This window comes from Aureibaculum flavum (assembly GCF_016406085.1).
Classification (GTDB): domain Bacteria; phylum Bacteroidota; class Bacteroidia; order Flavobacteriales; family Flavobacteriaceae; genus Aureibaculum; species Aureibaculum flavum.
Genome location: NZ_JAEHFJ010000011.1, coordinates 57,672 through 157,588, shown reverse-complemented (window position 1 = coordinate 157,588; position 99,917 = coordinate 57,672). Strand labels below are relative to the sequence as shown.

Below are 99,917 nucleotides of genomic sequence, written 5' to 3'. Positions count from 1 at the left end.
ACGATATTAGTATCGTTAAGCTTTAAGTTATAAATTTAATCCTTTAATAATCTGTATCGGTTATTTAGGACTAGACAAGCTACTGCGTTTATTTATAAACCTCTTTTACAAAGTCATCAAAACTTACTTCTTTCGCTTTTAATTTTACATTCTCTTTATAGAAAGTCAATAATTTCTGACTCATCAATTGTTCAGATAAACGTTTTGCTTCCTCTTGATTACCCAAAATTCTACCTGCAATTTCATCTAATTCTTTTTCTTCAGGATTTGCATTACCATACTGTGCCATTTGACTTTTAATAAAGCCTTTAGCAAACTCCTTTAATTCTTCAAAAGTTACTTGTAAATTATTCTCTTTACTAATTTTACCTTCAATAAGTTGGTAACGTAATCCTTTTTCAGAACGCGTATATTCTTCTTCAGCTTCTTGTTCAGTTAATTGTTTTTCACCAGCCACTGCGATCCATTTTTGTAAAAATTCTGCAGGTAAATCAAATTTTGTGCTTTCAATTAAACCTTCCGTTACTGCATTTAGTAATTGCTGATCTGATTGTTGTTCAAATTGCTTTTCAGCATCTTCTTTTAAACGACTTTTGAATTCTTTTTCATCTTTAACAACGCCTTCTCCAAATAATTTATCATATAATTCTTGATTCAAATCTGCTGGTTCGGTTTCCGAAATTTCTTCAACTGTAAATTGAACTTCAATATCTAATCCATGAGCATCATCATGAGCTACACCTAAATGGTTTTGCAACAAATGATCATCAGTAAAAAGTCCTTTTGTTTTTAACGTAATAACATCACCTACTTTTGCACCAACAAATAATTTTTTATTGGTTTTACCTTTTACTTTATCTAACTTAAAAGTTGACTTTTTCTCAATCTCTTTTTCTTCATTAACAAACGTACCTGTTATATTTGAATTCTCAGCTATTTCAGTTTGAGAAATCATTTTACCATAACGTTCTTGAATATTCTCTATTTGATCATTCAACATCTTTTTATCAGCAACAATTTTATAACTCATTATTGCTTTTTTAGGTTGTAAATTCACTTCAAACTGAGGTGCTAAACCTAATTCAAATTCAAAAGAGAATTGATCAGCATCCCATGAAAAATCCTCTTGAGTCTTAGGTAATGGATTTCCTAAAATATCTAACTTTTCTTCAACCAAAAATTTACTTAAAGATTCTTGCAATAATTTATTTACCTCATCAATAAGAACAGGCTTTTCATATTGCTTTTTAACCAAGCTCATTGGCACGTGCCCCTTTCTGAAACCTGGAATATTTGCTTTTTTACGATAATCTTGTAAAATCTCTGCTACTTTGTTTTGATAATCTTCCTCTGTAATATTAATTTTTACAACAGCATTTAAATCATCAATATTTTCTTTAGTAATATTCATCTTATATTTCTTTTCTTTAATGTTGGAATAATGCAAAATCGCTTTAGCGAGTGCAAAATTAGTAAATTTCTACTATATAACAAGTTAAGACATCTGTTTTTGTTGATCTTCCTTTAAAAAGGAATAAAGTATTGATTGAAAAAAGGATAACAGTAAACTAAATAGTAAAGCGTACCAAAAACCTGATACTGCAAAACCATCCACCAACTTATCAGCCAATAATATAATACCTGCATTTATTACAAATAGAAAAATACCAAGAGTTAATATTGTTAAGGGTAGTGTAAAAAGTATAATTAACGGTTTTACAAAAACACGTAACAACCCCAACACTATCGCTACAATTACAGCCGTTGAATACGAATCTACATAAACACCTGGTAAAATTTTTGCTAAAATAACCACAGCTATAGCCGTCAATAACATTTTTAAAACTAATTTCATATTTATTTGTTTTTTATATTCATAAATAGATACACTATTCGTTTTCCATTTCTTATCTAATTTTATAAAAAAGAGTCTGATAGAACCAAATGTATGTGCACCCAAACATCTCTTACGAGAACAAACTAAACAGTCAACATATATGCCAAAGCACTATTCGTTTAAAAAACTGACAACATAGCTGTAAAAATCATTAGGATTCTCTGCATGTAACCAATGTCCTGCTTTTTTGACAGTTTTCACTGTTGCTTTTGGAAAATGAGCTGTAATTAATGAAATATCACTATCTGCAATATAACCTGAATTTTCTCCTTTTAAAAATAAAGTATCTCCTTCAAATACTGATAAAGAAGGTAAAGGAGCACCTATTTCATCAATATTCTCAATTAGCCCTTCCAAATTAAATCTAAATGCAAGTTGCTCTTTTGATTTCCAGTACACATTCTTAAGTAAAAATTGACGCGTACCCCAATCTGAAATGTATTTTTTTAAAACTTCCTCAACCGCACCTCTCGTTTTTTGTTTTGAAAAATCAATCGCCGATAAACCTTCAAAAATCAAATCGTGATGCCGAGGATAAAACTTGGGACCAATATCTGCAACAATCAATTTATTCATTTTTTTGGGATAGGTTACTGCAAATAACATAGCCACTTTTCCGCCCATAGAGTGTCCTATTAAATTTACTCGACTAAGTTTATGAAAATCAATATAATTTGACAAATCTTCAACCATTACTTCATAGTCAAAGTTATCTGAATGAAAACTTCTACCATGATTACGCTGATCTATTAAATGAACTTCATAATGTTCTGCAAACTTATTTGCTAAGGTTTTCCAATTATCACTCATACCCAAAAGACCATGTAATATAATTAATGGTTCTCCTTGACCTTGAATTTTAGAATACAATACTTCCATTATTTTAATTTATGTAAATATAAGTTTACCACATTCTCTAATCCTAAATATAAGGCTTCAGATATTAAGGCATGTCCAATTGACACTTCCAATAAATTAGGTATATTTTTAGCAAAAAATTGAACATTATCTAAACTTAAGTCATGACCCGCATTTATTCCTAAACCTAGTTCTGTAGCTAAATTCGCAGATGCCACATATGGCTTTATCGCTTCTTTATTTCCCAATCCATATTCCGTTGCAAATGCTTCTGTATAAAGCTCTATTCGCTCTGCTCCTGTCTTTACTGCGGCTTCTATTAAACCCAAGTCAGGATCCATAAAAATTGAAGTTCTTATACCATTTCTCTTAAATTCAGTAACTACTTCGGTTAAATATGATTGATTTTTAATAGTATCCCAACCTGCATTTGAGGTAATCGCATTAATTCCGTCTGGCACCAAAGTTACTTGAGTGGGCTTAATAGCCAATACTAAATCTATAAACTTTTTTATAGGATTCCCTTCAATATTATATTCCGTAGTTACAGTCGGTTTTAAATCATATGCATCCTGATACCTAATATGCCTTTCATCAGGCCTTGGGTGTATTGTAATACCCTGAGCTCCAAACTCCTGAACATCTACAGCTACACTCACCAAATTTGGAGTATCTCCACCTCTTGAATTTCTTAATGTGGCAATTTTATTAATATTTACACTTAATTTTGTCATTTGTCGTTTATTGATTAAACAATTTTATGTAGGACTTACCTTGGGGTTCATTCGATTATATACAGGTAAGCTTTAACCTTCAATAAAATTTACAAAAACAAAATTAGTGTATTTGTAGTTTAATTTTAGTTATTTTGCAACATAATATGATAACATCAGATTACATATCAAAAGACGTAAGGGCATTGCAGACGACTGACAAGGTCAGCAAAGCCAAAGGATTATTTAATCTACTTACATTCACGCACCTGCCAGTTATTGAGCAAGGAAATTTCATGGGGTTAATCGCTGAAAATGATGTACAAACAATTACAGATGATGATCAATTAATATCTGAATATAGCTATTTATTTCAATCGTTTTTTGCTCGTAAAAACACAAATTGGTTTGAGTTACTAAAAATATTTGCCTTAAATGAAGCTACTATTATTCCTGTGGTAACAGAAAAGTTAAAGTATTTAGGTTATTATGAATTAGCTGATATTTTACACATCTTTAATAGCACCCCATTCTTAAACCAAAGCGGTGCCGTTATGGTCGTTTCTAAAGGAGTTAGCGAATATTCCTTTAGTGAAATTTCTCAAATTGTAGAATCTAACAATGCAAAATTACTTGGTGCTTTTATTTCAAATATTAATAAAGAAACTGCAGAGATTACAATTAAAATAAGTGATCATGATCTGAACAACACCATTCAATCTTTTAGACGATATAATTATACGATATTGAATAGTTTTCATGTAGATGAGTATCTAAATACATTAAAAGAGAGGTCAGATTATTTACAAAAATATTTAGACATTTAGTCATAAAACCAAAACATGAAAGTAGGTATTTACGGACAATATTATAAAGGAGAAGCCATTAGTTATATAGAAATTCTATTAAAAACATTGGCGGCAAAAAATATTGATGTTTTTATTGAAGAAAATTTTTATGACCTTATTAAGGTTAATAATTTCCCTGAGAAAGAATACCAAACCTTTAGTAGTTACAAAGATTTAGACAATTCTTTTGAAGTGATGCTAACCGTTGGTGGTGATGGTACCTTTTTAAGAGCGGTTACCTATGTTAGAGATTTAGACATTCCAATTTTAGGTATTAATATTGGTAGATTAGGTTTTTTAGCAACGATACAAAAAGACAGTATTTCTGAAGCTATTAATTTATTAATTACCAGAAAGTACACCATTAATGAAAGAACGTTACTCAGCGTGACTTCAAATAAAAAAAATGATGACCTTTCAGAAATTAACTTTGCCTTAAACGAAATTGCAGTTAGTAGAAGAAATACAACTTCAATGATTACGGTTGAATCTTATTTAAATGATGAATATTTAACTTCTTACTGGGCAGATGGTTTAATTGTAGCTACACCTACTGGATCTACAGGTTACTCTTTGAGTTGCGGCGGACCAGTAATTACTCCAAATACCAAAAGTTTGGTATTAACACCAATTGCCCCTCATAATTTGAATGCAAGACCTTTGGTTATACCCGAAAACACAAACATCAAATTAAAAATAATTGCAAGGGAAAAACAAGCTTTATTATCATTAGATTCTCGAACAACTACCATTGATAGTAACTCGGTAATTACCATTAAAAAAGCTGATTTTTCACTAAAAACCATACAATTAGATCAACAAACTTTCTTTAAAACACTTAGAGAAAAATTGCTTTGGGGAGAAGACAAACGCAACTAAAAATCTTTTATTAACAGTATTTTGTGAAAACTTAACGGTCTTGCCAACAATATTTTATCATTAAAACTGTTTATCAAAAAAGGAAGTTTTATCCTTTTAAACCTGATAGATTTAACTATATTTGCAAACATTTTTGAAAATGAGAAAAAGGCTATTATTTACTATTTTTGTACTAATTACAAGTATTTCATCAGCACAACTTTACGAAGCTGGAGTCTTTTTAGGCGGTAGTAATTACGTTGGTGATATTGGCTCTGAATATTATATTCAACCCAATAGAATTGCCGTTGGAGGTGTTGCTAAGTTTAATTACACTCCCAGAATTACATTTAGAGCTACGGGTATATATACACGCCTCCATGATGATGATAGTAGAGCACAAAGTAGTGTGAGGCAAGACAGAGGTCTCCAATTTAGAAATTCAGTATTGGAAGCGGCTTTAGGCGTAGAATTTAGCTTCTTTAAATACAGTCTTAATAAAACAGGTTTTACACAAACACCTTACATAATAGCACAAGTAGGAGCGGTAAATTATTCAACAATTGGACCTGATGGTGATAAAAAAAGAACAACCTCAGTAGTTTTCCCGGTTGGTCTTGGCTATAAAATGAAGTTGATGGAAAATGTGGGAATTGCACTGGAAACATCTTTTAGATATACTTTTAAAGATGTTATTGACGGCAACAACCATGCAATTGATGATAGTAGATTTACTTTTGGAAACCCAAACAGCGATGATTGGTATGTTTTTACAGGCATTACAATAGTTTATGCCTTTGGCAGACCAGGTTGCTATACGGGTGCCTTTTAACATACAATGGATAAATTAACACAAATAAACACCGAAAAAAAGCCAAAACATGTTGCTGTAATTATGGATGGCAATGGTCGTTGGGCTAAACAGAAAGGAATGCTTAGAGTTTTTGGGCATCGCAATGGCGTTAAAGCTGTAAAACAAACTGTTGAAGCTGCTTCAGAAATCGGTATTGAAGTTCTTACCCTATATGCTTTTTCAACAGAAAATTGGAACCGTCCAAAAACGGAAGTAAAAGCCTTAATGAAAATTTTAGTGAGTTCGCTAAAAGATGAATTAGAAACATTTCAAAAAAATAATATCCGACTTCAGACGATAGGTCAAACTCAAAATTTGCCAAAAAAAGCTCAAAAAGAACTACTTGAAGTTATTGAATTGACCAAAAATAATACTTCTATGGTGTTAAATTTGGCATTAAGCTATGGGTCGAGAGAAGAAATTGTTAATACTATTAAAAATATTTCTAAAAAAGTTGTTAATAAGCAGCTTTCGATCGAAGAAATTGATGAAAATATTATAAATAATCATTTATATACATTTACTTTGCCCGACGTTGATTTTTTGATACGTACTAGTGGTGAAAAACGCATCAGTAATTTTTTATTATGGCAAATTGCCTATGCAGAATTATACTTTACTGATGTATTATGGCCAGATTTTAGAAAAGAAGATTTTTTTAAAGCAATCTTAGATTATCAATGTCGAGAAAGACGCTTTGGAAAAATTAGTGAACAAATTCAAAACAATAATGATTAGAAAACTAAAGGTCAACCTATTACTCTTAGTATTTACACTAACAGCATTTTTAAGTAATGCACAAGACATCCCCCAAACAACTACAAAAACTGCAGACACCATAATTGCACCTTCTGCAATTGATAGCCTTGCCATAAAAGCTACTGATTCAGTTCCCGTAAAAAAAATAAATATTGAAGATGTTAATTTCAGCAAAGTAAACAGTTATATACTTGGTGGGATTTCTGTCAAGGGTAATGAGCAATTTTCTGATCAATCAATTACCGTTTTTTCTGAATTAAGAGTCGGTCAACCCATAAAAATTCCTGGTGATAAATTAACTGGAGCGATAAAAAAATTGTGGAACTCAAAATTGTTTAGCAATGTTGATGTGTATGTCACAAAAATAGATGATAAAACTATTTATTTAGAATTTGAGGTACAAGAACTTACCAAAATAAGCTCTGTTACAGTTGAGGGCGTTAAAAAAAATAAAGGAGAAGAACTTATCAAAGAAACCGAGTTTAAAAAGGGAGCAATGCTTACCGAAAACCTTTTAACTACTACTAAAAACTATATTAAAAAGAAATATATTGATAAGGGTTTCTTAAAAACTAAAGTTAACATCAATACCAAAGTTGATACTACTGATAATAATGCCGAAAAAGCATTAATTGTTATTGATAAAGGCAATAAAATAAAAATAAAAAACTTACGCTTCAGCGGTAACGTAAAGCATGAAGATAAGTGGCTTGCAAAGCAACTTAAAAAAACAAAGGAAAAGAAGTTTTATCGTTTTTGGAAACCTTCTAAATATATTGAAGAAGAATACGAGGCTGACTTAGAGAAATTAATCGGAAAATATCAAGAAAAAGGATATCGTGATGCTCAAATTTTAAAAGATTCTATCTCGTGGAATGATGACAACACCATCAACCTAGATATTACAGTAAACGAAGGTAAAAAATATTATTTTGGTAATATTGAATTCTTAGGAAATACCGTTTATTCGGATACTATCTTACAAGAATTCATTGGATTAGAAAAAGGAGACATCTATAATGGTAAATTATTGAATGAACGTATAAAGGGAGACGGATCTCCAGACTCTCAAGACATAACAAACTTCTACCTGAATAATGGTTACTTATTTTCTAGTGTTATCCCTGTAGAAACCAAAGTAGAAAATGACACCATTGATATTCAGATTAGAATTAGAGAAGATGAACCTGCAAATATTAGAAAAATAACACTTGTAGGTAACGAAGTAACCAATGACTATGTGCTATTGAGAGAAATGCGTACCATGCCAGGTCAATTATTTAGTAGAGAAGATATTATACGTACGATTAGAGAGGTAGGACAACTTCCATATATTGACCCAGAAAGTATTGTACCAGATGTACAACCAAATTATGCTGATAAAACAGTTGATATTGAATATAGTGTTGTTGAAAAAGGTGCCAGTCAAATAGAATTACAAGGTGGTTTTGGTGGTAGTACTTTTATAGGAACTTTAGGATTGTCTTTTAGTAACTTTTCAATAAAGAATATTTTTAAAGGTAGTGAATATAAACCTGTTCCGAGAGGAGATGGACAGAGTGTTGCATTGCGTGCTCAAGCAAGTCGTTTTTCTAATTCGTATAGTTTATCATTTACGGAACCATGGTTTGGAGGTAAAAAACCAAAATCATTATCATTATCGGTATATAGTTCTAGCCAATTTAGCTACAATTACCAAACAAATAAAGTTGATAAAAACCAAAAATTAAATATTATTGGTGCTACATTAGCATTAAATCAACGTTTAAAATGGCCCGATGATTATTTCACATTATCAACTGCTATAAGTTACCAACGTTTTAATCTAGATAACTTTTTCTTAGGTACTTTTGGATTTAACAATGGTATTTCAAACAATTTATCTTTAGGTCTTAACTTTAGCAGAAGTTCCGCCGGTTATAATCCGATATTTCCAACCTTGGGTTCAACTTTTAGTATAGGTGCTAAGTTAACACCTCCATATTCATTGTTTGATAGTAAAGATAAAGATTATGAAAATTTAACTTCTGCAGAGCGTTTCAAGTTACTAGAATATTACAAACTTAATTTTAGTGGTAAGTGGTTTAGTAAAATAATGGGAAAACCTCAACACGAACTTGTTTTGATGTCTAACGTTGAATTTGGTTTCTTAGGTGCTTATAATAACGAATTAGGTGTTTCGCCTTTCGAACGTTTTTACTTAGGTGGAGATGGTCTAGCTTCGGGCCAATTTGATGGAAGAACAACAGTTGGTTTGCGTGGATACGAAAATAATAGCTTATCTTCTAACTTAGGAAGTACTATCTATAACAAATTTTCATTAGAACTTCGTTATCCCATAACTTTAAAACCAACCGCTTCAATTTACGTATTAGGGTTTTTAGAAGGAGGTAAAGCATTTGATGATTTTAATAATTTTGCACCATTTAATTTAAAACGTTCAGCTGGAGCAGGTATTAGAATACATATGCCAGCATTTGGTTTACTTGGTATAGATTTCGCTAAAGGATTTGATACTGACCTAGTTACACCAGGTCAATCTGTACATTTTATTATTGGTCAACAATTCTAACTAAATTAGTACATTTGCAATATATTTACTTTGGCACGGTTTTTTCTAAATACACATTGTAACATGATACGTAAATTAATTTTTATACTAACTTTATTCGTAACTACTGTACTGGTAGCTCAAAAGCCACAAAAAATAGCATACATAGATATGCAATACATTCTAGACAATGTACCTGAATATGTTGATGCAGAATCTAGACTAAAGGCAAAAGTGATTACTTGGCAACAAAAATTAGATGCGATAAAGAGTGATGTTGAAGCTTTAAAGACAGATTTAAGTAACGAAAAAGCATTATTAACTGATGATTTAATTGGTGAAAAAGAAGAAGATATTGAAATCAGAGAGCTCGATTTAAAGAATTTACAAGCTGCTTATTTTGGACCAAACGGAGATATGTTCTTTTTACGCCAACAGTTAGTGAAACCTGTACAAGATCAAATATTTAATGCGGTACAAGAAATAGCCTTAGCCAAAAAATATGATATTGTTTTTGACAAGTCTAGTGATTTGGTTATGCTTTACTCTAATGGTCAATATGACATTAGTGAGTTAGTATTAAATAAAATTGTAAAAGGCCGTAAAATTAAAGAGATTGCAGAAAAAAAAGTAGAACGAACAGAAGCCCAAGAAGCTGCTGTTGACAAAGCTAAAACAAAAGCAGAAGAAAGAAAAACTAAAAACGATGCTTTACGAGAAAAAATTAGATTACAAAATGAAGCTAAAGCACAAAAAAGACAGGAATCTATAAAAGCAAAAGAAGAAGCACGAAAAAAACGTTTAGAATTTATTGCCAAACAAAAAGAAGATAGAGCTGCAGCAATAAAGCAAAAACAAGACACAACGAAAACGGGTCAATAAAAAAGATATTGACTTTAATGACACTAATCAATAATACAAGGAACAACAATAAACAATAATTAATAAATTAAAAACAAATGAAACTATTTAAAAATCTACTATTAACAAGTGTATTAATTTTGGGAGCTATGACCGTGAATGCACAGTCTAAAGTAGCACATATTAACACTGACGAATTAGTTGCGGCCATGCCAGAAACTAAACAGATGCAAGAAGAGCTTAAAAAAGTGGTACAAGCTTACGATGCTGATTTCAAAGAACAATCAACTGCATTACAAACAAAAATGCAAAAATATGATAAAGAAGCACCTACTCAAACAGATGCTGAAAATCAAAAAAGATTACAAGAAGTTCAAGATGCACAACGTAAGTTACAAATGTATCAACAAACTGCTCGTGAAGAATTACAAAAAAAGGAGTTTGATTTATACAAACCTATAGCAGAAAGAGCTCAAAAAGCTATTGATGCCGTTGCAGCAGCAAAAGGATTTGATTATGTTATTGACTCTACTCCAGGTAAAGGATTAGTTGTTTTTAAAGGTACTGATTTAATGGCTGATGTTAAATCTAACTTAGGTATTAAATAAGATTTTATCTAAAGTAGATTAAAATAAAAAATCCCGTTCTAAACGGGATTTTTTATTTTTAATACACAAAAGGTAGCAATGCATTATCTTATATTTGTAATATGACTTCTACAAATCCTATTGGTGTTTTTGATTCTGGCATTGGCGGTATTTCTATTTGGAAAGAAATGGTTCACTATTTACCCAATGAAAACACTATTTATCTTGCAGACAGTAAAAATGCTCCTTATGGTGAAAGGTCAAAAGAAGAAATTATAAGTCTAAGCGTAAAAAACACGGAGTTACTTTTAAAAAAAAATTGCAAGCTTATTGTTGTTGCATGCAATACCGCCACGACAAATGCCATAGATTATCTTAGATCAAATTATGATGTACCGTTTATTGGTATTGAACCGGCTATTAAACCGGCCGCATTAAACACTAAAACAAACGCTATTGGTATTTTAGCTACTAAAGGAACACTAAGTAGTGATTTATTCCATAGTACTTCACAAAAGTTTACAGAGGGCATTAACGTCATTGAAACTATTGGAGAAGGATTAGTACCTTTAATAGAAAATGATCAAATAAATAGTATTGAAATGGAACATCTGTTGCAAAAATTTTTACAACCTATGTTACGTCAAAAAATAGATTATCTAGTATTGGGTTGCAGTCACTACCCTTTTTTGATACCTCAAATTAAAAAAATAGTTGGAAATAAGATTACCATTATTGATTCTGGTGAAGCTGTTGCCAGACAAACCAAAGCCATTTTAGAACGTAATAATATATTAAATAATTCAACTACAAAACCTAGTCATAAAGTATTTAGCAATGCTGATATTAAAACGTTAGCGAGAATTGTTAACAGCATTGACACATCGGCATCTGTAGCTTTTTTGAACTTCTAAAATTACCTATCAATTACTATTAAAAAGTTATAAAAAAAAAGACAGCTAAGAAACTTAGCTGTCTAAGATTTTGGGATATTATTTTTTGTCGCTAAACACTTATGAAAATACCCAAAAAAGAAAAGGCAAAACCTTTTCTAAGTAGACTGCTAAGATACAAATATTTTTTATATTCCATAAAAATATTTAAAAAATTGTATGTTCAAATACCTAAAACTACGTAGTTCCTTTTATTATCTACTTAAATAGTAAATAGATTTTTTTCAAATTCTCTATTTAATCTAATTAAAAACATCAAAATAGTTTTACTCCTTTAAAATTTCCAATAAAATAAATTGATTTAATTGAGCACCTAACTTGTTAAAGTTGTTATCCGCTACTAAAATCAAAGTTTGATTTCCATTAGCCAGTGTTGGACCAATTGTGAGCCCTTCAATATTATCTATACTTGTATCTGTTAACTGACTTCTTACACTTTCAAAATCGAACAAAAGCTTTTTATTAGCTAAAACTACCTCTGAATTAATTAAAGACTCCATAGCAATTGTGTTACTGGCTTTTGAGGCATTAACAGTATAAATTCTTATCGTATTACCCTGCGTTCCCAATCCCGACGAATAACTACGTTCAATAATAATGAATTGATTTTTAGTATACTCAATCAGATCGGTTACACCATTTACAGCAAAGTTTCCTTTCGGCTCTTTAGCTATTTTGTCCAACAAATAGGCAAACTGCCTTGTTGGTTTTTTTGTATTCGCATCTATATATGTTATTCTAACTGGCGATTTAGTTTCTAAAACTTTAGGCTCAGGCCCATCCGATTCCAATGGCAATTCCATCGCAATCCAATACCCTTTCTGGTCATAACTAATTGCTACACCTTCCAACGTACCATTATTTCTAGGTTGCTGTTTACTTGTTGCTTTAAAATAGTCCGGTATTTCAAAAAAATGATTAATTGAACCTTTAGAATCAACACTAAAAAAAGAGGGATCTTTTTTTAGATTAATACTACCCTCACTTGTTATTACCACTCCATTCGATTTTTTATCAAACCGTATAGATTCTACATCCAAGTATTGCGTACTGTCGCTAAAGGTAACTACTTCTGTAAACGCAATAGTATCAATTTTTAAATTATCTATGCTAATGTTCGCTTTGTAATATCTGGGATTAGAAGCGTCGTCACAAATTAAGTAATAGTTGCCATTTGCATAATCTATACCCGATAAGCCACCCACTAAATTACCGTCTATTGAAATGTTCTTGGGCACAATATATTCATCTAGAAACTTAAGTTGAATATGCTTTTGCGTTGTCGATTTAACAGTCTTACAACTGATAGAGATTAATAATAGTGCTATTAAAATAAGAGTTTTTTGCATTAATTACTTCTTTTAAAATAAAAATCAATCTTCTTATAAGTACTATCAATTTGCCCTTCTACCCACGCGTGTATTGAATCTTTTACAGGATTGGTGTAGGTTATTTTACTTGGAAAATCATGTTGTTCATTAACAAACGTAAATTCATTATTACTTTCGGGTATCAGCTTAAATTCAACTGGCTGTTCTTCATTTTGATTTGGAACACTTACTGTAAGCATCAATTGATTTGAAATTTGCTGAATACGCATGTTTTCTTGAAAAACGGTATCCTTTAAAACAATTGTATAACTATAAGCAGTTAAGGTGCTGTCATTTTTAACTTTCCATCTCTCATAAGATTGTTGTTCAGGAATTATATTATCCCAATTACCAACCAACCATTTTAGACTTTCTATTTTATTGTATTTACTTTCAGAAATATTGGATAAATTCTCTGTTTTTTTCTGATTCTTATCACAAGAAAAAACTATAAAAACAAAACCAAAAAGAATAATTATTTTTCGCAAATTATAGATTTTTATTATTTATACCAACTTGAATATTTAACATAATTATTGGCAATTCTATCAATTTCTCCTGAGATTAGTTCTTGAGAGATATCCTTAATTTTTTTAGCTGGCGTACCTGCGTAAATACTACCCGACTCTACTGTTGTGCCTTTGGTTACTACTGCACCAGCTGCAATAATTGAATTACTTTCAATAATACAATCATCCATAACAATACTACCCATGCCTATTAAAACATTATCATGTATTGTACAACCATGAACTAGTGCGTTATGACCTATAGATACATTATTACCAATTGTAGTTGGACATTTTTGATAGGTACAATGTACCACTGCTCCATCTTGAACATTTACCTTATTACCTAATTTAATAAAATGCACATCACCACGTAATACTGCATTATACCAGATACTACATTGATCTCCCATTTGCACATCACCCACAATTACTGCATTTTCGGCAATAAAACAATCATCACCAAATTGTGGCTTTTTCCCGTTTAATTCTCTAATAATCATAATTTTAATATTAAAAAGTTTGTAGATTACACTGAATGTTTTCACCTTCAGATACTACAAAATTAATCAATTTATAGGATAGCTAACTATAAAAATTATTAAGGTTTTAAAAAACTTCAGAGCACTAACCTTACTACTTAAAATAAGATAAAAAGTCTGCTTTTTTAGATGCTGAAACACTTAATTCTTTTCCATTAGATAAAGAAACAGTACCCCCCTTTCCTTTTTTATAAGATATGATATAAGAGACATTTACTAAATATGATTTATGAATACGTGCAAAACCACTTTCTTTTAAAATATCTTCAAAATACTTTAGAGTTTTACTTACTAATTTTTTATGCTTATTCTCTAAAAAGATTTCTGTGTAGTTATCATCTGCCTTGCAATACATAATGTCTTTCATTTCTAAGACTTCGAATCCGTCTTGCGTTGGTATTGTTATTTTACCTTCATTCAATTTAATTTTCGGTACTAACCCTACATTTTGCAATTCACTTTCTTTCGTTCTTAATGTGGTTACATAATCAACAGCTTTAATTAACTCATCTATGGAAATAGGCTTTAATAAGTAGTAAGAAGCATGATTGTTTAATGCATCAATAGCATATTGATTGTAAGCGGTTACAAAAACAACTTCAAATGTTGTGTTTCCTAATTTCTCAAGTAAATCAAAACCGCTACCATAAGGCATTTCTACATCTAAAAACACCAAGTCTAAATCATTATTACGAATTAACACCAACGCTTCATCTATATTTTCTGCTTCGCCAACAACCTCAACTGTTGGGCAATATTTACCGAGATAATTCTTTAAAATTTCTCTACTGGTTTGCTCGTCTTCTACTATTATGGTTTTTAAAATCATGTGTAATCGTGTAATTGTTTAATCGTGAAATCTTTTAATTGTGTAACTGTGTAATTGTGTAATTGCTTTGATCGAATTTGATTCTAAAAACACCCCTAAAGTCCCCTCAAGGGGACAATACTCATGCAGCAATCTTCCCATTTAAAATTATCATTTTTCGAAATTTAATTTTGAGCACTTCGTATCTCCTATCTTTTACCTTTTTACTGTACTTCCGCCTTCGGAATTCCAACTTCTTTTTAGTCCTTTTTCAAAATCAGAACCACTTTGGTTCCTGTTTTATCTTCATGCATATCTTCAATAAAAACATCTACTTTATCTTTATACATTTGATTTAAAATTTGTATTCGCTGCTTTATATTTTGCATTCCTTTCGACTTTTGTTTTTTCTGATGCTCCGTTTTTAAAGCTTTAGATTTTACTCTACCAATACCATTATCAGCTATTTCAATTTTAATGGTTTCTTCATCGATTTTATCAAGACTCACTTTTAAAAAACCTTTTTCCTTTTTATAGCGTAAACCATGCCACACCGCATTCTCCACATAAGGTTGTAACAGCATTGGTGGAATTTGAAATTGCCCTCTATCAATAGCGGCATCGACATTTAATTCATAATCAAACTTATCTTTAAAACGAGAGTGTTCTAATTTCAAATAAAGCTCTAACAACTCAATTTCATTTTCTAGAGGAATAAAATCTTCTTCAGAATTGTTTAACACACTTCGCATTAACGTAGAGAAATCAGTCAAATATCGATTGGCTGTACGTTCATCATTTTGACTTATAAAGCTATTAACAGAATTTAATGCATTAAAAATAAAATGGGGATTCATTTGTGTACGCAATGATTTTAAGGCCAGTAAATTATTTGCCAATCGCTTTTGTTTATTGCTTCTTATCATCCAAAACAAAGAGAACAACAACAGTAACAAACCTCCGATTAATGCATATATTATGAGTTTTTGTCGTCTATCATTTTCTATAGTCAATCTGCTCTCTGATTGGCTTAATTGATACTTACTTTGCGTTAATTCCCTGTCTTTTTCTAGACTCGTAATTCTATTCTGTTGTTCTGATAAATCTCTATTAAGACTAACTACAGCATTTATTTCCTCTTCCTTTTGTTGATACAATTTATCTACCAACGATACATATTTTTGATAATTACTCAACGCTTTATTATCATCTCCAACAGAAGCGTATGCTTCTGACAAACGTTGTATGGCGTCTTTTTGCGTTAAAATATCTTCATTGTTTTCCGCTTCAGAGGCACTTTCCTCTAAAATAGGAATGGCTTCTTCAAAATTATTTTGTTTTAATAAAGCATTTCCGAGGTCATATTTAACTTTAGGTTTTGACAAAGCTTCTGAATCGTCCTCCATAACAATCTCATTAAGCTCAGCATCTTCTAGATTTTTCAATGTTTCTTTTCTGAGTAACACCTCTTTGTCAACGTTTTTATTACGACTGTAAAAATCGGCCGTACGTTGACTTTGAATCGCTTCTTCCTTTGAACTTTGTTTACGAACATTAGTCCGTGCAAGCATTAAAAAGTCTTCCGCCTTAGCAATTTGTCCACTTGCCTCTAATGCTTCTGAAATCCGCGTGTTTAAATCTGTTATTTCGGCTGTATTTTTTTCCTTTTGAGCTATTATTAATGCTTTTTGATATTGAGCAACAGCCTTCTTATGTTCTTTTAATTTTAAATAGACATTCCCTAAACCTTTATGTGCTGCTATTTTTTGGATATCTGATACTTTTTTTTCGCTTAGAACTTCATTATAATTGCTTTCACTATTTTTAGTATCGTTATCCCGAAAATAAGCATCTGCCAATTTTAATTGTACCGCTATGTCATCAATATTATCAATAGATATTTTATAATTACTGGCAGCTAAATCATATTGCTTTAAATTCATATAAACATCTCCGAGAATTGTATATGATTGTGCCAATTGACTTTTATTATTATTGTCGTTTGCAATTAATAGTGCTCCTCCAACTTGATCTATACTTTTTGTGGGGTTTCTTTTTTTATTATAACTGGCTGAATCTAAATAACCTTGAAAATCGTCCGAATTATTATTCCTTTTAAACTTTGAAATTGACGAACTTTTCCGCTTCTCTTCATTCTCAATAACACCAGACTCGTCCTCGACTTCATAATAAATACTACCCGTTAAACGATAGGTATTTATTACCACTCCATTTTTACTTAACTCAATTACATCTCCATTACTAGCGTTAATCGAAAACTCTCCATTAGAATTCGTTGTTGTTCTTAATCCCTTACTTTTTACACGTACGGTAAGTCCACTTAATGGTGTACCACTTTCATCGGTAACCCTATCTGAATAGATCTTATTAGGAAGTGCTATCCTATCATTTTCTTGAGCCTGCATATAAGAAAATACCACAAAAAATAGCATGGTAAGTATGTAAAGTTTTTGCTTCATTAGGTTTCTTTAATTATGTAAATCTACATACTAAAATTGGTTTAGTAAAATGGCAGTACGCTAAAAACAAGGAATTTGGAGCTTATTTTAGCCATGGATTCCTACTTCACTTTTTTAAAAGTCATTTTCACTCATTAAAACATCCATTTCACTCATTTACAGTTTTTTTCACTTTTACTTCAATTTAGATTTACAATGAATTTAAAACAAAAAACATGAAAAATACAGTTAAAATTTTAATTCTAATAATGGTCTTTAATAGTCTTTTTACTTACGCAAATGAACAGCCTCCCAAGGAAAAGAACACTATAAAAGTAGCGTTATTATTGGATACTAGTAATTCAATGGACGGTTTGATTAATCAAGCAAAAACTCAATTATGGGAAATTGTAAATGAACTTTCCTATGCAAAATGTGAAAATGAAAATCCCGATTTAGAAATTTCATTATATGAATATGGAAATAGCGGCCTTCCTTCTAAAGAAGGTTTTATCCGTCAAGTCATTGGTTTTAGCTCTGATCTCGATGAGATTTCAGAAAAACTGTTTGCATTAAAAACAAATGGCGGCAATGAATTTTGTGGTGAAGTTATTATGACCTCATTAAAAGAATTAGAATGGGGCAAAAATAAAAATGATCTTAACATCATCTTTATAGCGGGTAACGAACCTTTTACACAAGGTAAAACTGATTATAAAGATGCAACAACACAGGCCAAAGAACAAGATGTTGTAGTAAATACCATTTTTTGTGGAAATTATCAAAATGGAGTATCTGGAATGTGGAAAGATGGGGCAACTTTAACTGGTGGTGATTATATGACTATAAATCAGGATGAAAAAATTGTACATATTGCTTCTCCATATGATGCCGTAATTATTAAGTTAAATAAGCAATTGAATGACACCTATATTTATTTTGGAAGTAATGGTTACACTAAAATAAGAAAGCAAGCCCTTCAGGATAATAATGCTGCTGAATTAGACGAAGTTGTTGAAGTTAAGAGAGCCGTAAGTAAAAGCTCTAGAATATATAATAATGCTACATGGGATTTAGTAGATGCCGAAAAAGAAGCAGGATTTAGTTATGATAAATTAGACAAAAAAACATTACCTGATGCTCTTAAAAATAAATCATCACAAGAGATTAAAATCTACGTTGCTTCACAAAGTAAAAAACGCACTGAAATTCAAGAAAAAATTCAGGAATTGAATACTAAAAGAAATAAGTATGTTGCCGAAAAGCAAAAAGACAGTAGCACAGGTTTAGAGAATGTTATGGTAGAAGCTATAAAACGACAAGCAAAAGGAAAGAATTACAAATGGTAAAGCCCATGCCTAACCCTTCCCAAAGGGAAGGGAATCCCTTTCAACATAATTAAAAATCAAATTTCAAATTGAAAGTTCCAATTTTTCAAAAATATAAAAATAATGAAAAAGTATAATTTTTTAATGACAACAGCATGCTTCGGAATGCTATTCTTATCCTGTGTAAAAACAGCAGACGATAAAAATACAAATCCATTTATTGACAAATCAGAAAATCAGAAAAAGGCAGTAAAAACTCTTGTTGCCGATTTACCATCTCTTATTGAAAATACCGATTTTATCGTTTTCTCTGTTCGAGACAATGTGGTTCGCGAACAAAAAAGAAGTTCTTATGACAGTGACAATTGGTACAATAATTATATTGATAATTTAATTTTTCAACATATAAAAACACAAGAAACTCACGTTTTAACCAAGAAAAAGATAAAGATAATTTCTTTTGAGAGATTCATTGATAGTCTTAACCCAACATTAAACACAACGATTTACCAAGTAATTGACTCGTTTCCTAACAATGAAAAACAAGAGACTTTTACGGCATTATACTTAAGTACTAATGAAGGTAAAAACTTTACAAAGATTACGAAATCTAATGAACACTTAACACGTTGGAAATTCATTCCGGAAACTAAAAACATCTATTTTACTACTGCTAATGATACTAACAGCAATAGAAAATTGGATGAACAAGATGGACAATCTATACATTCTGTTTCTATTAACGATTTTATCCGGAAAGATTTGCTAGTTGAGGAACTACAACGTTTAAATTAATTTAAATGTTAATTATCATTTTTAAATAAAAATGGATTAAATCTAGGAATATAACCTTGGTCCTTAGGTCGTTTATTGAATAAATTAATTCCTAGAGTAAATTGATGAAAACCTCCATTTGCATAAGTTACATTACCCAATTGATGCGTGTAGGTATATGATAGTAAATAACGATCAATTTCAAATCCCGCAATTGGGGTTAATTGACTTAACTCTTGTAATTTATTACCATCTAAACTTTGACGGTAACTTAAGGCAAACCATATACGCTTATTTCTATCTAATAGCTTATAAACTTTGGCATTTAGGTCAATATTAAATTCACCTGTTTTTTCAACATACTGCAACATTACAGAGGGCTCTACCTGAAATCGCTTTTCCCAACCAAAAAAGTAACCCATATTTAATAGATAGGTACGTAAATTCAATGAATTGTAATTGTTATCTACAGAATTTTTAGTATTTAACAACAGATTTTTTGCTGTTAAATAAACATAACCATCTAAATTAAAGTAAGCTGCACTAAAATCAGCATTTACATAATGATCGGATTCTATAACCTGTGAAATAACAGGGTCATAAGCAGTAAAACTACGTTGATCTAAACTATTTTGGACATAAGAACCAGATAGCGATAACGAAAGCTGATTTAAGGCATCATCTCTCCCAAAATTAAGATGATAGGCATACGTAGCACGAACTCCTAATTGCGAATGATATCCATTCTTATCATTAAATAACATGCCCCCCAAAGCCATTCCTTTTCCAAATCCTTGATGGTAAGTTAATGTTTGTAAAGATGGTGCATCTTCATTATCTGACCATTGTTGTCTGTGTGTTAGTCTAAACTTAGCTGAATTCCCAATACCGGCTGCTGCTGGATGCACCAAGAAGACGTTATCTGACAAATAATCAGAATAAATAGGCAAAGTGCCCTGAGCTTTCAAACTGAAAGTACTAAAAGCAATTATTACTAATGCTAAATATTTTTTTAAATCATTCATTAAATAAAATTTCTTGAGTCTTTTTATTAACTATCGTCTAATTAAGCTAAAGTTGCCTTTTAACGTTCTTCCATCTTCTAGTTTTACCTTAAACCAATAGTCAGATTCTGGCAATAATTTACCTCTATATGTTCCATTCCATCCTTCCGAGGTGGGTTCAATTTTTGTGATCACCTTTCCAAATCTATCAAAAATATAAATAAGAGAAGTAGGTTGAAAGCTTACTCCATCTATTTGCCAAAAATCATTAAATCCATCACCGTTTGGCGTAAAAAATTTAGGAAAACCAATGACAGAAACTTCTTCTTCTAAGGTACCACAGCCATTTTTATCTTTAATGTATATGGTATGAATACCCGAAGTAACATTCTCAAACATATTAGAATCTTGGTATAAACCATACTGATTGTCTAGTGCATATTCATAATCTCCTTCACCTGAAACATTAACAGTTACTGTATTATTTTCTGCTGCATCTTCCACCTTAAAATCTTGAAAAGCAGCAATATTAGATGAACTAATCAAAATGGTTTTTGTTCTTGAACAGTTGGTTGCTGAATTGTAAGCTGTAAGTTTATAACTACCTGGTTCTGTGAAATTATAAGAAGCCGTATTACCATTAACCAATACATTATCGCTGTTATCAGTCCATTGATAACTGTAAACATCTTGTGGATTCATAACTGAAACAACAACAGGTTCTTGTGGGGTGTTTATACATGCAAAAGCCTCTTCTGGAAGATCAAAATTTGGTAACTCGTTAACTTGTAAAGTAATAAAATACCCCAATCCTAAACACTTATTATTATCCTCACTCTCTATTCGAACGACTATTTTTTGCGTAAAAGCAGTTGTATTTGTATAATTTTCCGGATTTATAGCATTTATTTCTTCCAGTCCATCGGACATGCTCTCGTAATAGGTAATCGCTAAATTCTGATTGCTTGGTAATTGATCTAAAATAGTTGCTGAGGCATCCCCAAAATTAAATGATGTAAATCCATTTGTATCATCACCGTCAGTGCTATCATCACATTCATTTATAATTAATGAATAATCTGAATTAATTGAAGTTGACGATACTTTTAAATTGATTTCCACAATTTTCTCACAGCCATACGTATTTTCTACACGTGTATAAACTTGAGTTGCTAGTGCATTAGAAAAAGCTTGAGCGTTCTGGATACTATTGACACTATTGCCTTCTGCAGCATCAATATTCTTTTGATAAAATTTAATATTCAAATTCTCTGGATTACCAACCATTAATGGAATCGCTTCATTTAGATTAAAAGAGGTAATTCCATCCGTATTATCATCACATTGAAACAAATCTATCGGAGTGGTAACCACAGGGACATCAAAAATGGTAATTGTCTGTGTAATTATTTTTGTTTCTGTAGCTGTAGTAACCTCAACATTAACAATATAATCAGCTGCTGCTGTGTAGGTATGCGTTGGCTCCAAATCTGTTGAAGTTGACCCGTCTCCAAAACCCCATTCAATAGATAAAATAGGCTCATTAGACTCTATTGAAAATGCAGTCTCATTACCCAAACAGAGGTTTTCCGTACTAATTAAAGCTGCAAAAAACGATTGAATAAAAGGTGGCAATCCTTGCGTACCTAACCTTCCGCCTAAGCTTATAGCATTATGAGTATAGGTAGCCCCATCACTATCTGGATTATTAATGACTCCTAAAAAAGAGGCATTATCTATGGTTCTATAAATTTTACCATCTACACCTACTTGCAATGCGGCCCTTGAATTCATATAGGAATGCATCTCAATTCTATTGGCATTTATATTTGAAATAGACGAATCTGTTAAATCAAGTGAAAACTTGAATAGTTTTTCTAAATAAGGTCCATTTCTACCAAAATTACCCGTGGAGATATATAATTTTTTACTTAATGGAGAAAATTCAACACCGTAACCAAACTCGTCTGACAACTCTAATCGACGTTGGTTCGAAACACGACCTGTTGCACTATCAAAATCATATAAAAAAGTACCTGAAGACATATTTGCGGAAACCAAAAATTTTCCATCAGGTGATGTTTTCAAATACCCTCTCATATCATCAGGGTTCATAAAACCAAGATTACCAGTAACAGGCGTACTTTCAACTCCGTTTTCATCAACTTTATAGACATAAAAACGTCCTTCCTTAGTCGCAATTACCCAAAAAGCTTCTTCATCTTTTACTTTTATAGCTGTAATTTTTTCAGATACAGGCAAAGACAATAGCTTTGTTGCATTAGGCGAATTACTAGTTCCAATAACATCACCCAAACCACTATCTAAAGTCATATCAACAGTGTAATAATTGAGTCCATTTTCACCTCCAGACCAATCTACAGTAAAGATATAATAGATATTATTATCATCAGGTTTAGGTACAATAATGGCGGATTGCGAACTAGAAGAATCCCCTAATAACCCACTTCCACTAGGCATAGTAGTATGGTTTTTATTCCAAACAGTAGAGCCATCCGTATAAAATAAAAGATCACCACCAATATCAGATATCGATGCACAGCCCTCCGTTGTAGATAAAACGCCATTGGCATCTGCTGTGGGTACACCTGTACTAAAATCTAAGCCAGCCTTATTACCAAAATACCAATGCGATGCTTCCTTTTGTGAAAAAGTATTTAGGGTTAAAAGCAGAAAAAATAAGATGAAAAAGTAATTTCTCTTCAAATGAATAAGTTTAGGTTGTATCAAATATAGTATTACTTTTGTAATAAATTAATTTGAAGATGTTAAAAATAGATATAGAAAGTACTAAAACGCCTACCATAATTAAGTTTGTGGCCAATAAAATTTTAACGGAAGGAAGCTTTGAGTATAATTCTGTTGAAGATGTAAAAAACTCAACATTTATTCAAGAGCTTTTTCATTTACCTTTTGTTAAAAAAGTATTTGTAACCGTAAATTTTATTGCTGTTGAACGCTTTGATATTGTAGAATGGACTGATGTTCAAGATGAACTTAAAGCCATTATCGAAAATTATCTTAAAGTAAACGATAGTTTATTTAATTCAAAAATTGAATCTAAAAAGAAAATTGTTGATGTATATGCAGAAAGCACTCCAAACCCTGGGGTTATGAAATTTGTAAGTAATCAATTATTGACTTCAGAAAATATTGAAGTTACTTCATTAGAAGATGCATTAGAAGTTCCTATTGCCAAAGAATTATATAGTTTTCCATTTGTAAATGAGGTCTTTATTTCTAATAATTACGTTTCGATTACAAAAAACAACAGTGTTGAATGGTTCGAAATAACAACTGCTCTACGTGATTTTTTAAAAAAATATTTGACAGAATCTAAACCTATAATTACAGAAAATTATGTACCTATAGTGCATAAGAAAGTAGTAATAGAACCAATTGTCACAGGAAACTTAGATGACATTTCGCAAGAAATTATTGCTATTTTAGATGAATATATAAAGCCTGCAGTAACCTCTGATGGTGGAAATATTATGTTTCAATCATACGATGCCAGTACAAAAACAGTAAGCGTAATTTTACAAGGAGCCTGTAGTGGTTGCCCTTCTTCTACTATTACTCTTAAAAGTGGAATTGAGGCCACTTTAAAACAACTGTTGCCCAATAAGATAGAGGAGGTAGTCGCTTTAAATGGATAAATTTGTATATTTACAATTCACTCATTTTATAAACTTAAAATCAAATATTATGGCAGTAATGAAAGTAATTGAAGTAATGGCGAATTCTGACAAAAGCTGGGAAGAAGCTACTCGAAAAGCAGTAAAGCATGCATCTAAAAGTGTAAAGCATATCAAATCTGTATTTGTACAATCTCAAAGTGCAGTTGTAAAAGATGGTGATGTAGAAGAATTTAGAGTAAATGTAAAAATTACTTTTGAAGTTCAATAACGCTACCTTTTTATAATAAATTTAAAACGTTTTGAACTTTTCAAAACGTTTTTTTATTTACATCACTTTCTTCTATTTTTGTAACACTTAAAATAGCTTTAAGAGGCTTGTCATTATTCCTTATCTTTATCACAATTTAAAAATCATGATTCAAAAATATTTTCTCCTATCATTATGTGGTATTCTTATGATTAGCTGCAATAGTCAAAATAAAGAAGAGATGACAAAACATAAGTACACGAATAGTCTTATCAATGAAACTAGCCCCTATTTATTGCAACATGCTCACAATCCTGTAGATTGGCACGCATGGAATGATGAAACTTTAGAATTGGCTAAAAAGGAAAACAAACTTATTTTAATTTCCATTGGTTATGCTGCATGTCATTGGTGTCATGTGATGGAACATGAAAGTTTTGAAGATTCAACTGTGGCAAAACTCATGAACCAAAACTTTATCAATATAAAAGTAGACCGAGAAGAAAGACCTGATGTTGATCAAGTATATATGAATGCCGTGCAATTAATGACAGGTAGCGGCGGTTGGCCTCTAAACTGTATCGCTTTACCTGATGGCAGACCTGTTTGGGGTGGTACTTATTTTCCGAAAGAAAACTGGGTAAGTGCCTTAGAACAAATCACAAAATTGTACAAGGAAAATCCTGAAAAAATGGAAGAGTATGCTACGCAATTAACTACTGGCGTACAGCAATCTGACTTGGTTACCATTAATACTTCTGAAAAAGAATACTCTACAATTGAATTAGATACCATCGTTGAGAATTGGAAGAAATACATGGATACAGACCTTGGCGGGAATGCCGGTGCTCCTAAATTTCCTATGCCTAACAATTATCAATTTTTATTGCGATATGCAGTTCAAAATGCTGATGATAAAATAATGGATTATGTAAATACCTCGTTAACAAATATGGCGTATGGCGGTTTATACGATCAAGTTGGTGGTGGTTTTGCTCGCTATTCGGTAGATGCTAAATGGCACATTCCGCATTTCGAAAAAATGCTTTATGACAATGGCCAATTGGTTAGTTTATATTCAAATGCATACTTGGTTACTAAAAACCCTTTATACAAAGAGATTGTCTATGAAACTACTGCATTTGTAGAACGTGAGTTAATGGATAAAACTGGTGCGTTTTACTCTTCGCTTGATGCGGATAGTAATAATGAAAAAGGCGAATTAGAAGAAGGAGCTTTTTATGTTTGGAAAAAAGACGAGTTAAAAAACATTCTTAATCTCGAAGACTCGGGAGATTTCGATTTATTTGCTGCCTATTACAATATTAAAGATACTTTTAAATGGGAAAACGAAACCTATCATTTAAATCGTATCGAAACAAATGATGACATTTTAGAAAATTTTCAAATCTCTAAAGAGGATCTTTCCAAAAAAGTAACGATATGGAAAGAGACCTTACTTAGAGCCAGAGGTAAAAAAGACCGTCCACGTTTAGATGATAAAATACTGACAGAATGGAATGCTTTAATGCTTAAAGGTTATGTTGATGCATATCGTGTTTTTGATGATAAGCGTTTTTTAGAAAGAGCACTAAAAACAGCTAATTTTATTAACAAAACACAGCATAAGGCTGATGGTAGTTTATTCAGAAATTACAAGAATGGAAAAAGTAGCATTAATGCTTACATGATTGATTATGCCACAACAATTGACGCATTTATTAATCTGTATGAAGTTACTCTTGATGAGCAATGGTTAAATGACGCAAAAAAAATGACAGATTATTGTTATGATCATTTTTATGATGACAAGAGTCAACTATTCTTCTTTACCTCTGATGAGGATAAACAATTAATAACTCGAAAAATTGAAACTGATGATAACGTAATTCCTTCTTCAAATTCCATAATGGCGAATAATTTATTTAAACTCGGACATTATTTTGCGAATCCAACTTATGCTAAAAATGCTAATCAAATGTTGCATAATGTTAAGGAGAAAGCTTCAAAATATGCTGGTGGAGCATCCAATTGGTTGTTATTATATTCAAATTTTATAGGTGATTTTTATGAAGTAGCGATCGTTGGTGAAGATGCTTTAGAAAAATTAAAAGAATTTAATAAGAAATATATCCCCAATAAGTTAATCGTTGGCAGCACTACTGATAGCAATATGCCTTTATTAGAATATAAGTATTCAAAAAATGAAACCACTTTTTATGTCTGCATTGATGGTACTTGTCAATTGCCTGTTAATGAAACAGCAAAAGCACTTGAACAAATTAAAATACTTTTAAAATGAAAACGATTCAACTTGCCTTAATTGTACTTGTGGCTCTATTGCATTTCTATTTTCTAATATTAGAAATGTTTTTATGGACAACACCGAGGGCACTGAAAGCTTTTGGGCTATCCATTGACTTAGCAAAACAAACGGTGGTATTGGCAGCAAATCAAGGTTTGTATAATGGTTTTTTAGCGGCAGGCCTTGTGTGGTCATTAGTAAACAAAAGTTTTCCTGACCAAATTGCAATATTCTTTTTATCTTGCGTCATTATTGCAGGTATCTACGGTGCTTATTCAACAAAGAAAATAAAACTATTTTACATTCAAGGAGTACCAGCTGTTCTTGCTTTAATTACAATTCTTTTCACTTAACAAAAAAACTAAATATGGATTTTGACAGTATTATTGCGAGTATTACAACCTTCTTAGCTACTTATGGTTTCAGTATCATTGGTGCCATCGTTATATGGATAGTTGGCTCTTGGGTTATTAAAAAATTAATGAAGACTGTAGCCAGTTTAATGGCTAAAAAAAATTATGATGAAAGTCTACAAAAATTCTTAACGAATTTAATAGGTTGGGCTTTAAAAATAATCTTAATTATTACGATTTTAGGTATTTTAGGTATTCCAACCGCATCTTTCGCTGCTATTTTAGCTGCAGCTGGTTTAGCTATAGGTTTAGCTCTTCAAGGTTCACTTGCTAATTTTGCTGGTGGAGTATTGTTAATGATTTTTAAACCTATTAAAATTGGAGACTTAATTGAAGCTCAAGGAGAAATTGGAGTTGTAAAAGAAATTCAAATTTTTACCACTAAAATTATTACACCTGATAACAAATTAGTAATTATACCTAATGGTACATTATCTAATGGAAACATTGTAAATTATACCGAAGAAGGTAAAATAAGAGTTGATTTAACTTTCGGTGTAGGCTATGACTCAGATATTAAACAAACCAAAGAAGTATTGTTAAATGTAATTAGTACTGGTGCTAATGTTTTATCTGACCCTGCCCCAACTGTGAACGTTTCTGAACTGGCTGATAGCTCTGTTAATTTTGCGGTTAGACCTTGGTGTAAACCTGAACATTATTGGGATGTATATTTTGCAACTACTGAAAATGTGAAATTAGCATTAGATAAAGCTGGTATTGAAATACCTTACCCACATGCTGTTGAAATTCAAAAGAAAGGATAATTATTTTCAAATATTATACAGATGATAAAATTTGCATATTTTTTTATGATATTGATGGGAGTTAGCTCTTATGGGCAATTTCAATCTGCCTCCATAGTATCTGATCGATTTGTAGATTATTCTCATTTGGTATTTGGTGTTGATTTACGAGATAAAGATTTAGTAGGGAGTATTTATATTAATGATAAATTTTCGCCTGCTAAATTATCTAATAATAATACTATTTATAATGCAAATTTTGACGCTTATAAAGGTGAAATAGTCATTGAAAGTGATGGTAAATTTTTTGCAGTTGCTAAAACATTTGATAATGAAATAACTTTTATAAATCAAAAAAAGGTATATAAAGTATATAATTATAATATTGAAGAAAAAGAAAGTCTCGGCTTTTTTACAGTTCTCTATAAAGGAGATAAAATATCTTTATTGAATAAGGAAATAATAAAATATTTTGAGGAATTTGAAGCGAAAACTGGATATGAAGAATACCGACCTCCTACTTTAAAACGGATGAAAGACAAATTATTTATAGGATATTTTGATCATTCTGCGATAGAAGTTCCAAACAAAAAGAAAGATATTTTTAAATTATTTTCAAGTAAAGTAAAAATTATGAAGTCTTATGCTAAGGATAAGAAATTGAATCCTAAAAAAGAAGGCGATTTACTTAAATTGGTTATTTATTACAACTCTTTGTAATCACTTTTTAGAAGTGGTAACCATAAAATCTTTTAAATAAAAAGGTTCAAAATAAGCGACATCTTCGGTGTCGCTTTTTTTATATTTATCAAAAGAAAGTTGAGCCATTTGTTTGGCTGAGGGAAAATATCCGTCAAGAAAAATAGCATTATCATTTTTTAGTATTGATTTGCATTTATCAGCACCATCACCTAAAAAATAAACTTTCCCCTTACTTAAATATTCTGAAAACGAGTTCTCAGTAATAACCTCTGCTTTAATTTCTCTAATTTGATTATGGTTATGATTATAAACAGCACTGTAAACCTCCATCCTTCTCGCATCTAACATGGGTACAATTACGGCATCATTATCAACGGTAATGGCATTAGACAATGCCGTTAAAGTAGAAACAGCAATTAACGGTTTATCTAAAGAGAAACACAACCCTTTAGCAGTTGAAACTCCTATACGTAATCCCGTGTAAGAACCAGGACCTTTGCTAACCGCAATGGCATCTATGTCATTTATTGATTTTCCGGCCTCTGTAAGGACGTTTTTTATTAAAAGGTGTAATTGCTCGCCGTGAGAATAGTTACCGTCATTTACTTCATTTAACGCAAGTAACACACCATTTTCAGCTAAGCTAACAGAGCAATTTTTGGTTGCCGTTTCTATGTTTAGTATTAAAGACAAATTTTTAATTTAATTGGCAAAGATAAACTTTTGATGATTAATAAAAGAAAATTCCAAACTCCTTTAAAAGGAATTTGGAATTTATAATTTGAAATTTTAGATGTTATTTATTCCAAAACGATTTCTTCACCAAAATAGAATTCTAATACTTTAGTTTTAAAAACATAATCGTATTTAGCTCTGATTAAAGTAGATTCTGCATCTACTAGTTTGCTACGAACTTGGTCAAAATCAAAAGAGGTCATTGCTCCTAAGCTGTATCTTTGCTCCGCATTTTTAAAAGCTTCATTTTGAGCATTTAAAGATATGTTAGCAACCTCATACGATTTTGCCGCTGCTTTAGAATCTAAAAAAACGCGTTCAATTGTTTCTTTTAATTGTAATTTTTGATCTTCTAAATCAATCTCACTTATTTTTTGACTGATAATTGATCTATTTACGTTAGCCTTAGTCTGATTTCTATTAAATATAGGAATGTTCAAAGATAGCCCCAAACTATACCCTAAATTATCTCTAAACTGATCTGAAAACCCATTATTAGTAAAAGCGTCATTAAAAATATTTTGGTAAGAAGTACCTGCTCCCGCTGAAAAACCTAAAGAAGGTAAATATGCTCCTTTTGCACTTTTAATATTTAATTCGGCGTTATCAACTTCTAATTTAGCTCTAGTAATTTCTGCTCTATTCTCCAATGCTTTTTCATAAACCATTGTTGAATTATCATATAAAGTAGCAATAGAAGGGGAACCAACATTCACTTTTGCAACATCAAAACCATTTGTATCTACTTGTAACAATTGGGCCATAGTTAACAACGCTAAATCTAAGGCATTTTCTTGTGTAACCACATTCTGAGCATCAGCTGCTGCCGTTGATTCTGCATCAAGTAAATCACCCTTAGGTTTTACACCTGCATCAACTTGTGCCTGTGTAGCCTCTATTTGTTTTGTACTAATATCATACTGATTTTGAGCAACTTCTAAATTCTCTTTAGCAAATAAAATATTTAAATATGCATTCACAACAAATAATGAAATATCGTCTTCAATTTTTTGTAAATCTAATTTACTTGCTTCCACACCTAATTGAGCTTGTTTATAGCTTATTAAATTTCTAAACCCATTAAAAATTGTTGTACTACTGCTTAGGCTAAATGATGATCTAAAATTATCTGTTGATATTCTTGACCCATCCTGACCAATTGATGATCCGAAATTCAAACCAGGATTCACTGAAGCATTTAAATTAGGCAAAAAATTCCCTTTTGCACTTATGACATTTATTTCGCTTATTTCAACTAACTTCTTACTCCTTTCAATACTGATATTATTCTCTAAAGCATGTTCTATACATTCATTTAATGTCCATTCTTTATCTTGAGCAAAAGAGGTTGCTACAATAAGGAGTGCGGTTAGAACACTTAATCTGATTTTCATAAGTTTATAATTTTATTGACCCTTATTGTTCAAATGGAAAACCATAATAACTATTAGATTTAAAATCTGGTTATTATGTTTATAAAACAATTGTTTCTAAAGGTTGATTCTACTGATTTTTTATATATGACGAACAAAAGTAAAACTTGTTACACTTATATGCTCTTAATGTAATATTAATTTATCCTTTTTTCATTTTCTTATAGAGAAAGTAACCTGCAACTCCTACTAAAATATAAGGAAATGCCATTAGATATACAATACCGTTATTTAGTCCTTCAGCCATTTCTGCATCACCAGACTCCACTACAGCTTTACACATAGCACATTGAGCACTAACCATTTGCGTAGCTATTACAAAGAATAAAACAAGACTATATTTATTATTTCTAAACATTTTTAACTTCCTTTTTACTTAACCCATACTGTTTAAAAGTTAGTAAGTTACTAATAATAAGGCGAAATCATCAAATAAACTACCACTCCCGATACCGCAACATAAAGCCATAAGGGAAATGTAAATTTCGCAATTTTTTTATGTTTTTCAAAATTATTAGTAATTGCTCTTACATAGGTTACTAATACAAATGGAATTACAATTATTGATAATAAAATATGTGTCAATAGAATAAATAAATACACATACTTTATTGCACCTTCTCCACCATATTTAGTAGAATTTGAGGTCATGTGATATAAAATATACAATATCAAAAAAATAGCAGAACATAATATGGCCGTTTTCATAAGACCTTCATGCAAGTCTTTTTTATTGTTTTTAATAGCCCAAACTGCTACTACTAATATTACCGCCGTAATTGCATTTATAGAAGCGTAGATGGGTGGCAGAAAAACAGGTAACTTCACCTCTAGTTTAACATTAAATAATCCAGCAACTGCCAGTGGTATAACTATTGACAAAACTATAATCCATTTATTATATTTTTTTGTTGTTTGCTCCATTATTCATTTAATAAAATAGTAATATCTTCTTTCAACATTTGAACCTGTTCAGCATCCAATCCATCATAAAACTTTATCGGATTTTCAAATTCACCTGATGTAACTGTTCTTGATCGTATAAATCCATTTTTATCTACCAAAGCAAATAAACCAGAATGCTCAAACCCACCTTCAGCTTCTTCATTTTCTCCTGCATATAGCTTAAATCCTATATTGGCAAAATCATAAATCACATCTTTATCTCCCGTTAAAAATTGCCAATTTTTTAGCGTTACATTATGTTTGTCTGCATATTTTTTTAAAGTTTCAGGAGTATCTCTCTTTGGATCAATGGTTATTGACGCCATGCCGAAATTAGGATTACCATAAAATTCATCTTGTATTTTAAGCATACTGATATGCATTTTTGGACAAATAGTTGGACAAGAAGTAAAGAAAAACTCTACAACATATACTTTATTCTTAAAATTTTCATTTGAAACTTCTTTGCTGTTTTGATTGGTAAACTTAAAATCAGGAACTTTCTCAAATTTTAACAACGTAGTTGGTGATAATCTATCTACAATTTTAGGCACCGCCCAAATACCAAAAACTAATACTATAAATGCAATACCTATGTATGTTTTTTTCATAATTAACAATCTAAACTTGGCCAAAAAAACACCTCTAATGAGCTACGCTCGGTATCTTCAATAAAAACATATTTTAATTTGGAGAATCCTCAAGGTGACCATTTTTACAAATTATACTTTTTACTTAAATTTCTCTGTTGTTCTTTTTTAATGCCATCCTATATTCCGCAATTAAAACTTTTACATCATCTACCATTTTCCCATGTATTGGTGCTACTGTTTCAGCATTATACCCATACATTAATCCATTATCTTCATCATCCGTTCTTCCTCGCAAATATCTATCCTTATCAATTATAAATGCATATGGAGAATAGCCATTTGTATCAATTTTAAGGTCGGTCTTTAAACTATTGAACAATTCTTCTATTTGTTCTTGGCTACCATATAAGAAATTCCACTTTTGCATATCAGTAGTTACCTTCAATTGCTTTACCAGTTCAGCTACTTGACTAGAAGAACCTTCTTTCAATACAACAACGAATTGAAAATCTTTAAACTTATAAAAGTGCTTGTATATTTTCTCATTTAGGTTTAATGCATTATTCTTTACCGTTTGCAAATCGTTCCCTAAAAAACTGAGCACTGTAATTTTACCATCTAGAGAAATGGAAGCTCCTGTGCTTGTTTTAAATTCAGTTACATCACCTATTTCCTTATTCAACACGGGTAGTTTAGCAAACTTATTGGTACCTGTCAATAACAGCAGATAAAAGACCAAAGGCATAATAAAAAGCCCCACTAAAATCCAAAATTTCTTTGATTTCATCAATATTACTTATTGTTTATTTAAGGTCAAAAGGATGTTAATCTTAACATTTTAGTTCTTTCTAAAAAAGAAAACCGACATTTCGAACCTATCAATTATTTTGATACTACAAAATTACGGTTCTTTGGCGTATAAAAAAAGCGGTTTAAAAACCGCTTTATATAATTTATATGTTACTAAAATTTAGTAGCTCCATTTTGTATATTTACTCATAACATCTCCAATATACCCTCCTTCAATCAACAATAAAGTTGCTAAATAGCAAATTAAAAATACTGTTGTCCAAACGATAGCTCTCCGTAAACCGGCCTTCTCTTGCTTAAGGTGCATAAAATACCAAGTAATACCATATGCTTTTACTAATGTAAGTATTAAGAAAATCCAATTTAATAAACTTGTTCCTAAAAAGATAGTTAAGTGTAAGCCTTTTGGTTTTAAAATACCTAGAATTACTTCAACAATTGTAATTAGAGATAATGCTCCAAATACTTTCCATATTAATCCAACGTGCGATTCGTGTTCGTGTTCTTGATCGTGTGCCATATTATTTTTTTAAACTAAATAGAAGAATGTAAATACAAATACCCAAACTAAATCGACAAAGTGCCAATATAAACCTACTTTTTCAACCATTTCATAATGTCCTCTTCTTTCATAGGTACCAATTATAACATTAAAAAAGATAATGATATTTATCAATATACCTGAGAAAACGTGAAATCCGTGAAATCCTGTAATAAAGAAAAAGAAATCGGCAAACAGCGTATTACCATATTCATTAATCTTAAGGTTTGCACCTTTTACGACACCTGTTGCTTTTGATAAAAACTTATTTGCGTCTTCTCTAGATAATATTATTTTATGTTTTGTTGCTAAATCAACCTCTTCAGTTCTTAAGCTGATGTTAGGACTGTTTTTAAAACTCTCTATGACTTCGCTTGTTGTAAATGGTGGTAACGCACCGGCATCTTGTACATACCATAATCCATTACTTTTAGTGTGTGCAACTCTTTCATTAGCGGGAGACTTTGTAACAAAATCTTCTAAAGCAACTTGATGACCAGAAGCATCTACGAATTGAACCACTTTACCATCTTGTAAAATTAAAGATCCATAAGTACCACCAATAAAGTTTTTCCACTCCCAAGCCTGTGAGCCTAAGAAAATTAAACCACCAATTATTGTTAGCAACATATATAATGTTACTTTCGCTTTCTTCATCTGATGACCAGCGTCAACAGCTAACACCATTGTTACTGAAGAAAATATCAAAATAAAGGTCATAAAAGCCACATAGTACATAGGAAAATGACCATGTAAAAAAGGTACGTGCGTAAAAACTTCGTCGGCAATTGGCCAACTGTCTATAAATTTAAAACGCATAAGCCCGTAAGCTCCTAAAAATGCAGAAAAGGTTAAGGCATCAGACATGATAAAGAACCACATCATCATTTTACCGTAACTGGCTCCTAACGGTTTCTTACTTCCGCCAGACCAAGTTTCGCCTTCTTTGTTTTCTGTAGCAATTGTTGCTTCCATAAAAAGTTTATCAGTTAATTTTGGTTATATAATATTGGTTGATACGCAAAAATATAAAATTATATGACATCACCAATTTTTATTATGTAATGAAATAGAAAAATAAAAATAGGAAAATCCATAAAAAATCAACAAAATGCCAAAAAATTCCACCTACTTCTAAGCCTAACGCATTATCAGCACTGTATTTATTATTTAAATGTCTAAAAAGAACAACTAGCAAAACTACTAGTCCTGCCGCAACATGCAGCAAGTGAGCAAATGATATTACTACCAGCAATGATGAAGATACAACACTGCCTTCTCCTGTAAAATACAAGCCTACTTCTCTTAATTGATTAAATCCTTCGAATTGAAAAAATACAAATCCAACAGCCAACACTAACGTAATTACTAAAAAAATTGTTGTTTGTGATCTATTATTTTTTAGAATACTTTTTTTTGCCAAAAAATAACTAATACTACTTAAAATAATTAACAGCGTGCTAATATATAGTGCTTGAGGCAAATCAAAAGAAACCCAATCTTCACGATTACTACTTATAACATATGCACTAGTTAAACCAGCAAACATCATTATCATACTAATGATGGCTACGTACATCATTTGTTTCGAAGTTCTACTTCTTATTTGAGCGTCCATGATCATTTTAATGTAAAAATTTATCGATTACGTAAATTACTTGTATTAGTGTTATATAAAAAACACTTGACAACATTAATTTTCTCGCTAATTTATCCGTTTGTTCTTTGTGTAATTTAATACCGTAATATAACATTACGATACCTGCTATAAAAATTAAAACTGCTGCCACTGGTGATAAATATAAACTACCCGTTAATTTAAAGACCGGAAATACAGAAACAACAATCATCCAAATGGTATACAAAATAATTTGTGTTGTTGCTTTTCTATTCTTCTCTCCAGTGGGTAACATATTAAACCCAGCTTTTTTATATTCATCGTATTGTAACCAACCTATGGCCCAAAAATGTGGGAACTGCCAAAAAAACTGAATCATAAATAACATTCCCGCTTCAATACCAAAATGATTGGTCGCGGCTACCCAACCTAACATAAAGGGAATAGCACCTGGTAACGCACCTACAAAAACCACCAATGGTGTTTTAGGTTTTAACGGTGTGTAAATACTTGTATATAAAAATATAGAAATGGCCCCAAACATAGCTGTTTTAGGGTTTATCATATATAAAATTGCAATACCTAAAACGGTACTGGTTCCTGCTATAATCAAAGCTGTATTCACAGACATTCTACCCGTGGGCAATGGTCTGTTCATTGTACGCTTCATTAATTTGTCTGAATCTTTTTCTATAATCTGATTAAATGCATTTGATGCTCCAACCATAAAATAGCCACCAATTGCCAACAAAAAGAGTGTTGATATTTGTACAGATTCTGCAGCCAATAAATATCCAGCCAAAGCAGAAAAGACTACACTGATAGATAATCCAAACTTTGTTAATTGCTTTAAATTATCTAAAGTCGATGCGAATGATTGCTTTTTTGCGATAGTACCCAATGAAGTATTCATAAATTATTACTAAAGTGGTGCAAATATATTTATTAATTTGATACAACCGACAGTAAAATAGAGACTTTACAGATCATTTTTAAAAAAAACCAAAAAAGGCTTTGCAATTTATATAATTATATTAAATTTGCCCTCGCGTTTGAGATGATAACGCCATGTTCTTTAAAAAACGCGAAAGTAGCTCAGGGGTAGAGCATCACCTTGCCAAGGTGGAGGTCGCGGGTTCGAATCCCGTTTTTCGCTCATTCATAATATATACCAATTTGTTGTCGTGCAAACGATAAACAGGCTCGAGTGGTGGAATTGGTAGACACGCTGGACTTAAAATCCAGTGGACAGTAATGTCCGTATGGGTTCAAGTCCCATCTCGAGTACTATAAAGCCTAAGTTTTTACTTAGGCTTTTTTATTTAGGATACTTTTCATTAAGCAATAAGCCGATCTAATTTCATAATTTTACCCATCAGAACAAGCGTTAAAATAATATCAAGTTAAGAGAATATGTGAAATTAAGATAGTTCTTGAAAAAAACATGTGTGGTAAATAGAATTGATCGTAATAGATTAATGATCTCCTTTAAGTTGAGCACACTCATTGTTAATTGCTCTTACACCTTTTTTTGTATTTACTTCGTTAGACGCCCAAAGACATTGAATTCTAATTTATTTCTTCTTGTATTATTTTATCTCAAGTAGCATCCAATTATCATTTACAACGCCATCTAACAAGTTTTCGATACATAAATTCCAACTAATAAAGCCAACAATATTGCCGTTTTCATCAACATGGTCATCGCTAGGAGCTAAAGGAACTCCTGTATCTGCATGATAATTTTCATGCATTGTATTGTTCTTTTCTATGTCCTTGAGCAACAAAGTACCCAATGTTTCCGCTTGCCAATATAACTCATCACTAAAGCCATATTTTTTTAAACCTATGGAATATATAAAATTAGCTATTGGCCACACTGGACCTTGCCAATTTGAAAACGGCAAAATAATATTTTTGTTATTATAATCAGGATCTTGTATTGATAATGTACGATAACCGTATTTAGCCTTCATATGGTCAGGATTGATTAAATATTTAGAAATCATTTCCTTTCCCATTGCGGGAGAAGGAATATTCTCAATTAAAGGGAGAAAAGATGAATAACTTACTCTTTTGTAAAACTTACGCGTTTCTCTATCGACGGTATAGTAGATTTTATCTTCATCTGACCAAAGGTGTTTATTGATCGCTAGTTTTAGTCGTTCCGCTTTTTCTGCATACATTTTGGCATCTTCCATTTCACCAAGTTTCTTTGCAATGGCAGCTTGGGCTAAATACTCTCGACATTGAAGCGTACTTGCATCAGGTGCAAGAAATGTACGTTTATCTTCAGTAAAATAATTTAAAGCCGCATTATTATCAGCACCACTTTGCATACCATTATCCCAAAAAAACAAACCTGTTAAAGAATCTTGTTGCGTTCTTTCTCTATATGCCAACACTTTTTTTAATTCCTCGTAATGCGATGCTATCCATTCATAATCGTTTGCACCTTCACATGCAAAATAAACACCTTGAGAGAGAAATGGTTTTACAGCAAATTTACCAAACAAAAATCGAGGACCTTCAGTAGTTGCACCACCAGAAACATAACCTTCATCATCTATACCTTGGATTAAATTAAGTGCCCAAAATTTTAAATATTCTGGTTTACCCTTACTCACAAAATGATTACCCATAAAAAAACCATCCCAATCCCACATTTGCTTATAAAAACCCGCAGGAATCAAATAAGGGTATTTTAAATAGCCCTCCGCGGGCTGAATGACCTTAGGTCTTAAGGTTTCATATTTCGCGGACAGATCACTCAATAAAGGTCTTAAATTCTCTCCATCCATACTATTTTGTTTTTCATTTTCTATCGATGCCTTTTTTTCTGAATTCTGACAAGCTATAAGCCCAATGCAAATTGCCATTACAATAAATACTTGATAAAATTTGATATTATATTTTCTTAACATAATCAATTACATTTTTAAGTAAAGAGTTTTATAGTATTCTAATTCTCTTACAAATACACTCCTCTCATTTTTTTATTACGCTTACCCTAATTTTTAGAAGCTAATTTGTACATTTCACTACCCGCCAACAAAAATGCACCTGTACCATAGACGTGCCAATTTTCAGGAGTAAACTTACGAGGATCTATACCTTCCGGCTGCACATTACCGAGCCTTCCGTTCGCATTCACATTGTTACATAGTGCAACCCATGCCTTTTCTATTTGCGGTTTATATTTTTGATCGAGTAACCCGTTATTTAGACCCCATGCCAAAGCATATGTAAAAAACGCACTACCACTAACCTCTCCTTCATCTTGATATTCAGGGTCTAAAAGACTTACTCTCCATAGCCAATCATCTCCTTGTAATTTCAATAATTTAGTAGCCATTTCTTTGTAAAGTGTTTCGTATTTAGGCCTATTTGCAAAATCTGCTGGCATAACATCTAATATTCTTGCATTAGCTGCCATTACCCATCCATTTCCTCTACCCCAGAAAATCTTCTTTCCATTTTCGGACTTTTTCTCAAAATAACGATCATCACGAAACATTAATGAATCCTCTTTTGAATAGAGATAATCAGTAGTTATCCAGAACATTTTATCCATATAATTCAAATATTTTTGTTCGCCGGTTGCCTTTGACATCTGAGCAAATGATGGTGGTGCCATAAATAAAGCATCACACCAAGTCCACCATTCAACGAAATAAGGATTTTTTGCAAAACGGACATCGGCTTTGTAAGCTCTACGCGTCGCTAAATGTGCATCCATAGCCCATTTACTATATTTTATCATTTCTGGGTCTTTATCTTGCTCATATAACCAAGCCCAATTTGCTGCAATGGCCAACTGATCTGCATAAAAAAAGTCATCTAACAACCTATATTCAACATGCTCTCCTACATTTATCATTTCCTGTTTATATCTATCCTCTTTTGTGATATCATAAAAAGCCTGTAAACCGATAAAATATGCTCCCCAGTGCCATTCCCGTATTCTTTTTAAATTATACGGATTAGCAAATTGCCAATCTGCAGTTTGCCTCATTATGTTTACTATCTGATCTGGAGCTAATGGATTCGTTATTTTTGGAGATTGAATTCCCATTTTTATAGAACTATGAAATCGTTCTTCCCACGTAGTTTTTGTCCAAGAGGCATGGCTATAAATAGGGTATTTTGTGTTTTGCATCCACAAAACTTGTAACGGATTTCCTTTATCGGCACCACGTACAGCAAAAGGTCTTATATTATCTTTTTCAGATCCTTTTGTAATGAAGTCTACATTCCAAGACTTTCCATTATTTTTGGTAATCCATTTCTCAATTTCAAAAACAGAATCTCTATTTACTGAAAGGTACAATTCATTTGTATTTTCATGATCAATACTTATTCCGCCGGAATAATTCGGCTCTCTTTCTAGAGTATTTTCAGCCGTTCTTTGAAACCATTTACCTGATTTAATTAATGTTCTGTTAACCCATTTTTTCCCTGTCCACTTCGCATAACAATAATAATGAGCTGAATCTGTTGGAAATTTAGCATATGCAATTACTGGGTTTCCTTTTTTATCTTCGGCAATATCCCAATTCCATGCCTTAGCTCCACCCTCTTTCGCATTATAAACAATATCTAGCTCTTCAGGCTTTAAAGGTAAATCTGCAATATCTTTTATCTTTACGCCATTTGCTTTGTAAAAAGCACCGTTTTCATAATAAGTATAATAAATACTGTTGTTTTTTTCATTTCTAGGATGCCCATCAGTAAAGGTAAAATGGATTTTTCGATCTCCATTTGAATATATCTTTGTATACGGACGTCTAAAACGATATATAGGTTCTGGCATCAGTAAAATTTTCCCTTTTGCCCATGTATCTCCATTATCATCACTATGAGAAAAACTTGGCTTACCGTCAATTCCACGCCAAAAAAGATATATTTTTCCCTTCTCTGATTTTAATCGGATGGGGTTTGTATAATCATGTGACATGGATAGTTTACCTGTTGGATTATTTTCCTTGTCATTCAAATGAAGATAGTTAATATCATTCCACTCGGAAATATCTTCCGAGAATTTAGACTTTATTAAAAATAATGGAGGAGCTGTAGGTGAATCTCCATAGCCATGTCTATTAAAAAAAACAAGAAGTTTCCCTTCATCATCAAATAAAATTGAAGGATTGTCATGATCGTCAATTTCAAGATTTTTTTTAACAATATGTGTGGCTACCTTTTTCGTATCATGATCGTACCATCCCACCGTAATATTACCGTAATTATCAATCCATCCTGAATACGTTCTTTTGTACTTACCCTCGTAATAAACCGCCCTAGGATCTGAAAACCAACACCAAGAACCATTAAAGGTAAACGATTTGAACGACTCACTATGCTGACCATTATTTTTTTGGAGTCTTGTTTTTACAACATCCAGTTGAGCAGAAAGTTCGCAGTTAAATACATGTATAATTGCAACTACTATTATTATTATTTTTAATCGCATTCCTTTTTCAATTTAGGATTAAGTTCAAATAAAAATGAACATTTTATTTTTTTGTTATTTATAAATAATTACAATCTGTACTTATAACTATTTAATACTTTATTGTTACACTTCTACCCGCATCATCACCTTGAGGTAAATCAATAACAATATCTTCTTTGTCTGTGATACCTACATGAAATCTATTCATGTTTCTAGAAGGATCAGAGACTGATATAGCTTTCACCCTATTACCGTCTGTTTTTATGATAATTATTCCTGGAGAATCTAAAGATAAAGTTAAGTCTTCATCTATTTTGATACTACCCGCTTTATAAAATACAAGTTGCGTCATATTCAGTCCAATATGTTTTACTGCTTGTATCTGTGAATTATTAGATAAAATTTTAATGTTTTGATGCTGATTAAGTTTTTCTGGTGTTGTTGTCGGAACAACAATATATTGATACGTAACCTCTTTTGTATCCATTTTCCCTGGATAAAACCACAAATTTTCGCCCTGAGGTCGTTTACCATGATCAATCCATAATTTAAAAACATCTTTTTCAATCAATTCTTTTGGTGAAGTTGATTGCAAATTAATATCTGACCAACGACCACTTTCTGTTTGATTAGATAAATTTACTGATATAGGCTCAGGGAAGATATATCCCGTTCCATCATGATAAACCCAGTTAACATCACTAAGTTTATGATCTCCTTTTTTTAAAGATTGTGTTTTATTATTTTGAGAAACCAGAACATCACCCTGCAATAAATTTTGGTTCAGTGTTGTAACAACAGTATTATTAAAATGATTGGAAGCTATTCCCGCTCCTAGACAGACATACTCATCATCAAAGAAAAACCACGATTTTTTTGCTCTTATAAAGTCATGTGGACTAATAAAATCAAAACCAACTGTACCATAAAGCCCATCAGTAGTTGCCCCAACAAAATTGGTTAAACCACTCTTTTGCACTTGATGTTGACTTGGTAATGCTTTCTTTTGTAAAATGGTTGTTCCTGGTATTTTTTGCCAATCATAAACGGGCCAAATATTAAAATACTCATCACCAGTTACTTCAAGATGATTACTACCATCAGCTCTATGGTGATTAAAAATACCTTCACTGTTATGTGCGAGTTCAATATTACGATTACGTATAGAATACATACGTACCGATGAAAAATAGTTTGGGCGTTGAAATACAAAAAACTCAGATTGCCAAAAAAACTTACTAAAGGAAAGTGTTGGTTTTTGAATTATTCCTTTTCTTAGGTTTATAATTTCTTTTAGTTCGTCAGTTCTATAGTTTGAAATTTCTAATAAATTCTCAACAGCAGTACTTGGATATACTTTAAACTCCTGAACCCTAGTGATTTCCCTATTTTTCACACCCGTTTCAGGAGATTTTCCGAAAGCGGTTTGTTTTACAATTCCATCTAAATAGAAATCAACTAAGAACTTTATTTTTTTATCTGAAAATGCATATTTAGTTTTATTAACAAATAATGCCCATTCAACGCATACATTCGCAAATCCTAAACCGTAGGTTGCGGTATTATTTTCTCGATGTACTCTATGATGAAAACTATAATCATTTTGAATACCTCTTTTACCTGTATTTAATCTAACTTGATCTTCAATCTCTGCAAGTGTGCTTTCAAAACTTTCTTGGTCTTTTGTAAGTAAATAATTCTTTGCCTCGGCACTACAAATTTTAACTCTATCACCACTCTGACGAGCCCAAGGAGAAGTTTTTGTCGCTCTTTTTATAATAGGCTGAGCTTTTTGAAACAAATCAGAATCAATATCACCTTTCATTAAAATAAAAATATTTGTCAATGAAGTTGGTACTAAAACAATATTATGCCACCAATTGGCACTAACATAATCTTTTTCAATCCAATGTCTTAACCCTTTATTAATGGTGCGTTTTAAGCTGCGATTTTTATAATACTTTGAGCCTTTTTTACTATACATTAAAGTTGCAACAACTAAATTACGAATATGATACTTGTGCTCATAACCTGTCAGACTAAGGTCTTTATAATTAATTGAAGGCCAGCTACCGTCTTTATTAATAGTACTCATGGCTTCCTTTACTATGGTTTCTTCATCATTTGCATCAATAAGATATAAGTACATATCTGTCCTGTTCAACGTTGTGATAAGGTCTTTTGCAATACGCTTTTCAATTTTCTCCAAATCTTTTTGAGCAATACCATTTGCGAAAATAAAGATAAAGAATAGGAAAATTATTTTTTTATACATGTGCTCTTTTTAAAATATTTACAAAATACCCTACCAGAAGTGATTAAAAAAACACTATATGATAGGGTATAAAAAACTAACTCAAATGATTTGTTTTATGCTATTTATGTTTTCAAATTTACAAGTGATTTAAAATTATATTTTTAATTAAAACCACCTGCAAACACTTAATACCCTGGATTTTGTTCCAATACTTCCAACGTATTTCTTTCTATTTCTCCAAATGGAATTGGAAATAAATTGTTATACTCTTGAATAGTAGGACCACTATATGGATTATATTTTCTTGTTCTTTCAACAAGTAATCCTAATCTGCTTAAGGTCATTCTTCTTGGTTCCTCATAATTCAATTCACGTAATCTTTCATCTAATATAAAATCAATATCAACATCCGAAGCCGTTATAGGTAAAGCATTTGATCGTTCTCTCACTTCGTTAATATCGTCAGCAGCAAGTTGCGTTTGCCCCTTCGCTAAATAAGCTTCAGCCCTTAAAAGATAGGTTTCTGCTACTCTCATTAAATACCAATCATGATAAGTAATACCTGCTGAACTATTTACTTCTCCTGTTTCTTCATTTAAAAGAATAAAACTAGGATGGTCATTTTTAGTAGTTACCTTAGTTATATAAGGGAGAAAATACATCATGGTATCTTGTGCACTCAAACCATCTCTCCAAGATTGCGGAAAATCACTTACTTTTTTACCGTACCAAGAAGAATTAGGATTGTTTACAACCCAATCTCTTTGAATATTTCTTTCATTATTTCTTTGATCTACATCCCAATTACCGTTTCCCCAAACAGTTTGGGTTACATGACCTGTTGGCGTAACAAATGCTACCGGCCTCCCACCTTCTTGTGTCGTAGGGCCAAATTGAATGTTAACAGATTCTGGTTCAGGCGTTGTAATTAGCCAATAAAGTGGACCGTAATTACGCTCAAAACTTAAGGCATTCGAATTATTATAGTTGTAATTATCTTCGGCACCACCACCAGCTGTTGAAAGGTCAACTTGAATAACAAAAATGCCTTCTTTGTTTCCGCTGCTTCTATTTTGATTGTCCATTTGGTGTAAATCCCAATAAGGATCTCCATCTTCACCTGAATGAGAACCAAATCTTGTTCTCATAAGTTCAATATTAGGATCATCAATTACTGCCGTAGCTGCTGCAATAGCCTTATCCGGATCCCCTAAAGACAAATAAAGCTCAGTTAACAAATGTCTTGCCGCTGCATTGCTCGCTTTACCCTCTCCTGAAACCCCTTCTACACTAGGTAAAACTGCTGCTGCTTCTTCAAGATCATTAATCGCAAATTGCAACGTAGCCTCTTTAGAAGCTCTCACAAAATCTCTTCGAGGAGAAGTAGTTTCCTTCTCTACAATGGGAACACCTCCATAAAGATTAACTAGACAACGATAGGCGTACCCTCTAAAAAACTTAGCTTCAGCAATGTGAATTTCTTTTTCTTCTTGAGATTGATACGTAATTCCTTCAATTCTGTCCAAAATCACATTAGAATTGAAAATCATCCGAAAATAATTACTCCAATATGTAGAAACGATACCTGAAGTGGGTAATAAAGTAGAATTATAATCACCTAAATAGGCCGTTTCAGATCTTGAATACTGAGCAAGATCAGTTCCATAATGGAGATAAGAATAATCCCAATATTTTCCACCATTATAGCTTCTAATTCTATTATACTGATGATTTAATGCAGACTGAATATCTTGCGATTTAGTAAAAGAGTTGTTAGGGCTTAAAAAGTCTTTTGGTGTTTCATCTAACAGGTCTTCATCACAAGAAGTTATTGTAAAAAACAAACAAATTATTGATATATATTTTAATATTTTCATCTTTTTATTTTTTAAAAGGTTAAGTTTAATCCTATTGTATAACTTCTCATGACTGGATAAGATCCTGGTGAATACCCTGCACCTGTTTCAGGATCAATTCCACCCCACTTTGTCCAAGTATGTAAATTTTTACCTGAAACAAATAATTTTAAATTATCAATAGACCATTTTCCTAGTACACTTTTAGGTACATTATACGCAAGACTTACATCTTGTAACCTTACAAAACTTCTGTCCTTATATATATTTGGGTCAATAGGATCTAAATAATTCAATCCTGAATATTCTCCATTCGGATTTGAAGGTGTCCAGTAATCGAATTCCTTTACAGTATTAAAGGTTGCCATAGTATGTGCTTGCCATCCGTATTCAGATTTCTTTGCATTGTTATTACCTAAATAACCGTTTTTACCCCCTTGAATAGAGTTAATAAAGGCACTTAAACTCCAATTTTTGTATTTAAACTCATTAAATATACTAAAGCGATATGCAGGTTCTGTTGAACCAATAATCTCTCTATCATCTCCACTTATACCTTCCACACCGTCTAAATCTTTGAGTCTGTAATTTCCAGGATTATATCCACTAGGAATATCTGTATCGCCAATTTGATATTTACCATCAACAACATAATGATAAATCGTACCTATTGACTCTCCAATAAAAATACCATTTGATATTAGATCATCTTCTTTACCGTCGCCATCATCATCTCTACCTAAAATAGTAACTACCTCATTTTTATTTTTAGAGAAAATGAATGAACTGTTCCACTCAAAGTCATCATTTTTTACATTAACCGTATTTAATGAAAATTCAATACCTTGATTTGCTACTTCTCCAATATTACTTCTAATAGAGCCAAAACCTGTAATTCTAGGAATATTAATATTAAATAATAAGTCTTCCGTTTTACTTGAGTAGTATTCAACATATCCATTAATTCGGTTATTTAAAAACCCAAAGTCTAAACCTACATTTAAACCAGTTGTTGTTTCCCAACCTAAGTCATTATTAGCTAAAGAAGATATAGACTGTCCATATTGAGCAGACCCACCATCACCATAAACATATTGATAACTTCCACCAACACTTGCTAATGTTCCATATCTTCCCAGTGTTCTGTTACCACTTGCTCCATAAGATGCTCTTAATTTCAGCAAATTAGCCGAAGGTAAAAGGTCACTAACAAATTTTTCTTTGCTTAAAACCCATCCTAACGCCACTGAAGGGAAGGTACCAAACTTTTTATTTGTACCAAAGCCTGAAAAGCCATCTCTTCTTACTGTAAAAGTTGCTAAATATTTATCGTCAAACTTATAAGACAACCTACCCATTTGGTAAAGACTGGTTTCATCCCAAGCACCTGAACTTACACGTTGGTTTTCAATATTACCAGCTTCTAAACTATTATAACCTAATGCCTGATTTAAAAATTCTGATGATGATGCATTTGTATCTTCTCCTTCTCTGCCTTCGTAACCATAAAGCAACGTCACGTTTATATTATGCTTATCATTTATAGTTTTTACATAAGTTAATACATTGTCAAGCGTTTCATCTTGCGTCATTGAATTAGACTTTGATGCTGACCCCGTAAAATTTTGACCATTCGGGTTAAAGTTACTATATCTCTGGGTTCTGTAATTTGTTGAATAGCTTAACTTATAGGTTAAACCTTTAACATATGGAATTGCAACAGTAGCCGAGAAATTTCCAAAAAGATTTAAACGTTTATCAAAATTATCAGTTTCTAAGGAAGCCAATGGATTAGGATCATTACCTACTGGATAATAATTTATTGTACCGTCTTCATTGTAAGGCTTTACCAATGGTGAAAGAATCATCGCATTTCTAATATTTGCTGCCGCACCAGAATAATCTCCACTAGACATAAAAGTCTGCATCCCTATATTTAACCAACTTGTAACCTGAGTATCAAAATTTGCACGTAAATTAATTCTATCATAGGTGTCATTTTTGGCCCAACCATCTTCTTCTGTATAACCTGCAGATAAAAAATAAGCCGTTTTTTCAGAATTTCCACTCATATTAATATTGGCATTATAAATAAAAGGCGTTTGTGTAACTAAATCCATCCAATCCGTATCAGTTCCTTCATTATAACCATCAATAATTTGACTTTGACCCGCCCAAGTAGTTGATGGATCAAAAGTAGTATTTGGCGTAGTATAATCAGGTGCATTATAAGCATCTTCCCAAAACATGTCTTTGGCTTTTTGAATATACCCTTCTCTATCTAAAGGGTGTAAACGATTTGTTGGTGTAGATGAAGCATAATAAGTAGAAAAGTTAAAGCTAGGCTTTTTTGCCTTCTTACCTGTTTTCGTAGTTATGATAACGACACCATTTGCAGCTTGAGACCCATAAATTGCTTTAGAACTTGCATCTCTCAAAACATCTACAGAAGCTACATCAGAAGGGTTAATGTCAATTAAACTTCCACGATAAATAATTCCATCTAATACAATTAAAGGATTTGTACTTCCTGATAGCGAATTACGACCACGTATGGAAATAGATGGTTGTCCACCTGCTCCAGTGACAGCACCTACATTCAGTCCAGTAACTGCTCCTTGTAAAGATTGTACAATACTCGTATTTGGTTGTTGCGTAAAATTTTCAATATTTGCTCTAGTTACGGAACCTGTTAAATCAGATTTTTTTACAGTACCATATCCAACAACAACGACCTCATCTAGTAATGAACTTTCTACTTGTAATACTACGTTAAGATTTGTTTGTCCATTTACTTGTACCTCTTGAGTTGCATACCCAATAAAACTAAATAGTAAGGTTGCATTATTTTTTGTTTGGATAGTAAACTTACCATCAAAGTCGGACATTACTCCATTTTTCGTCCCCTTTTCGATAATGTTTGCACCAGGTATTGTTAAACCGGTTTCCGCATCAACAACCTCTCCTGTTACGGTAATGGCTTGCTGAGCAAAAGTACCAGCACTATATAAAAAGAAACAAAGGATATATATTAATTGATTTTTCATAAAATTTGCATTTAGTTAATCGCTTTTTTTAGTTAATTAACAATGCTTCGTGCATTGCTTTTAAGTTAGTATTATCTGACTGTTTTTATTTTATCATATTATTGAAATTTTAGGATTTATTAATATTATTTTGAATTAGATTGTTCCACTTAAAATTATGTAAGTAATAGTATTTTAAATACTACCCAACAAATATATTCTCACTTAAAGAATTAAGGTTATAATTAAGTATCAAATACATGTAAATTTGTATCAAACCCAGCAAATTGTGCTATTTTTTATCATTTTACATAAAAAAACATGAAGAATAAATTTCAAATCCTATTGATAACTAATACTGAATTTTATCATCAATTTTTGAATTGCTATAATTGTTTAACTTGAGAAAATGATTAGACAAAAATAATATGGGGTAACTCTTAATTATTTTCTTTTAATTTATGATTACGTTATTTAATAAAAGTGTGAAGTTTATTCACTTATGCTTTAATTAACTTTTTTCTCTAAATTAAGATCATTACTATTGTAATAAGGGATTTCTAATTTATAGGTAACATTTTTTGATTTCACCTTTATCTTAATCGCATTTTCATTTTCTGAAATAATTTTTGCTTTTAATAAGGATGCTTTATTTTTGGATGGTTGCAGTATCCACACAAAAGTAGCACTGGTATTAATATCTACACTATAGATACTTGTACTATTTGGAGTAAACATGTTATACATTGGGCTATACCAACCTTGAATATTAGGCTTTTCTTGACCTTTAACTATTTTTATTTTAAAATTGTGTTTTCCAACTGGTATAATTGCTAAATTACCATTGACATTATTTGTTCGAACTACTGATTTATTTTTTTCGACGTTACAATCAGGATGCCAGTGCCATAATGTTTCTATATGTCTAGGTCTATCCGTAATAATTCTATCTACCACTACCCAAAAATCTCCACGAACATATAATAAAGAACGTTGATGCTTTACCACCCCTTCAATACTTTTATATTTATCAAACGAATTGGTCGCAAAATCGTAAGCTTCTGTAATTTTATAGGCACTATTATCTAAACTCTCTGAAACCACAGAAGGCCCTGCAGATTGTCCGAAATGGTCTATAACAACGGTATTATGCCCCTCACTGCCAATAGCATAAGCCCTGAATTTTTTAGCAACTTCGCCCGTATAAGCAAATCTACCTGAATCTACCAATAGATCTGTGCCATAAGCTGACACAGATAGATGTAACTTGTCATTGTGCTCATGCCCTGCTCCCCAAGGTCCTACATCAAAAAATGACCAATGTGCATTTATATTATAATTACTTCGAGATATCATTTGTCCCGCCCATGGATAAAAAAAAGAACTACCACCTTCTGGAGCTATACCTTTTTCACCGTTTGTTGCAATAAATTCCCAATCTGGACGACCATAAATCTTAGCCTTTTTTAAAATTACATCACGATTATAATCTAGATCACTATCATTATTTAAAGGCCCAAAACCATCTGGTCTCATTGATTTAGCCGTATAATCTATCATTTTCTCAAGTGTTTGCGTAAACACTTTTGGTAACTTTTTACCTGCTAATTCGCAAGTAGTTTTAAATTCTTCAAAATTATTCCACGCTACATAATGATAATGTGCAGAAAGCTCATTTTGAACACCATCAAGATACACTTGACTTTTTATACTTTGAGTCATTTGCTTAATGGCATAATTTAACCATTCATCAGATTTTTTAAATTCAGGAAACTTAGCTCCTACTTCAGCTAAAGCAGACAATTCCATAGTTAACCAGTTTCCATGTTTCATATGGTAATTACGGTTGTAATCAGCATGGTCAGGTAAACTACTTAACATTAATAATTGTGTAGCAGGAGATATTTGTTTATTATTGATCAATCCATAAAAAATACGTGTCCATTCCTTACTTCTGAAGGAAACTTCAAGACCTCTCCATATTGCTCCCCATGTTTTTTTTGCTGGATAAGGCTGACTTTTAATAATAAAATCTCTTAAAAACAAATCTAAATAATTCAGATATTTAGGATTACCTGTGTTATGATAAGCCACAAACACACTGTCCAATTGTTCGTGTCTATTGGAAAGATAAGCCCATTCTTTATCCTGATTGGGGCCAGTATAATACCAATCTCTATGGCCATCTTTACCCCAAGGCACTTGCCCTTTTACATTTTGTATGGTAAAAATATTTTGTAATATGGTATCTGCATAAGCATTAGTTCTATCTGTCTTTACAGGTTGCACTCTTCTTAATTTTTGCCCTGTGCTACTCGTTTTATAATAGGCTAGTAACCGATTACAAGCTTCAACTAAACTTCCTTTTTCATAAGATGCCTTTACTTTTTCTAGACCTAAATAATCTAGATTGAATTCATTAAACAAATTTTTTACAACCTCGGGATAGTTTTCAACTAGATCTTTTGAAGTTTTAATCTGTTTCCAATCTATTTGCGAATGCGAGTTCAGCGAATAGATCAAAACAAATAAAACAATTAAAAAACTCTTGATATTTATTTTCATTGTTTAGATATTTATATAAATGCGTCAATGTTTTAAATCTGAGTTATCATATTGATTTTCATTATTTTTCAGAAATAAAACACAACCTATTGCCCGTAATATTCATGTTGTTTGCCAATAACATCACCATCCCATACTTTTTGTTGAAACCACTTCCCTGCTGGCTCTGTCCAAAACGGAGCGTCAGCCGGCAATCCTAAATGAGTTAACCCCATTGTACTCATATAAAGTGCTCCTGTTAAGGTGTACACATCTCTGGCTTCCAATTGCTCTCCAACAACTCCTGGATTTAAATATCCTTTATCATCAAAGGTTCCCGAAGGCTCCATCAATCTTTTAGTAATTGCCATAAGTGCTGCTCTGGTTGATCCTGGATCTAGTGATTTTGGTAAATTATTTCTATAGACCATATAGCCTAAATGCTGAAATGTTGCTATTCTATATACTGATGATCTCCCTATAACAGGATAGGTACCTTCCGGTGAAATAAGGTGTTCTTGTATTTCTGCATATCGTTGAGCTCTACCAATTACTTTTGGCAATAAATCTTGAAGGGCGTGATCCTTCTCTTTACAAACTTTTAAAATCTCAAGTAATAAGGGCTGAATTACAAAACTATTGTAATAATCCCAATGAAACTGAGGACCATCACCATACATTCCATCTCCCAAATACCATTCCATGTGCTTATTCACTCCATTTTCTATTTTCTCGACATCACATGAATCCGTAAGTTTCCATATTGCAGCTTCAATTACCGAAGCAAATAGCAACCAATTATTATTAAAAGGTTTATACTTTCTGTGCGTTTTTAAAGCTATTATTATATCTTCTTTTTGCTTAACTGAAAGTGGTGCCCATAATTGATCTGTAGCAATCAATAATGGATAAGCAACATAGGCATTATGCACAATACGCTCATAAGTCTCCGTTTCTTTACCAAACTGATAGTCTTTAGATTCAGGGTTTGTAATATTAACTATCGCTTTCAACGAGAGGTCTATGTACTTAGCTCTTAGCTTCCCTTCTTCTGAATCATCTACTCCCAATGACAACCACGGAGCTAAACCAGAAAGTGTACGCCCTGCTGCTTGAATATAGGTAGTTCTATAGTCACATCTGTCATTGTTTTTTTCCCAGTCTTTTAAAGGCAGCATTTCATGTAATTTCTGTTGACTTAGGGGTACTAAAATGGGGTCTGCTATTTTTTGCATAAGTTCTATACTATAAGCCCTGTCCTCTAGACCAGTTGAAGTTTTTATTTCGAAATGCGATTCCGTTTTATTTTGCCCCCAAGACACATTATAGACCAGAATTGAAATTGTAATTATAAGTTTAAAATATTTCATTGAAAATTAATTTAATTGCATCGTTTTTAATGATGCTAAATTTTTATTATTTATTTAGTTTTATGTTGTACTTTATAGTTAATGCGATCATTTTTTGATTTCCAAAGTATACATTTCTTTACCTGCCATTAAAAAAGCTCCGGTACCGTAAACCTGCCAATCATCTTCAGTAAATTTTCTAGGATCAATACCTTCAGCCTGAACACTACCTAACTTACCATTCTTATTCACTTTGGTAGTTAATGCAATCCAACCCTTTTCAACTGCAACTTTATGTTTAACATCTAATAGACCATTATTTATTCCCCAAGCAAGTGCATAAACATAAAATGCACTACCACTTGTTTCACCTTTGTCCTGATATTCAGGATCCAAAAGACTAATACGCCACATATGATCTTGACCTTGAAGCTCTATTAGTTTAGCTGCCATTTCTTTATACATCTGCTCATACTTGGGTCTACTTGGATAATCTTGTGGTAAAATATCTAAAATACGAGCTACACCTGCAATGACCCAACCATTACCTCTACCCCAAAATATTTTTTTTCCATTTTCTGAACGATCGTCAAAATACCTATCATCTCTAAACATTAATGAATCTTCTTTTGAGTACAGGTAGTCTGTGGTAATCCAGAACATTTTATCCATATAATCTAAATACTTTTTTTCACCTGTAACTTGCCACATTTTACCAAAAACAGGAGGAGCAACAAATAGAGCATCACACCATGTCCACCACTCATCGAAATAAGGGTTGTTTGCAAAACGCACATCAGCTTTGTAAGGGCGACGTGTGGCTAAATGTGCATCGAGCACCCATTTGCTGTGAGCAATCATTTCGGGTTGCTTATCCATTTCATAAAGCCATGCCCAATTTGAAATTACAGTGAGCATATCTGCATAAAAGAATTTATCATCTACTTTGTAATTGGCATGCTCACCAATATTAATCATTTCTTGTTTGTAACGATCTTCTTTAGTGATTTCATAGAAATCTTCAAGTCCTACATAAAAAGTTCCCCAATGCCAATCGATTAATCTATTGAGGTCGTAAGGATTAGCAAATTGCCAATCTATCGTTTGACGCATTATGTCCACTATTTGATTCGGAGCTAAAGGATTGGTAATTTCTGGAGACTGAATATCCATTTTAATTGAGCTATGAAATCGTTCTGCCCATGTAGTGTTTGTCCATGATGCATGACTATAAACAATATACTGCGAATTTTGCATCCATAACACTTGTAAAGGGTTGCCTTTTTTTGCTCCCCTAACAGCAAACGGACGTATATTATCTTTTTCGGACCCTTTAGTTATTTGATCAACTTTCCATGACTTTCCGTCATTCTTAGTTGTCCATTTTTCAATTTCAAAAACGGAATCACGGTTTACAGAAAGGTAAATTTCATTTGTATTTTCATGATCAATGCTCATACCTCCAGAATAATGTGGAGCCCATTCTTTTCTACCCTCTTGAGTTTTTGGAAACCAACTTCCCGCATGCACTAGCGTCTTATTAATCCAATTTTTACCAGACCATTTTGCATAACAATAGTAATGTGTTGTGTCTGTAGGAAATTTAGCATATGCAATTACAGGATTTCCTTTTTCATCTTCAGCAATATCCCAATTCCATGCCTTTGCACCTCCCTTTTTAGCATCATAAACAACATCTAATTCTTCCGTTTTTAACGGAAGGTCAATAATATCTTTTATTTTTTCTCCATTTGCTTTAAAAAAAGCACCATTTTCATAATAGGTATAATAAATGTTATTATTCTCTTCACTATCTGGGTGTCCATCAGTAAATGTAAAATGAATCTTACGATCTCCGTTAGAATAAACCTTTGTATAAGGTCGTCTAAATTTATAAATGGGATCAGGCACATAAACAAAACGTCCTTTAGACCATGTTACTCCATTGTCGTTACTTGTAGAAAAACTTGGTTTTCCATCTATACCACGCCAAAAAAGATATATTTTTCCGTTTTCAGCCTTTAATTTTATGGGATGACTATAGTCAGCTGACATACTTGCGTCTGGTGTAGGTTTTTTAGCTTCATCATTTAAATAAAGATGTTGCACATTTTTCCATTGCATTATGTCCTCAGGGTTTTCAGAACGAATTAAATAGGCTGGAGGAGCTGCAGAAGACGTACCATATCCATGTCTGTTGTAAAAAACTAGTAATCTACCATCTTCGTCAAATAAAATAGACGGATGATCATGGTCATCAACTTCTAAATTTTTCTCGACAATGTGGGTTTCAATTTCTTTGGTTTCATGGTCATATGAAGCAACGATAATATTACCATAGTTATCAATCCAACCTGAGTATGTTCTTTTGTACTTACCTTCATAATAGACAGCTCTAGGATCAGTATACCAACACCACGAGCCATTGAAAGTAAAAGACTTATATGATTCACTATTTTCGCCTGTATTTCTGTTTATTTTTGATACCACCACTTTTTGTTGACCATATGAATAGAAAATGACCAATAAAAAAGTAGTAATCGTTAAAAAAAAGTTTCTCATAGCTTTACATATTTCCAGTGAATATCATTAATCTTTTTAAATGATATAAACACGCATTAAATTAAGAGTCAAAAATAGGGTTTCATTAAAAAAAGTAACGGTAATATAGTATCAAATACATATAAATTAGCATGCAAAAAAAGAAGTATTATTATTTAAAATGATAAAAAAACTTGTTTAAACAGCCTGATAGAAATAAAAAAACAAGACTATGATAAACACCAATAATATATTTTAATAAAAAACATTCATTCATCGAAAACCTATGCTTAGCACGCCAAAATATAACTGATTGATACTATTTTCCTATTAGTTGATACACAATTATCATTAATCCAATTAATCACACATTAAGTTTGTACTTGATTATTTGAATTAAGTTTTTAGACTTTCCATTCATACTTTTATTAAATGTAGTATACCCTTAGAAAAATGAAAGCGTGTATGGAAAGTTATTTTTTTACGAATATCAAAAAAAATGTCAATTCACATTTATAACAATGAGTAAAGCGAGTAAAATGTCAAAATTTAGAATTCTTAATATTTCTCTTATAAGTATATTACTATTTATCAATTGTCAAAAAGAAGAAGGGAATGTCTCAAACTCTGAGACAATAAATACTGCAATGGCATTAACTCAGCGTCTTTTACCTAACAATTATACTTCATTTGATTTTAAAATTGACAGTTCCTCTACTAATAAAGATTATTTCGAATTAGAGAGCCAAGATGGTAAAATTATCATTACAGGAAACAACGGTATTGCATTAAGCTCTGGTTTAGACTGGTATTTAAAAACCTATTGTCAATCTGACATTTCACTAAATTCGCATCAAATTAGTTTACCTACTCCACTTCCAACTGTTGAAAAAACAAGAATAGACACCCCTTTTGATTACCGGTATTTTTTTAACTATTGTACATACGGATATACAATGCCTTGGTGGGATTGGGAACGATGGGAGCAAATGATAGATTATATGGCTCTTAAAGGTGTTAACATGCCTTTAGCAATGATAGGACAAGAAGCGGTATGGGTAGAAGTATTTAAAGAGTTGGGAATGACTGATGAACAAATCGGTTCATTCTTTGTAGGACCCGCTCATTTACCATGGGGCTGGATGGGAAACATCGATGGAATGGGTGGCCCGTTACCAGATAGCTGGATTCAAAAAAGAAAAGAATTACAGATTAAAATTCTTAACAGAATGCGATCATTAGGTATGAAACCCGTGTTACAAGCGTTTACCGGTCATGTACCAGAAGCATTAAAAGAACTGTATCCAGAAGCTAATATTTTTCAGATTGAAGATTGGGCAGGAGTTGATGGAACCTATTTTTTAGACCCTACAGATTCTCTTTTCCAGACTATAGGTACTGCATTTATAAAAAAACAAACGGAAATTTATGGCACCGATCACCTTTATGATGCTGATTGTTTCATTGAAGTAAATCCCCCATCAAAAGATCCTAAGTTTTTGGCTCAAGTTAGTCATAATGTATATGAATCTATGGCCAAAGCAGACCCTGAAGCTATTTGGGTTTTACAGGGCTGGTTTTTCTTCTTTAAAAAAGACTTTTGGACTAAAGAACGTGGCAGAGCATTTCTAAATGGCATTCCAAAAAATAAAGTTATTGTACTTGATTTATACGGTGAAAAGAATCCTACATGGGATAAAACAGATGCTTTTTATGGCCAACCTTGGATATGGAATGTGATTTGCAATGAAGATCAGAAGGTGAATATGAGTGGCGATTTAACTGCCATGCAAGATCAATTTCAACTTGCTTTTAACTCAGAAATAAAAAATAATTTAAAGGGAATTGGAGTTATACCAGAAGGTTTAGGCTATAATTCAATCATACAAGATTTTATCTTTGAAAAAACTTGGGACCAAAATAAAGTAAATATCGAAGAATGGATTAGCAACTACGCTACTAGACGATATGGGATTGAAAATAAAGATGCCCAAAACGCTTGGCAAATTTTAGGTAAAACAGTATACAATAGAACAAGAACCATGTGGTCTCCATTAATTACGACACCTAGATTAATGATTTTTGAGGAAGGCAGTAAAGAGGATGAACGACATGTTCGTAAAGATTTTAAGATTACTGAAGAAACGCCATTCGCTTGGGATTTTGATGTAACTGAATTTTCAAAAGCCGCCGATTTAATTCTTAAAGCTAGTGATGTTTTAAAAGACAAAGAATCTTACAATTTTGATGTTACCAATATCTACAGAGAACTTATTGCTGGATTAACTCATAAAATGATAAACGACCTCAGCGTTGCCTATCAAGCTAAAGAAAAAGAAAAATTTGAAGTCGCCTCAACCGCATTATTAAAAATGCTTGACGATTTAGATGCAATTACTGGAACCAATGAAAATTTTCTATTAGGAAAATGGTTAGACGATGCAAGAAACTGGGGTAATAACAAAGAGGAAAAGGATTATTTTGAATGGAACGCAAGAACCATAGTTACCATATGGCAACCATATCCTGAAGGAGGATTACGCGATTATGCAGGTAAGCAATGGAACGGGTTATTCGCTGGTTATTATAAGCCTAGATGGGAATTATTTATTTCACATTTAAGAAAATCTTTACTTCAAAATATCGATTTTAACCCAAAAACATATGATAAGGAAGTTCGAGAAATGGATTATAAATGGACAAAGAGTAACGACAAATACCCAGCTGAGATTACCGGAAATGCTGTTGAAGTTGCCAAAAGACTACAAAAAGAATATGAATCTTATTTTAAAGAATAATTTATGCGATTAAGATTATTATACACATTGCTTATACTAGGGTTTTTATTTTCTTGTGAATCCACTTCAAAATCTGCTGAAAATTATCAGTTTGAATCTAAAGATTTGGCTTTAATTCCTACTCCAAAGGAAATGAATCTTACTAAAGGTTTTCTACCGCTCTCTTCGATTAATGGAATTGAAGTACAATCTCCAGATTTAGTTCCTCTGGGTGCATTAGTTTCTAATTCTTTGAAAACCATTTCTAACATAAACCTTAAAGTTAAACAAGGAGAAAGTAGTGAAAATGCTATTTATATTGCATTGGATGAAGAGTTAAAAGAAAATAGCTATCACATTTCAATTACCAATCGCGTTGAAATAATTGCTAAAGATTATACAACGGCAGCTAGGGCAGCAGCTAGCTTGATTCAAATAATTCAAGAAAAAAACAAAAATTTATTTGTTTTTCCTAAACTCGATATTAAAGATCATACTGATTACAATTACCGATCTGTAATGCTCGATTTGGCCAGATTTTGGCAACCTGTTGAAACCATTAAAGAAACTATAGATTTATTATGGTTTTATAAGATTAACTACTTAAGTCTCCATCTAAGTGATAACAGACGTTTTACCTTTCCCTTAGAAAAATATCCAAAATTAAAAAGTAAGGATAAAAATGGAAAAAGAACCTACTACACTCGAGACGAATTAAATGACCTAGTAAGTTATGCAAAAGATCGTGGGGTTATTATTATTCCAGAAGTAGATTTACCGGGTCATTCTAGTGCTTTATGGAATACTTATCCCGAAGTTTTTGGGCACCTCAACCCTGAAACTCAAAAAGCCGATCCACTTTATGTAGTTAATATTGCAAGTGAAAAAACGTATGATGCTATAAATGAAATCATCAAATCATTAGCTGAAGTTTTTTACACGAGTCCCTATTTACATATTGGCGGTGATGAAGTTTATCTTGAGCAAATAAAAAAAGTTCCATCTTACCAAGAGTATACTAAAAAACATGGATTGACAGAAGCAAGCAAAGGTAATGTAAATGAACTTTTTTGCCATTTTATAAACAGATTAAATACCATGGTAAAAGAAACTGGCAAAAAAACAATCGTTTGGGAAGGTTTTCATGATACTGGTGCTGGCAACGTGACTATTGATAAAGACATTTCGGTTATTGTATGGAACACTACTTACAACAACCCAAAAAACTTATTAGATAATGGATACCAAATTATAAATTCAACATGGATTCCTTGGTACATGGTAGGAGCCATGAATTTTGCTCCATCTCAAGAAAGAGCCTATCAATGGGACGTAAATACATGGAGTCATTGGAAAGATAATATCAAAGATATCTCGCTTGAGAAAAGCCCAGCCATATTAGGAGGGCAAATATCATTTTGGGAGCAAAATTATCAGGATGTCCTTCCTGTATTGCAAGAGCGTGTACCTGTATTATCTGAGCGACTTTGGAGCAATACAAACAGTACAACCTATGAGCAGTTTAAATCAAATTTCACTAAGGCAAATTCTTTGTACACTATGCTATTTAGGCCTATATCTATTGAACCTAAAGGATTGCTGAACGATAATGATTTTACTTTCACTAATGCTATAACTTTAAAGTTAAATGCTTCTAAAAAAGGCACTTTACGATGGGTATATGCAGATGATTGGGGTATTCCTGATATGAGTGTTGCTAAAGCTTACAGTTCGCCAATTGAAATTCAAAAAAGCGGGGTAATTACTGCACAATTATTTGATGAGTCTGGCAAAAAAATTGGATATCCCGAACAACAATATTTTCAAAAAATTACTCCTTTTTACAATTATAAAGTATTTAGACCGAGCAATACTAAGGGGTGGGGTGAAATGCCTGATTTTTCAAAATTAACGGAAATAAGAAAAGGTGTAACTGGAAAAATGACGCATGAACGCTTAGAAAAAATAAATGGTCGTCTTTTTGCTAAGGTAAAAGAACTAGGCCATATAGACACCCGCTTTGAAGGCTTGTACAATTCTTATGCAGTACAATTAACTGGTACCTTAACCATTCCAAAAGAAGACACATACACCTTCAATTTATTAACAGATGATGGATTAGGCAGTCTATATATCGATGGAAAACTAATTGGTGCAGGCAAAGAATTTGGAAAAAAATTAGAATCGTTTGAACTTAACCTTGACGTTGGAATCCACGAGTTTCGCATCGATTATTTCTATAAAGAAATTCAGAACCAATTGAACATCACTTATAAAAACAGTGTTATGAATGAGGCGATACCATTTGAGCAATTGGTGAATCCATTAAAAAATTAAAACTATGAGTGTAAACACAATTATCAAAGCATTTTGTTTAAACGTAACACTTCTCACTTGTCTCTCTTCCTGTGAAGACAAAAAGAGTGCTTATGAAGAAGTAAAAGGTAGTAAACCTAACATTATCTATATTATGGCTGATGACTTAGGTTATGGTGATTTAGGTTGTTATGGCCAAGATTCTATTGAAACCCCTAATATTGATAAGTTGGCCTCCGAAGGATTACTTTTCACTCAACATTACGCGGGCTCTACGGTTTGTGCTCCCTCAAGAAATAGTCTTATGACTGGCCAGCATATGGGCAATACCACCATCAAGTCAATGGAAAAACCAATTAAAAAAGAAGATATTACTGTTGCTGAAGTCCTTAAATCAGCAGGATACAAAACTGCCATTATTGGAAAATGGGGATTAGGAAATGTTGGTACTACTGGCTATGCTAATGATCAAGGTTTTGACTATTCTTTTGGGTATTACGACCAAATTAGGGCACATAATTATTACCCTGATTATTTAATGGAGAATGGTGAGAAAATTCCTCTAAAAAATGAAGTTATTTACATTAAAGATTCTACTCATTATGCCGTAGGCATTGGTAACGCTGCCACAAAAAAAGTAGAATATTCGAATGACATATTTACAGAAAAAGCTCTTACATATTTAAATAAGCAAAACACTGATCCGTTTTTCCTTTACTTACCCTACACAATTCCGCATGGAGATAACGAAAGTTGGTTAATAAAACAACACGGTATGGAAGTGCCTGATTTGGGAATATATGCTAACAAAAACTGGACAGAACCTAAGAAAGCCGGTGCCGCAATGATTACACGATTGGATTCTTATGTAGGACAAATTATGGCCAAACTAAAGGAAAAAGGTCTAGATGAGAATACATTAGTCATCTTTACTTCTGACAATGGACCTCATGAAGAAGGCGGATGGAGATTGTCTTTTTTTGATAGTAATGGTGATTTAAAAGGCATGAAAAGAGATTTATATGAAGGTGGTATTCGCATTCCGTTTATCGCCAGATGGCCAAATAAAATTAAACAGAATACAACTACCAATACCGTTGCCACATTTTGGGATTTTATGGCTACTGCTAGTGAATTATCTGGCGAACCACTGCCTTCTTCAAGTGATGGCATTTCGTATTTACCAACATTAATGGCCGATGACAAAGATCAAAAGCAACACGACTATTTATATTGGGAATTTGACACAAATCTAATACGTAGAGCTGCCAGAAAAGGCCCTTATAAACTAGTAACAATCAAAGATAAAAAGACTGATGCTACCACTGTAGAGCTATTCAATATTGAAAAAGACATGGCTGAAGATCATAATATTGCCAAGGATCATCCCACCGAAGTTAAAGAGTTACAAACAATTATAAATAAATATAAAAAATCTTAAGCATTCTTTGCCAGAATTATTATGAGAAAAAGAAACCATCTTCAAAAAATCACCTATACTTTTATCCTTTGGATCTCTTTAATTGGAATTTCAAATGCCCAATTAAAAATTGATGCTACTTGTGGTCAAAAAAACGGATGGATGCCTAACGGGTGGGGTAGTTATACCATTGCCTTGCAAAACACCTCTAACAAAGACACATTGCATCTTTCAGGTTGGGAAATGCACTGGGCAAATCAAAAGGAAGGTAAATTTAGAGATTTAAATAAATCACTTGCTCCCGGAGAAAAATGGCAATTCAATGAAATAAGTCATTTATCACAAAAAGTGGTTGATGAATTCGGAAAGAAGTCTCCGTTTAAAAAAGGAAAATTCCTAGTAAACATTAATGGAAAGAAAAAAGAGTTTAGTTTTAAATTGACGATTCCAGCTGCCTATCTTCCTGAGGAATCTAAACTTATAAAAAGTGGAGATGTAGCCCTATCATTAATGAAATCGAGATATACGGATTTTAAAACCATTGACCGTGCAATGATCTGGCTAAATCAATCTTATGTTGCCATGGAGGAATTGGTCGGTGGAAAACCTTATAACGGACAAACAATTGTATTTAAGGAAAGTCCCGAAAATCCTTATTTCGCTTATGCTGGTCAAGAAATTATTCTCAACACCAAATTTGTTAAAAAAGCTATAGAAGAATTTGACGATGGAATTTTCCCATTTGGTTGGATTCACGAAATGGGACACGATTTTGATGATGGTATTGGACAATGGTATAACCTCAACGGTCCATTTACTGAGTTCCAGGCCAATTTCAAATTATCTTACATTATAGAAACAATGGCAGAGCAATCATTCCGAATTCCTCAAACAATTAATGTAACCGATTTCCCTATCCAAAAAAGAGGTAAAAAATTAGAAGGAAAGGAATTTACAGAAAAATCATTTTTATTCTTTGGAGATGCATATTTATCTGACCCATCTAGAACATGGGAATCGATGGCCTCAGACGAAATTCACTCGCTATTTCAACGTATCCAAATCATGTATGGTTGGCAAGTTTTTAAGGAATTTTATCGTAGTTATCGAGACTTAACAGATGCTGAATTTGAACCTCCTAAAAACACAGAAGACAAAATAAACCTAATGGTAGCCCTATTAAATAAACATACTAAGGTCGATTTAACACCATTATTTTCACGTTGGAAATTCCCTGTATCTAAGGAAAAAATTGAAAAGCTTGAAAAAGATTATAAACTAAACCTAGAAAAAACAAATTAACATGAATAAAATTGGACGTATACTTTTTATCGCTGTACTTTGCGTCAGTTGTGCTAAACAAGTAGATAAAAATACTGAGATGCATACAACTACATCGTCAAACGAAATAAAAAAAGAAGACTTAAAAGACTTATATTCAGAAGTAAAAACAAAATTTGAAGCATTAAGTCCGCGTGTTATACAACCTGCCGAAGGCTATTTAGAATATCCTTATCTAATTCCTGCAGGATTTTACAAGCAAATGTGGGATTGGGATGGTTTCTTTATGGGTAATTATTTTGTGAGTAAAGGAAAACCTGAATATTTAAAATATTGGGCAGAAAACCTCATCTTAGGCATTGATGACGAAGGGTATGTTTCTGGTTGTGCTACAACAAAAGGACCTCGTCCTATTTTTGGTAAATTTGCGATGAAACCCTTTCTATCACAAGGTGTATATTTAGCCTCTAAAAAATTAGAAGATTTTGAATGGATTAGATCTAGTTACGATAAAATTAAACATGTGCTAAGCTATCGAGAAAAAACACAACAGGACAGTATTACGGGATTATTCTTTTGGGATGTAGCTATGCAAAGTGGTGCTGATAATAATGCAGGGCTAAATTATTTTATGGAAGACACACGTTCTTATTTAGCCCCTGACGCAAGTGCTTGGCAATATAAAGAATACATTGCTCAGGCTGAAATTGCTAAAAAACTAGGAAAAGAAGATGATGCAAAACTCTACACCGAAAAAGCCAATAAATTAAAAGAAGCTATTAATACGTATTTATGGTCTGATGAAGATAGTATTTATTATACTGTTGATAGAGAAACTAGGGATTTTTACAAGCGTATAAGTTTCTCTTCCTTTATACCTTTGGCAGCGGGATTAGCTTCTGAAGAAAATGGCAAAAAAACAATTGAACGTTATTTAATTAACCCTGACCACATGAAAGCTAAATATGGATACAGAACATTATCTGCAATGGATCCTGATTATAATAATAAAAACATTATAGTACCTTTTTCAAATTGGCAAGGTCCTGTATGGCCAATTGCTAATTATATTTATTCTATCGGATTAAAAAAATATGGTTATGATGCTGAATTAGCCTGGTTAGGAAAAACTATGGGCAATTTACTGATAGGTGATATTGACAAATTTGATACCATGCATGAAAATTATCATGCAGATACGGGAGTTCCTTTAGCACCTAGCGATGACCATGTTGACGAGAATGGAAAAATTGTTGGTTTTATAAGCTGGAATCTCTGTGTTGAAAATATATTAAACGGAGTTGTAAATGACGATTGGATGTTATTAGATATAAATTAAAAAAATATGCGTTATACTATTTTCTTTTTATGGGTTCTTTTATTTTCCACATTGGTAACTGCCCAAGAACAAAACCATTGGACTGTTATTAATTCTAATGAAATTTCTCTTGACTTATCTAAAGCGTATAACATTCCATATTCTGACAATATAGAAATGGCTGGTAAACGAGTTGCAGGAATTGTTAACTATACTATTGACAAAGACAAACAACTCAAAATTGATCGAGAAATATTCTTTCCTCAATTGCGAACGTATATAAAAACAGATGATCCTGAATGGAAACATTATCGTGCCTATTTAAAAGAAAACTATTCTGATGCTATACTTCCGAACCTAACTGTAAACGAGAAAACATATGCTCCAGGAAAAGTTAAACGTGTAAACATCAATGGCACCCTTTCATTTACACACGAACCCGCTGAAGGTATTGCTTTAACCCGTACTTTCTTCCCGTCTATGTCTCAACGACTATTTGTTGAACAATGGACACTTAAAAACATTACAAACACACCGATAAAACTCTTTGGAAATTCAACTTTTATTGATAAAAAAATTAAAGGTGTTAAAGGAGATTACGCAACTTATGTTGAAACAAATCTAAAAGATAAATTTACCATAGAGGCTGGAGAAACCTATACCTTTTCTATAGGAATTTCAGCAACTATTAATGAGGAAAACCCCATAAAGATTAAAAAAGACGAATTTTATAAAGAACGATTGACTTTTTTAGATCAAATGAGAACTAGTCTTAAATTGGTAACACCTAATAAAACGCTCAATACTTTATTTGAATTTTCTAAAATCAGAGGCTCCGAAAGTATTTTTGAATCAAAACTAGGACTAATACACTCGCCTGGTGGTGGACGCTATTATGTAGGTTTTTGGGCCAATGATCAAGCTGAATACATCAATCCATTTTTCCCTTATTTAGGTTACAAAACAGGTAACGACGCTGCTATGAACATGTTTGATGTTTATACAGATGCAATTCCTGAAGATTTTAAAAACATTCGATACTCTTTCGAAATGGAAGGAGATGCCCCTATTAACCCATTAGATCGCGGAGATGCTGCGATGATTGCTTATGGCGGAGCTCAATTTGCTTTAGCTACGGGCGATAAAAAGAAAGCAGAATCTCTTTGGAAACTAATTACTTGGTGTTTAGAATACAATCATCGTCAACTAAATTCAGAAGGTGTAGTAACATCAGAATCTGATGAGATGGAAGGTAGAATAAGCACAGGTAATGCTAATCTTTCAACTTCTAGTTTATACTATGGAGCTTTAAATTTAGCCTATGACCTTGGAAAATCACTAGGCAAACCAACTCGAGAATTTAGCAACTATAGAAAGCAAGCCAGGAATCTTAAAAAAGCCATTGAAAGCTATTTTGGGACTACAATTGACGGACTGAACACCTACAAATATTATAAAGAACATCAATTCCTAAGACATTGGATTTGCTTGCCATTAGTAGTCGGTATAAATACAAGAAAAGAGGATACTACCGAAGCACTTTTTGAAAAATTATGGTCTGAAAATGGTTTACATGTAGAAAACAATGACGAAAATGCTGCTATTTCTAAAATATTTTGGGATCGTGGAACATTATACGCCCTACGTGGTACGTTTTTAGCTGGAGCCACAGAACGTTCCTATACAAAATTGTCAGAGTTTTCAGAAACAAGATTATTAGGTGATCGTGTACCATATGTAGTTGAAGCATTTCCCGAGGGAAATATGGCTCATTTATCAGCGGAAAGCGGACTGTATTGTCGTGTATTTACGGAAGGTATGTTTGGTATAATTCCAACGGGTCTTAAATCTTTCAAACTTACTCCCAGATTACCAAAAGAATGGAATGAAATGGCCTTAAAACACATAAAAGCATTTGGTGAAGATTTTTCTATAGAAATTAAACGTTCAGGTAAAAAAATAGTCGTTAAAATTCTCAATAAAAACCAATCGATTATATTGAATAAGAAGATAAATGAAGATGAAACTATAATGGTTAAGTTTTAAAAAAATACAAATTCTCAAACTAATGACTTAGACGAAATACAAAATAAAAAGGTTAACAAAGTAAAATTTAATTATATATTATTTTACCCCGTTTAAACTATATTTGAGGCTTGAAAATAACTTTTACTACTTTTCAAAACGAAAGATTATGGATATGATTCACAATAGAAATCAATTTAGTTTAAACAATTTCTTCCTTTACCCAAAACAAATCAGTCTCAAATTACTGATTCTCATTTTATATATTACCCCAGCTCTTACTTTTTCGCAGCAAATAGATTATAAAATAAACATGCTGGCTAATGAAAATGACATTACTCAAAATGTTGTTTCATCTATTGTTACAGACAATCAAGGGTTTTTATGGTTTGGTAAAATGGATGGACTGTATAAATATGATGGTTATGGTTATGAAACCTTTAACACGGCGTTTCAAGATCAAACGGGCTTAAGTAACCCTTGGGTAACGGATATTAAAATATTTAACGATTCCTTACTAGTGGGTACTAAAAATGGACTAAATTTTTTTAATCCTGCAACTCAAAACTTTTCTTACCTCTTCCCATCTGACTATAATCCTAACTACAGTAATACAATTACTTCTGTTGCTCCAAGGTCTAACGGAACCATTATTGTTGGAACTGAAAATAACCTTTTAGTTATATCTACTGAAAAAAACAGTCCTATAAAAGTCAATAAAATAACCTTTGAGGGATTTCCTTTGGTGCATGATATCGAAACACAACAATTACTTCCTGTACCCAGTGGCTTAATTGTTAGAACTTCTGTGGGCGTTTTTTTCCTTGCAGAAGAACAAATTCAGGCCAATCGGATCCAATTCACTACAATTGATGAGCAACTTCATATTGAACCTAATGCATTATATTTAACAAAGGCGAAGCAACTATTAATTGCAACCGAAAATGAGAGTTATTATGTTAACCTCAGCCAATACCCGCTTTCCTCTCATCTAACACATTATATCTCACCAATTTCGCAATTGTATGAAAATTGGCCACCTGTTCGAAAAGCAACTATCTTTTTAGAAGATAATAATGAAAACCTCCTTATAGGCTCAGATGGAAGCGGACTTTATGTTTATGAGAAAACAATAAAAAAATGGCGTAATTACAAACATGAAATGAATTATGCTCATGCCTTAAAAAATGATTTCATACGCTCACTTCATGTTGACAAATCGGGCATGATTTTAATTGGAACTGATGCTGGTTTGAATACAATGAATAGCCAGAAAAATAAATTTGATCTTATTAACATCATAAAAACCGATGAAGGCACTTCTGAGATATTAAATGTACATTCAATTTTAGAAGATGAACAACAAAATTTATGGATAGGTACTAGAGGTAAAGGATTGTTTATCTTGAGCCAAGATGGTAATAAACAAGTAAATATTACAAACACAAAAGACTACCCTTTAGACCATGTAAAATCAATCATTTTAGATCGTAAAAAGAAAATTTGGATTGGTACTCAGAATGGGATTTTCATTATTAAAAATGATGAAACCGATTTATCTCATATAACAAAAAAACTAACCCATCAAAAAGCAAATCTGTTAGCAGGTGAATATATTTACGATATTGCGGAAGATAGTAATGGTAATAAATGGATCAGTACAGCGAATGGACTTTACTTATATTCAGATAATGAAAAATTACACAAAATATCTTCTCAAGGAATTTTTGATAATAATCTTATTTACACAATTTATATTGATAAAAGCAATCGTATTTGGTTTGGAACTCTAAATGGGCTCATCTTTTATATAAACCCGAAAGATTATAAAACGAAAGATTTTTTACTAGAAAAAGACCTTATTAATCTCAAATTTAATACCATCAATTTAATTGCCACTGCTCAAAAATTCTATCAGAATTATGAAACATACTCTTTTGTAGAAACTGAACAAGGTATAGTCGTTGGAACTAATTACGGACTTTTTAAAATAAATGTAACCACACATCAAATCACGCCTTATTTTAGCTCTGAAAAATCAACTAACAAATACACGTTACAGTCTAACTATGTATACGGATTGCTATATAACGAGGTGAATGATGTACTTTGGGCTAGTTCTAATAAGGGATTAATTTCATACAACATTAATAGAGATGATGAGAAACAGTATACCCTAAAAGATGGCTTACAATCGTTAGAATTTAACGGAAATAGCGTATACAAAAACATGAAAGGGGAATTGTTTTTTGGAGGAGCTAATGGTGTAAACATTTTGCGAAGTATTAATACATTGCAAAAAAGTAAATATGAGCCAAACCTTGTGTTAACAAAACTTATCATTAATGGTGAAGTAATAAATGCCAAAAATCATCCTGAATTATTACCTAATACTATTTCGTATACACAAAAAGTTACACTCGATGCATCAAAAAACACAATTGGTTTAGAATTTGCATCGCTACACTTACCTTATGCTTCAAATAATAGTTATAAATGTAAATTAACGGGCATAGATGACACGTGGATTGAGCTTGGTCATAAAAGATCTATCAATTATGCAAATCTTCCAAAAGGTGCTTATTCATTTCAATTAATGGGCACTAATAATGATGGTGTGTGGAATGAGAAGTACTTAGCATTTGAAATTGAAGTGCTCCCTGTGTGGTATAAAAAATGGTGGATGATTGCAATTTGGTATCTGAGTGCGGCACTTATTGTCGCCTCCTTTATTTGGATTATTTTAAAAAATAGAGACAATGTAAATAATCTTAAAATTAAGGAAATTGAAAGTACCCAAATTCAAGAAATTTACGAATCTAAACTTGTCTTTTTTACCAATTTATCTCATGAATTCAGAACGCCTCTTTCACTTATTTTAGACCCCTTTAATAGTCTAATGCGTCAAAAGGACTATTATAAAAAAAACAAAGTATTATTTGATATTATAAAGAACAATGTAGATCGTTTACGACGACTTATTGATCAAATAATGGATTTTAGAAAATTTGAATATGGCAAATTGAGTGTTCGTATATCTAACGAAGATATTACCAAAACCATTTCCACTATCAGTTCTTCGTTTATTCATCATTCAAAAATTAAGAATGTAAAATATAAAATAAAACTTCCTGACCATTCCATATTTATGTTTTACGACCCAGATAGCATTGAAAAGATTGTATACAATCTACTCTCTAATGGGTTTAAGGCAGTCCATAGCGGTGGAAATGTTTCCATTTCAATAAAAGAATTAAAGTCAAACTCAAAACCGTTTAATCTATTAAATTATAAACAAATTACCGGTGAAAAATCAAAGAAAAATTTCACTAATCATGTTTGTATTCAAGTGAAAGATGATGGAATTGGAATATCTGACAACAATTTAGAGAAAGTGTTTACTCGATTTTACCAAGACGATGGAATCGATTCAGGTACCGGTATTGGATTGTATATGGTAAAACAATTTACCGAAATGCATTTTGGTTCTATTTTCATTAAAAGTAGAAAAAATAAGGGCACAAGTTTTAAAATAATTCTACCCAAAAATGATGACTTATACCAATCAAAAGTTTCTGAAACCAATATTGATTTAAAACCCAATAATCAAATTACTGAAGAAGTTCTTTTACAATTACCAGAACAAGAAATTGCTGCAATTCAAGTAAAACCTTATACCATTGCTGTAGTAGAAGATAATGACGAGCTGAGAATGTACCTTAAAAGTGTGTTGGAAGTAGACTACAATGTATATACTGCAAATAATGGTTTGGAAGGGTTGGATTTAATTAAAGAAGAAATTCCAGATATAGTAATTAGCGACGTCGTTATGCCTGAAATTGATGGTTTAGAGATGTGTAAAAAAATAAAAGAAAACTTTGAAACCAGTCATATCCCTGTTATTCTTTTAACTGCAAAATCATTTGACAATCAGATTATTGAAGGAATAAATTCTGGAGCCGATCATTATATTACAAAACCCTTTAATCATGAGATTTTACTTGCTAAATTAAAAAGTCTTATGAAAAACCGAGAAAAACTGCGGTTAACTTTTCAAAATGCAAAAATTTTAGAACCTTCAAAAATCACGGTTACTTCTATTGACGAAAAACTAATCATTAAGCTTAAAGAATTGATTGAAAAAAACATTCAAAATCAACAACTTACGTTAGAAATGCTAGCCACTGAAGTTGGTGTAAGTAGAGCTCAGCTTTTTAGAAAAGTTAAAGCTTTAACCGGCCTAACACCTAACAATTTCATAAAAGCAATTCGATTAAAATATGCTGCTCAACTCTTGGATAATGACAAGTTTCAAATAACCGAAGTTGCCTTTCTTTCAGGATTTAGTGAAGCTAGTTATTTCTCTAGATGTTTTAAAGAAAACTTTGGATGCAGTCCAAAAGAATATAAAAAGTCAGACGAACCTACATAATACTATTTGTAAACCCTAAACTCTACAATATGCACACCTATATTGGCATTATTTTTCAACATATTTACTCTAAAATATTTTGCTTTAGTAGGTTTAAATTCATGCACATAACCTTTTTCTGTCGCTTTTGCTTTATTGGAAGAAGCATCAATAATCTTTTGCCAATTTTTTCCATCTTCAGATACATCAATAGTATAAGCATAACTTCGATACCCATCCCAATAGGTAAATAAATGAACACTACTAATTTCAGTAACCTCAGCTAGCTCAACTTGCCATTGTTGAGGATATGGTGAAGCATCCCAAAATTTATCACGATCTACAAAGCCATCTACAGCATTTGAAGGTTCATATCCTTTATTAGAAACTGAAGCTTTGGTAACTTGATTAAAAGTAAGGTTTTCCTCATAATTTATTTTTTCAAATTTCGCTTTTCTAAGTTTACTAATTACATCTCCCTTTTGATCGAAAGCTAAGGCGTTGAGTGTAACCGTCTCATTAAACTGAAGTGGTTTTATATAGCTTTTCGATTTTGAGGTAGGAACAGATCCATCAAGAGTATATCGAATAGTTGCTTGCTCGATTTTCGCTTTTATTTGAACCGTAACCTCATTCATAAAGTTCTTCTTTTCTTTGTCATACAAACCTTCAGCACTAATAACAAAATCTTGCTCGTTTTCATTAACCCACTTTCCTGGGGTAGAAATTGATGGAGGCAATTCAGCTACTCCCCAATTCTTATTTGGCTTAGGCCCCATTTCATATTCTAAAGTTCCTCCTTTGCTTATCTCTGAAACATATATCCAAGCTTTATCTAATGGTTTCCCATTTAATTTTGCGGACTGAATATAAAAATTAGTATCACTATTATTATTAGCTATAATCTTTAATTTTTTTCCATTCTCCAACGTCACCGTTGCTCTTTTAAAGAGTGGTGCCGTGAGATCAAAAACAGGATCTATTGCACAGCCACCTTGCATTTGAAATAAGCCTAAAGAACTCATAACAAACCACGCTCCCATTTGACCCTGATCCTCGTCACCTGGCCATCCATCTTCTGGCGTATTTCCATAATAAATATTTAAAATCTCACGCACCCAATGTTGCGTCTTCCAAGGTTCTCCTGCATAATTAAATAAAAATGCCGCTTGCATATTTGGTTGATTTCCGTGATTAATGGGGAAATTTGCATAACGATCTCCTGTAGCATTAAATTTTGATTTTTTAGAATTGGTAAATCCCCAATTTAGACGTTCTAAAAACTTATCCTTTCCTAAAAAATTAATTACACCTTGTATATCATGTGGGGCATAGAAAGTATATTGCCATCCGTTACCTTCAATAAATCCTTTAGAAGAAAACGGATTATTAGGTTCTATCCATTGCCCTGTTGAACTTTTTATCCTAGCATAAGTTTCCTTTTGATCTAAGTGATTTTTATAACTCGATGATCTTTTTAAGAAATAGGCATAGTCTTCCATTTTTCCTAAATCTTTCGCCATTTGTGCTACACACCAATCTTGAAAAGCGAGTTCCATAGTATTAGAAGCAGGACCACTCTCACTTGCTACATAACCAAAATCCATATACGATTTCAACCATCGATTGCCCACAAAACCACCGCTTTTATGAACTTCTCCTGGGTTTTTCATAATTTTAACAATAGCTTCATAAGCCAAATCAACATCATAATCACGGATACCTTGCATATAGGCAGCTACAATAAATGAAACAGCAGGTGAAGAAGTCATAATAGCGGAATATTCTCCAGCATTAGGACCTTTAGGGAGCCAACCTCCCCTTTTATATATTTCTAGTAAAGAATTTACCCATGAATTCGTGATAGAAGGTGTTACAAGCGACCAGAGTCCATTTAAATTCCATTTCATACCCCAAAAGGCATCTGCACCATACACATTAAGCCCAGGTTTACCTTGAACAACTTCTTCGTTCATATCTACCCATTGTCCATTTACATCATTCCATATTGTTTTTGCACAGTAGGTTCGATAAAGGTTGGTATAAAATTTTATTTTATTCTTCTCATTATCATCTTTAATTTTTATGGCTCCCAATAAGTTGTTCCAAATCTTGCGTGCATCCTTTTTGTATTTCTCAAAAGCAAAACCGTTCGCTTTGGTTTCTGTATCTAAATTTAACCGAGCTTGGTCGGTACTTACCATTGACAAGGCTGTATGCACGTTTATTTGCTGTCCTTTAGCTGTTCTATAACGTAAATAACAACCGACATTTCCTGCACCAATAATTTGATTTACATTTTCAAGTTTAGTTTCATCTTGCCAACCACCAAGGCTTTCAAAAGGAGTATCTGTTCTAGTTACAAAATATAGATAATAATCATTTTGAAGCATAATGGTTACCCCATTATTCTGCCTATCCATAATTTTAATATATCCTTCTATTTCAGTATCACTAACCTTATTTACTTTTACCTCTAAAACTTCACCGGGATCTTCATAAGGAATTTGAAAATCAAACATTACCGCCGATTCTTTGGAAGCGGGAAATGTATAGCGTTGCACTCCAACCCGAGTAGTCGCTGACAACTCAGCTGTAACGTCGTAATCTTGTAAATAAACAGAATAATACCCAGGACTTGCCGTCTCTCTATCATTAGAAATTTTAGAACGATAACCTAATTCAGGATGCTCTTCTGTACCTGGCTCAGTTTGAATTTTACCAGTAACTGGTAGCACATAAAATGTGGAGAGATGATAATCATGAACAAAATTAAAACCTGCAATATTTTTTATTGCATAATCATGACCTGCTTTCCAATTTGATTTTTGATTATCGGGACTAAGCTTTACCATTCCAAAAGGTAAAGTGGCTCCAGGAAATAATAACGGACGGGAGTCATGAGTACCAATAAATGGATCTACATAATCTACAGGGGTTTGGCCATAACTAAGTGTTGACAGCATGCAATAGCAAAATAGGCTTAGGTAAAATAATTTCTTCATAGATTTAATCTTTAATAGGCTCTTAATTCAATAATATGCATAGAAGGATTGGCACTGTTGTATAACATGTTTACTCTAACATATCTCGCCTTTTGTTCAGTAAACTGACTAATATAGCCTTGCTCAGTAGCCTTTTCTTTATTTGCAGACTGGTCTACAACTTTTGTCCAATTTTTTCCATCAAGTGACAATTCTATATCGTACTGATAATAGCGTTGACCATCCCAATAGGTAAATAATTCTATTTTTTTAATGGGAGTTGGCTTTTCTAAATCAACCATTATTCCAGAAGGATCACCTTGAGAATCCCAAAAAGCATCTTTATCTACAAAACCATCTACTGCTTTACTCATTCCATAAATTGGACTATTTCTATTTTCTGGAGAAGTGACTTTTTTTCCAGTAGTTACATTTTTCTCAAAGTCTTTTTTAATAAATCGTGCTTGATACATTAAACCAATTGGTTCTCCCTTAAAAAAACAAATAGCTTTTACAACTTGAGGTTTGTCAACGGTAATCATTTTAGTGTATAACTTTGACGACAACGTAGGTTTACTTCCATCAAGAGTGTACCGAATCTCTGCGTCGTTTTTAAGTAGTTTTAAGGTTAGAGTTGCATTACCTATAAACTCTACATTAGGCCTGCTAATTACCGTGTCTCTTAAAGCTAATGTATTTCCCTTAACTATGGGAAGAATGGGACTTAATTGATAATTTACCAGTTTATACCCTACTCTATTTCCTTTTTTATCAAAGACACCTAATTTCGCCTTAAAATCTTTGTCAATTTTTAAGATTGACGGTAATTGTTCAGAATCTTCTGTTGGCATTTTATCATCTAGCGTATATGTAATTTTTGTGTTAGGCAAACTTGGTGTAAATGTAAGCGAGGCCACATCGCCAAACTTATTTTCTTTATTATAATAAATGCCTTCATAATTAGGCTCAGTAAATCCTTGTTTTACAATTGTTACAGGAAAAATAAGTCGATTATAACCAACATCTGTTTTTTCATATCGTTTATAATAATCTTCGTAACTACTCTTATTGTTACCATTCCAAAACACCTCGCTAATTGCTGGAACACGTTGATGAATGGACGGAATTTGTTGTTCTTCACTCATTTCCCAAGAACACATTTGTCCACCTAAAATAGGTTCACTTTCTTCAAGTTGAATTGGGTTGTGATAGGATGGAGTTGCATTCCAATGATTTTCCCATCGGTGCAGGTTCCATTTATAAATATAATCAGGATTCCATCTAAATCCGGGGGTTACATATGTAGGTTTCCAGGAAGCGTTAATTATAGTATATCCATTTTTTAATAAACTTTCTGGACGTTGATATGCGGTTTCCCACGCAAAAACAATAATATCTTTTGGAATCTTTACTTTTCGACTTCCATCTCCGGCAAAACTCTCCCAAATTAAGGTTTTCTTACTGTTTTTCTTTACAATAGCATGCATTTGCACCATGAAGTCTAAATAAATATCGTGAGCATTATCAAACCCTTTTTTTTTAATATAAGCTTTGGTTTCATCTCTTTTTTCGAATTCACCTAACCATGCCTCATCAGCACCGATATGGAAATAGGGTGATGTGTGAAATACCGCCATCATTTCTTCCATAATAGTTTCCATAGCTTTATAAACACGCTCATCTGCCAAATTGATTACACCTAGTTTTGATTCACCAAACAACTCTGGCATAGCTTTACGCATGGCTTGAGTATGACCAGGAGCATCAAATTCAGGAATAATAGTTACCCCACGGGCTTCCGCATAAGCCACTAAATCTTTCAATTCATCTAAAGTATAGTGACGATCAGGACTTGCTAGTTTTGGATAAGCCGTTGATGGAAAAGTAAACGACTGATCATCTGTTAAATGAAACTGCATGTACTTAATTTTATACCATCTACAAAGATCAATTACTTGTTTTACGGTTGCTATATTATGCCACTGTCTGGCTACGTCTAGCATAAAACCGCGGTAAGAAGAACTTGGATAATCTTTAATCGAAACGAGGGGAAAATGAACTCCTTGCCCTTGTTGCTTACCCAGTTGCAATAATGAGGTTACACCCATGATAACTGCTTTATGGCTGCCTCCTTTGATAAAAACATTTTTCCTATTAATAACTAATGAATATTCCTCTTCTTTAAGACGAGTATCATAGTCCAAAAGAATGATACCCTTTCCTTTTTTAACTTTTGAGGTAATTTCAAAAAGCGTATAAAAATCGGCACTCATTAATTCGGCTATCGGAGCTAACTCCTTTTTTACATAACCAATCTTAAAACCGTTGCTTATGTTTAAATGCCCATTATTTAATTTTATTCCCTTAGGATAAGGCACGACGGAAATATTTTCTTGAGCAAATCCTTTGATAAATAAAAAACTTATCAAAATTGCAAAAACTAAAAGATGTTTATTAACTTTCATATAAATGTTTAACTTTTAAAAAAGCACAAGAAAATCTTCTCGTGCTTTTTTTTAATTATTGTTTTATTATCAAAACTTTACACTAAAAATTCTGAGATAATATTGTAAACTAATCTTTTCGGGCAATTAGAACTTTTTCAGTTATTGTAGTTCCGTCCCAATCCAAACCATCACCTTCAAATAGTTCAATATATTCTAAGGCCAACGATCCTGTATCGGCATTATATCTTCCTCTTCCTCGAATATAAACAGAATCATGATAGCCAAATCCGTCTATTACATACATAAACTGCAATGGGATGTCAATTACACCATTTTCCTCAAATACGATCTTGGCATAATCATCAGTACCATCAAAGGTATTATAACCCCAACTCTCATATAAGTTTCTATTTGATTTCAACAAGTTTCCAAACATTACCGCATTCTCACCACTTACAAGAGTTGTGGTGGTGGTGAAGTCAGTTTTCGAACTTCCATCCGAACCTGCTGATGTCCCACTATATTCACCTACAAAAGCACTCGCACTTCCTGTAGTACCCTCAATAAATAAACTTAAAGAATCAATTGAGGCTTTAAAATAACCTTCTGAAAAAGCCGAAAAATGAACTGTCCATTCTCCAGGTATTTCATACTTATAATCTGGATCTTTTTCAGTACTTGTATTTCCATCTCCAAAATCCCATAAATAACTTTTTGAATCTTTTGAATCATTTGTGAATTTAACATTATAACCATCTTGACTTTCTATATCAATAACTGCAGTCGGATTGTCTACATTAACATTATAATCTTCATATTGATCACATGAAACTATCGCTATTAGCAAGCATGCTAATATTACTTTAATTACTATTTTTTTCATATTTTTAATATTTAATTATCACTAAATTTATACATGATAGGTTCTTGATAAACTGGCTCTAGGTTTACTGTAGTTTCTTTGGCAAACCACATTTTACCCCATAGGTTTTTAATAACCTGTGATTCAACATCTCTATAATTTGGGTTACCTCTCATATTAAATGCATAAGGCATTCTATCAGGATAACCATTTTCATTAGCAAACCCTATACTTACATACTTCAGTTTAGGATAACCAGATCTTCTAATCATCGCAAAAGTATTGAGAGCTCCATGAAATTGATCTATATAGCGTTGATTTATAATTTGTTCAATTCCTTTATTTATATCAAAGACTACAAATGGTTCTAAAAGATATTGATCAATTGAACTTTGATCATTAACACCCCATTTTTTCATGGAAGCCACAACACCCTCATTGTATAAATTTTCTGCGGTACCATTAACATCATAACCTTTGAGTGCAGCTTCCGCTTGAATAAATTTCACCTCAGCATAAGTTATCACATCTACTGGACGATGGTAAGCGAGTGCAATATCATCTCCTACAGTAGAAACTTTCTTAATTTCAAACGAATTAAATGCACTTTTAACAGCAGGTGGTGCCCCTACATATTCATATTCTGACCATTTACCTGCATTAACAGAGTCGATAGATTGTTGTGTAGCATTCAATAAAATGGTTCTTCTTGGGTCATTATTTGCACATAACATTTCAACTACGGTTGAACTTACGGAACGTAGGGTTCCGGTACTCGCTTGTTGTACGAAAACATTGGTGTTCGCACTTGACGTCTCACCAATAAATTTTACGCCCACATTATCAGCATTCTCCATTAAAACAGGATACATATCTGGGTTTTGAAAAATCTCCTCTAAACCTGCTTTTGCAGTAGTTTCATCTACCTCGGACATTCTAAGGTAAATACGAGCTCGTAATGAGTTTGCAAATTTTTTCCATTTTAGCATATCTCCTTGACAAAATAAATCTGAACCACTATCGACCTTAGCCGCATTTTGATCATCATTAATCTTTGCATGTGCCTCCTCTAACTTTAAGATAATATCTCTATAAATTGATTCTTGACTGTCAAATTTTGGATATAGAACCCCTTCAGTTCCCTTTAAAGCTTCTGAATAAGGAATATCACCATTCATGTCTGTAAAATTCCCAAAAACCCAAGCCTTCATAATCATTGCTATAGCTTCGTAATTTTCATGCTTGTCTTCAATAGCTTGTTTTCGTAATAACTCAAAATTATTTAAGGTAAGTGCAACATTATTATACGTTTGATCTGTATTCCAATCAAAATTATAAGTCTGATCCCTATAACCTAATGATCCACTATATTGAACCCAATTCAACATGGTAAATATGTTATTATCATCTAATAAAGTGCGTGACATACTCCTCTGAGCACCTAACAAAATTGATGATGAGGAAGCCGTAACTGGATTATTAGGGTCGATGTTCATTTCTTCGAATCCATCAGTACAAGCTGTGAAAACAAGAATACTTATAAATAAAAATATATATTTTTTCATTTTATCTAATTAAAATTTAATATTGATTTTAAACCCAATTCTACGAGCAGCAGGTAAGGCACCACTTTCTAACCCTGTACCGGCATTAGTACGACCTAATGACACTTCTGGATCTAAATTTGGAATATGACTATTGAGCACAGCTAAATTATTACCAACTAAAGAAATGGTTGCTCCTTGTACATACTTTAGTGGTTTTAACGTCTTCAAAGGAAACCTATAACTTAAAGACATGCTTTGTAACTTAACATAACTAGCGTCAAATAAATGAGCTTCATGTATTCCTGCTGTCCATTTGTAATAGCTTTCAGCCTCGATATAATTATCATTATCTTGATAACCTGTAACGTTGCCATTAACATCCTTAACTTCTATTACACCTTCTGCTCTTACACCACCACCTTGTGCAACTGGCAATCGTTTATCAACACCTTTATCATTTAATCCAACAGATTCTTTTAACAAACCTCTACTCATGTTATCTGCATTAGATTTTGAATAAATCTTACCTCCAAATCTTGCACTTAACGTTGCACTTAACCTTAAGTTTTTATATCTAAAAGCATTAGTTATACCCCCTAACCAGTCTGGTTGTGCATTACCTAAATATTGGTCCCAATTCATATCAGGATAATCTTGAGATCGATAAGGTCTACCATCATCCATAATTATTTTTTTACCATCTGGATTTAATACATAACTATAACCATAGATTTCTCCATAATTCTCACCTTCAGTAACTCTCACTTCTAAGCTAGCCCATCCTGTTCTAATGAATTTAATTTGATCATCTAATTCGACAAGTTTATTTTCGTTTTTTGAAGCATTTACGATAAAGTTCCATTCAAAATTATCTGTTCTGATAGGCACAGTATTCATCATTATTTCAAATCCTTTATTTTGAACATCTCCTGCATTAATGGTAGCTCTTGCATAACCAGAAGTTCTGGGTATACCTACAGTAACTATTTGATTTTTAGTATTTGTTTTATAGTATGCTAAATCAAAATTAAGTCGGTTATGGAAAAAGTTTAATTCAGTTCCAAATTCGATAGAATTTGAACGTTGTGGTTTCAAACTTGTTGGAGATAATACCGAGGTATACGTATTTATTTGTTTACCATCCCAATCCAATCCTGAACTATACGTTCCTTGCAATTGATAAGGTGCAGTATCTCCTCCTACTTGTGCCCAACTGGCTCTTAGTTTACCAAAACTTAAAATATCTTTATCCATCTTTAAAATTTCAGTAAACAAAAATGAAGCTGAAGCTGAAGGATAAAAATATGACCAGTTTTCTTTTGGTAAAACTGAAGACCAGTCATTACGAGCAGTCAAATCCAAATACAAATAATCTTTATACCCAAAAGATAAAAGTCCAAAAACGCTCTGTGTTTGTTTTTCTGAAAAAGATTGATTAACGATCTTGTCTCCCAACCCATTATTTAAGTTTGATAAACCTGGAGTAGCTAATTCTTGAACATTTGCATTCCAATTGTTACTATACGTTTCCCTTTTATTAGCTCCTATGGTATAAGAAAGATCTAAATCATCTGACAGATCTCCCTTACCATAAACAAGAAAATCATAATTATTTTCAGTATATGTACTTGTACTAACGCTATATCCTCCATCATCAAAAAAGCTTCCAGAGTTCGTTAATGCCATATCGATTTGACCGAAAGACCTATACTCTGAATTATTAACAGTTTTAGATACTGATATTTTAGCTTCAAGCCAATCAGAATAAGTATAACGCAACCCTACTCTACCTAAAACATTACGTCTTTTATAACTATTAAAATCCTCTTTTAAGACCCAATATGGATTATCGAATGCTGTAAAAATAGCTTGAGATCCATCTGGGTTTTTATGTGGAATGGAATTAATATATTTCATATCATAATTCATTGGCATTCTCATAAGATTCTGCGTAATTCCTGACCCCCATCCAGGAACCCTATTATCACTATTCGATTCTGAATAATTGACATTCATTTCTGCTTTCCACTTATCAGATAAATTTGCAAGAAGGTTTGAACTTAAACTGGTTCTACCCTCATCTGTATAAGGTGTCATTCCTGTTTCATTTGCTTTATTAAATGAAATTCGACCATAGCCTAAATCACCTCCGAAACTAACTGCCAAATTATGATTTTCTATGATTCCCGTTCTTAAAAAATCATCTACATTATTTTTGTGTGCAATCCAAGGAATCGGGACAAGATTTCCATCGATATTTGGAGATCTAAATTGGGGCAAATATAAATTTTCATCGAATTTAGGTCCCCAAGAGTCCTGAGATAATTCATTTGATCCTGGATTATTGCGATCTCCTTTATATTCATAAATATTATTATTACCGGCACCATATGCCGTTTGAAAATCAGAGCGGATAACAGGATTAGAAAACGTTTGATTTAAACTATAATCAATTCCAATTCCATGTTTTATACCATCTCCTTTTTTGGTGGTAATTAAAATAACACCATTTGCTGCTCGTGAACCATACAAAGCAGTTGCACCTGCCCCTTTTAAAATAGAAATTTCAGCAATATCTTCTGGGTTTACTTTAGAAATTGGATCTCCAAAATCTATCCTTCCCTGACTATTCCATCCATCCCAAAAAGATTGTTTATCAACCTCTTCGTTATAAAACGGTACTCCATCAATAACGAATAACGGCAAGTTATTTCCACTTAAATTAGTATTTCCTCTTATCACTATGTTAGAAGAACCACCCATACCAGAAGTACCTCCTGAAATAAAAAGGCCTGCTGTTTTCCCCGCTAATGACTGTACTAAATTAGGCTCTGCAGACATAGAAACATCTGATCCTTTAATAGTCTGTACAGCATAACCTACAGCTTTTTTTTCTCGTTTAATTCCCATTGCAGTAATTACCACTTCAGATAAGGCATCAATTTCTGGTTTTAATGACACCGAAAGTTCTTCAGCATTTAGTACCAATTTTTCGTAGGACTTATATCCTATAAATGAAAAAACCAACGTCTTACCTTTGTCTATTCTTAATTTATAGGTCCCGTCATCATTCGTTTGGGTACCTGTTTGAGTTCCCTTTACATAAACATTCACATAAGGCATCGGGCTATTATTTTCATCGGTAACGGTGCCGGATAACTCGATTTTCTCTTGTCCATGTGATACGTTTACAAAAATCAATTGTAAAATCAGAGCAATTAAGAAGTGTTTACTCTTAGACACATTTTTTTCCATAATTATTGAGTTTGGTTAAAATTCTTGCTCAAAATTATATTTTCCACCTCTTGATAAATGATAATTAAGTCTCATATCCTTATAATTTTATGTTAAATAGTGTGAATTCAATGGGTAAAAAGCTATAGAATTAAAAAAACGTTATAAATACCTTCATTCATTTCAACAAAAAAACATATTTCAAAAGGAGAAAAAGTAAAGAAAAGTAAACATCTAAACGAATGTAATTATTACCGTTTTGAAATTACCGCATAAGAAGATGATTTCAAAAGTCGATTAATAGGTATAGTCCTATCTTGGAAAATCAATGAGATTCTAATAAAAAACAGGTAACAACCTTAACGATTAAATCATATCTAATTAAATTTTACTTCCAGTTAAAAACTACGAACCAAACATTTTCTATATTCTAAAACAATCCACTTTACAACAAACGTTTGCATTAAGACAAAGGTAATATCAATTCAAATAGATAACAATTTTAATGAGAAATCATAAACAACTCACTGAATCAGTAGATTACATAAAATAAAATTACCTCACAATTTTATGCAAACGTTTGCGTAATTGAAATATTTAATTATATTTGTGTCATAATAGACACCCATAAATTTTAATTCATGAAAAAACTAATTGAAAATTCCCCTTTTAATTTTTACAAAGCAACCTTTGTAAAAAAGTCAATTTTTTTCTTCTTTTTACTCCTTTTTTCCATCACAACAGGTTTTTCTCAAAACCAATCTGTTTCAGGAAAAATAACTGATGGAGTTACTGGAGAACCATTAATTGGAGTTAGCATTATTCTCAAAGGCTCTATCAGAGGTGTATCTTCTGACTTAGACGGAAAGTATAATTTTGACAACATTTCCACAAATGACATTTTAGTCTTTTCCTATGTTGGCTATGGAGAGAAAGAAGTAAAAATTGGTAATGAAAATATTGTGAACATTACTTTAAATGCTTTAACAGACCAACTTGACGAAGTGATTATTGTTGGTTATGGTGTTAAAAAGAAAATAAACGTTACGGGATCAGTGATTTCTGTAAAAAGTGAAGACATAGACAAGTCAAGCTTACAAGATCCCATATCTGTTCTACAAGGAAGAGCTGCAGGAGTTCAAGTAATCTCAAATTCAGGAGCTCCAGGTGGTGGAATGTCAATTAAAATAAGAGGTAATTCTTCGTTAAATTCTGGCAACTCTCCATTATATGTAGTTGATGGTGTTCCCATTGAATCGAACATGCTTTCTTCATTAAATGGTACAGAAAACTTCGGACTTAACCCTTTATCCGATATAAACCCTGGTGATATTGAGTCTATTGAAATATTAAAAGATGCAGCCTCTACAGCTATATACGGTTCTCGTGCTGCAAATGGTGTAATATTAATTACAACTAAAAGAGGTTCTTCAGGTAAAGCACAAGTTGATGTTAGCATCAACACTGGTGTTAGTGAAATATCAAGAACACTAAGTGTATTAAATGCAACACAATACAGACAAGTGATTCTTGATGCTTACAATAATATGGACAACCCTACTACACCGAACGGGATTATTTTGGATTCTTTAAATCCAAGAAACAATGGTGATGTTGATTGGCAAAAAGAACTTCTTAGAGTCGCACCTCAATACAAAGTAAATTTGGCAGTACGTGGTGGTTCTGATGATATTAAATATGCTTGGAGTACTTCTTTTCTAAATCAAGATGGTGTTATCTTAAATTCAAATTATAAAAGAGTTACTTCACGATTAAATGTTGATTATAAAGTTTCTGAAAAATTGACCTTTGGTCAAAGTTTTTCTTATACCTATGGTCTTAATAATAGGATAAATGCCGGTGGTACTAATAACCTAAGTGTAATTCGTGAATTACTAGTAAGACCACCAATTTTTGCTATGTATTTACCTGATGGTTCTTATAACGGTTATCAATTTGGTAGAAGAAACCCAGTTGGACTTGCAGAATTAGCAACACACACTAACCAAAACAATAGAATTATTGGAAGTCAATATTTTGAATATGAAATACTAGAAGGATTTAAATTAAGAAGTAATCTTAATTTAGATAACATCTCTATGAAAGAAGATGAGTTTATCCCTTCTACATTAGATTATAGAGCTGGTTACAATAGTGGTTCTGTCCGTGCTATCAATAATTTAACTTGGGGTAATGAGACTTATTTAAGTTATAACAAAACTATAAAAGAAGACCATAACTTATCTGCACTTGCAGGTATGAGTTTTCAGAAATGGAAATACGAAAGAGTTGGTTTAGATGGCATGTTCTTTGCCAGTGATAATGTTACCACTTTAAATGGTGCTGGTACAATCTCTAACCAAGAGGTTAACATTGTAACTGAACATTCAATGTTATCTTATTTTGGAAGACTTTCTTATGATTATAAAGGCAAGTACTTATTTGAAGCTAATTTAAGAACTGACGGATCTTCACGTTTTGGTAAAGATAATCGTTTCGGTTACTTTCCTTCGGCATCTGTTGGATGGCGTTTCTCTGATGAGTCATTTTTCGAAAACTTAGACATTGTAAATGATGCAAAATTAAGATTCAGTATAGGTCAAACTGGTAATGAGGCTATTGGCAATTACACCTCTCAAGGTGAATTTGCTTTAGGTGCAAATTATATAGATAATTCAGGTGCTGCACCTTCAGTAATGCCTAATTCAGGATTAACATGGGAAACAACAACTCAGTATAATGCAGGTTTAGATATTGCACTTTTGCAAAATAGAATAACACTAAACGCTGATATTTATTTAAAAAAGACAGAAGATTTACTTTATAATGTGCCCGTACCTAGAACAACTGGTTTTGCTTATGTAACTCAAAATATTGGTAGTATTGAGAATAAGGGGATTGAATTGTCTATAACTTCTAGAAACCTTGTTGGTGATTTCAAATGGGATACTAACTTCAATATTAGTTCTAATAAAAACGAAATAACAGATTTACCTGATGACCTACTAACAAATGGTTTTATACAAAATGGTAATTATCACATTTTAAAAGAAGGTTTACCAATTGGTACATTTTATGGTTATAAGTTTAATGGTGTTTATTCTAGAGATGAAGACAATGTTAATGGAGTAACCAATGGTGCTCTTGGTCAAATTTATAAAGGAGGTGACCCTATTTGGGATGACGTTAATGGTGATGATATTATAAACGAAGATGACAGACAAATAATTGGAGATGCTACACCAGATTTCTTCGGAGGTATAACCAATAACTTTTCTTACAAAGGATTAAGTTTAGGAATTTTCTTTCAGTTCTCTTATGGCAATGATATTTATAGTGAAATTAATCACCAAAGAAATTCAGTTGTTAGATATAACAACCTATCAACTGATGCTTTAGATAGATGGAGAAACCAAGGAGACGTTACTGATTTTCCTAAACCTGTATTAGATGATCCTTTGCGTTCAGATAGTAGAGTTCAAAGTCGTTGGGTAGAAGATGGGTCTTATATAAAACTTAAGAATATTAATCTAAGTTATAATATACCTAATAATGTGGTAACAAAATTAGGATTGAGAAAGCTAGAAGTATATGCCTCAGCTCTTAATTTAATTACTTGGACAAAGTATACCGGTTTTGACCCTGACGTTAATTCTTACAGTGGTTTAAGAGAAGGTATTGATGAAGGATCATACCCACAGAGTCGTACTATAATGTTAGGTTTGAATATTGGATTTTAAAAATAAAAAAACATGAAAAATTTTAAAAAAATAATTACCGGATTAATAGTGTTACTTACACTATCTTGTTCAGATGATATTTTAGATAACGACCCTGTTAGTAGTTTTTCTGCACAAGGTTTCTATCAGACATCAGCAGATGCTCAATCAGGAGTATATGGTATTTATGATGCTCTTCAGTCTACATTTCGTACTAACTTTTCTCATTGGGGAGAAGGAAGAGCCGATGCAGTTAATACAAATCATTCTGGTGACCCATTAGCGTTGCAACAAAACACCTTGAGTAAATCAATAACAACGGCAAGATGGAATAACATTTACGAAACTATAAGCCGTGCTAATTATGCTATAAAATATATTCCAGAGGTTTTTGAAACCGAAAGTGAATTCAGTCTTCAATTAATAGCCCAAGCGAGAGCATTAAGAGCATTATCCTACTTTTATGCTGTTAAAATTTGGGGAGATGTTCCACTGGTTGTAGAACCTTATGAAAGTGTTGATCAGGAATTTTTTATTGATAGAGTAAACAAGGAAGAAGTTTTAGATCAAGTAATAACTGATTTAATTTTTGCTTCTGAAAATTGTAGAGAAACTTTTTCTAGTAACGATTCGAGAATTCTTTTCACACAAGGTGCAGCAAACGCGTTATTAACGCATGTATATATGTGGAGAAAAGATTATGAAAATGCAGTTGTTAGTGCTGAAAAGGTTTTAGATAACAATTTATACTCATTAGTTTCAATGAACGATTGGTCTAAAATTTTTACATCAGGATATACTAACGAAAGTATTTTTGAAATAGCTTATGATGACACGCAAACAAGTGGACTTAGAACACTTTACGCAGTAGGTTCTGATAGTGACTATTTTCCAAGTGTTTCGTTTAGAAACTCTTTTGAAGATGATGATCAAAGAAAAGATTTAATCTATGACACCACAAATGCTAACCCAAGAAAAATATGGAAATTTTTTGGAAAAGACTTTAATGATGAAAGTGCAGACCCTTCTGCAAATAATATAGTGTTATTACGATTAGCAGATATCATCCTGTTAAAGGCAGAAGCACATAACAAACTTAACGAAGTAGATGAAGCATTAAGCTTATTAAACCTAATTCGCAATAGAGCTGGAATAGGTACCTTAGATGAAACTGAGGCTATTAGTATGTACGGAGATGTTGAATCAGCAATATTACATGAAAGATCAATTGAATTATCTTTTGAAGGACATCGTTGGTTTGATTTAGTAAGAACCGGTAAAGCTATAGAGGTAATGAATCCTATAAACGGATTAAGTGATGAAGCTAACTTTGTATGGCCTTTACATGAAGATGCTTTAAACAAAAATCCTAAATTAGAACAAAATCAATTTTATAATTAAAATTATTTTAAAATTTTAAATCCAAAAAAATGAAAAAAAATAAAATAATTGGACGTCCTTACATCGGAGTTTTTGTAATTATGATTGTAACTCTTTTTTACAATTGTGAAATACAAGATAACTTTTCATATGACCATATAGACGCTAATGCCGAATTGGGTATTACAGCATGGGAATATATTCAAAACCATGACTCATTAAATTTATTAGAAGAAGCTATAACGCTGACAAGTACGCAGAGTTTTTACGAAAGTGGTTCAGATAAAACTTTTATTGCCCCAACGAATGAGGCATTTACAAATTATTTAGAAGACAACTCGTACCTAAGTTTATCTGAAGTTCCGGTACCAATCTTACGTAATGCACTTAAATATCATATTGTAAATTCATATGTGTCTTTTGACGATCCTGATTTAATGGAGCGAAACAATCCATTGCCATATACAACTGAAAATGGTCAAACCATTTATTTATCGCATAATAGCCAATTTACAGGAATTGTAAACGAAGGAACTAGTAAGCAATGGAATATCATTACCTCCAATTTAAAATCAACAACTGGGGTTATACATGTATTACCTTCAATTGTTTATTTTTCAGCACTTACAACCGGCAACGACGATCCTGATCCATCTATTACTATGGATACCATTTATCCAATACACGATACGTATATTAATGGTGGTAGCCAATCTGGAAGAAATTTTGGTACCGATGCTCTTATTAAGGTTAAGAATGTTTCAGATAATGGTCTTTACGATAGAAAAGGATATTTAATGTTCGACTTGAGTGAGTTAAGTGATGAAGGTGTTATTATTGACTTTAAATTAGAGTTACCAATTAAGTTTACCCATGGTAAAGAAGTTGACTTTAATGTTTACGAAGTACAAGATACTTTATGGAGTGAGGTTGGATTAACCTTTGACAATGCAACTTTTCCTACTGAAGCCCCTATTGCAACTATAACAACTTCAAAATTAAGCTCATTTGAATTTGATCTTATTGATTATTTAAAAAGTTTAACTAATAAAGGTAGAGTTTCATTTATGCTCGATGGTGAACTTGGAAGTAATGAAACAGACGAATTTTATTCTAAGGAAAACACCTTAGGTTTTAACCCTCCAATGCTTATTGCTAGACTTTCAACTAAAACGAGTGTCCTTACTGTAGAAGCAAATACTGGCTTTTCAGTAGACAGTGGAGAGAATTTTGCATTTGACAATACCGTTTTAGAGATTCTTGGTGCTGCTCCAGAAGATATAAGCTATACTATTGAAGAGGCTCCAGAATTTGGATGGCTAGTAAGAGGTGCAAGTATTTTACAAGTTGGAGATACTTTTACACAAGAGGATATAGATGTAATGAATCTTATTTATATAAATAATGGTTCTGGATCTTCAGATAAAATTGTTGTTTCAGCAGCAGATAAAGTTGGTGCTACTGTAGATAACTTTGACATAAACATAACAATCCAATAGGGAAGTATAATATGATAATACCTATAAAATCAACCCTTGCTTATTTTTGTTTTTTATTACTATTCCCCTTGCTTATAGTAAGCTCGTGCAGTGAGTCAGAAAGTGACAATGATGAAACTCCTATTGCTACGACCAGAATTATTAGCTTTTCAGGATACGAATGGGTAGTTAGAACTTCAAAAGATGATAAACAAGGTCCTGGACCTAATTATTTTTCAGATTCTGAAGAAAATGTTTGGGTTGATAAAGATGGAAAATTACACTTAAAATTGGTTCAACGAGGTGGTATTTGGTACTGTGCAGGTATAACATTACGCCAAACGCAAGGACATAAAAAATATGTTTTCTATCTATCTAGTAGAGTTGATCAATTGGATGAAAATGTTGTTGCTGGATTGTTCACTTATAAGAATGACGAAGAAGAAATTGATATCGAATTTTCTAGATGGTCAGATACTGAGAATCAGAACTCACAATTTGCAATTCAACCGTCTTATGTAGCAGGAAATAAAACACGTTATGATATGAATTTAGATAGTAATTTATCTACACATTTCTTTGATTGGCAAGCTGATAAAATTGAATTTGGCAGTTATGAAGGGCATACGTTAGAGCCAGAAACTAGTGCTATTATTAACAAATGGACATATACTGGCGAAGATATACCTCCACTTAATGACGAGCGTTTAAAAATAAACCTATGGTTGTTTAGAGGTAATGGACCTACTGATAACAAAGCCGCTGAAATGATCATTGACCGTGTTGAAATATTATAAAGTATAAAAATAGTTGAGTTAGTAATTAAGGATTGAAACTCTTGTTGATTATATATTTTTTAATTAACAGAGTTTCTTTTAACCGAAACACTTAAAAGTAAATGAATAAGATAATGTCTGACCACAACCAAGATATTAATGTTTTTCCTAATAAAACAGCAACAGGTGTTGCTGCAGGTAAAGCCATAGAAACATGTATTGTAAAATTGCAAAGTACGCAAAATAGTGTACGTATAATATTTGCTGCAGCTCCCTCACAAGATTCAATGCTAGCATACTTAACCAATTCAAATTTAATTGATTGGAATAAAGTAACAGCATTTAATATGGATGAGTATATTGGCTTAGAACCTGACTCACCAGCGTTATTTTCTTCATATCTCAACAAGAATTTGTTTTCAAAAATAAATGTTAAAAACAAAAACACAATCAATGTTCATAATGGTATTTCTAATGAGCTAACGAGATATACAGATTTAATTTTAGATGCTCCAATAGATATTGTATGTTTAGGAATTGGAGAGAATGGACATATTGCCTTTAATGATCCACCGGTAGCTGATTTTGATGATTCAGAAACAATAAAAGTGGTTAAATTAGACCACGCGTGTCGTGTACAACAGGTAAATGATGGCTGTTTTGACGCTATACAAATGGTGCCTGAAAAAGCTATTACATTAACAATTCCAACACTTTTAAGAGGTAAACATTTATTTTGTGTTGTTAATGGTGTAAATAAAAGCAACGCTGTAAAAGATACGTTGACTGGACCAATCACAACTTCATGTCCTGCTTCTATTCTTACAACACATGCTAATTGTAAATTTTATTTTGATGAAGAAGCGTATCAAGAAACGTCGAAGCTTCAAAAAGTCTAGTTAAAATTACTATCTCAAAGTAATCTTTTAAAATAAATCAGTAAATTAAAACCCGCTATGAATTTTTCTATTTTTCAAAAAATGAACAAGATGAATTGTAACTATTTTTATACGTTTTTATTGCTGATTTGCTCTGTTGCATTTGGGTCTTCTCAGCTAATTGCACAAAAACAAGTACAAACAGAAACAGATAATTTCAAAGTTAAAGGGTTTCATTTAGATTTACGTATACAAGTAATGACTCCTAAAGCTTTAATGGAATTTGCCGACGAGCTTTCTGAGTTAGGTATGAATACATTAGTGTTAGAATGGGAAGGTACTTATCCTTTTGAAAAACATGCAACTATCTCTAATAAATACTCATATACAAGAGCTGAGGTAAAAAGCTTTATTTCACATTGTGAAAACTTAGGAATTAAGGTTATTCCGTTGCAACAGACATTGGGTCATGTAGAATATATTTTACGTAATCCAAGATATAGTATTTTGAAGGAAGACCGTAAAGATATTTCTCAGTTATGCCCGATGGAAATTTCTGACAATAAAGCCTTGTTTACCGACTTATTTACTGATTTAGCAAACATGCATAATTCAGATTATATACATATTGGTGGTGATGAAACTTACCTATTGGGTCATTGTGAAAAATGTAAAAAGAAAGTCGCAGAAGAAGGTAAATCAAAATTATTTGTTGATCATATGAAAATGATAGCAGACATTGTGATCTCTTTAGGCAAAAAACCAGTGATGTGGGCAGATATTATTTTAAAATATCCTGAAGCGGCTGCAGATTTACCGAAAGAAACCATTTTTGTGGATTGGAATTATGGCTGGAAAATTAATCATTTTGGAGATATTCCAAACCTTCAAAAATTAGGTTTTACCTTTTGGGGATCACCTGCAATACGATCTCATCCAGACAATTGGTTTATAACCGATTGGGCTACCCATTTTAAAAATCAAAAGGAATTTATTCCCTATGCTAGAAAAGCGAACTATGAAGGTATCATTATGACTTCTTGGTCTACTTCTGGAGTATACGGTTTTACTTGGGATGTTAACTATGATGTAGTAGACATGGTTCAAATTAGAAACACTTATCCCCTCTCTGGATTCAATATTTTAATTCAAAGTTATACCGAAGCACTTGAATCAAAAGATGCTATTGATCCGCAAGCCTTTGTTTTAAAATATGCAAAAAAACAGTTTGGTTTAAAAAAACAAGATGCTCAAAAATTATCTGAATTTATATTTTTTCCAAAAGAGTTAATCACAAATGGAAAACCGGATAAAAGTTCAAGTATTGCCGTAATGAAAAATGATTACGGAAAAGTTAGGGACCAGTTAATTCTCATAAATCCTAAAAAAAACAAAGAGGAATTTGACCATTTTAAATTAATGGCAGATTTAAGAATGCATTACTTAAATTTTAAGGAAGTAGAATCTGCGTATAATTCGGTTGATTTCGTAAGATCTCAAACGCCTGAACTACTTGAATCCTTAAATAAAATACTAGAAAATGCAAAAGGGTTAGACAAAAGATTTCTTGCTCTGAACAAAGGTTTTCTTTATGATTCAGAAATAAATGAGCAAAACTTTTTACGAACGCAACAAATGCACGCCTTACATGATCGCTTAGCAAAACTAAAATAGACGCTATGCGTAACTAAGCATTTGACAATTGGGTAGATTCCCTAATAATTAAATTTGTTCTTAAGGTTATAGACTCTGAATTTATAAATTCATCCTTATCTTCAATATGTCGAATTAATAATTTTGCAGAAGACTCACCCATTTGAAAAGCACAATCGTTAATGGTTGTTAAATTAGGTTCAATAATTTTAGAAATAGGATAGTTACTAAACCCAACAATGGCAACATCTTGAGGAATTTTTACACCATGCTTTCTAAAAACTTGAATAACACTAACTGCGGTATAGTCATTTGCACAAAAAATGCCATCTGGTAATTCTGAAAATTCTAAATACTTTTTAGCACAAATAACACCCTCCTCGTAACCCAAATGTTTTGTCTGTAATATTAAATCTTGGTGTATGGGTAGTTTATATTTTTGAAGTGCTGCTTTGAACCCTTCTAAACGGGCTTTAAATATATCTGTTTTTTGACTTCCTGCTATATGCCCTATTCTTTTACAGCCTTTTTTAATAAGATGTTCTGTTGCCGTAAAAGCAGACTCAAAATCGTTGATTACTATTTTATTTGCATCAAAATCTGTAGGTACTCTATCGTAAAAAACCATAGGAACTCCTAGTTTATCAAATTTCTTAAAATGATCACACTTTTCAGTTTCAATACTTAAACAGATAATAATACCATCTACCATTCTATTCTGTAATATCTTGGCGATTTCCTTTTCACGTTTTAGCGAATCTTTTGATTGAAAAATAGTAACGTTATACCCATTTTTATATGCAAAATCTTCAATTCCACTTATAACTAATGAATGAAAATGAATATCAATTCTAGGCACTATTATACCGATAGATTTGGTTTTTTTTGTTCTAAAACTTGAAGCTATAGAATTGGGAATAAAACCTAGTTCTTCTGCCTTTCGTTGTACCTTTTTTTTGGTAGCATCACTAATAGCGGGATGGTTATCTAATGCTCTTGAAATTGTCGATGCAGATAAATTTAAATCTTTAGCTAAGTCCTTTAATGTAATTCTCCTATTCTTCATAATAAAACATACAAACGTTTGCATTTTAATGATTCATATCTCATGAAAATCATAACACTGAAAAGATTCAAAACCGGATTGAAAAGCTCAATAAAATGTTCGCTTATGCAAGCTAAGAAAAAATATAAACAAAAACTCCATTAAAAGAAAATTAGTTATGCAAACGTTTGCATAAAAATTAAAATTGTTTTATGTTTGTTGAAAACGAAGATAAAGTTAGTTTTATAATTCAAAATAATTTTACTTAAAAAAAAGTAATTCTCTATCAAAACAATAATTAATTGCATAGACTTACGCACATTATATAATGACATCTTTTAATTAATTTACATAAAAAATAGACTTAAATGCAACTACTAGATTGGTTAGTTTTATCATGTTATTTTGTAATGCTTATCTCCATTGGCTTGTGGGCATATTCACGAGTAAAAAGCTCGGCTGATTTCTATACTGCCGGCGGTAAACTACCTTGGTGGTTGTCTGGTATTTCTCATCATGTTTCGGGTTATAGTGGAGCTGTTTTTGTTGCCTATGCAGGTATTGCCTATACCCACGGATTCACATTATATGTTTGGTGGGCTTTTACAGTTTCCATTGCTACATTGTTGGCTGCCTATTATATTGCACCAAAATGGGCAAGACTTAGAAAATATGCAAACATACAATCTCCTACCGAATATCTCTTAGTGAGATACAATGTACAAACGCAACAACTTATTGCTTGGGTTGGGTCTATTATAAAAGTTTTTGATACTGGTGGTAAGCTAGCAGCTATTGCCGTCTTACTAAATGTATTTAGTGGGACTTCCATTTCTTTCGGAATCGTATTGGTTGGTATAGTGTCACTTGTTTATATTACAATTGGAGGCTTATGGGCAGATGTTTGGAACGATTTTGCCCAATTTATTGTGCAACTTCTGGCCGGAATAACCATGTTCGTAATCATTTTAATGAATTTAGACGATGGTGCTTCTAGTATATTTACCATGTGGGATAAACTGCCTGAAGGAAATGCAGATTTCTTTAATGATCCATACACAATAGCCTTTGCTTTTACCATGTTACTCATTAATTTTTTCAGTTATAGTGGTGGTACATGGAATTTAGCGACCAGATTTATATCTTCATCTTCTGCAACTGTAGCTAAAAAAGCAGGTATTTTATCTGCCATCTTATACCTCATTTGGCCATTAATTCTTCTGTATCCTATGTTTGCGGCTCCTCTATTTTTTGACAATTTAGAAGATCCCACTTTATCATACGGCCTAATGGCCTTGAAATTTTTACCTGCCGGTTTATTAGGTCTTGTACTTGCTTCAATGTTCGCAAATACACTCTCAATGACATCGTCAGATTCTAATACCATATCTTCCGTTATTTGTAGAGATATTTTACCTAAATTGTTTCCTAAATTCAGAAACCTCTCAAGAAGCAGGGAGTTAAGATTGGCAAGAATAACTACTTTTTGTTTTACATTAATAACAATTATTGTAGGATTAAATGCAAGTAAATTTGGAGGTGTTTTCGGATTAATAGTTACTTGGTTTGCGGCTTTATTAGGACCCATGTCAGTTCCAATGATTCTTGGACTTCTACCTATGTTTCAAAAAAGTGGCAGTAAAGCGGCTATCGGTTCCATAATTGGTGGTTTAGCTGTTTTTGCTTTATTAAAAGTTGTCGAACAAAAATCACTTGCTCTTGAGTTGGGAGCCCCTATTTTGGCTTCCTTAGTACTTTTTATTGTAATTGGTCTTTTTAATAAAGAAGCTGTGCCGCAAAAAGTAAAGGACTTACATTCCAACTTAATTAAAGGTTCAAAAAACGGGTAAATTATGACGATTGAAGCATTAGATTATAGAACGAACAAACCTATTAGTGTTCATATAAAAAATGGATATATAGACAATATAACGGTAGGTAAAGAGCAATTAGACACATCATATTACATTGCCCCGGGCTTAGTTGATCTACAAATTAATGGATTTAAAGGAATCGACTTTAATACAATAGGATTAACTATTGCTGACCTTAAAACATTAACGCAAATTCTCCTTGAAAAAGGAATTACCACCTACTACCCTACTGTAATTAGTAATAGTAATATTGCTACCGAATCATTATTGAAAGTTATAGCGAAGGCTTGTGACAGCTTTACGGATGTAAATGCATGTGTTGGTGGTATACATCTAGAAGGTCCATTTTTATCTATGGAAGATGGTCCTAGAGGTGCACATTCAAAGGAGTTTATAAAGGCTCCAGACTGGGACTTATTTTCTAAATGGCAAAAAGCTTCAGGAAATAGAATTAAAATTATCACATTATCACCAGAATGGTCAGAATCCACTGCTTTTATTAAAAAATGCGTAGATACTGGAGTTATTGTTTCTATCGGACATACCGCTGCTTCTGCAAAACAAATAAATGATGCTATTGAAGCAGGTGCAAGCATGTCTACACATTTAGGTAATGCATCACACGCTATGTTGCCTCGTCATTCAAATTATGTTATGGAACAATTGGCCTCAGATGATCTTTGGTCATCATTAATTGCCGATGGTTTTCATTTACCAGATTCACTTTTAAAAATCTTTATAAAAACAAAACCTAATAAGAGTATATTGGTAAGTGACGCTACATCTTATGCAGACCTTTTACCGGGAACGTATAAGGCTCATATTGGTGGTGACGTTGAACTTGATTCTAACGGTAGATTGTTTATGAAAAACAGTCCAAAAATGCTTGCAGGTTCAGCTCAATCCTTACTTTGGTGTGTTAATCAATTAATAAAGAAGCAAATTTTAGCATTACCTGAAGCTTGGAATATGGCCTCATTAAAACCAACCGAATTGTTATTTGGTAGCTCTACAAATTACTTACAAATAGAACACCCTGCAGACCTTGTCGTCTTTAAAAAAGACGGTGACACTTTAAAAATTATAAAAACCATTAAATCTGGGAAACTAGTTTTTTCTAATTCTGATAACAACTAAATATCTTGCCTAAAAAATATGAATACATTAAAAATAAAATTTACGACTGCATTATTTCTTCTTTTTATTGCTGTATCAAATGCTCAAATGAATATAATTCCTCGTCCTATGGAAATCTCCACTGGAGAAGGATCTTTCGTTTTAACAAGTAAGACTAAAATTGTATATGGTAAAGACAGTGAAAATTCAGCAGTATTACTTGCCTCTATTCTTGAAAAAGGTTTTCATAAAAAACCTAAGCTTAAAGAAAAAGGTAATGGTATTCAATTAATAATAAATCCAGAACTTGAAAAAGAATTAGGTAAGGAAGGTTATCAATTAAAAACGACAACTAAAAACATTCAGATTGAAAGTGCTACAAGTACTGGGTTGTTTTACGGAATTCAATCTTTTAGACAATTATTACCTACTAATTTTGAAACAACTAAATTTCTAAATAAAACAGTAGCAATTCCTGTTGTAGCAATAAAAGATAAGCCCCGTTTTCCTTGGAGAGCTTTTATGTTAGATGAGTCGCGTCATTTTAAAGGTTCTGACCCCGTAAAAAAGTTACTCGATCAAATGGCCCTTATAAAAATGAATGTTTTTCATTGGCATTTAACAGATGATCAGGGCTGGCGAATTGAAATAAAAAAATACCCTAACCTGACCAAAATCGGTAGCTATAGAAAGGATACTCAATTAAGTAGAAAAAGCCCAGAAAGAGTTGGTAAACCACACGCAGGTTTTTACACACAAGAGCAAATTAAAGAAATCATTAAATATGCAGAGGAACGACACATTACAATTATACCTGAAATTGAAATGCCTGGGCATGCTACAGCAGCAATAGCTTCCTATCCTTGGCTTGGTATTTTAGGAACGACAACAGAAGTTACACAAGAATTTGGTAAATTGGATGATTCTTTCAATTTAGCAGACCCTAAAGTAAATGAATTCTTAAAAGATGTATTAACAGAAGTCTTTGACCTTTTTCCTAGTAATATTGTTCATATTGGCGGTGACGAAGTAAAGTTTGAAACTTGGGAGAAATCAAAAGACATACAAGATAAGATTAAAAAAGAAGGCTTAGTATCTCCCGCCGATCTTCAAATATTTTTCACTAATCAAATTTCGAAATTCATCGAAGAAAATGACCATCGTATGATGGGATGGAATGAGATACTAGGAGATAATGTGCATGAATGGGATAAAGAGAATAATATGGAAGTTAAAGAGAAGCTATCGAAAACTGCTATTATTCATTTTTGGAAAGGAAGCCTAGATTTGGTTAATAAAGCGGTGACTAATGGACATGAAGTGGTTAACTCTTTGCATTCGATGACCTATCTTGACTATAATTATAAATCATTACCGCTCTCAAAAGCCTATTCATTTGACCCAATACCTGAAGGTTTAGATGCAAAATACACTAATAAAATATTAGGTTCTGGCTGTCAAATGTGGAGTGAATGGATTCCGACCGTAAAACAAATGGAGCAGCAAATTTATCCGAGAATAGCAGCATATGCTGAAGTAGGTTGGACACAAAAGGCCAATAAAAATTACAAAAACTTTACTCAAGCTTTAATTCAACTTGAAGAAAGGTGGCGTCAATCAGGTATTAATTATCATGAAGGATTAGATTAGTAATTCTCACTAATTAAGGAAACATAATTCTATAAAAATATTTTACTAACACAAGAGAATAACTCACATACGCTAAACAATTATATATAAACAAATTCTTGAAATCTAACGAACAGATGATATGTTTCATATTTAAGAATAAAAAACCTAGACGAATGTCTAGGTTTTTTAATATTTCTTGAAATAATCTCTAATGATAATTTATTTATTCAACGCTTATTTGGCCAATTGAACCTCCACTTCTAAGGGTGTATTTATTTGCTTAGCAAAAGTGTTTAGATAACTTTCCCACTCTTGTTTCGTTTTAAATTGACCACTTTTTTTCCAACCAAAACCTGCATAATAAGTCACTTCGTTATTATTTACTTTAAGGTTTGCATATGCATTACTTTCATCAATTAATTCTGTATCATATTTTTCGAAACTAAGAAACGTACTTTTAGGAGCAACAATAGCAGTGCCAATTTCAGAATCACCATGAGGTTCCCAATAACTAACCCAACCATTATCAGTATTACCTGAAACTACACCATCTTTTTCATGTAGGGTTAAACCTACTGAAACAGTATCAAGACCTTCTAAAGAAACCACGAATTTTGAAAAATTATTACCTAAATCTAAACTAATAACTTTAGATTCTTTTATCGATTTTCCGGCAGCATTCCAAGTAGCAACCTCCAAATAAAAACTCGTTCTTATTGGACCAGTAGTAATTGTACGCCATTTAGTATAATTTTTAGAGTAATAATATGTGCTATCAATCTTAGCAGCAATACCACCAACACCACGACTTACACCTACATGAAAATTATCTAAACCTTCTCCAGTATCTACATGATAAGACCCTTCGGTTTCAAGATCTTTCTTATACCATTTATTAATAATTGGATATTCTACTCTTTTTAACCATGCATCCACTCCACTAGAAAGTGTACCTCCAGGCACGTTATCCTCAATCATTTTTTGTGCCGTTGGACCGTAAACTCGAAAGGCAACTCTGTCGTTTTCCCAAGCATAATCGTCCGTTCTTTCTGGCACAAAACGAGAATAACACAATTCATCTGCTGTTGGTTTTTCGGCTTCTGTTACCGTGACAACTTCGTAAGAAACTTCGGAATTTGGGCCAACCTTAGGTTGGAATAAAATATCGTCCATTACTCCGTCATCATCATTATCTACCAATTGGGTAACTTGAAGCTCTCCTGTTTTTACATCTTTAATACCAATGTTAGAAAAATCATCAACTTTTAATTCTGATTTACTAAAAGCTAAGGTTTCATGTGTACGCTCAATATCAAGCGAATTTTTAACAACTATAGTTGTTGACTTTTCTTTTTCTGCACAAGACATCAGCAATAAAGCTGAACTTATAGAAAGAATTAATAATCTTTTAGTTTGCATAATAAATTATCGTTTTAATATTATTACTCATTAGCTGGTTTCCCTATAGTAGCCAAAATACCTCCATCAACATAAACTACATGCCCATTAACAAAGTCACTCGCTTTTGAACTTAAAAAGATGGCCGTTCCTTGTAAATCTTCAGGATCTCCCCATCTTGCCGCTGGTGTTCTTTTTATGATAAACTCGTTAAACGGATGTCCATCAACTCTAATTGGAGCTGTTTGACTGGTTGCAAAATAACCCGGACCAATTCCATTAGTTTGAATATTAAATTTTGCCCATTCCGTAGCCATACTCTTAGTTAGCATTTTCAAACCTCCTTTGGCGGCGGCATATGCACTAACAGTATCTCTACCTAGTTCGCTCATCATAGAACAGATATTAATAATTTTTCCACCTCCTCTTTTTATCATTCCTTTAGCTACATGTTTAGAAACTATAAACGGACCAACTAAATCTACATCAATTACCGCTTTAAAATCGACAACTTCCATATCAACAATAGGTGTTCTTTTAATAATTCCGGCATTATTTACCAAAATATCTATAGGACCAACTTCAGCTTCTATCTTTGAAACAGCTTCCATAACGGCCTTTTCATCAGTAACATCAAACACATAACCATATGCATTAAAACCACATGATTTATATTCAGCAACGGCATTTTCTAATGAATCTTTTGAATGATTGTTTACTACAATTGTTGCACCTGCACTACCCAATCCTTTGGCCATTGCCATTCCTAAACCATGAACGGCCCCAGTGACTAAAGCTACTTTTCCTGTTAAATCAAATAAGTTAATTGACATAATTTATTTTTATTTTAATTCGTTTATTTTACAATGATCCATATCTCCATAATCTAGGTTTTCACCAGCCATTCCCCAAATAAAAGTATAGCTACTTGTACCTGAACCTGAATGAATAGACCATGGTGGAGATATTACAGCTTCATTATTACCCATCCAAATATGTCTTGTTTCTTGAGGTTGCCCCATAAAATGACATACCGCTTGATCTTCTGGAACTTCAAAATAAAAATAAACTTCCATTCTTCTATCATGTACATGGGCTGGCATCGTGTTCCAAGAACTTCCTGATTTTAAAGTAGTCATTCCCATTTGTAACTGACAAACATCTACTACACTATTTACTATGTATTTTCTTAACGTACGTGCATTTGCAGTTTCTGGAGCACCTAATTCTACTACCTCAACATCTTTAATACCTATTTTTTTATTTGGAAATGCTTTGTGTGCAGGCGTTGAATTTAAATAAAACATAGCTGGATTTTCAGCTGATTTACTTGAAAAGATAACCTCCTTATTTCCTTGACCAACATACAAAGCTTCTTTATTATCTAATTCATATACCGTTCCGTCTATAGTTACTGTTCCGGATGCACCAATATTTATAATTCCTAATTCTCTTCTAGCAAGAAAAAATTCCGCTTTTAAAGCGTCAATGGTTTCTAATTTTAAAGGAGTTTTAGTTGGCACAGCACTTCCTGTTATAAATCTATCATAATGAGAATATACTAACTCAATCTTATCCGACTGCATTAAATTGTCAATTAAAAACTCTTCTCTTAATCTAGTAGTGTCATAAGATTTAACATCTTGTGGTGATGCTGCATACCTAGTTGTGTATTGTGTTTTCATTTTATATAATTTGATTGTTATGCAAACATACAAAAAATCAATTAAAAATACAATCGATTGTATTTTTAATTATTGTTACATTTGTCATATCTTTAACCGAGAAAGATTAATCCTAGATGAATATAAATAAAGTCACAATACATGATATCGCAAAAGCCTTGAACATTAATAGTTCTACAGTTTCAAGAGCTTTAAATGACAGCCCAAGGGTGACCAAAAAAACAAAGGAAAAAATTTTAAAAGTAGCTCAAGAAATGGGCTATCAGCGTAATCTCTTAGCTTCCAATTTACGTAAAAACGTAACCAACACCATTGGTGTTGTTGTACCTAGAATATCACGTCATTTTTTTTCTT

General features: G+C 32.3%; 71 protein-coding genes and 2 tRNA genes (1 of these 73 only partly in view). 35 read left to right on the top strand and 38 right to left on the bottom strand.

Annotated features, from left to right (window positions below):
• Positions 1–88: 88 nt before the first annotated feature.
• The 4 genes from tig to JBL43_RS17740 all read right to left on the bottom strand — a co-directional run bounded on the left by tig (position 89) and on the right by JBL43_RS17740 (position 3,489).
• On the bottom strand, positions 89–1,411 hold the full coding sequence (gene tig, locus JBL43_RS17755; RefSeq protein WP_198842735.1) for a trigger factor: 1,323 nt from the start codon (positions 1,409–1,411) through the stop codon (positions 89–91).
• 84 nt (positions 1,412–1,495) lie between these two features.
• On the bottom strand, positions 1,496–1,855 hold the full coding sequence (locus tag JBL43_RS17750) for a phage holin family protein (protein WP_198842734.1): 360 nt from the start codon (positions 1,853–1,855) through the stop codon (positions 1,496–1,498).
• A gap of 153 nt (positions 1,856–2,008) precedes the next feature.
• The gene (locus JBL43_RS17745) at positions 2,009–2,776 is read right to left on the bottom strand and encodes an alpha/beta fold hydrolase (protein ID WP_198842733.1); all 768 of its coding nucleotides are present in this window, start codon (positions 2,774–2,776) and stop codon (positions 2,009–2,011) included.
• Positions 2,776–3,489 (bottom strand): pyridoxine 5'-phosphate synthase, encoded by a 714-nt coding sequence (locus JBL43_RS17740; protein WP_198842732.1) that lies wholly within the window; start codon positions 3,487–3,489, stop codon positions 2,776–2,778. The genes JBL43_RS17745 and JBL43_RS17740 overlap by 1 nt, the downstream gene beginning before the upstream one ends.
• A gap of 146 nt (positions 3,490–3,635) precedes the next feature.
• Here JBL43_RS17740 and JBL43_RS17735 point away from each other — a divergent pair, with 146 nt between their 5' ends.
• The 8 genes from JBL43_RS17735 (at position 3,636) to murI (ending at position 11,699) form a co-directional block, all read left to right on the top strand.
• The gene (locus tag JBL43_RS17735; RefSeq protein WP_198842731.1) at positions 3,636–4,295 is read left to right on the top strand and encodes a CBS domain-containing protein; all 660 of its coding nucleotides are present in this window, start codon (positions 3,636–3,638) and stop codon (positions 4,293–4,295) included.
• A gap of 15 nt (positions 4,296–4,310) precedes the next feature.
• Positions 4,311–5,195 (top strand): NAD kinase, encoded by an 885-nt coding sequence (locus JBL43_RS17730; RefSeq protein ID WP_198842730.1) that lies wholly within the window; start codon positions 4,311–4,313, stop codon positions 5,193–5,195.
• Between the two features lie 139 nt (positions 5,196–5,334).
• Positions 5,335–6,006 (top strand): type IX secretion system protein PorG, encoded by a 672-nt coding sequence (gene porG, locus JBL43_RS17725; RefSeq protein WP_198842729.1) that lies wholly within the window; start codon positions 5,335–5,337, stop codon positions 6,004–6,006.
• A gap of 6 nt (positions 6,007–6,012) precedes the next feature.
• Positions 6,013–6,765: an undecaprenyl pyrophosphate synthase gene (gene uppS / locus JBL43_RS17720; RefSeq protein ID WP_198842728.1), complete on the top strand. Its 753-nt coding sequence runs from the start codon at positions 6,013–6,015 to the stop codon at positions 6,763–6,765.
• Positions 6,758–9,358: an outer membrane protein assembly factor BamA gene (bamA, locus tag JBL43_RS17715; protein ID WP_198842727.1), complete on the top strand. Its 2,601-nt coding sequence runs from the start codon at positions 6,758–6,760 to the stop codon at positions 9,356–9,358. Before uppS ends, bamA begins: the two co-directional genes overlap by 8 nt.
• Positions 9,359–9,421: 63 nt before the next feature.
• On the top strand, positions 9,422–10,219 hold the full coding sequence (locus JBL43_RS17710; protein WP_198842726.1) for an OmpH/Skp family outer membrane protein: 798 nt from the start codon (positions 9,422–9,424) through the stop codon (positions 10,217–10,219).
• 77 nt (positions 10,220–10,296) lie between these two features.
• Entirely contained in the window at positions 10,297–10,806 is a 510-nt protein-coding gene (locus tag JBL43_RS17705) for an OmpH/Skp family outer membrane protein (RefSeq protein WP_198842725.1), read from the top strand.
• 101 nt (positions 10,807–10,907) lie between these two features.
• Positions 10,908–11,699, top strand: a complete 792-nt coding sequence (gene murI / locus JBL43_RS17700; RefSeq protein ID WP_198842724.1) for a glutamate racemase — start codon at positions 10,908–10,910, stop codon at positions 11,697–11,699.
• Between the two features lie 305 nt (positions 11,700–12,004).
• Here the strand turns inward: murI and JBL43_RS17695 are convergent, their stop codons facing one another.
• The 5 genes from JBL43_RS17695 to JBL43_RS17675 all read right to left on the bottom strand — a co-directional run bounded on the left by JBL43_RS17695 (position 12,005) and on the right by JBL43_RS17675 (position 17,447).
• Positions 12,005–13,087, bottom strand: a complete 1,083-nt coding sequence (locus JBL43_RS17695) for an esterase-like activity of phytase family protein (protein WP_198842723.1) — start codon at positions 13,085–13,087, stop codon at positions 12,005–12,007.
• Positions 13,087–13,596: a DUF6265 family protein gene (locus JBL43_RS17690; protein ID WP_198842722.1), complete on the bottom strand. Its 510-nt coding sequence runs from the start codon at positions 13,594–13,596 to the stop codon at positions 13,087–13,089. Before JBL43_RS17690 ends, JBL43_RS17695 begins: the two co-directional genes overlap by 1 nt.
• 14 nt (positions 13,597–13,610) lie before the next feature.
• Positions 13,611–14,120, bottom strand: coding sequence for a gamma carbonic anhydrase family protein (locus JBL43_RS17685; RefSeq protein WP_198842721.1), 510 nt, complete (start codon positions 14,118–14,120; stop codon positions 13,611–13,613).
• Between the two features lie 133 nt (positions 14,121–14,253).
• The gene (locus tag JBL43_RS17680) at positions 14,254–14,988 is read right to left on the bottom strand and encodes a LytR/AlgR family response regulator transcription factor (protein WP_198842720.1); all 735 of its coding nucleotides are present in this window, start codon (positions 14,986–14,988) and stop codon (positions 14,254–14,256) included.
• A 239-nt stretch (positions 14,989–15,227) separates the two neighbouring features.
• Positions 15,228–17,447, bottom strand: coding sequence for a tetratricopeptide repeat-containing sensor histidine kinase (locus JBL43_RS17675; protein WP_198842719.1), 2,220 nt, complete (start codon positions 17,445–17,447; stop codon positions 15,228–15,230).
• Positions 17,448–17,662: 215 nt separating this feature from the next.
• Between JBL43_RS17675 and JBL43_RS17670 the strand changes: the two genes are divergently transcribed.
• Entirely contained in the window at positions 17,663–18,775 is a 1,113-nt protein-coding gene (locus tag JBL43_RS17670) for a vWA domain-containing protein (protein WP_198842718.1), read from the top strand.
• 102 nt (positions 18,776–18,877) lie between these two features.
• Positions 18,878–19,549 (top strand): hypothetical protein, encoded by a 672-nt coding sequence (locus JBL43_RS17665; RefSeq protein WP_198842717.1) that lies wholly within the window; start codon positions 18,878–18,880, stop codon positions 19,547–19,549.
• An 8-nt stretch (positions 19,550–19,557) separates the two neighbouring features.
• Here JBL43_RS17665 and JBL43_RS17660 read toward each other — a convergent pair whose 3' ends face one another.
• Positions 19,558–20,553 carry a PorP/SprF family type IX secretion system membrane protein gene (locus tag JBL43_RS17660; RefSeq protein ID WP_198842716.1) on the bottom strand — a complete coding sequence of 332 codons (996 nt, stop codon included), beginning with the start codon at positions 20,551–20,553 and terminating at the stop codon, positions 19,558–19,560.
• 30 nt (positions 20,554–20,583) lie between these two features.
• Positions 20,584–23,259 carry a T9SS type B sorting domain-containing protein gene (locus JBL43_RS17655; protein ID WP_198842715.1) on the bottom strand — a complete coding sequence of 892 codons (2,676 nt, stop codon included), beginning with the start codon at positions 23,257–23,259 and terminating at the stop codon, positions 20,584–20,586.
• Positions 23,260–23,318: 59 nt separating this feature from the next.
• Here JBL43_RS17655 and JBL43_RS17650 point away from each other — a divergent pair, with 59 nt between their 5' ends.
• The 6 genes from JBL43_RS17650 (at position 23,319) to JBL43_RS17625 (ending at position 28,625) form a co-directional block, all read left to right on the top strand.
• Entirely contained in the window at positions 23,319–24,212 is an 894-nt protein-coding gene (locus JBL43_RS17650; RefSeq protein WP_198842714.1) for a NifU family protein, read from the top strand.
• 49 nt (positions 24,213–24,261) lie between these two features.
• The gene (locus JBL43_RS17645; protein ID WP_138948399.1) at positions 24,262–24,462 is read left to right on the top strand and encodes a dodecin family protein; all 201 of its coding nucleotides are present in this window, start codon (positions 24,262–24,264) and stop codon (positions 24,460–24,462) included.
• 220 nt (positions 24,463–24,682) lie between these two features.
• Positions 24,683–26,743 (top strand): thioredoxin domain-containing protein, encoded by a 2,061-nt coding sequence (locus tag JBL43_RS17640; protein ID WP_233098823.1) that lies wholly within the window; start codon positions 24,683–24,685, stop codon positions 26,741–26,743.
• The gene (locus tag JBL43_RS17635) at positions 26,740–27,099 is read left to right on the top strand and encodes a DUF1304 domain-containing protein (protein WP_198842712.1); all 360 of its coding nucleotides are present in this window, start codon (positions 26,740–26,742) and stop codon (positions 27,097–27,099) included. The genes JBL43_RS17640 and JBL43_RS17635 overlap by 4 nt, the downstream gene beginning before the upstream one ends.
• A gap of 14 nt (positions 27,100–27,113) precedes the next feature.
• Complete coding sequence (locus tag JBL43_RS17630) at positions 27,114–27,926, top strand: mechanosensitive ion channel family protein (RefSeq protein ID WP_198842711.1); 813 nt, start codon at positions 27,114–27,116, stop codon at positions 27,924–27,926.
• Between the two features lie 21 nt (positions 27,927–27,947).
• A complete protein-coding gene (locus JBL43_RS17625; RefSeq protein WP_198842710.1) occupies positions 27,948–28,625 on the top strand; it encodes a hypothetical protein in 678 nt (225 codons plus the stop codon).
• Here JBL43_RS17625 and tsaB read toward each other — a convergent pair whose 3' ends face one another.
• The 10 genes from tsaB to cyoE all read right to left on the bottom strand — a co-directional run bounded on the left by tsaB (position 28,626) and on the right by cyoE (position 36,195).
• A complete protein-coding gene (tsaB, locus tag JBL43_RS17620; protein ID WP_198842709.1) occupies positions 28,626–29,300 on the bottom strand; it encodes a tRNA (adenosine(37)-N6)-threonylcarbamoyltransferase complex dimerization subunit type 1 TsaB in 675 nt (224 codons plus the stop codon). It abuts the gene before it with no gap.
• Positions 29,301–29,407: 107 nt separating this feature from the next.
• Positions 29,408–30,736, bottom strand: coding sequence for a TolC family protein (locus JBL43_RS17615; RefSeq protein ID WP_198842708.1), 1,329 nt, complete (start codon positions 30,734–30,736; stop codon positions 29,408–29,410).
• A 181-nt stretch (positions 30,737–30,917) separates the two neighbouring features.
• Positions 30,918–31,133, bottom strand: a complete 216-nt coding sequence (locus tag JBL43_RS17610; RefSeq protein ID WP_198842707.1) for a hypothetical protein — start codon at positions 31,131–31,133, stop codon at positions 30,918–30,920.
• Positions 31,134–31,183: 50 nt separating this feature from the next.
• Positions 31,184–31,699, bottom strand: a complete 516-nt coding sequence (locus tag JBL43_RS17605; RefSeq protein WP_198842706.1) for a DUF420 domain-containing protein — start codon at positions 31,697–31,699, stop codon at positions 31,184–31,186.
• Entirely contained in the window at positions 31,699–32,331 is a 633-nt protein-coding gene (locus JBL43_RS17600) for an SCO family protein (RefSeq protein ID WP_198842705.1), read from the bottom strand. Before JBL43_RS17600 ends, JBL43_RS17605 begins: the two co-directional genes overlap by 1 nt.
• A gap of 124 nt (positions 32,332–32,455) precedes the next feature.
• A complete protein-coding gene (locus tag JBL43_RS17595; protein ID WP_198842704.1) occupies positions 32,456–33,100 on the bottom strand; it encodes a thioredoxin domain-containing protein in 645 nt (214 codons plus the stop codon).
• Between the two features lie 183 nt (positions 33,101–33,283).
• Positions 33,284–33,643, bottom strand: a complete 360-nt coding sequence (locus tag JBL43_RS17590) for a cytochrome C oxidase subunit IV family protein (protein WP_198842703.1) — start codon at positions 33,641–33,643, stop codon at positions 33,284–33,286.
• 9 nt (positions 33,644–33,652) lie between these two features.
• Positions 33,653–34,639: a cytochrome c oxidase subunit 3 gene (locus JBL43_RS17585; protein WP_198842702.1), complete on the bottom strand. Its 987-nt coding sequence runs from the start codon at positions 34,637–34,639 to the stop codon at positions 33,653–33,655.
• An 82-nt stretch (positions 34,640–34,721) separates the two neighbouring features.
• Positions 34,722–35,282, bottom strand: a complete 561-nt coding sequence (locus JBL43_RS17580; RefSeq protein ID WP_233098822.1) for a cytochrome c oxidase subunit 3 — start codon at positions 35,280–35,282, stop codon at positions 34,722–34,724.
• Between the two features lie 7 nt (positions 35,283–35,289).
• Positions 35,290–36,195 carry a heme o synthase gene (cyoE, locus tag JBL43_RS17575; protein WP_117881948.1) on the bottom strand — a complete coding sequence of 302 codons (906 nt, stop codon included), beginning with the start codon at positions 36,193–36,195 and terminating at the stop codon, positions 35,290–35,292.
• 171 nt (positions 36,196–36,366) lie between these two features.
• On the opposite strand from cyoE, the gene JBL43_RS17570 reads away from it, so the two are divergent.
• Positions 36,367–36,438: transfer RNA gene (locus tag JBL43_RS17570), tRNA-Gly, on the top strand.
• A gap of 45 nt (positions 36,439–36,483) precedes the next feature.
• A tRNA-Leu gene (locus JBL43_RS17565) sits at positions 36,484–36,569 on the top strand.
• A gap of 302 nt (positions 36,570–36,871) precedes the next feature.
• Here the strand turns inward: JBL43_RS17565 and JBL43_RS17560 are convergent.
• The 8 genes from JBL43_RS17560 to JBL43_RS17525 form a co-directional block, all read right to left on the bottom strand.
• Complete coding sequence (locus tag JBL43_RS17560; protein ID WP_198842700.1) at positions 36,872–38,206, bottom strand: MGH1-like glycoside hydrolase domain-containing protein; 1,335 nt, start codon at positions 38,204–38,206, stop codon at positions 36,872–36,874.
• A gap of 86 nt (positions 38,207–38,292) precedes the next feature.
• On the bottom strand, positions 38,293–40,752 hold the full coding sequence (locus JBL43_RS17555) for a glycoside hydrolase family 88 protein (RefSeq protein WP_198842699.1): 2,460 nt from the start codon (positions 40,750–40,752) through the stop codon (positions 38,293–38,295).
• A 91-nt stretch (positions 40,753–40,843) separates the two neighbouring features.
• On the bottom strand, positions 40,844–43,009 hold the full coding sequence (locus tag JBL43_RS17550) for a polysaccharide lyase family 8 super-sandwich domain-containing protein (protein WP_198842698.1): 2,166 nt from the start codon (positions 43,007–43,009) through the stop codon (positions 40,844–40,846).
• 167 nt (positions 43,010–43,176) lie between these two features.
• Positions 43,177–44,868 (bottom strand): RagB/SusD family nutrient uptake outer membrane protein, encoded by a 1,692-nt coding sequence (locus tag JBL43_RS17545; protein ID WP_198842697.1) that lies wholly within the window; start codon positions 44,866–44,868, stop codon positions 43,177–43,179.
• 11 nt (positions 44,869–44,879) lie between these two features.
• Entirely contained in the window at positions 44,880–47,894 is a 3,015-nt protein-coding gene (locus JBL43_RS17540; protein WP_198842696.1) for a SusC/RagA family TonB-linked outer membrane protein, read from the bottom strand.
• A 486-nt stretch (positions 47,895–48,380) separates the two neighbouring features.
• Positions 48,381–50,438, bottom strand: a complete 2,058-nt coding sequence (locus tag JBL43_RS17535) for an alginate lyase family protein (protein WP_198842695.1) — start codon at positions 50,436–50,438, stop codon at positions 48,381–48,383.
• A gap of 86 nt (positions 50,439–50,524) precedes the next feature.
• Positions 50,525–51,787, bottom strand: a complete 1,263-nt coding sequence (locus JBL43_RS17530; protein WP_198842694.1) for a DUF2264 domain-containing protein — start codon at positions 51,785–51,787, stop codon at positions 50,525–50,527.
• A gap of 87 nt (positions 51,788–51,874) precedes the next feature.
• Positions 51,875–54,328, bottom strand: coding sequence for a glycoside hydrolase family 88 protein (locus JBL43_RS17525; RefSeq protein ID WP_198842693.1), 2,454 nt, complete (start codon positions 54,326–54,328; stop codon positions 51,875–51,877).
• A 518-nt stretch (positions 54,329–54,846) separates the two neighbouring features.
• Here JBL43_RS17525 and JBL43_RS17520 point away from each other — a divergent pair.
• The 7 genes from JBL43_RS17520 (at position 54,847) to JBL43_RS17490 (ending at position 69,876) form a co-directional block, all read left to right on the top strand.
• Complete coding sequence (locus JBL43_RS17520) at positions 54,847–57,105, top strand: alpha-N-acetylglucosaminidase (protein ID WP_198842692.1); 2,259 nt, start codon at positions 54,847–54,849, stop codon at positions 57,103–57,105.
• A 3-nt stretch (positions 57,106–57,108) separates the two neighbouring features.
• Positions 57,109–59,421: a family 20 glycosylhydrolase gene (locus tag JBL43_RS17515; RefSeq protein WP_198842691.1), complete on the top strand. Its 2,313-nt coding sequence runs from the start codon at positions 57,109–57,111 to the stop codon at positions 59,419–59,421.
• 4 nt (positions 59,422–59,425) lie between these two features.
• Positions 59,426–60,841: an arylsulfatase gene (locus JBL43_RS17510; protein ID WP_198842690.1), complete on the top strand. Its 1,416-nt coding sequence runs from the start codon at positions 59,426–59,428 to the stop codon at positions 60,839–60,841.
• A gap of 21 nt (positions 60,842–60,862) precedes the next feature.
• Positions 60,863–62,122: a M60 family metallopeptidase gene (locus JBL43_RS17505; RefSeq protein ID WP_198842689.1), complete on the top strand. Its 1,260-nt coding sequence runs from the start codon at positions 60,863–60,865 to the stop codon at positions 62,120–62,122.
• Position 62,123: 1 nt separating this feature from the next.
• On the top strand, positions 62,124–63,440 hold the full coding sequence (locus tag JBL43_RS17500; protein ID WP_198842688.1) for an MGH1-like glycoside hydrolase domain-containing protein: 1,317 nt from the start codon (positions 62,124–62,126) through the stop codon (positions 63,438–63,440).
• A gap of 6 nt (positions 63,441–63,446) precedes the next feature.
• Positions 63,447–65,465 carry a six-hairpin glycosidase-like protein gene (locus JBL43_RS17495; protein ID WP_198842687.1) on the top strand — a complete coding sequence of 673 codons (2,019 nt, stop codon included), beginning with the start codon at positions 63,447–63,449 and terminating at the stop codon, positions 65,463–65,465.
• Between the two features lie 148 nt (positions 65,466–65,613).
• The gene (locus JBL43_RS17490) at positions 65,614–69,876 is read left to right on the top strand and encodes a hybrid sensor histidine kinase/response regulator transcription factor (protein WP_198842686.1); all 4,263 of its coding nucleotides are present in this window, start codon (positions 65,614–65,616) and stop codon (positions 69,874–69,876) included.
• A gap of 2 nt (positions 69,877–69,878) precedes the next feature.
• Here JBL43_RS17490 and JBL43_RS17485 read toward each other — a convergent pair whose 3' ends face one another.
• From JBL43_RS17485 to JBL43_RS17465, 5 genes are all read right to left on the bottom strand, one after another.
• On the bottom strand, positions 69,879–72,860 hold the full coding sequence (locus JBL43_RS17485; RefSeq protein WP_198842685.1) for a GH92 family glycosyl hydrolase: 2,982 nt from the start codon (positions 72,858–72,860) through the stop codon (positions 69,879–69,881).
• Between the two features lie 11 nt (positions 72,861–72,871).
• Positions 72,872–75,304, bottom strand: coding sequence for a family 20 glycosylhydrolase (locus JBL43_RS17480; RefSeq protein ID WP_198842684.1), 2,433 nt, complete (start codon positions 75,302–75,304; stop codon positions 72,872–72,874).
• Between the two features lie 109 nt (positions 75,305–75,413).
• Complete coding sequence (locus tag JBL43_RS17475; protein ID WP_198842683.1) at positions 75,414–76,169, bottom strand: PKD domain-containing protein; 756 nt, start codon at positions 76,167–76,169, stop codon at positions 75,414–75,416.
• Positions 76,170–76,180: 11 nt separating this feature from the next.
• Positions 76,181–77,713, bottom strand: a complete 1,533-nt coding sequence (locus JBL43_RS17470) for a SusD/RagB family nutrient-binding outer membrane lipoprotein (protein WP_198842682.1) — start codon at positions 77,711–77,713, stop codon at positions 76,181–76,183.
• Between the two features lie 9 nt (positions 77,714–77,722).
• Entirely contained in the window at positions 77,723–80,950 is a 3,228-nt protein-coding gene (locus tag JBL43_RS17465; RefSeq protein ID WP_198842681.1) for a SusC/RagA family TonB-linked outer membrane protein, read from the bottom strand.
• 620 nt (positions 80,951–81,570) lie between these two features.
• Here JBL43_RS17465 and JBL43_RS17460 point away from each other — a divergent pair.
• The 6 genes from JBL43_RS17460 (at position 81,571) to JBL43_RS17435 (ending at position 90,834) form a co-directional block, all read left to right on the top strand.
• Positions 81,571–84,669: a SusC/RagA family TonB-linked outer membrane protein gene (locus JBL43_RS17460; protein ID WP_198842680.1), complete on the top strand. Its 3,099-nt coding sequence runs from the start codon at positions 81,571–81,573 to the stop codon at positions 84,667–84,669.
• Positions 84,670–84,681: 12 nt separating this feature from the next.
• Positions 84,682–86,049, top strand: a complete 1,368-nt coding sequence (locus JBL43_RS17455; protein ID WP_198842679.1) for a RagB/SusD family nutrient uptake outer membrane protein — start codon at positions 84,682–84,684, stop codon at positions 86,047–86,049.
• Between the two features lie 29 nt (positions 86,050–86,078).
• On the top strand, positions 86,079–87,527 hold the full coding sequence (locus JBL43_RS17450; RefSeq protein ID WP_198842678.1) for a CBM96 family carbohydrate-binding protein: 1,449 nt from the start codon (positions 86,079–86,081) through the stop codon (positions 87,525–87,527).
• Positions 87,528–87,595: 68 nt separating this feature from the next.
• Positions 87,596–88,303, top strand: a complete 708-nt coding sequence (locus tag JBL43_RS17445; RefSeq protein ID WP_198842677.1) for a glycoside hydrolase family 16 protein — start codon at positions 87,596–87,598, stop codon at positions 88,301–88,303.
• Positions 88,304–88,404: 101 nt separating this feature from the next.
• Positions 88,405–89,181 (top strand): glucosamine-6-phosphate deaminase, encoded by a 777-nt coding sequence (locus JBL43_RS17440; protein ID WP_198842676.1) that lies wholly within the window; start codon positions 88,405–88,407, stop codon positions 89,179–89,181.
• A 90-nt stretch (positions 89,182–89,271) separates the two neighbouring features.
• Entirely contained in the window at positions 89,272–90,834 is a 1,563-nt protein-coding gene (locus JBL43_RS17435) for a family 20 glycosylhydrolase (protein WP_198842675.1), read from the top strand.
• A 13-nt stretch (positions 90,835–90,847) separates the two neighbouring features.
• Here the strand turns inward: JBL43_RS17435 and JBL43_RS17430 are convergent, their stop codons facing one another.
• Positions 90,848–91,879, bottom strand: coding sequence for a LacI family DNA-binding transcriptional regulator (locus JBL43_RS17430; protein ID WP_198842674.1), 1,032 nt, complete (start codon positions 91,877–91,879; stop codon positions 90,848–90,850).
• Positions 91,880–92,226: 347 nt separating this feature from the next.
• Between JBL43_RS17430 and JBL43_RS17425 the strand changes: the two genes are divergently transcribed.
• The 3 genes from JBL43_RS17425 to JBL43_RS17415 are packed head-to-tail and all read left to right on the top strand — an operon-like array spanning position 92,227 to position 96,498.
• Positions 92,227–93,708 (top strand): sodium:solute symporter family protein, encoded by a 1,482-nt coding sequence (locus JBL43_RS17425; protein WP_198842673.1) that lies wholly within the window; start codon positions 92,227–92,229, stop codon positions 93,706–93,708.
• Between the two features lie 3 nt (positions 93,709–93,711).
• Positions 93,712–94,869, top strand: a complete 1,158-nt coding sequence (locus JBL43_RS17420) for an N-acetylglucosamine-6-phosphate deacetylase (protein ID WP_198842672.1) — start codon at positions 93,712–93,714, stop codon at positions 94,867–94,869.
• Positions 94,870–94,887: 18 nt separating this feature from the next.
• The gene (locus JBL43_RS17415) at positions 94,888–96,498 is read left to right on the top strand and encodes a beta-N-acetylhexosaminidase (RefSeq protein ID WP_198842671.1); all 1,611 of its coding nucleotides are present in this window, start codon (positions 94,888–94,890) and stop codon (positions 96,496–96,498) included.
• A 216-nt stretch (positions 96,499–96,714) separates the two neighbouring features.
• Here JBL43_RS17415 and JBL43_RS17410 read toward each other — a convergent pair whose 3' ends face one another.
• From JBL43_RS17410 to kduI, 3 genes are read right to left on the bottom strand one after another with little or no spacing between them, the layout of a single operon-like run.
• A complete protein-coding gene (locus tag JBL43_RS17410) occupies positions 96,715–97,899 on the bottom strand; it encodes a BT3233 family polysaccharide utilization protein (protein WP_233098821.1) in 1,185 nt (394 codons plus the stop codon).
• Positions 97,900–97,922: 23 nt separating this feature from the next.
• Positions 97,923–98,711, bottom strand: a complete 789-nt coding sequence (locus JBL43_RS17405) for a gluconate 5-dehydrogenase (RefSeq protein ID WP_198842670.1) — start codon at positions 98,709–98,711, stop codon at positions 97,923–97,925.
• Positions 98,712–98,720: 9 nt separating this feature from the next.
• On the bottom strand, positions 98,721–99,563 hold the full coding sequence (kduI, locus tag JBL43_RS17400; protein ID WP_198842669.1) for a 5-dehydro-4-deoxy-D-glucuronate isomerase: 843 nt from the start codon (positions 99,561–99,563) through the stop codon (positions 98,721–98,723).
• A gap of 116 nt (positions 99,564–99,679) precedes the next feature.
• On the opposite strand from kduI, the gene JBL43_RS17395 reads away from it, so the two are divergent.
• Positions 99,680–99,917, top strand: partial view of a LacI family DNA-binding transcriptional regulator gene (locus JBL43_RS17395; RefSeq protein ID WP_198842668.1) — the beginning only. Its footprint extends 782 nt past the window's final position; 238 of the gene's 1,020 nt are visible here — the first part of the coding sequence; it begins with the start codon at positions 99,680–99,682; the stop codon falls past the right edge of the window.

What these genes read in the sequence shown, in the direction of transcription:
- JBL43_RS17595 (WP_198842704.1), bottom strand. Translation starts at nt 33,100, where the DNA reads ATGAAATCAAAGAAATTTTGGATTTTAGTGGGGCTTTTTATTATGCCT.
- JBL43_RS17510 (WP_198842690.1), top strand. Translation starts at nt 59,426, where the DNA reads ATGAGTGTAAACACAATTATCAAAGCATTTTGTTTAAACGTAACACTT.
- JBL43_RS17545 (WP_198842697.1), bottom strand. Translation starts at nt 44,868, where the DNA reads ATGAAAATATTAAAATATATATCAATAATTTGTTTGTTTTTTACAATA.
- JBL43_RS17585 (WP_198842702.1), bottom strand. Translation starts at nt 34,639, where the DNA reads ATGGAAGCAACAATTGCTACAGAAAACAAAGAAGGCGAAACTTGGTCT.
- JBL43_RS17630 (WP_198842711.1), top strand. Translation starts at nt 27,114, where the DNA reads ATGGATTTTGACAGTATTATTGCGAGTATTACAACCTTCTTAGCTACT.
- JBL43_RS17420 (WP_198842672.1), top strand. Translation starts at nt 93,712, where the DNA reads ATGACGATTGAAGCATTAGATTATAGAACGAACAAACCTATTAGTGTT.
- JBL43_RS17750 (WP_198842734.1), bottom strand. Translation starts at nt 1,855, where the DNA reads ATGAAATTAGTTTTAAAAATGTTATTGACGGCTATAGCTGTGGTTATT.
- JBL43_RS17625 (WP_198842710.1), top strand. Translation starts at nt 27,948, where the DNA reads ATGATAAAATTTGCATATTTTTTTATGATATTGATGGGAGTTAGCTCT.
- JBL43_RS17670 (WP_198842718.1), top strand. Translation starts at nt 17,663, where the DNA reads ATGAAAAATACAGTTAAAATTTTAATTCTAATAATGGTCTTTAATAGT.
- bamA (WP_198842727.1), top strand. Translation starts at nt 6,758, where the DNA reads ATGATTAGAAAACTAAAGGTCAACCTATTACTCTTAGTATTTACACTA.
- JBL43_RS17405 (WP_198842670.1), bottom strand. Translation starts at nt 98,711, where the DNA reads ATGTCAATTAACTTATTTGATTTAACAGGAAAAGTAGCTTTAGTCACT.
- JBL43_RS17525 (WP_198842693.1), bottom strand. Translation starts at nt 54,328, where the DNA reads ATGAGAAACTTTTTTTTAACGATTACTACTTTTTTATTGGTCATTTTC.
- JBL43_RS17685 (WP_198842721.1), bottom strand. Translation starts at nt 14,120, where the DNA reads ATGATTATTAGAGAATTAAACGGGAAAAAGCCACAATTTGGTGATGAT.
- uppS (WP_198842728.1), top strand. Translation starts at nt 6,013, where the DNA reads ATGGATAAATTAACACAAATAAACACCGAAAAAAAGCCAAAACATGTT.
- JBL43_RS17515 (WP_198842691.1), top strand. Translation starts at nt 57,109, where the DNA reads ATGCGATTAAGATTATTATACACATTGCTTATACTAGGGTTTTTATTT.
- JBL43_RS17705 (WP_198842725.1), top strand. Translation starts at nt 10,297, where the DNA reads ATGAAACTATTTAAAAATCTACTATTAACAAGTGTATTAATTTTGGGA.
- JBL43_RS17640 (WP_233098823.1), top strand. Translation starts at nt 24,683, where the DNA reads ATGACAAAACATAAGTACACGAATAGTCTTATCAATGAAACTAGCCCC.
- JBL43_RS17465 (WP_198842681.1), bottom strand. Translation starts at nt 80,950, where the DNA reads ATGGAAAAAAATGTGTCTAAGAGTAAACACTTCTTAATTGCTCTGATT.
- JBL43_RS17500 (WP_198842688.1), top strand. Translation starts at nt 62,124, where the DNA reads ATGAATAAAATTGGACGTATACTTTTTATCGCTGTACTTTGCGTCAGT.
- JBL43_RS17455 (WP_198842679.1), top strand. Translation starts at nt 84,682, where the DNA reads ATGAAAAATTTTAAAAAAATAATTACCGGATTAATAGTGTTACTTACA.
- porG (WP_198842729.1), top strand. Translation starts at nt 5,335, where the DNA reads ATGAGAAAAAGGCTATTATTTACTATTTTTGTACTAATTACAAGTATT.
- murI (WP_198842724.1), top strand. Translation starts at nt 10,908, where the DNA reads ATGACTTCTACAAATCCTATTGGTGTTTTTGATTCTGGCATTGGCGGT.
- JBL43_RS17610 (WP_198842707.1), bottom strand. Translation starts at nt 31,133, where the DNA reads ATGTTTAGAAATAATAAATATAGTCTTGTTTTATTCTTTGTAATAGCT.
- JBL43_RS17560 (WP_198842700.1), bottom strand. Translation starts at nt 38,206, where the DNA reads ATGTTAAGAAAATATAATATCAAATTTTATCAAGTATTTATTGTAATG.
- JBL43_RS17495 (WP_198842687.1), top strand. Translation starts at nt 63,447, where the DNA reads ATGCGTTATACTATTTTCTTTTTATGGGTTCTTTTATTTTCCACATTG.
- JBL43_RS17540 (WP_198842696.1), bottom strand. Translation starts at nt 47,894, where the DNA reads ATGAAAAATCAATTAATATATATCCTTTGTTTCTTTTTATATAGTGCT.
- JBL43_RS17605 (WP_198842706.1), bottom strand. Translation starts at nt 31,699, where the DNA reads ATGGAGCAAACAACAAAAAAATATAATAAATGGATTATAGTTTTGTCA.
- JBL43_RS17650 (WP_198842714.1), top strand. Translation starts at nt 23,319, where the DNA reads ATGTTAAAAATAGATATAGAAAGTACTAAAACGCCTACCATAATTAAG.
- JBL43_RS17710 (WP_198842726.1), top strand. Translation starts at nt 9,422, where the DNA reads ATGATACGTAAATTAATTTTTATACTAACTTTATTCGTAACTACTGTA.
- JBL43_RS17410 (WP_233098821.1), bottom strand. Translation starts at nt 97,899, where the DNA reads ATGCAAACTAAAAGATTATTAATTCTTTCTATAAGTTCAGCTTTATTG.
- JBL43_RS17590 (WP_198842703.1), bottom strand. Translation starts at nt 33,643, where the DNA reads ATGGCACACGATCAAGAACACGAACACGAATCGCACGTTGGATTAATA.
- JBL43_RS17520 (WP_198842692.1), top strand. Translation starts at nt 54,847, where the DNA reads ATGTCAAAATTTAGAATTCTTAATATTTCTCTTATAAGTATATTACTA.
- JBL43_RS17555 (WP_198842699.1), bottom strand. Translation starts at nt 40,752, where the DNA reads ATGCGATTAAAAATAATAATAATAGTAGTTGCAATTATACATGTATTT.
- JBL43_RS17435 (WP_198842675.1), top strand. Translation starts at nt 89,272, where the DNA reads ATGAATTGTAACTATTTTTATACGTTTTTATTGCTGATTTGCTCTGTT.
- JBL43_RS17440 (WP_198842676.1), top strand. Translation starts at nt 88,405, where the DNA reads ATGAATAAGATAATGTCTGACCACAACCAAGATATTAATGTTTTTCCT.
- JBL43_RS17475 (WP_198842683.1), bottom strand. Translation starts at nt 76,169, where the DNA reads ATGAAAAAAATAGTAATTAAAGTAATATTAGCATGCTTGCTAATAGCG.
- JBL43_RS17745 (WP_198842733.1), bottom strand. Translation starts at nt 2,776, where the DNA reads ATGGAAGTATTGTATTCTAAAATTCAAGGTCAAGGAGAACCATTAATT.
- JBL43_RS17460 (WP_198842680.1), top strand. Translation starts at nt 81,571, where the DNA reads ATGAAAAAACTAATTGAAAATTCCCCTTTTAATTTTTACAAAGCAACC.
- JBL43_RS17675 (WP_198842719.1), bottom strand. Translation starts at nt 17,447, where the DNA reads ATGAAGCAAAAACTTTACATACTTACCATGCTATTTTTTGTGGTATTT.
- JBL43_RS17730 (WP_198842730.1), top strand. Translation starts at nt 4,311, where the DNA reads ATGAAAGTAGGTATTTACGGACAATATTATAAAGGAGAAGCCATTAGT.
- JBL43_RS17615 (WP_198842708.1), bottom strand. Translation starts at nt 30,736, where the DNA reads ATGAAAATCAGATTAAGTGTTCTAACCGCACTCCTTATTGTAGCAACC.
- JBL43_RS17695 (WP_198842723.1), bottom strand. Translation starts at nt 13,087, where the DNA reads ATGCAAAAAACTCTTATTTTAATAGCACTATTATTAATCTCTATCAGT.
- JBL43_RS17740 (WP_198842732.1), bottom strand. Translation starts at nt 3,489, where the DNA reads ATGACAAAATTAAGTGTAAATATTAATAAAATTGCCACATTAAGAAAT.
- JBL43_RS17425 (WP_198842673.1), top strand. Translation starts at nt 92,227, where the DNA reads ATGCAACTACTAGATTGGTTAGTTTTATCATGTTATTTTGTAATGCTT.
- JBL43_RS17660 (WP_198842716.1), bottom strand. Translation starts at nt 20,553, where the DNA reads ATGAATGATTTAAAAAAATATTTAGCATTAGTAATAATTGCTTTTAGT.
- JBL43_RS17530 (WP_198842694.1), bottom strand. Translation starts at nt 51,787, where the DNA reads ATGAAATATTTTAAACTTATAATTACAATTTCAATTCTGGTCTATAAT.
- JBL43_RS17430 (WP_198842674.1), bottom strand. Translation starts at nt 91,879, where the DNA reads ATGAAGAATAGGAGAATTACATTAAAGGACTTAGCTAAAGATTTAAAT.
- JBL43_RS17550 (WP_198842698.1), bottom strand. Translation starts at nt 43,009, where the DNA reads ATGTATAAAAAAATAATTTTCCTATTCTTTATCTTTATTTTCGCAAAT.
- JBL43_RS17600 (WP_198842705.1), bottom strand. Translation starts at nt 32,331, where the DNA reads ATGAAAAAAACATACATAGGTATTGCATTTATAGTATTAGTTTTTGGT.
- JBL43_RS17665 (WP_198842717.1), top strand. Translation starts at nt 18,878, where the DNA reads ATGAAAAAGTATAATTTTTTAATGACAACAGCATGCTTCGGAATGCTA.
- tig (WP_198842735.1), bottom strand. Translation starts at nt 1,411, where the DNA reads ATGAATATTACTAAAGAAAATATTGATGATTTAAATGCTGTTGTAAAA.
- JBL43_RS17490 (WP_198842686.1), top strand. Translation starts at nt 65,614, where the DNA reads ATGGATATGATTCACAATAGAAATCAATTTAGTTTAAACAATTTCTTC.
- JBL43_RS17635 (WP_198842712.1), top strand. Translation starts at nt 26,740, where the DNA reads ATGAAAACGATTCAACTTGCCTTAATTGTACTTGTGGCTCTATTGCAT.
- JBL43_RS17470 (WP_198842682.1), bottom strand. Translation starts at nt 77,713, where the DNA reads ATGAAAAAATATATATTTTTATTTATAAGTATTCTTGTTTTCACAGCT.
- JBL43_RS17645 (WP_138948399.1), top strand. Translation starts at nt 24,262, where the DNA reads ATGGCAGTAATGAAAGTAATTGAAGTAATGGCGAATTCTGACAAAAGC.
- JBL43_RS17480 (WP_198842684.1), bottom strand. Translation starts at nt 75,304, where the DNA reads ATGAAAGTTAATAAACATCTTTTAGTTTTTGCAATTTTGATAAGTTTT.
- JBL43_RS17505 (WP_198842689.1), top strand. Translation starts at nt 60,863, where the DNA reads ATGAGAAAAAGAAACCATCTTCAAAAAATCACCTATACTTTTATCCTT.
- JBL43_RS17680 (WP_198842720.1), bottom strand. Translation starts at nt 14,988, where the DNA reads ATGATTTTAAAAACCATAATAGTAGAAGACGAGCAAACCAGTAGAGAA.
- JBL43_RS17415 (WP_198842671.1), top strand. Translation starts at nt 94,888, where the DNA reads ATGAATACATTAAAAATAAAATTTACGACTGCATTATTTCTTCTTTTT.
- JBL43_RS17535 (WP_198842695.1), bottom strand. Translation starts at nt 50,438, where the DNA reads ATGAAAATAAATATCAAGAGTTTTTTAATTGTTTTATTTGTTTTGATC.
- cyoE (WP_117881948.1), bottom strand. Translation starts at nt 36,195, where the DNA reads ATGAATACTTCATTGGGTACTATCGCAAAAAAGCAATCATTCGCATCG.
- JBL43_RS17735 (WP_198842731.1), top strand. Translation starts at nt 3,636, where the DNA reads ATGATAACATCAGATTACATATCAAAAGACGTAAGGGCATTGCAGACG.
- JBL43_RS17580 (WP_233098822.1), bottom strand. Translation starts at nt 35,282, where the DNA reads ATGGACGCTCAAATAAGAAGTAGAACTTCGAAACAAATGATGTACGTA.
- JBL43_RS17485 (WP_198842685.1), bottom strand. Translation starts at nt 72,860, where the DNA reads ATGAAGAAATTATTTTACCTAAGCCTATTTTGCTATTGCATGCTGTCA.
- JBL43_RS17450 (WP_198842678.1), top strand. Translation starts at nt 86,079, where the DNA reads ATGAAAAAAAATAAAATAATTGGACGTCCTTACATCGGAGTTTTTGTA.
- kduI (WP_198842669.1), bottom strand. Translation starts at nt 99,563, where the DNA reads ATGAAAACACAATACACAACTAGGTATGCAGCATCACCACAAGATGTT.